Source organism: Ferranicluibacter rubi (assembly GCF_011603255.1).
GTDB classification, from domain to species: domain Bacteria; phylum Pseudomonadota; class Alphaproteobacteria; order Rhizobiales; family Rhizobiaceae; genus Ferranicluibacter; species Ferranicluibacter rubi.
On sequence record NZ_JAANCM010000003.1, the window covers coordinates 1 to 115,343 of the forward strand.

Annotated in this window: 91 protein-coding genes (1 of these 91 running past the window's edge); 43 read left to right on the top strand and 48 right to left on the bottom strand. The window is 63.1% G+C overall.

What is annotated here, in order from left to right; translation table 11 throughout:
• Positions 1–87 precede the first annotated feature (87 nt).
• Positions 88–1,245, top strand: coding sequence for a GGDEF domain-containing protein (locus G8E10_RS06700; RefSeq protein WP_165910688.1), 1,158 nt, complete (start codon positions 88–90; stop codon positions 1,243–1,245).
• Between the two features lie 9 nt (positions 1,246–1,254).
• On the opposite strand, the gene G8E10_RS06705 is transcribed toward G8E10_RS06700, so the two are convergent.
• Complete coding sequence (locus G8E10_RS06705) at positions 1,255–1,809, bottom strand: 3'-5' exonuclease (protein ID WP_110801265.1); 555 nt, start codon at positions 1,807–1,809, stop codon at positions 1,255–1,257.
• Between the two features lie 233 nt (positions 1,810–2,042).
• Here G8E10_RS06705 and G8E10_RS06710 point away from each other — a divergent pair, with 233 nt between their 5' ends.
• From G8E10_RS06710 to G8E10_RS06730, 5 genes are all read left to right on the top strand, one after another.
• Positions 2,043–2,870 (top strand): phosphogluconate dehydrogenase C-terminal domain-containing protein, encoded by an 828-nt coding sequence (locus tag G8E10_RS06710; RefSeq protein WP_110801264.1) that lies wholly within the window; start codon positions 2,043–2,045, stop codon positions 2,868–2,870.
• Positions 2,871–2,972: 102 nt separating this feature from the next.
• Positions 2,973–3,914 carry a D-ribose ABC transporter substrate-binding protein gene (locus G8E10_RS06715; protein ID WP_110801263.1) on the top strand — a complete coding sequence of 314 codons (942 nt, stop codon included), beginning with the start codon at positions 2,973–2,975 and terminating at the stop codon, positions 3,912–3,914.
• Between the two features lie 71 nt (positions 3,915–3,985).
• Complete coding sequence (locus G8E10_RS06720) at positions 3,986–4,636, top strand: DUF2291 family protein (protein ID WP_110801262.1); 651 nt, start codon at positions 3,986–3,988, stop codon at positions 4,634–4,636.
• A gap of 2 nt (positions 4,637–4,638) precedes the next feature.
• A complete protein-coding gene (locus G8E10_RS06725; protein WP_425530827.1) occupies positions 4,639–6,189 on the top strand; it encodes a sugar ABC transporter ATP-binding protein in 1,551 nt (516 codons plus the stop codon).
• Positions 6,186–7,250 (top strand): ABC transporter permease, encoded by a 1,065-nt coding sequence (locus tag G8E10_RS06730; RefSeq protein WP_110801260.1) that lies wholly within the window; start codon positions 6,186–6,188, stop codon positions 7,248–7,250. Before G8E10_RS06725 ends, G8E10_RS06730 begins: the two co-directional genes overlap by 4 nt.
• Here G8E10_RS06730 and G8E10_RS06735 read toward each other — a convergent pair.
• On the bottom strand, positions 7,247–8,146 hold the full coding sequence (locus G8E10_RS06735) for a DMT family transporter (RefSeq protein ID WP_110801259.1): 900 nt from the start codon (positions 8,144–8,146) through the stop codon (positions 7,247–7,249). The genes G8E10_RS06730 and G8E10_RS06735 overlap by 4 nt on opposite strands.
• A gap of 248 nt (positions 8,147–8,394) precedes the next feature.
• Between G8E10_RS06735 and G8E10_RS06740 the strand changes: the two genes are divergently transcribed.
• Together G8E10_RS06740 and speB are read left to right on the top strand one after the other, a co-directional pair.
• Complete coding sequence (locus G8E10_RS06740; RefSeq protein ID WP_110801258.1) at positions 8,395–10,917, top strand: methyl-accepting chemotaxis protein; 2,523 nt, start codon at positions 8,395–8,397, stop codon at positions 10,915–10,917.
• An 88-nt stretch (positions 10,918–11,005) separates the two neighbouring features.
• On the top strand, positions 11,006–12,055 hold the full coding sequence (gene speB, locus G8E10_RS06745) for an agmatinase (protein ID WP_167128109.1): 1,050 nt from the start codon (positions 11,006–11,008) through the stop codon (positions 12,053–12,055).
• 44 nt (positions 12,056–12,099) lie between these two features.
• Here the strand turns inward: speB and G8E10_RS06750 are convergent, their stop codons facing one another.
• The 7 genes from G8E10_RS06750 to G8E10_RS06780 form a co-directional block, all read right to left on the bottom strand.
• Positions 12,100–12,516 (bottom strand): DoxX family protein, encoded by a 417-nt coding sequence (locus G8E10_RS06750; protein WP_110801256.1) that lies wholly within the window; start codon positions 12,514–12,516, stop codon positions 12,100–12,102.
• Between the two features lie 168 nt (positions 12,517–12,684).
• Positions 12,685–14,007: an extracellular solute-binding protein gene (locus G8E10_RS06755; protein ID WP_422038540.1), complete on the bottom strand. Its 1,323-nt coding sequence runs from the start codon at positions 14,005–14,007 to the stop codon at positions 12,685–12,687.
• 67 nt (positions 14,008–14,074) lie between these two features.
• Positions 14,075–14,944 carry a carbohydrate ABC transporter permease gene (locus G8E10_RS06760; RefSeq protein ID WP_245420122.1) on the bottom strand — a complete coding sequence of 290 codons (870 nt, stop codon included), beginning with the start codon at positions 14,942–14,944 and terminating at the stop codon, positions 14,075–14,077.
• A gap of 5 nt (positions 14,945–14,949) precedes the next feature.
• Entirely contained in the window at positions 14,950–15,888 is a 939-nt protein-coding gene (locus tag G8E10_RS06765; RefSeq protein ID WP_110801255.1) for a carbohydrate ABC transporter permease, read from the bottom strand.
• Complete coding sequence (locus G8E10_RS06770; protein ID WP_110801254.1) at positions 15,881–16,984, bottom strand: ABC transporter ATP-binding protein; 1,104 nt, start codon at positions 16,982–16,984, stop codon at positions 15,881–15,883. Before G8E10_RS06770 ends, G8E10_RS06765 begins: the two co-directional genes overlap by 8 nt.
• 158 nt (positions 16,985–17,142) lie before the next feature.
• Positions 17,143–18,654, bottom strand: coding sequence for an arabinosylfuranosidase ArfA (arfA, locus tag G8E10_RS06775; RefSeq protein ID WP_110801253.1), 1,512 nt, complete (start codon positions 18,652–18,654; stop codon positions 17,143–17,145).
• Between the two features lie 114 nt (positions 18,655–18,768).
• Complete coding sequence (locus tag G8E10_RS06780; protein ID WP_110801466.1) at positions 18,769–19,698, bottom strand: ArsR/SmtB family transcription factor; 930 nt, start codon at positions 19,696–19,698, stop codon at positions 18,769–18,771.
• A gap of 204 nt (positions 19,699–19,902) precedes the next feature.
• On the opposite strand from G8E10_RS06780, the gene zwf reads away from it, so the two are divergent.
• Together zwf and G8E10_RS06790 are read left to right on the top strand one after the other, a co-directional pair.
• Entirely contained in the window at positions 19,903–21,420 is a 1,518-nt protein-coding gene (zwf, locus tag G8E10_RS06785) for a glucose-6-phosphate dehydrogenase (RefSeq protein WP_110801465.1), read from the top strand.
• 125 nt (positions 21,421–21,545) lie between these two features.
• Positions 21,546–22,424: a lytic transglycosylase domain-containing protein gene (locus G8E10_RS06790; RefSeq protein WP_110801464.1), complete on the top strand. Its 879-nt coding sequence runs from the start codon at positions 21,546–21,548 to the stop codon at positions 22,422–22,424.
• A 67-nt stretch (positions 22,425–22,491) separates the two neighbouring features.
• On the opposite strand, the gene kdgD (G8E10_RS06795) is transcribed toward G8E10_RS06790, so the two are convergent.
• Both kdgD (G8E10_RS06795) and G8E10_RS06800 read right to left on the bottom strand, forming a co-directional pair.
• The gene (gene kdgD, locus G8E10_RS06795; protein ID WP_132664989.1) at positions 22,492–23,424 is read right to left on the bottom strand and encodes a 5-dehydro-4-deoxyglucarate dehydratase; all 933 of its coding nucleotides are present in this window, start codon (positions 23,422–23,424) and stop codon (positions 22,492–22,494) included.
• A 79-nt stretch (positions 23,425–23,503) separates the two neighbouring features.
• On the bottom strand, positions 23,504–24,238 hold the full coding sequence (locus G8E10_RS06800) for a FadR/GntR family transcriptional regulator (protein ID WP_167128173.1): 735 nt from the start codon (positions 24,236–24,238) through the stop codon (positions 23,504–23,506).
• A gap of 250 nt (positions 24,239–24,488) precedes the next feature.
• On the opposite strand from G8E10_RS06800, the gene G8E10_RS06805 reads away from it, so the two are divergent.
• Positions 24,489–25,922, top strand: coding sequence for an aldehyde dehydrogenase family protein (locus tag G8E10_RS06805; RefSeq protein WP_110801250.1), 1,434 nt, complete (start codon positions 24,489–24,491; stop codon positions 25,920–25,922).
• A 71-nt stretch (positions 25,923–25,993) separates the two neighbouring features.
• The gene (locus G8E10_RS06810; protein ID WP_110801249.1) at positions 25,994–27,142 is read left to right on the top strand and encodes a mandelate racemase family protein; all 1,149 of its coding nucleotides are present in this window, start codon (positions 25,994–25,996) and stop codon (positions 27,140–27,142) included.
• A 3-nt stretch (positions 27,143–27,145) separates the two neighbouring features.
• On the opposite strand, the gene G8E10_RS06815 is transcribed toward G8E10_RS06810, so the two are convergent.
• The 8 genes from G8E10_RS06815 to G8E10_RS06850 form a co-directional block, all read right to left on the bottom strand.
• The gene (locus tag G8E10_RS06815; protein ID WP_110801248.1) at positions 27,146–28,213 is read right to left on the bottom strand and encodes a dienelactone hydrolase family protein; all 1,068 of its coding nucleotides are present in this window, start codon (positions 28,211–28,213) and stop codon (positions 27,146–27,148) included.
• Entirely contained in the window at positions 28,210–28,959 is a 750-nt protein-coding gene (locus G8E10_RS06820; protein WP_110801247.1) for a FadR/GntR family transcriptional regulator, read from the bottom strand. Before G8E10_RS06820 ends, G8E10_RS06815 begins: the two co-directional genes overlap by 4 nt.
• Positions 28,960–28,991: 32 nt before the next feature.
• Positions 28,992–29,750, bottom strand: coding sequence for an ABC transporter ATP-binding protein (locus G8E10_RS06825; protein WP_110801246.1), 759 nt, complete (start codon positions 29,748–29,750; stop codon positions 28,992–28,994).
• Positions 29,747–30,616, bottom strand: a complete 870-nt coding sequence (locus tag G8E10_RS06830; protein ID WP_245420110.1) for an ABC transporter ATP-binding protein — start codon at positions 30,614–30,616, stop codon at positions 29,747–29,749. Before G8E10_RS06830 ends, G8E10_RS06825 begins: the two co-directional genes overlap by 4 nt.
• Before the next feature lie 9 nt (positions 30,617–30,625).
• On the bottom strand, positions 30,626–31,498 hold the full coding sequence (locus tag G8E10_RS06835; protein ID WP_110801462.1) for an ABC transporter permease: 873 nt from the start codon (positions 31,496–31,498) through the stop codon (positions 30,626–30,628).
• 37 nt (positions 31,499–31,535) lie between these two features.
• Positions 31,536–32,552, bottom strand: a complete 1,017-nt coding sequence (locus tag G8E10_RS06840; RefSeq protein ID WP_110801245.1) for an ABC transporter permease — start codon at positions 32,550–32,552, stop codon at positions 31,536–31,538.
• A 70-nt stretch (positions 32,553–32,622) separates the two neighbouring features.
• Positions 32,623–34,227 (bottom strand): ABC transporter substrate-binding protein, encoded by a 1,605-nt coding sequence (locus G8E10_RS06845; protein ID WP_245420109.1) that lies wholly within the window; start codon positions 34,225–34,227, stop codon positions 32,623–32,625.
• A 261-nt stretch (positions 34,228–34,488) separates the two neighbouring features.
• Positions 34,489–41,514: a beta strand repeat-containing protein gene (locus G8E10_RS06850; RefSeq protein ID WP_110801243.1), complete on the bottom strand. Its 7,026-nt coding sequence runs from the start codon at positions 41,512–41,514 to the stop codon at positions 34,489–34,491.
• A 475-nt stretch (positions 41,515–41,989) separates the two neighbouring features.
• Between G8E10_RS06850 and G8E10_RS06855 the strand changes: the two genes are divergently transcribed.
• Positions 41,990–43,468 (top strand): MDR family MFS transporter, encoded by a 1,479-nt coding sequence (locus G8E10_RS06855; RefSeq protein ID WP_110802968.1) that lies wholly within the window; start codon positions 41,990–41,992, stop codon positions 43,466–43,468.
• An 18-nt stretch (positions 43,469–43,486) separates the two neighbouring features.
• Here the strand turns inward: G8E10_RS06855 and glf are convergent, their stop codons facing one another.
• From glf to G8E10_RS06870, 3 genes are all read right to left on the bottom strand, one after another.
• A complete protein-coding gene (gene glf, locus G8E10_RS06860) occupies positions 43,487–44,644 on the bottom strand; it encodes a UDP-galactopyranose mutase (protein ID WP_110802969.1) in 1,158 nt (385 codons plus the stop codon).
• Between the two features lie 97 nt (positions 44,645–44,741).
• Positions 44,742–45,998, bottom strand: coding sequence for a DUF6250 domain-containing protein (locus tag G8E10_RS06865; RefSeq protein WP_110802970.1), 1,257 nt, complete (start codon positions 45,996–45,998; stop codon positions 44,742–44,744).
• A gap of 104 nt (positions 45,999–46,102) precedes the next feature.
• Positions 46,103–48,145, bottom strand: coding sequence for an O-linked N-acetylglucosamine transferase, SPINDLY family protein (locus G8E10_RS06870; protein WP_110802976.1), 2,043 nt, complete (start codon positions 48,143–48,145; stop codon positions 46,103–46,105).
• A gap of 635 nt (positions 48,146–48,780) precedes the next feature.
• Here G8E10_RS06870 and G8E10_RS06875 point away from each other — a divergent pair.
• Entirely contained in the window at positions 48,781–55,140 is a 6,360-nt protein-coding gene (locus tag G8E10_RS06875) for a hypothetical protein (protein ID WP_167128112.1), read from the top strand.
• A 113-nt stretch (positions 55,141–55,253) separates the two neighbouring features.
• Here G8E10_RS06875 and G8E10_RS06880 read toward each other — a convergent pair whose 3' ends face one another.
• A complete protein-coding gene (locus tag G8E10_RS06880; RefSeq protein ID WP_167128115.1) occupies positions 55,254–56,312 on the bottom strand; it encodes an ABC transporter permease in 1,059 nt (352 codons plus the stop codon).
• Entirely contained in the window at positions 56,309–57,802 is a 1,494-nt protein-coding gene (locus G8E10_RS06885) for a sugar ABC transporter ATP-binding protein (RefSeq protein ID WP_132714829.1), read from the bottom strand. Before G8E10_RS06885 ends, G8E10_RS06880 begins: the two co-directional genes overlap by 4 nt.
• A 300-nt stretch (positions 57,803–58,102) precedes the next feature.
• On the opposite strand from G8E10_RS06885, the gene G8E10_RS06890 reads away from it, so the two are divergent.
• Complete coding sequence (locus tag G8E10_RS06890; RefSeq protein ID WP_110802533.1) at positions 58,103–59,149, top strand: substrate-binding domain-containing protein; 1,047 nt, start codon at positions 58,103–58,105, stop codon at positions 59,147–59,149.
• A 47-nt stretch (positions 59,150–59,196) separates the two neighbouring features.
• Positions 59,197–59,388 carry a hypothetical protein gene (locus G8E10_RS06895; protein ID WP_110802531.1) on the top strand — a complete coding sequence of 64 codons (192 nt, stop codon included), beginning with the start codon at positions 59,197–59,199 and terminating at the stop codon, positions 59,386–59,388.
• 49 nt (positions 59,389–59,437) lie between these two features.
• Here the strand turns inward: G8E10_RS06895 and G8E10_RS06900 are convergent, their stop codons facing one another.
• Positions 59,438–60,451: a zinc-binding alcohol dehydrogenase family protein gene (locus G8E10_RS06900; protein ID WP_110802529.1), complete on the bottom strand. Its 1,014-nt coding sequence runs from the start codon at positions 60,449–60,451 to the stop codon at positions 59,438–59,440.
• 121 nt (positions 60,452–60,572) lie between these two features.
• On the opposite strand from G8E10_RS06900, the gene G8E10_RS06905 reads away from it, so the two are divergent.
• The 9 genes from G8E10_RS06905 (at position 60,573) to G8E10_RS06945 (ending at position 70,404) form a co-directional block, all read left to right on the top strand.
• On the top strand, positions 60,573–60,968 hold the full coding sequence (locus tag G8E10_RS06905) for a winged helix-turn-helix transcriptional regulator (RefSeq protein WP_110802527.1): 396 nt from the start codon (positions 60,573–60,575) through the stop codon (positions 60,966–60,968).
• Between the two features lie 97 nt (positions 60,969–61,065).
• Complete coding sequence (locus G8E10_RS06910; protein ID WP_110802525.1) at positions 61,066–62,013, top strand: MYG1 family protein; 948 nt, start codon at positions 61,066–61,068, stop codon at positions 62,011–62,013.
• A 27-nt stretch (positions 62,014–62,040) separates the two neighbouring features.
• A complete protein-coding gene (gene greA / locus G8E10_RS06915) occupies positions 62,041–62,523 on the top strand; it encodes a transcription elongation factor GreA (RefSeq protein ID WP_110802523.1) in 483 nt (160 codons plus the stop codon).
• Positions 62,524–62,691: 168 nt separating this feature from the next.
• Positions 62,692–63,786 carry a LacI family DNA-binding transcriptional regulator gene (locus tag G8E10_RS06920; RefSeq protein WP_110802561.1) on the top strand — a complete coding sequence of 365 codons (1,095 nt, stop codon included), beginning with the start codon at positions 62,692–62,694 and terminating at the stop codon, positions 63,784–63,786.
• A gap of 138 nt (positions 63,787–63,924) precedes the next feature.
• Positions 63,925–65,193, top strand: coding sequence for an ABC transporter substrate-binding protein (locus G8E10_RS06925; RefSeq protein WP_110802521.1), 1,269 nt, complete (start codon positions 63,925–63,927; stop codon positions 65,191–65,193).
• A gap of 121 nt (positions 65,194–65,314) precedes the next feature.
• Complete coding sequence (locus tag G8E10_RS06930; protein WP_110802520.1) at positions 65,315–66,226, top strand: carbohydrate ABC transporter permease; 912 nt, start codon at positions 65,315–65,317, stop codon at positions 66,224–66,226.
• Entirely contained in the window at positions 66,223–67,056 is an 834-nt protein-coding gene (locus tag G8E10_RS06935) for a carbohydrate ABC transporter permease (RefSeq protein ID WP_110802518.1), read from the top strand. Before G8E10_RS06930 ends, G8E10_RS06935 begins: the two co-directional genes overlap by 4 nt.
• A 10-nt stretch (positions 67,057–67,066) precedes the next feature.
• Positions 67,067–69,313, top strand: a complete 2,247-nt coding sequence (locus tag G8E10_RS06940) for a glycoside hydrolase family 2 protein (RefSeq protein ID WP_110802559.1) — start codon at positions 67,067–67,069, stop codon at positions 69,311–69,313.
• 8 nt (positions 69,314–69,321) lie between these two features.
• A complete protein-coding gene (locus G8E10_RS06945) occupies positions 69,322–70,404 on the top strand; it encodes an ABC transporter ATP-binding protein (RefSeq protein WP_110802517.1) in 1,083 nt (360 codons plus the stop codon).
• A gap of 196 nt (positions 70,405–70,600) precedes the next feature.
• Here G8E10_RS06945 and melA (G8E10_RS06950) read toward each other — a convergent pair whose 3' ends face one another.
• From melA (G8E10_RS06950) to melA (G8E10_RS06975), 6 genes are all read right to left on the bottom strand, one after another.
• Positions 70,601–71,971 carry an alpha-glucosidase/alpha-galactosidase gene (gene melA / locus G8E10_RS06950; protein ID WP_110802515.1) on the bottom strand — a complete coding sequence of 457 codons (1,371 nt, stop codon included), beginning with the start codon at positions 71,969–71,971 and terminating at the stop codon, positions 70,601–70,603.
• Positions 71,972–71,987: 16 nt separating this feature from the next.
• Entirely contained in the window at positions 71,988–73,658 is a 1,671-nt protein-coding gene (locus tag G8E10_RS06955; RefSeq protein ID WP_110802513.1) for an ABC transporter ATP-binding protein, read from the bottom strand.
• A gap of 13 nt (positions 73,659–73,671) precedes the next feature.
• On the bottom strand, positions 73,672–74,829 hold the full coding sequence (locus G8E10_RS06960; protein WP_110802511.1) for an ABC transporter permease: 1,158 nt from the start codon (positions 74,827–74,829) through the stop codon (positions 73,672–73,674).
• On the bottom strand, positions 74,826–75,839 hold the full coding sequence (locus G8E10_RS06965) for an ABC transporter permease (protein ID WP_132714785.1): 1,014 nt from the start codon (positions 75,837–75,839) through the stop codon (positions 74,826–74,828). Before G8E10_RS06965 ends, G8E10_RS06960 begins: the two co-directional genes overlap by 4 nt.
• Before the next feature lie 139 nt (positions 75,840–75,978).
• A complete protein-coding gene (locus G8E10_RS06970; RefSeq protein WP_132664978.1) occupies positions 75,979–78,066 on the bottom strand; it encodes an ABC transporter substrate-binding protein in 2,088 nt (695 codons plus the stop codon).
• A 115-nt stretch (positions 78,067–78,181) separates the two neighbouring features.
• The gene (gene melA / locus G8E10_RS06975; protein WP_110802508.1) at positions 78,182–79,648 is read right to left on the bottom strand and encodes an alpha-glucosidase/alpha-galactosidase; all 1,467 of its coding nucleotides are present in this window, start codon (positions 79,646–79,648) and stop codon (positions 78,182–78,184) included.
• A gap of 188 nt (positions 79,649–79,836) precedes the next feature.
• On the opposite strand from melA (G8E10_RS06975), the gene G8E10_RS06980 reads away from it, so the two are divergent.
• Positions 79,837–80,751, top strand: coding sequence for an AraC family transcriptional regulator (locus G8E10_RS06980; protein ID WP_110802506.1), 915 nt, complete (start codon positions 79,837–79,839; stop codon positions 80,749–80,751).
• A 202-nt stretch (positions 80,752–80,953) separates the two neighbouring features.
• Positions 80,954–81,097, top strand: a complete 144-nt coding sequence (locus G8E10_RS06985) for a DUF1127 domain-containing protein (RefSeq protein WP_082475727.1) — start codon at positions 80,954–80,956, stop codon at positions 81,095–81,097.
• Between the two features lie 120 nt (positions 81,098–81,217).
• On the opposite strand, the gene G8E10_RS06990 is transcribed toward G8E10_RS06985, so the two are convergent.
• Positions 81,218–82,072 carry a LysR substrate-binding domain-containing protein gene (locus tag G8E10_RS06990; protein ID WP_110802504.1) on the bottom strand — a complete coding sequence of 285 codons (855 nt, stop codon included), beginning with the start codon at positions 82,070–82,072 and terminating at the stop codon, positions 81,218–81,220.
• A 114-nt stretch (positions 82,073–82,186) separates the two neighbouring features.
• Between G8E10_RS06990 and G8E10_RS06995 the strand changes: the two genes are divergently transcribed.
• Together G8E10_RS06995 and G8E10_RS07000 are read left to right on the top strand one after the other, a co-directional pair.
• Positions 82,187–83,182 (top strand): bile acid:sodium symporter family protein, encoded by a 996-nt coding sequence (locus G8E10_RS06995; RefSeq protein ID WP_110802502.1) that lies wholly within the window; start codon positions 82,187–82,189, stop codon positions 83,180–83,182.
• A gap of 152 nt (positions 83,183–83,334) precedes the next feature.
• Positions 83,335–85,338, top strand: coding sequence for a methyl-accepting chemotaxis protein (locus G8E10_RS07000; protein WP_110802500.1), 2,004 nt, complete (start codon positions 83,335–83,337; stop codon positions 85,336–85,338).
• 61 nt (positions 85,339–85,399) lie between these two features.
• On the opposite strand, the gene G8E10_RS07005 is transcribed toward G8E10_RS07000, so the two are convergent.
• The 4 genes from G8E10_RS07005 to G8E10_RS07020 all read right to left on the bottom strand — a co-directional run bounded on the left by G8E10_RS07005 (position 85,400) and on the right by G8E10_RS07020 (position 90,949).
• Complete coding sequence (locus tag G8E10_RS07005; protein ID WP_110802498.1) at positions 85,400–86,785, bottom strand: FAD-containing oxidoreductase; 1,386 nt, start codon at positions 86,783–86,785, stop codon at positions 85,400–85,402.
• On the bottom strand, positions 86,782–87,270 hold the full coding sequence (locus tag G8E10_RS07010; protein WP_110802496.1) for a DUF4126 family protein: 489 nt from the start codon (positions 87,268–87,270) through the stop codon (positions 86,782–86,784). Before G8E10_RS07010 ends, G8E10_RS07005 begins: the two co-directional genes overlap by 4 nt.
• A 382-nt stretch (positions 87,271–87,652) precedes the next feature.
• Positions 87,653–88,705 (bottom strand): DNA polymerase IV, encoded by a 1,053-nt coding sequence (gene dinB / locus G8E10_RS07015; protein WP_245420196.1) that lies wholly within the window; start codon positions 88,703–88,705, stop codon positions 87,653–87,655.
• Positions 88,706–88,870: 165 nt separating this feature from the next.
• Positions 88,871–90,949 (bottom strand): ATP-dependent helicase, encoded by a 2,079-nt coding sequence (locus G8E10_RS07020; RefSeq protein WP_110802494.1) that lies wholly within the window; start codon positions 90,947–90,949, stop codon positions 88,871–88,873.
• A 293-nt stretch (positions 90,950–91,242) separates the two neighbouring features.
• Here G8E10_RS07020 and G8E10_RS07025 point away from each other — a divergent pair, with 293 nt between their 5' ends.
• The 8 genes from G8E10_RS07025 to G8E10_RS07060 all read left to right on the top strand — a co-directional run bounded on the left by G8E10_RS07025 (position 91,243) and on the right by G8E10_RS07060 (position 98,746).
• Entirely contained in the window at positions 91,243–91,698 is a 456-nt protein-coding gene (locus G8E10_RS07025; RefSeq protein ID WP_110728900.1) for an RbsD/FucU family protein, read from the top strand.
• 344 nt (positions 91,699–92,042) lie between these two features.
• Entirely contained in the window at positions 92,043–92,717 is a 675-nt protein-coding gene (locus G8E10_RS07030) for a FadR/GntR family transcriptional regulator (RefSeq protein ID WP_110802492.1), read from the top strand.
• Positions 92,714–93,895: a PLP-dependent transferase gene (locus G8E10_RS07035; RefSeq protein WP_110802484.1), complete on the top strand. Its 1,182-nt coding sequence runs from the start codon at positions 92,714–92,716 to the stop codon at positions 93,893–93,895. Before G8E10_RS07030 ends, G8E10_RS07035 begins: the two co-directional genes overlap by 4 nt.
• Before the next feature lie 34 nt (positions 93,896–93,929).
• Positions 93,930–95,189 carry an ABC transporter substrate-binding protein gene (locus tag G8E10_RS07040; protein ID WP_110802481.1) on the top strand — a complete coding sequence of 420 codons (1,260 nt, stop codon included), beginning with the start codon at positions 93,930–93,932 and terminating at the stop codon, positions 95,187–95,189.
• Positions 95,190–95,378: 189 nt separating this feature from the next.
• A complete protein-coding gene (locus G8E10_RS07045; RefSeq protein ID WP_110728904.1) occupies positions 95,379–96,311 on the top strand; it encodes a carbohydrate ABC transporter permease in 933 nt (310 codons plus the stop codon).
• A 2-nt stretch (positions 96,312–96,313) separates the two neighbouring features.
• Positions 96,314–97,138, top strand: coding sequence for a carbohydrate ABC transporter permease (locus G8E10_RS07050; RefSeq protein WP_110802479.1), 825 nt, complete (start codon positions 96,314–96,316; stop codon positions 97,136–97,138).
• A 3-nt stretch (positions 97,139–97,141) separates the two neighbouring features.
• Positions 97,142–98,257: an ABC transporter ATP-binding protein gene (locus G8E10_RS07055; protein WP_110802477.1), complete on the top strand. Its 1,116-nt coding sequence runs from the start codon at positions 97,142–97,144 to the stop codon at positions 98,255–98,257.
• Positions 98,258–98,365: 108 nt separating this feature from the next.
• The gene (locus tag G8E10_RS07060; RefSeq protein WP_110802475.1) at positions 98,366–98,746 is read left to right on the top strand and encodes a PRC-barrel domain-containing protein; all 381 of its coding nucleotides are present in this window, start codon (positions 98,366–98,368) and stop codon (positions 98,744–98,746) included.
• A gap of 143 nt (positions 98,747–98,889) precedes the next feature.
• Here the strand turns inward: G8E10_RS07060 and G8E10_RS25855 are convergent, their stop codons facing one another.
• Positions 98,890–99,294, bottom strand: coding sequence for a PadR family transcriptional regulator (locus tag G8E10_RS25855; RefSeq protein WP_207901548.1), 405 nt, complete (start codon positions 99,292–99,294; stop codon positions 98,890–98,892).
• Positions 99,291–99,467 carry a hypothetical protein gene (locus G8E10_RS25860; RefSeq protein ID WP_207901549.1) on the bottom strand — a complete coding sequence of 59 codons (177 nt, stop codon included), beginning with the start codon at positions 99,465–99,467 and terminating at the stop codon, positions 99,291–99,293. The genes G8E10_RS25855 and G8E10_RS25860 overlap by 4 nt, the downstream gene beginning before the upstream one ends.
• 228 nt (positions 99,468–99,695) lie before the next feature.
• On the opposite strand from G8E10_RS25860, the gene G8E10_RS07070 reads away from it, so the two are divergent.
• On the top strand, positions 99,696–100,463 hold the full coding sequence (locus tag G8E10_RS07070) for a siderophore-interacting protein (protein ID WP_110807738.1): 768 nt from the start codon (positions 99,696–99,698) through the stop codon (positions 100,461–100,463).
• A gap of 76 nt (positions 100,464–100,539) precedes the next feature.
• Here G8E10_RS07070 and G8E10_RS07075 read toward each other — a convergent pair whose 3' ends face one another.
• On the bottom strand, positions 100,540–100,707 hold the full coding sequence (locus G8E10_RS07075) for a Thivi_2564 family membrane protein (protein WP_092936807.1): 168 nt from the start codon (positions 100,705–100,707) through the stop codon (positions 100,540–100,542).
• Between the two features lie 139 nt (positions 100,708–100,846).
• Positions 100,847–101,053 carry a hypothetical protein gene (locus G8E10_RS07080; RefSeq protein WP_110802470.1) on the bottom strand — a complete coding sequence of 69 codons (207 nt, stop codon included), beginning with the start codon at positions 101,051–101,053 and terminating at the stop codon, positions 100,847–100,849.
• A 94-nt stretch (positions 101,054–101,147) separates the two neighbouring features.
• On the opposite strand from G8E10_RS07080, the gene G8E10_RS07085 reads away from it, so the two are divergent.
• Positions 101,148–102,119, top strand: a complete 972-nt coding sequence (locus tag G8E10_RS07085; RefSeq protein ID WP_110802468.1) for a 3'-5' exonuclease — start codon at positions 101,148–101,150, stop codon at positions 102,117–102,119.
• A 402-nt stretch (positions 102,120–102,521) separates the two neighbouring features.
• Here G8E10_RS07085 and G8E10_RS07090 read toward each other — a convergent pair whose 3' ends face one another.
• From G8E10_RS07090 to G8E10_RS07120, 7 genes are all read right to left on the bottom strand, one after another.
• Positions 102,522–103,802 (bottom strand): TRAP transporter large permease, encoded by a 1,281-nt coding sequence (locus G8E10_RS07090; protein WP_110802466.1) that lies wholly within the window; start codon positions 103,800–103,802, stop codon positions 102,522–102,524.
• Positions 103,802–104,323, bottom strand: a complete 522-nt coding sequence (locus G8E10_RS07095; protein ID WP_110734815.1) for a TRAP transporter small permease — start codon at positions 104,321–104,323, stop codon at positions 103,802–103,804. The genes G8E10_RS07090 and G8E10_RS07095 overlap by 1 nt, the downstream gene beginning before the upstream one ends.
• An 86-nt stretch (positions 104,324–104,409) precedes the next feature.
• Entirely contained in the window at positions 104,410–105,384 is a 975-nt protein-coding gene (locus G8E10_RS07100) for a TRAP transporter substrate-binding protein (protein WP_110802464.1), read from the bottom strand.
• A gap of 50 nt (positions 105,385–105,434) precedes the next feature.
• Positions 105,435–106,322 carry an amidohydrolase family protein gene (locus tag G8E10_RS07105; RefSeq protein ID WP_132664983.1) on the bottom strand — a complete coding sequence of 296 codons (888 nt, stop codon included), beginning with the start codon at positions 106,320–106,322 and terminating at the stop codon, positions 105,435–105,437.
• A complete protein-coding gene (locus G8E10_RS07110) occupies positions 106,322–107,470 on the bottom strand; it encodes a mandelate racemase/muconate lactonizing enzyme family protein (RefSeq protein ID WP_110802460.1) in 1,149 nt (382 codons plus the stop codon). Before G8E10_RS07110 ends, G8E10_RS07105 begins: the two co-directional genes overlap by 1 nt.
• Before the next feature lies 1 nt (position 107,471).
• Complete coding sequence (gene kdgD, locus G8E10_RS07115; RefSeq protein WP_110802458.1) at positions 107,472–108,377, bottom strand: 5-dehydro-4-deoxyglucarate dehydratase; 906 nt, start codon at positions 108,375–108,377, stop codon at positions 107,472–107,474.
• A gap of 70 nt (positions 108,378–108,447) precedes the next feature.
• Entirely contained in the window at positions 108,448–109,182 is a 735-nt protein-coding gene (locus G8E10_RS07120; RefSeq protein WP_110802456.1) for a FadR/GntR family transcriptional regulator, read from the bottom strand.
• A gap of 124 nt (positions 109,183–109,306) precedes the next feature.
• On the opposite strand from G8E10_RS07120, the gene G8E10_RS07125 reads away from it, so the two are divergent.
• The 4 genes from G8E10_RS07125 (at position 109,307) to G8E10_RS07140 (ending at position 115,049) form a co-directional block, all read left to right on the top strand.
• Positions 109,307–110,104 (top strand): NAD-dependent epimerase/dehydratase family protein, encoded by a 798-nt coding sequence (locus G8E10_RS07125; RefSeq protein WP_110802454.1) that lies wholly within the window; start codon positions 109,307–109,309, stop codon positions 110,102–110,104.
• A 36-nt stretch (positions 110,105–110,140) separates the two neighbouring features.
• Complete coding sequence (locus G8E10_RS07130) at positions 110,141–110,857, top strand: hypothetical protein (RefSeq protein ID WP_110807735.1); 717 nt, start codon at positions 110,141–110,143, stop codon at positions 110,855–110,857.
• Positions 110,858–111,016: 159 nt separating this feature from the next.
• Positions 111,017–112,552 carry an FAD-dependent oxidoreductase gene (locus G8E10_RS07135; RefSeq protein ID WP_167128118.1) on the top strand — a complete coding sequence of 512 codons (1,536 nt, stop codon included), beginning with the start codon at positions 111,017–111,019 and terminating at the stop codon, positions 112,550–112,552.
• Positions 112,553–112,736: 184 nt separating this feature from the next.
• The gene (locus G8E10_RS07140; RefSeq protein WP_165910790.1) at positions 112,737–115,049 is read left to right on the top strand and encodes a PAS domain-containing protein; all 2,313 of its coding nucleotides are present in this window, start codon (positions 112,737–112,739) and stop codon (positions 115,047–115,049) included.
• 222 nt (positions 115,050–115,271) lie between these two features.
• On the opposite strand, the gene G8E10_RS07145 is transcribed toward G8E10_RS07140, so the two are convergent.
• Positions 115,272–115,343: the 3' portion of a response regulator gene (locus tag G8E10_RS07145; protein WP_110802446.1), read on the bottom strand. 408 nt of this gene lie beyond the right edge of the window; the window shows 72 of its 480 coding nt (coding positions 409–480); the start codon falls outside the window, past its right edge; it ends in the stop codon at positions 115,272–115,274.

The window sequence follows — 115,343 nt, forward strand, 5'->3', positions numbered from 1 at the left end:
GTGGGTGGGTGCCCTGCCGCGAGGCGAGCGGGTCACGCGGCGTGCAAGGCAATCCGGCGCCTGAGAAGCATCAGCAACGGGGCTGGCATGGATCATTTTGCATTTCTTCTGCCGGTCATTCTGTGCGCGTTTGGACTGACGTTCCTGTTCGTCGGGCGCCACGAGCCCCGCTCCGCGCCCTGGTGGGGCGTCGGCTACCTCTCTGCCGCTCTCGGCTTCATCATGCCGATCCTGCCGGAGACCATTCCCGGCCTGTTTCGCTCCGTGGTGGCGGATACGCTGTTCCTGCTGGCGCTGAGCTTCTACGGGCAGGGCCTTCTAGCCCAGTTCCGCCGGCACTTGCCTGTCTGGCCAAGGGCCTTGCTCGTCGTTACCGGCATGCTCGCTTCCGTCGTGTCGACATTCATCCTTGAAAACCCGACGCTGGCGCTGGCGGCCAACGATCTCGTGACCTCGCTTTGTTTCGTCGTGCCTGCCTTTGCCGTCATGCGGCATGCGCGGGGTGCGGCGGAGCGTCTGCTGGTCGCCATCGTCTTTCTGCTCGTCGCGGATTCGCTCGTCCGCAACATCGTGATGACCGTGCTCAACCGCAATCCGAGCGACTTCGAGACCTTCCTGCTGTCGCCCTATGCATTCCTGATGCAGACGACGAGCACCGTGATCGGGATTTTGCTGGCGCTTGCGGCGCTCGGCTGCGTGACGCTGGAGGTCATCGATCGCTACAAGGACGTGGCCGAGCGCGATCCGCTGACGGGGCTCCTCAACCGCCGCGGCTTCGACAGGCTGTCCGGCCAGAAGACGATCGCGGGCGCCGTGATCGTCTGCGACATCGACCACTTCAAGCGGGTCAACGACCGGTACGGTCATGCCGCCGGCGATGCGGTCATCGCCGAGCTTGCGCGCATTCTCGCTCTGGAGCAGGCGCAAGGTGCCGTGCTCGCCCGGTTCGGTGGCGAGGAATTCGTGCTCTTCCTGCCCGGCATCGCACTCCATACCGCTCTTCCGGTGGCCCATGCGATGCATGCGCGGATCGGATCGGCCGACTGGTCGCGGATTGGCGTCGGCGCCGTGACCGCAAGCTTCGGCGTTGCGGCGTCGCGCGGCGGTGATCTCGGCATCTATGACGTCATGGCCCGTGCGGATCGCGCGCTTTATGCCGCAAAGACGGCCGGCAGAAATCGCGTCTTTACCGAGGGCGAAAGGCCGGCTGAGCTACGCGCGGCGGCGGCACGTGCGGTCGCCTGATCACGATGCCTAGCCTGAAGCGTTCCCGCGCTCGCTAACGGCCTCTGCGGCCGCCTTCCGGATGGCAAGCCATCGCGTGTGCTCCAGCGTCGCATCCGCCAGCGCCCTGTGCGCGGGTTGGGTCGGCTCGGTGCTCTCGATCATGCCCTTCACGAAATCGGCGATCTCGCGGCGGGTGAACGTGCCATCCATGATCTCCCTCGCATGCTCTAGAAAGACATCGTCGGATTTTCCGAGCCTCAGCGCATGGCGCGGCAGGCCCCCTGCGCGCAGCAGCACGCTCAGCCATTTCCCATCCCAGGAAGGGGCGCTGGCGTAGAGTGCATGCCCCTCCAGCGTTTCCAGCATATCGCGCGCGACGTCCGCGACAGGCGTGCCCTCCAGGTGGAGACGACGGCGGGAGAGGCCGTGAATGCGCTCGGCCTTCATCGACCAGTCCGTCCAATCGGGCGTCGGGCGGATCAGGTGAGCGCGCGACGTTCCGTCCTCGAAGACCCAGGCAACCTCGACCGGATAGCTCTTCTTGCCGAGGGAGGACGCTTCGAAATCGAGAAACACAAGCATGGCATTCGTCCAGAATGATGTGCGGCACGAAACGCGAGACGCTGATCACCGCAACATCCGGTCTCTTCAAGGCATCTGCCGGCCTGTTACGATCTAGCCGGATCGGACCGCCTGCGTAAAGGACAAGGGAATGCACATTCCGTCGAACACCGTTCTTCGACATCATGTGAAATGATCATTGACTCATTATACCAGTTTCCTTTAGATGGTCTGATAAAACGGGATCAAGACACATGACATCGATCGCACTTTTCGGCGCTGGCGGAAAAATGGGCACGCGGCTCGCGCGCAACCTCATCGGCTCGCGCTTCGACATTCGCCCTGTGGAGGTCAGCGACGCCGGACGCGCGCGGCTGCTGGCAGATCTCGGCCTGACCTGTTTGCCCGTGGAGGAGGCGCTCGACGGCGCCGAAGTCGTGGTTCTCGCCGTGCCGGATACGGCCATCGGCAAGGTCGCCTCCGGTATCATCGATAAGCTCGCGCCGGGCACCATGGTCGTCGTGCTCGATGCCGCGGCACCCTTTGCGGGCCATCTGCCGGAGCGCGCCGACATCACCTATTTCGTGACCCATCCCTGCCACCCCCCGATCTTCAACGACGAGACCGAGATGGCCGCGAAGAAGGACCATTTCGGCGGCATCGCCGCCAAGCAGCACATCGTCTCGGCGCTGATGCAGGGGCCGGAAGAGCATTATGCGCTGGGCGAAGAGGTGGCGAAGACCATCTGGGCGCCGGTGATGCGCTCGCACCGCGTGACGGTCGAGCAGATGGCGATCCTTGAGCCCGGCCTGTCGGAAACGGTCTGCGCCTCGCTGCTCGTCGTTATGAGCCAGGCGCTGGACGAATGCGTGAAGCGCGGCGTGCCGGAACAGGCGGCGCGCGACTTCCTGCTCGGCCACATGAACGTGCTGGGCGCCGTCATCTTCAAGGAAGTCGACGGCGTGTTCTCGGATGCCTGCAACAAGGCGATCGAGTTCGGCATTCCCGCGCTGATGCGCGACGACTGGAAGAATGTCTTTGAACCGCAGGAAATCGCCGAGAGCATTCGCCGGATCACCTGATCACGAGATCACGACGGTTCTGCTTCAAGGCGGGCCCGTCCGACGAGGAACACGGACCCGCAGGGAGGCGGGTTTGTTGAACACACACCTGGGAGGAACTATATGAAACTCGCACGCAGACTGACCCTTGCCGCCTTTGCCGGCGTTCTCGCCCTCGGCACGGCCATGCCGTCCTACGCGGCCGATCTCATCGCGATCATCACGCCGAGCCATGACAATCCGTTCTTCAAGGCGGAAGCTGTCGGGGCGGAAGCCAAGGCCAAGGAACTCGGCTACGAAACGCTGGTTCTCGTGCACGACGACGACGCCAACAAGCAGTCGCAGCTGATCGACACGGCCATCGGCCGCGGCGCCAAGGCCATCATTCTCGACAATGCCGGTTCGGAAGCCTCGATCGCCGCCGTGCAGAAAGCGAAGGACGCTAAGATCCCGTCCTTCCTGATCGACCGCGAAATCAACGCGACGGGCGTCGCCGTCTCCCAGATCGTCTCCAACAACTACCAGGGTGCCCAGCTCGGCGCCGAAGAGTTCGTCAAGCTGATGGGCGAGAAGGGCAATTATGTCGAGCTGCTCGGTCGCGAGGCCGACCTGAACGCCGGCATCCGCTCCAAGGGCTACCACGATATCATCGACGAATATCCCGACCTGAAGATGGTGGCACAGCAGTCGGCGAACTGGAGCCAGACGGAAGGCTACTCCAAGATGGAGACCATCCTGCAGGCCAATCCGGACATCAAGGGCGTGATCGCCGGCAACGACACGATGGCGATGGGAGCGATCGCAGCGCTTCAGGCTGCCGGCCGCAAGGACGTTATCGTCGTCGGCTTCGACGGCTCCAACGATGTCCGCGACAGCATCAAGGCGGGCGGTATCAAGGCGACCGTGATGCAGCCGGCCTATGCGCAGGCCCAGATGGCCGTCGAGCAGGCGGACGCCTACATCAAGACAGGCAAGGCGCCGGCGGAAGAAAAGCAGCTGATGGACTGCGTGCTGATCAACGCCGACAATGCCGACAAGCTCGAGACCTTCGCGCTTAAGGATTGATCGCACTCTCCTGAGGCGGGCGGCTCGTTCACACGCGCCGCCCGCGCCTTTTCCCATCCGGAGTTGACGGAATGCCGCGTTTCACCGCCGCTGCCGCGCTTTGCCTCGCCTCGGCCACGCTTATGGTCCTGGCCGGCTGCAAGATCATCAAGACGCCGACGGCCGAAGAAGCCGCGGAGGCCGCAAGCGACGGCTTCAACCCCGAACGGCAGGCGACCGAGCTCTGGACGCCGAAGGTGGTGCCCTATCTCACCTCGAAAGCCGGCCCCTATGCCGAGGTCGCCGCGCTGATCGCGTCCGATCCCGATGCGGCGGCTGCCAAATACGGCCACAAGGAAAAGGAGGGCAACGCTCCCTGGACCTATGCTGCCAATATTTCGGGCACCGTGATCAAGGCCGAGACCACGTCGCGCGCCGGCTATCTCGACACGGATATAGACGGCGACGGCAAGGCTGATGTGCGGGTCCAGATCGGGCCGGTCATCAAGGGCACCGCGATCCGTGACAGCCTCGATTTCGTCAGCTTCAATCAGTTCAAAAACCAGATCCAGTGGGCCGAATTCGGCAAGGCCTTCAACGCTGACCTGAATTCTCAGGTATTGCAGGCTCTGCCGCGCGAGGGGCTGGAGGGGAAGACGATCGAGGCTGTCGGCGCCTATCCGCTGCCTGCGAAGGGGCAGCTGCCCTTGTTGACTCCCGTCAATGTGGCAATCGGCGGCTGATCATGGCAGACGAAGACGACATCATCCTTCAGCTCGAGGACGTAACGAAGGTCTATTCCGGCATCGTTGCGGTCAGAAATGCCAACCTGTCGCTGCGCCGCGGTGCGGTGAACGTGCTCGTCGGCGAGAACGGTGCGGGAAAATCGACGTTGATGCGGATGATCGCCGGCGTCGAGCGTCCGTCCCTCGGGCGTATTCTCCTCGACGGCAAGCCGGTCGAGTTCCACTCGCCGGCCGACGCCCAGAAACACGGCATCGGCATGGTGTTTCAGGAACTCAATCTCTTCGGAAACCTGTCCGTCGCCGAGAACATCTTCGCCACCCGCGAAATCCTCCGCGGTTTCACCGGCATCGATCACAAGGCGCACGTCGAGAAGGCCAACATCTTCCTCGACCGGCTGGATGCGGGCATCAATGCCGAGACGATGGTGGAGGACCTGCCGATCGGCCAGCAGCAGCTGGTCGAGATCGCCAAGGCGCTTTCGCTCGACACGCGTATTCTCATCCTCGACGAACCGACCTCGGCCCTGTCGGCCGCCGAAGTCGACATTCTGTTCAAGGTGATCGCCGAACTGAAAGCGCAGGGCGTGGCCATCGTCTATATCTCGCACCGGCTGGAAGAGCTGATGCGCATCGGCGACCACATCACCGTGCTGCGGGACGGGCAGATTACCGGCCAGGCGCTGGTCAAGGACATCGACACCCGCTGGATCGTCCGCTCGATGATCGGCTCGGATGCCAAGGATTTTGCAAAGTCCGTCGATCACAAACTGGGTCGCGAAGCGTTTCGTGCCGAGGATATCTCGCTCGCGCGGCGAACCGGAGGCCTTGCGGTCGATCATCTCTCCATTTCGGTGCGGGCCGGCGAGGTGCTCGGCATCTATGGCCTGATGGGCGCTGGGCGCAGTGAATTCTTCGAATGCGTCATGGGGCAGCACCCTCACGCGACCGGCCGCATCTTCATTGATGGCGAGGAGATCGTCGCGCGCGACACCCCGACGCGCATCAAGCGCGGGCTGGCGTTGATCCCGGAGGACCGGCAGCGCGAAGGCTTGGTGCAGGTGCTGTCGATCGCCGCGAACCTGACGCTGGCCAGCCTCGACCGGTTCGTGCGCTTCAAGTTCCACATCGCCGGCGAGCGCGAGCGCTCCGCCGTTGCCACGGCCATCAAGGATCTCGCCATCAAGGCGCCGAACCCGGATTTCGATGTGACGTCCATGTCGGGCGGCAACCAGCAGAAGGTGGTGATCGGCAAGGCGCTGATGACAAAACCGAAGGTTCTGCTGATGGACGAGCCGAGCCGCGGCATCGACGTCGGCGCGAAGGCCGACGTCTTCCGCACCATGCGCCGGCTGGCGGGGGAGGGGCTCGCCATCCTGTTCTCCACCTCCGATCTCGAAGAGGTGATGGCGCTGTCCGACCGGATCGCCGTGATGAGCAATGGCCGCATCACCACCATTCTCGACCGGGCGGAGGCGAGCGAGGAAGCGATCGTGCGGGCGGCATCGATCGGGCACAAATCGACACAGACCAGCGGGGATATCGCGCCATGACGACGGCCACCACGACCACATCGGCAGCCGCGACGGACGGCGGATCGCTTCTGCTGACGCTGATGAAGCTGCGGACGTTCATCGCACTTTTCGCCGTCATCGCCTTCTTCTCGGCCTTCGCGCCGAACTTCCTCTCGACGGCCAACATCATCCTGATGTCGAAGCATGTGGCGCTGAACGCGTTTCTCGCCATGGGCATGACCTTCGTCATCATCACCGGCGGCATCGACCTGTCGGTCGGCTCCATCGTCGGGCTCTGCGGCATGGTGGCCGGCGGGCTGATCCTCAACGGCATCGATCTGCAGATCGGCTACACGATCTATTTCAACATCGTCGAGGTCTGCCTGATCACGCTCGCTGTCGGCATCCTGATCGGCGCGGTCAACGGATTGCTGATCACCCGGCTGAACGTCGCGCCCTTCATCGCCACGCTCGGCACGCTCTATGTCGCCCGCGGCCTCGCGCTGCTGTCGTCGGACGGGCAGACCTTCCCGAATCTCGTCGGCAAGCCGGAACTGGCCACCACGGGCTTCGGCTTCCTGGGCTCGGGCCGTATCATCGGCCTGCCGGTGTCGATCTGGATCCTGATCGTCGTTGCGCTCGCCGCTGCATATTTCGCGCGGAACGTACCGCTCGGCCGCCAGATCTTCGCCGTCGGCGGCAACGAGCGGGCGGCGCGCATGTCGGGCATCCGGGTCAACCGGGTAAAGATGTTCGTTTATATGTTCTCCGGCTTCTGCGCCGCCATCGTCGGCATCGTCATCTCCTCCGAACTCATGGCCGCGCATCCGGCCACCGGCAACTCGTTCGAACTGAACGCCATCGCGGCAGCGGTTCTCGGCGGCACCTCCATGTCCGGCGGGCGGGGCACGATCGGGGGTACCATCATCGGCGCCTTCGTCATCGGCATCCTGTCGGACGGGCTCGTGATGATGGGCGTCTCCTCCTTCTGGCAGATGGTCATCAAGGGCATCGTCATCATCGTCGCCGTGGTGGTCGACCAGGCCCAGCGCCGTCTGCAGCAGCAGGTCGCGCTGATGCAGCTGGCCAAGAAGGGTTAGGCCGGCGAGCCTTTGCGGCGGGGGCCTTGTCCCCGTCGCTCCCAGAAGACGAGCACGATGCTGGACGCAACGATCAGCAGGGCGCCGATGAAGACGTTCACGGCCGGCACCTCTGTCCAGATCAGGTATCCGTAGAGGAAAGCCCACATCAGGCCGGTATATTCGATCGGTGCGATGGCCGAGGCCGGGGCGTAGCGGAAGCCGTCATAGAGCAGGTATTGCCCGATCGTGGAGATGAGGCCGAGCGCCAGCAGCAAGCCCCAGCCCGTCGCATCCGGCGTGGTCCAGACCCAGGGCAGCGACAGGGCGCAGGCAAGGCCGAAGAGGAGGCTCGTCGCATACATCTGCGTCAGCGTGGATTCGCTGCGGCTCACGAGGCGCACGAGAATGGTGCTCCAGGCCCAGCAGAAACCCGCAACGACGCACATGGCCGCCGGCAGCAGGTTCGGCGAGTGGGTGGGGTTTGCGGCCACGACCACGCCGATGAAACCACCGATACAGGCGATCCAGCGTCCTATGCCGATCGTTTCCTTCAATATCAGGATCGACAGGAACATGACCATGATCGGCGCCGAGAAATAGAGCGTCGTTAGTTCCGCAAGGCCCAGCGTGCGGGCCGCATTGTAGAACAGCAGCCAGGCGACCAGCATCAGCGCGGCGCGCAGCACCAGCGTCTTCCGGTAGGGGCTCTGCCAGGCAGAAGGGTGCTTGCGAACGCGGACGAGCACGCCGGTGATGGCGACGATCACGAGGCTGCGGAAGAACAGGATCTGCGGCACCGCGTAATCCGTCACCAGCCATTTGACGATCGCATCCTGCAGGGCAAAGCAGGCATAGCCCGCCGAAGCCAGCGCGATACCCGTCAGCGGGCCCTTGTCCTTGATCTCCAAAACCATGTGGCCCTCCAGCCGCGCACCCCCAGCTCGAACCACGAACGAGGACACGCCATCGACAGCGCCGCAATGGCAGGAACCGGCCTGCGCCGCAATGTCAAATTCTCTCGCACCGGACGGAGCAGTTGCCGATGCCGGGGTCATAAGGACTGTAAGTATTTTATTCTATTTTAATCCGCATTTGACAGAATGCCGCACGCGCTGTGCCGGATCACTCCGGTGCGACCTTAAGCGGGCGGGGGAGCCTTTTCATGATCGATCGTTTGATGTCTCGGATACGGATCCAGACCAAGGTGCTGGTTCTCGTCACGCCGTTCGTGCTCAGCATCACGGCCGTCGGCATCACCGGTCTCTACACATCCGGCCTGCTTCAGGGCCGCATGGAAATCTCCAACAGCGTTCTCCAGTCGCTGAGCGGCTTCAAGGAGGTCTTCTCCGCCATGTCGCGCTTCCTGATGCAGCCGTCGACCGAGACGCATGATGCCGCGCGCAGGGAACTGAGCGACGAGATTGCCAACCTGAAGACGATGGCCGATGGCCTGCGTGCGGAGACGGATGTCACAAGCCTGGACGAGGCACTGGCCCAATCCGCCAGCATCGCTGCGAACATCGAGACGCTCTGGGCGCTGCAGACCGACCGCGAGCGGATCGCCACCGCGGTCGGCGCGAGCACCGAGGAGCTTCTCGCCGTGCAGGCCGCAGCGGGAAAACAGGCCTTCGTCCTCCTCGCCTCTGCCAAGACTCTCGAGAAATCCGCAAAATCCGACCTGAAGACGGCGCTGCAAGTCGGTGCGCTCGGTACCGTCGCGCAGACGCTCGCATCACAGGCGACCGCAGCGGCAAGCGATGCGGACCGGATCAAGGCAATCAAAACGGGCCTGCCTGCCGTGTCCACCGCGCTCGACGCGACGATCAAGGCACTCGGCAAGGTCTCTCTTCCTGCCGTCGATGCGCTGAAGCCTCAGATGGCGGCCGTTAGCGATGCTGCTGTCAAGGCCGGCACCGACCCGTTCGCCGCCGGCAATCTCGTCACCCTACTCGCTTCGCTCGACCGCGCAGCGGCGGCGATCAAGACCGCGTCCGACGACGCCCTGCGCAATGCCGTATCCGCGCTCGCCGCCGCCGAAGGCGAAATCGCCAAGGCCGATCGCGTCGGCAACAAGCTGCGCGCCATCGTCGGCAATGCCAACCAGATCCGCGTCGTCTTCGCCGAACTCGCGGCCGTTCCAGATGAGGGCGGCGTGAAGACGGTGCAGCAGGCGCTGTATGCCTATGGCAAGGAGATGGAGGGCCTCGCGACCGCCGTTCCCGGCGATACGGTTCTGGCCGCGCTGCCGGCAAAGGCAAAGCCGGCGATGGCGTCCCTGGAGGCGAACGCCCTTGCGCTCGTCGCCTTGTCAGAGAAACAGCGTTCGGAGTTCGACGCCGCGGCGGCCCAGATCGACGGGACGTGGACGCTGCTGACGGAATTCGCGGAAAGCCAGAAGCAGAGTGCGGGTACGGAGCGCGAGCAGGCCAACACCATTTCGCTCGGCGCGACGCTCGCCGGCATCCTCATTGCCCTTCTCGCCGGAACCGCGCTTGTCATGACGCTAAAGGGCCCGATCGGGCAGATCACCGCCGCCATGCGTCGCCTTGCCGACGGTGCGCTGGATACGTCGATCACCGGCGAAAACCGTTCCGACGAAATCGGCGACATGGCGCGCGCGCTTTCCGTCTTCAAAGGCAATGCTCTCACCAAGGTCTCGATGGAAGAGCAGGCGGAGGCGACCCGCCGCGAGACGGAGACCCAGCGACTGCGCAACGATGCGGACCGCCAGGAGGCAGCACAGCAGGTTCAGTTCGCCGTGGACACCCTGGCGCAGGGTCTGTCGCGCCTCGCACGGGGTGACATGAGCTTCACTATCGAAACGCCCTTTGCCGCGCATCTCGATCGTCTGCGCAGCGACTTCAACGCCTCGGTCGGTGGCCTGCGCGAGACGCTTTCGGAAATCCGCAATATCTCCAGCGCCATCCACCATAACGGCCAGCAGATGGCCGATGCCGTTGGCGACCTTGCCAAGCGGACGGAACAGCAGGCGGCAGCGCTTGAGGAAACCTCGGCTGCGGTTGACGAAGTTTCCTCCACGGTGCGCACGGCGGCCGGTCGCGCCAACGACGTGCAGGGCATCGTCCAGCGCGCCAAGCGCAATGCCGACAATTCCTCCGGCATCGTACAGAACGCAATCTCGGCCATGCTGCGGATTCGCGAGGCCTCCGACAAGATCGGGCAGATCGTCGGCGCCATCGACGCGATCGCCTTCCAGACCAACCTTCTTGCGCTCAACGCCGGCGTCGAAGCGGCCCGTGCGGGCGAGGCCGGGAAGGGCTTTGCGGTCGTGGCGCAGGAGGTGCGCGACCTCGCGCAGCGTTCGGCGCAGGCGGCCAAGGAGATCGGCGGCCTGATCGCAAAATCGTCGGCGGAGGTTGCAACGGGTTCGCAATATGTCGAGCAGACCGGCAGTGCCCTGATGGAGATCGCACACCAGATCGTGGATATCGCTGGCCATGTCGATCATCTCGCAATCTCCAGCCGCGACCAGTCGACCTCGCTCGAATCCGTCAACGGTTCCGTCAACCAGATCGACCACATGACCCAGCAGAACGCCGCGATGGTGGAAGAGACCAATGCCGCGACCCTGCAGCTTGCCGAGGATATCGACATGCTCGCAGGCCTCGTCGGCCGCTTCCGCCTGCTGGAGGAGGACGATGTTCGGCACGCGCGGGCTGCCTGATCGGTGCTTTAGGCACGCTCTTGCCGATTTCGGTTGAATTGCGGGGAGACCGCGATAGCGTCAGGCTCTGATATCACGGGAGCATCCGATGACGTTGACCGACCAGAGACTGCTGGAACTACGGGAAAAATATGCGAGTGGGCACGGGGGCGAGATCAGCGATCCCGGCTTTCGCCGCGTGGCTGCGCATATCTTCTCCGAGAGGGGCACGCGGGCTGCACCCTATTCCGGCATACCAACGCTCCTGTCCGCGCCCCTGGTCGAACTGAGCGATAGCGAAGCGTTCGACGCGCTGCAGGTCGCGCTGCTCGGAATTCCCATGGATCTTGGCGTGACGAACCGCACCGGATCCCGTTTCGGCCCGCGGGCGCTGCGGACGATCGAGCGGATCGGGCCCTACAACCATGTGCTGGAGGTCGCGCCGGTGCACGAGTTGCGCGTGGCGGATATCGGCGACGTTCCCTTTCGCAGCCGGTATCGGCTGGAGATGAGCCACGAGGACATCGAGCAGCATGTGGACAGGATCGTCGCAAAGGGCATCCTGCCGCTGTCGGTCGGCGGCGACCATTCCGTGACGCATCCCATCCTGCGCTCGGTCGGGCAGGAGCGGCCTGTCGGCATGATCCATATCGATGCGCATTGCGACACGGGCGGCGCGTATGATCTCACCAAGTTCCACCATGGCGGCCCGTTCCGCAACGCGGTTCTCGATGGCGCTCTCGATCCGACACGGGTGATCCAGATCGGCATTCGCGGCTCGTCCGAATATCTCTGGGAGTTCTCCTACGATGCCGGAATGACGGTCATCCACGCAGAAGAGGTGACCGGAATGGGCATTCCGGCGATCATCGAGAAGGCGCGCACGATCGTCGGAGACGGGCCGACCTACCTTTCCTTCGACATCGACAGTCTCGATCCGGCCTTTGCGCCCGGCACGGGAACGCCGGAGATCGGCGGTCTGACCACGCGCGAGGCGCTGGAACTGCTCCGCGGGCTGAAGGGTCTCAATTTCGTCGGTGGAGACGTCGTCGAGGTCGCACCGCAATATGACAGCACGACCAACACCGCCCAGGCCGGCGCCCAGATGCTGTTCGAGATCCTGAGCCTGCTCGCCTTCAGCCCGTCGCTGAAGGCGTGATCCGGATCCGCTTCTCGGTTGTCAGCAGCTTGGGCCCGCCGCGTCTATCGTCTGCGAAGCGGCCAGCGCAGGATGCCAGTGGCGTAGAGCGGCAGCGAGACGAGCACCGGCTGAAGCGCCAGACGCGGGACGTGATAGAGCCAGGGCAGAACGCCCGCATCGATCGCCGTCAGGCCGTCGATGGCATGTTTGATGTTGGCGGGGTAGACGCAGACCGCATATAGCGCGAGGCCCAGCGCCGCTGGCCGCTCGACGGCGCGGAACCAGAGACCGATCGCGCCCAGAAGCTCGCAAACCCCCGTCAGCGCGATGACCGTTGTCGGATAGGGCACCCAACCGGGTGTGATCGTCAGAAAAGGCGATGGCCAGGCGAGATGCAGGATGCCGGCGGCCGCGTAGAACAGAGAGAGCCCGATGCGCAGGCCGGTATGCCGTTCGTCGCTGCGCGTTGCTTCAAACATGGTGTGTTCATCGTCCAGTGGATGTCTGCAGCTTTATGCCCGTTTTTTAGAGTACGTAACACCGCGATACGAACGACCCGCCGCTTCAGGGAAAACGGCGGGCCTTGACCTCGAAGGCAGGGAGTAGCGCCCCGAGGTCGAGGGAGATGAGCCGAGATTCAGCCGGCTCTACAGGTTGGCCAGAAGATCGTTGATACGGTTCTCCATGTCGGACAGCGCGGCATCGACCTCTTTCTGGCCGGTCATCGCGGCGTTCATTTCCTGACCGATGATGTCCTGGATCGCGAACTGGCGCTGGACGGTCGACGGCAGGGCCGTGCCGAGCGTGGCAATCGGCGCCACGGTGTCGCGGTACGGCAGGGCCTTGAACGCCGGCGTTTCGAACACGGCCTTCACGGACGGCAGGTGGCCGGTGCGCGACCATTCGAAGTCGTTGTCCTTGAAGAACTTGAGGAACTTGCCGACGGCCGCCGTTTCTTCGGCTGAGCGGTCCTTCTGCGAAATACCCCAGGCGTGGCCGTCGGCGTATTGGCTTTTCTTGCCCGGAAACAGCTGCGGATAGGGATAGACGGCATAGCCGCCTCTGTTCAGCGCGGTCCCCGGCGTTTTCGAGGAGGCGTTGTAGTCGCCGATGACCCAGGTGCCGTTGAGGTGCACGCCACCTTCGCCAGCGAGGAAGGCGTTGATGCTGGCGGCGTAGTCCATGTCCTTCGTGGTGTCGCCCTGGTCGAAGATCGCCTTGTACATCTCCAAGACTTTTTTGGCCTCCGGCGTGTTCAGCTTGACCTTCAGCGGATCGGCGAAGAAGTCGGAATCCTGCTGGAACAGGTAGGTATAGAAATTGCGGGTGTAGAGCGCCGTCTCGTTGGCGAGGTTCTGGACGAAGTAGGGCTTGCCGGTTTTCTCGCGGAACTGCTTGGCCTGTGCCAGAAGTTCGTCGACGCTGGTCGGCAGCTTCGGCGTGCCATCGGCATTCACGAGGTCCGCCTGCTTAAACAGGTCCATGTTGATGTGGTAGAGCATCGTCCAGTTATCGATCGGCAGGCCGTAGATCTTGCCGTCCTTGGTCACGCCGTTGCGGGCCGCATCGGTAAAGTCGTCCGGCTTCACGCCGACGGAGGCGAGAACCTCGTCGAGCGGCATCAGCAGGCCCTTGGATTGGTAGTCCGATAGGGCCGAGTGGTGAATCGAGACGATGTCGGGCGGATCGCCGGCCGCAAACTGGGCGGTCAGCTGGTCGTAGCCCGGCCACTCCACCGTCGTCACCGAGATATGGATATCGGGATTGTCGGCGTTGAACTTGTTGATCATCGAGGTGATGATCCCGCACTCGCCGACAGCCTTGGCCACATCGGTATTGCTGCCAAAATCCGCGTCGCAGGCGCCGAAAAAGCGCTGCAGGCTGAGTTCAGTGGCCGCGAACGACGGCGTCGCCGCCATCACGGCAAGGGCCGAAGCCGCCGCCAGAATAGACGTCCTCCATACATGCATCATGCGTGTCTCCTCCATGTCATGATTGCGTTTCACCGGCCTTGTCTGCGCAGGCCGGGCAGTCTTCTCACCGCACGGCAGCGCCGGATACGGCGGTAACGATGTATTTCTGGAAAAACAGATACAGGATCAGGATCGGCGCGCTGGCAAAGACCGCCTGCGACATGAGGAAGCCGAGCCCCTCGGACTGTGCGAAGTTCGTCTGCGTCGATGCGATACCGACGGTCAGCGTGTACATTTCTTTCTTCGTGCCGGAGATCAGCGGCCAGAAGTAGTCGTTCCAGACGCTGAGGAAGGTGAAGATGCCGAGCGTCGCCTGCGCCGGCACCGTCAGCGGCAGAAGCACCTTCCAGAAGATCTTGAAGCGGCTCGCATTGTCGAGCAGCGCCGCCTCGTCCAGCTCCTTGGGAATGGCGCGAAAATACTGCGTCATCAGGAACACGCCGAACGGTGCCGAAAGCCAGGGCAGGATCAGACCCGGATAGGTGTTGTGCAGCTTCAACCAGGAAAAGAGCTGGTGGCGGGCGATCAGCACGGCCTGCTCGGGAATGGCAAGGCCGATGAGCACGATCACAAAGAGGACGTTGCGGAAGGGGAAATTGAGACGGGCAAAGCCGTAGCCGGCGAGCGAGCAGAGCACCAGCGTGCCGAGGGTCACGCCGCCGGACACGATGAGGCTGTTGAGAATCCACCGGAAGACCGACGAGGTCGTGAGGATGTTGAGATAGTTCTGGAGCGTGTAGGGCGCATGGAACACGGCGTTCATGCTCGCCATCAGCTCCTTGTTGTCCTTCAGCGACAGAGCGACGACCCAGACCAGCGGCGCCATCATGACGACGGCCATCGCGATCGTGAGGGCCAGAATGACGCGGTCGCCCGTGCTGCGTCCGACCATGCCCGAGGGGCCCGCGCCCGTCTGTGCGGATGGTGATGTCATCGTGCTCATGCGTCCTCTCCCTTCCGGCGGGAAACGAGATACTGGATCATCGCGGCAACAAGAATCAGCGCGAACAGGACTTCGGAAGCCGCAGCGCCGAGGCCGAGATCCCACCGCTTGAAGGCGGCGTCGTAGATGTAGAGGACGAGCGGGGTGGACACGTTGTTGGGCCCGCCATTCGTCATCAGTCGCGCCTGTCCGAAAAGCTGGAACTGCAGCACGATCTGGATGACGACCACCAGCACGAAGGTGCGCTTGATGGACGGGAAGGTGATGGACCGGAACGTGCGCCAACGCCCCGCATTGTCGAGCGCGGCTGCCTCGTAGATATCGCCGGGTATCTGTTGGAGCGCGGAGAGAAACAGCATCATCGGAAGGCCGACGCACCACCAGATCGTCGCGATGGCGATGGCGATCATGACCAGCTTCGGGTCGGACAGGAAGGCCGGGGCCGTGGCGCCGAACCAGCCGTAGACGGTGGACAGGAGGCCGAAGCCGGGCACGAAGACGATGCGCCAGATCAGCGTGACGATGGTGACGGACAGAACGGACGAGGCAAAGAAGACGGTGCGTAGCACCGCTGCCGTGCGCGTCTGCCGGTTGAGCGCCAGCGCGAGGAGGAGACCGATTAGCGCCAGGGCGGGAACGGTGAGCAGCACGAAGTAGAACGTGTTGCCAATGGCCTGCAGGAAGATCCGGTCGTTGAAAAGCCTGGTGTAATTGGCAAGCCCGACGAAGCGGCCGGTGGAAAACGCATCCGCCTTGTGCAGGCTCATCCACATGCCCCAGAACAGAGGCACGATGAGCAGCAGAACGAAGAAAACGAGGTAGGGCGCGACGAAGATCGCATTGCGCCAGAGCGGCGCATTGACGTTCTGGACCCGTCGCCGGGACGGTGCGGGCCGTTCCGCCGGGGATGTGCTGCCGAGCGTCAGGTCAGCCATGGCCGATCTCCTCCGCATGGCGGGCCCGGCCCTCGGCATCGAACAAATGCGTCCGCGTGCCGTCGAGGACAAGTGCGATCTCATCGCCGATGGCGACGCGGCTCATGCCGATATCCTCGGCGACGATCATGCCGCCGTCCTTCAGCCGGACATAAAGCAGCGTGCGGTCGCCGAGCCTTTCCAGCACCTCGACCCGGCCGGGCATCGTGTTGACGGCGCCAGCATCCGCGCGACGAACGGCCTCGGCGCGGATGCCGAGCGTCTGTTCGCCCGCCGTTACGCCATCGGCCCGAATGGTGGTGGTCAGCTGCGCGCCGTTCGGCAGTGTCGCGACGAGGAAGCTGCCGCTTTCCGACAGGGTGACCGGCAGGAAGTTCATGGTGGGTGACCCGACGAAGGTCGCGACGAACCGGCTGACCGGCCGCAGATAGATGTCCATCGGCGTGCCGATCTGCTCGATCTGCCGGTTGTTCATGACGACGACACGGTCGGCCAGCGTCATCGCCTCGATCTGGTCATGCGTGACGAAAATCATGGTGGACTTCACGCGGTTGCGCAGCTGCGCGAGTTCCACGCGGGTTCGAACCCGAAGAGCTGCATCGAGGTTGGAAAGCGGCTCGTCGAACAGGAAGGCTTTGGGTTCCTTGACGATGGCGCGACCGATTGCGACGCGCTGGCGCTGCCCGCCGGAGAGCTGGCCAGGCTTGCGCTCCATGAGATGCCCGATCTCCAGCATCCGGGCGGCCTCCGCCAGACGCGCATCGATCACGCCCTTGGGCACGTCGATATTCTTTAGGCCGAAGGCCATATTGTCGGCGACCGTCATATGCGGATAGAGCGCGTAGGACTGGAACACCATGGCGATGCCGCGCTGGCCGGGCGGCAGGGTGTCGATCCGTTCGCCATTGATGGAGATCGTGCCCTCGTCCACGCTTTCGAGCCCGGCGATCATGCGCAGCAGCGTCGATTTTCCGCAGCCGGAGGGGCCGAGGAACACCATGAACTCATTGGCTTTGACGGATAGCGAGAGGTTTTCAAGCACCGTCATCGCGCCATAGCGCTTCGTTACGCTGTCGATCTCGATCTGCGCGGTCATGCAAGCCTCCTGCCGGTGTCGTTCAAAACACAGGTCTGCATCATATCCTCCCGGCGGTGGCGCGGGCTCCCGCCCGTCCATCCGCCATCCTTGCCGCCATTCCGTGTCACCGAACCGGGTATCCTCCTCCGGTTCGCAATGCCGCTTTTTGACCCGTGTCAGGCCTTGAGGCGGATCATCCGATAGCTCAGCGGCGCGATGGGCGCTGTGAGACGACCATCCGCAAACAGAGCGCCTTCGCCCTTCACCGGCACGACGTTGTCGGGCGTCTCCGCGGTGTTGGTGATGCCGAGGTCGGAATGAGCGATGACCTGATCCTCGACGATCGACAGCGCGCCGAATTCGAGCAGGCCGACATCAAGATCGAGCGCTTCGCTCAGATGCCGGTTGACGAGGAAGAAGGTGACATGGCCCGATGTCGCGTCGTGCACGGCGGAGACATCGAGATAGGGGACCGTCCCGATATCCTCGACCGTGTAGCTGGGGCTGTCCACCATCAGCTTCAGTGCCGTGCCGCGACCGTAGACCGATGCGTAATAGTAGGGATAGAAAATCGTCTGGCGCCAGGCAGGGCCGCCGGGCACGGTCATGATCGGCGCGATGACGTTGACCAGCTGCGCAAGGCAGGCGATCTTCACCACGTCGGCCCGGTTGATGAACGTATTGAGAATGCAGCCGACCTGCAGCACATCCTCGAAATTGTAGTCGTCCTCCAGCAACGGCGGCGCTTCCGGCCAGCCATTGTGCCCTTCGAGGATCGCCTTATCCCGCTCCTTGGAGTGGTACCAGACGTTCCACTCGTCGAAGGAGATATAGACGTCCTTCTTGGAGCGCTTCTTCGACTTCACATAGGCGATGACGCCAGCGACCGTGCCGATATAGGTGTCGAGTTCCAGGCTGCGGGCGAGATAGCTCGCCGTGTCCTTGGCCCGGTTCTCGAAGTACATATGCAGCGAGATATGGTCGACTTCGTTGTAGGTATGCTCCAGCACCGTCGCCTCCCATTGCGGGTAGGTCGGCATGTGCGCGTTGGAGGAGCCGCAGACGACGAGTTCGAGCCGGCTGTCGAAGGCGCGCATGGCCTTTGCCGTCTCATGAGCCAGCCGCCCATATTCGTCGGCCGTCTTGTGGCCGATCTGCCAGGGGCCATCCATCTCGTTGCCGAGGCACCAGAGGCGCACGTCGAACGGCGCTTCGCGGCCGTTGGCACGGCGCTTGTCGCTCCAGGTGCTGCCGCCTTCGTGATTGACGTATTCGAGGAAGTTGCGGGCCTCGTCGAGCCCGCGTGAGCCGAGGTTGACCGCGAGCATCATCTCCGTGCCCACCGTCTCGCACCAGTCGGCGAACTCGTGGATGCCGACCTGATTGCTCTCCGAGGTGTGCCAGGCGAGATCGAGGCGAACGGGGCGCTCTTCGCGCGGGCCAATGCCGTCTTCCCAATTGTAGGCGGACACGAAATTGCCGCCGGGATAGCGGACGATCGGGACCTGCAGCTCCTTCACGAGGTCGATAACATCCTGGCGCATGCCATCGCAATCGGCCGTCGGGTGGTCCGGCTCGTAGATCCCGGTGTAGACGGCGCGGCCCAGATGCTCGATGAACGAGCCGTAGAGCCGCGGGTCGATCTCCGAGATCGTGAATTTGCTGTGGGCGATAACTGTCGCCTTCATGCCGTCCTCCCAAATAAATCATATTTCATGATTTGTATCATGATTTAAGATTAATAGAGCGGAGGCGGCGGGAAGCGTCAAGCGGAAAATGTTGTGCAGTGCGAAAGCGAGGTCTTACTTGCGGGTGCGCAGCCGCAGCAGGATATCCTGATCGTAGTTGCCGAAACCGCGCCCGAAAATGTTGATGCCGCCCGGGTGCTTAGCATCGTCGCGCACACCGATCCGCAGGCGGATGGAATGGTGGACGTCCAGTTTCAGGTCGTCGAGACGAATGTCGGACATCCGCAGGCCATCGACATAGGAGCCCTCGTCATTCACCCGAAAGCTCTTCAGTTTCCCATATTGCGAGCCCTTCAGTTTCCACCAGTCCGGCGTGTAAACCCCTCTTTTATCACCGAAATCCCCAGGAGAGGTCCATGTTCCCACCTCCACGCCGTTGACGCCAAGCGTGATGTCGGAAGGCCAGTCGGCACTGGTGCCGGGAACTTCGGAGGAGAGCTCCAGCACGAATTCCAGCTCGCGGATCTGCGCATTGGCAAGGCGGGCATTGTTGGGAAACTGGTACTCGACATGACCGCGGGTGAACCATATCAGCCCGGTCTTCATGCGGTCGGGATCGAGAAACGTGCTGGGTACGTCCAGCAGCCCAATGATGCCATCGACCGAACAGAGCCCGCAGGGTGCCGACACCTCGAAACTCGTGTAAAGGCCGAGAGGCATGGACACGTCGATGGCATCCGGTTCCGTTTCCTTGATATCGTTCTTCAAAACGATCAGGATTTCATCGTAAAGTGCGTGACAAACCTTCTGGTTTCCCTTCCGCGCCTTGATGGTTTCTGTGCGGATCAGCCCGGCTTCCTGCAGCATCTGGACGTTGATCGACACGCTGGATTGCGGTGATCGCAGGACGTCAGCGATGTCATTGACATTCATCGGCCCCTTGCTTTGCAGCAGCTTCAGGATTGAAATGCGGGCTGGCGACGCCAGTCCCTTCAAAACGGCCTGGTTTTCTTCAGGATCGACGACGAGAAAATTTCGGCTCACGATCTGGCACTCCAAGCTAAGCCTTCGAGGTTTTCATTCATATCGATAAAACTGATCCAGTCAACAGCCGCATTTGCGTGCGTTCGACATGTGAACCCGGTTCCACCCGCCCTATCTCTTGGGGCGACCGCGCGTGCCGCCGAGAGGATGCCGGTGCGATTGTTATCAGTGAAGGAGACCCGTGTGACGACACCGACAGCCCGCGTGCAGCAGACCGCTGACGCCACTTCAGGCGCAGCCCTCGGCAATCTCGATCCCGCGCCGCCCGCCACGCTGGTGATTTTCGGCGCGACCGGGGATCTCACCCGCCGCCTACTCGTTCCCGCGCTCATCAACATGGAGCGGGAAGGGCTGATCAACCCGTCCTCGACCGTGCTCGGCATCGGCAAGGACGCGGGCGATGACGAGATGCTCAGGACGAGCCTCGAGACCTTCGGTGCCGGGCATTTCGGTGAGGGCGACGCGCAGCGTATCGAGGCCTGGAAGAGCCTGCGTCCAAAACTGCGCTACCGCGCCGGAGACTTCACGGCAGATCAGATCTACACCGAGATCGCCGCCGAACTTACCGGCAACGCGGTCTTCTACCTCGCCGTACCGCCGCGCTTCTTCGGCGATATCGTGGAGAAGCTCGCCGATCATGGGCTGACGACGGAAGCCGACGGCGCGTTTCGCCGTATCGCGATCGAAAAGCCGTTCGGGCATGATGCGGCGTCGGCAAAGGCGCTGAACGCACGTATTCTGGCCCGCGTGGCGGAAACGCAGGTCTACCGGATCGACCATTTCCTCGGCAAGGAAACGGTCCAGAACATCATGACACTGCGGTTCGCCAATATGATGATCGAGAAGCTGTGGAACAGCGACAGCATCGACCATATCCAGATCACGGCGGCGGAAACCGTGGATGTCGGTACGCGCGGCAGTTTCTACGACGGCACCGGGGCGCTTCGCGACATGGTGCCCAACCACCTGTTCCAGCTTTTGTCCATGGTGGCTATGGAGCCGCCGATCAGCTTCGACGCGGAAGCCGTGCGGGACGAGAAGGCCAAGGTCCTGCGCGCTATCCGGATCTACGAGCCCGAGGAGGCGGCCGAAAACAGCGTGCGCGGCGCCTACACCGCCGGGACCATCGGCGACCGGACCATTCCGGCCTATACCGAAACATCTGACGTCAAACCCGACAGCACGACGGAGACCTATGTCGCGCTGAAGCTGATGATCGACACTTGGCGCTGGGCCGGCGTGCCGTTCTACCTGCGCACCGGCAAGGCGCTCACCGTGCGGGATACGGAGGTCATCGTCACGTTCAAGCCCGTGCCGTTCGCGCAATTCCCGCGCCTCAAGAACGCGCACCTGCCGCCGAACCGCATCGTCATCCAGATCCAGCCGGACGAGGGAATCAGCCTTGATATGCTCATCAAGCGGCCCGGCATCGGCGTGGCGGTGGAGCCGGCGGTGATGGATTTCCGCTATGCCGGCCTGTTCGATATCGGCCGGCTGAACGGCTACGAGACCCTGATTTACGATATCCTGACCGGCGACCAGACCCTGTTCCAGCGGGCGGATGCGGTGGAAGCAGGCTGGCGGGCCGTGCAACCGTTTCTTGACCGCTGGGCCGAAGGCGGCGCACCTGAACCCTACGCTCCCGGCTCGCTCGGGCCGGACATGGCAGCGGATCTCCTCGCCCGCGATGGTCTCGCCTGGCACGATCTCGTCACCCGTTGACGCGCGGGATGGAACTGCGAGCGCAGGCTGCTTTCTGCCGGGACGAGGAAGGAACGTCCCGGCTGCGCGGCCGCACCGTCTTTCCCGCCCTTCGTGTTGCGTTCTTCGGCGTATGTCTCTTACCCATGCAGGCATTGGAGGCAGTTGCCCAGACCAAGGAAGAGCGGGACGCCGGCTGTCTGTACGAGGGCGGTGCGGCATCACCCGCGCTCTGTATCCGCAAAGAGAGTTTCACCGGCGATCTTTGCCGGGCGATCGAGCACTTCGCAAAACGGTCGGATCTGCCGCCCGACTATTTCGCACGATTGCTCTGGCGCGAAAGCCTGTTCCGGCCGGAGGCCGTCAGCCCCAAGGGGGCAGAAGGCATAGCGCAGTTCATGCCGGGCACGGCGCGCGCGAGAGGCCTTGGCAACACCTTCGACGTCATCCAGTCGCTCGATGCCGCCTCGGCTTACTTGCAGGAGCTTCGCACGCGGTTCAGCAATCTCGGCCTTGCCGCCGCGGCCTATAACGCCGGGGAGGGTGGGCTTTCGCGGTTTCTCTCGACGGGGAGGCTGCCGCTGGAAACGCAGGATTACGTCTTCGCCATCACCGGACATCCCGCCGAGACCTGGAAAACCAGCCCGCCCGAAAGTGCCGCCCCGGTGCTCGATCCGGCAAAGCCGTTTCTCGATGCCTGCATCGCGCTTGCGACCAGTCGCATTATCCGTGATCCCGTCCTCGCCGGCTCGGCCGACTGGGCGCCTTGGGGCGTGCAGCTTGCCGGGCACTACAATCCTGCCACCGCAATGAAGCTCTTCACATTGGCCGTCGCTCGGTTACCCGCGCCTTATAATGCCGAGCGCGCGCTTCTGATCCGCCAGCGCGGCGGCAATTTCGGCTACCGGCCGCGCTACGCCGCGCGCATCGGGCGCGAGAACCGGCAGGAGGCGGACGCCCTTTGCGCCATCGTGCGGAAAACCGGCGGCGCCTGCATCGTCTTTCGCAACAGGCCCCGTCGGTGACCCTTCATCTGCGTCAAAGAAAAAAGGCCCGACAATGCCGGGCCTTCAGGAGTGCATATTCTGGCCTCTATTCGGCGGCCTGCGATACCGGTGTCATGTTGCGATAGGGCTCGCAGAGCGCTTCCATCATCCGCACCTCTTCCGCCGTCAGGTCGGTTAGCGGCGCGCGGACCGGACCCGCGTCGAAGCCCATCAGCCGCACGCCGGCCTTGATGGCGGAGACCGCATACCCCTTCTGGCGATTGCGGATATCCATGAACGGGTAGAAGAAGTCGATCAAGATGCGGTTGGTGGTCGCGGTGTCGCCGGCGCGAAGCGCCGTATAGAACTGATGGGCCAGCGCCGGCACGAAGTTGAAGACGGCCGAGGAATAGGTCGTCACGCCGGCGCCGAGATAGGCATCGGCAAAGAGTTCCGCCGTCGGCATGCCGCCGAGATAGGTGAGGCGGTCGCCCATCGTCGCCGTAATGCGGCGCACCAGCGCGATGTCGCCGGAGCCGTCCTTGAAGCCGACGAGGTTGGGGCAGGCGTCGCAAAGGCGCGACAGCGTGTCCGCTGTCAGGATCGAATTATCACGGTTATAGACCATAACCCCGATCGAGACCGACTGGCAGACGGTCTTGATATGCTGGTAGAGGCCTTCCTGGCTCGCATCCATCAGGTAGTGCGGCAAGAGCAGGATGCCGTCGGCACCGGCCTTTTCCGCGGATCTCGCGATGGAGACCGCGATGCGCGTGCCGTAGCCGCAGCCCGCAACGATCGGCGTGGCTCCGGCCGAAGCCTTGGCCGCCGCGACGATCTCGGGGATTTCCGCAGGCTCCAGCGAGAAGAACTCCCCCGTTCCGCCGGCGGCAAACAGAACCGTCGCATCGAAACCGGCCAGCCAGCCGACATGCGCCTCATAGGCCTTGCGATTGAACAGCCCGTCGGCGCCAAAGGGCGTGACAGGGAAGGACAGGAGGCCGGCGCCGAGCGCGTGCTTCAGTTCGATGGGATCCATGGACAAGGGGATGTTCTCCAGACGTTGCATTCCGGAGGATGATAGCTAGAGATATTATCTCTGTCAATAGTTGTATGATCTATGCCGTCGTATTGCTGCGCGTGCTGCGCATCAGAGCCCGGTAACGCTGCTGACTGCCCTTCAGATGGTTGCGCATCGCATCCCGCGCAGCCGTCTCGTCTCGGTCGGCGATCGCGCGGGCGATGGTCTCGTGTTCCTGCTGGATTTGCGAGAGGTAGTCGGCGGGCGTGGCCTCCGGCCTGTCGTTACCCAGAAGAGAGCGCGGTATCATCTGCTCGCCGATCGCCTGCAGCAGTTCCCGGAAGCGGGGATTGTTGGTGCTGTCGGCAATGGCGAGGTGGAAGGCGCGGTCGCTCTCCACCGTGGCGGTGCCCGATGCGATCTGGTTGTTCATCACGTGCAGCGCCTCGAAAACAAGCTCCTGCTGTGCGGGGGAACAGCGCCCGGCAGCAAGGCCCGCGGCCTCGATTTCGATTGCAGCGCGAACCTCCAGCATCTCGATGATGGACGAGACGCGGTTGGGATCGACGCTCTGCAGGCCGCCTTGCGGCTTGGGTTGCGTGGCCAGAACGAACACGCCGACGCCATGCCGCACCTCCACCAGTCCGTCGGCCCGCAGGGACGCGATGGCCTCGCGGATAACGGTCCGGCTGACCTGGTGCTCTTCGGTCAACCCGCTCTCGCTTGCCAGTTTGTCGCCCGGCTTCAGTGTGCCGTCCGCAATGGCGGCACGCAGCCTGTGGCTGACGGTGGCCACAAGGTTTCGTCCTTTGCGCGCCGGCGTACCCTGCATGTCGTGGTCCGATCTCTTCACGTATCCCCGCTCTGCGAACGCTTTGTTTCGTCTGCTTTTATCGCAAAGATAGACCATGTGACGCATATGCGGGAAGAAATTAATTGACGTGGAAGTGAAGTCTTATAGGATGACATACGTCAGTTATATGATAACAAGTGCTCCTGCTGGAGGCGGGCGCCTGGGCTCGAGGCGATCGATGGCCGGCGGAAATGCGCCTGACCCGGGCGGATGTGTGGAGGAGACGAATATGACCATTTACCAGAACCTCATTGCCGGCGAGTGGGTCGGTGCGCAGGCCTCACCAAACCTGAGCCCGTCGGATACCAACGACGTCGTCGGTCTCTACGCCCAGGCGAGTGCCGACGATGCGCGGGACGCCATCGCTGCGGCCAAGGCTGCGTTTCCGGCATGGTCGCGTTCCGGCATTCTGGAGCGCCACGCCATCCTGCGAAAGGCGTCCGACGAAATTCTCGCGCGCAAGGAAGTACTCGGCGCGCTTCTGGCGCGTGAGGAGGGCAAGGTGCTTCCCGAGGCGATTGGCGAGGTGACGCGTGCCGCACAGATCTTCGATTTCTTCGCAGGCGAAGCGCTGCGGCTGGCAGGCGAGACCCTGCCATCGGCCCGGCCGGGGATCGGCGTCGAGGTGACACGGGAGCCGCTTGGCGTCGTCGGGATCATCACGCCCTGGAATTTTCCGATCGCCATTCCCGCGTGGAAGATCGCGCCGGCGCTTTGCTATGGCAATACGGTCGTCTTCAAGCCGGCGGACCTCGTGCCCGGCTGTGCCTGGGCGATCGTGGATATTCTTCACCGCGCCGGTCTTCCCAAGGGTGTGCTGAACCTCGTCATGGGGCGCGGCTCCGTCGTTGGGCAGGCGCTGCTCGACAGCCCGGATCTTGGCGGTCTCACCTTCACGGGCTCGACCGGCACCGGCAAGCGGGTCGCTCTCGCCTCGATCGAGCATAACCACAAGTTCCAGCTGGAAATGGGTGGCAAGAACCCGATGGTGGTTCTCGACGATGCCGACCTTCCGGTCGCGGTCGAGGCGGCTGCCAATTCCGGCTTCTTCTCTACCGGCCAGCGCTGCACCGCATCCTCAAGGCTGATCGTCACCGAAGGCATCCACGACCGCTTCGTTGTGGCGCTGACCGAACGGCTGAAAACGCTGACGGTGGACAATGCGATGAAGCCCGGCACGCATATCGGCCCTGTGGTCGATGAGCGGCAGCTGCGCCAAGACACCGACTATATCGATATCGGCAAGGCCGAAGGGGCAAAGCTGGCATTCGGCGGCGAGGTGCTGACGCGCGAGACGCCCGGCTTCTACCTGCAGCCGACGCTTTTCACCGAGGCGACCAACCAGATGCGCATCTCGCGCGAGGAGATTTTTGGGCCTGTGGTCAGCGTCATCCGGGCTCGGGATTATGAAGAGGCACTCTCCATCTCCAACGACACGCCGTTCGGGCTGTCAGCCGGCATCGCCACCACCAGCCTGAAGCACGCGACACACTTCAAGCGCAATGCGGAGGCCGGCATGGTCATGGTCAACCTGCCCACGGCCGGCGTTGATTTCCATGTGCCGTTCGGCGGCCGCAAGGCCTCGTCGTTCGGCCCGCGTGAGCAGGGCCGCTATGCCGCCGAGTTCTTCACCGTGGTGAAGACCGCCTACACGCTGGCGTGAGGCTTCGGCCCCTCTCTTTTTCGCAATGACCGGCAGCGGCGTTCGCCGCGCCCATCCCAGGAGGAATTTCCGTGAAAATCGTCGACGTCCACGTGCGTGTCTTTGCCCACACCACCTATCGCCATCAGGACACGGCCGGCCATGCCCATCCGGGGCCGGCGCACAAGGTGAACCTCGCGCTCCTGACCATTGTCGATGACGAGGGCGGAGAAGGCTATTGTTTCGCGGCGCCCGAAGTCGTGCGGCCGCATGTCATCGAAAAGTTCGTGAAGAAGGTGCTGATCGGCGCCGATCCCTTCGCGCGAGAGCGGCTCTGGCAGGAACTGGCCCACTGGCAGCGCGGCAGCGCGGCGCAGCTGACCGACAGGACGCTGGCGATCATCGATTGCGCGCTGTGGGATCTCGCCGGGCGCAAGCTGAACATGCCGGTGCACAAGCTGATCGGCACCTACCGCGAGAAGATGCTCGCCTATGGCTCGATCATGTGCGGCGACGAGCTGGAGAACGGTCTGGCGACCCCGGAGGATTACGGCCGGTTTGCCGAAAAGCTCGTCGCGCGCGGCTACAAGGGTATCAAGCTGCACACCTGGATGCCGCCGGTATCCTGGGCGCCGGATGTCGGCATGGACCTCAAGGCGTGCGCGGCGGTGCGCGAAGCCGTCGGTCCGGATATCCACCTGATGATCGACGCCTTCCACTGGTATACCCGGACGGACGCGCTGAAGCTCGGCCGCGGGCTTGAGGCACTCGGTTTCGACTGGATCGAGGAGCCGATGGACGAGCAGAGCTCGATGTCCTACGCGTGGCTGTCCGAAAACCTCGATATCCCCGTTCTCGGGCCCGAAAGCGCCGGCGGCAAGCACTTCAGCCGTGCGGAATGGATTGCGACGAAGGCCTGCGACATCCTACGCACGGGCGTTCACGATGTCGGCGGTATCAGCCCGGCCATGAAGTGCATGCATCTAGCCGAATCCTTCGGCATGAACTGCGAGATCCACGGAAATGGCGCGCCGAACCTGATCATCGCCGCCTGCTCGAAGAACGCCAACTGGTACGAGCGCGGACTGCTGCACCCCTTCCTCGAATATGACGATGGCTTCGAATATCTGAACGGCCTGGTCGATCCGATGGACGCGGATGGCTACGTTCACATCTCCGACAAGCCCGGGCTCGGCGAAGACATCAACTTCGACTTCATCGACGCCAATCTCGTCGCCTGAGGTTCAGAGGACGCGGTCGAGCCAGTCGATCGCGTCGTCCTGCTGCTGCACCGCAAAGACATGTCCGCCCGGCACCATCCGCGTGTGGAGCGCGTTCGGTGCATCCGTGGTATCCCAGATCATGCGCATCTGGCGAAAGGCGTCCGTAGCGATGGCTTCCGGGAAATGCCGGTCGTCGCGGCCGCTGAAGAAGAGGGCGGGCTTGGGCGCGGCAAGCGCCGCGAGATGGGGATAATCGATCCGGCCGGCGATGCCGGGATGCAGCATGTAGAAGGCGGACTGGCCGCGCAGCTGGTTGCTGCCGGACTGCATCAGCCCCGACAGGGTGCCCATCCACCCGCCGGACACGCAGGCCTTCGCATCCGGCGAAAGGGCCGCCACCTGCCAGGCCCGCGCGCCGCCCATCGAAAAGCCGAAGCTTGCCAAGCGCTCCGGGTCGACCCCGTCGAGCTGTTTCAGGAAAGCCAGCGCTTCCAGATCTTCTTGCAGCACCACGCCCGCGAGCGACTGGCCGAACTGCAGGAGGTTCGCCGCCAGCGCCTGCTGGCCCTCGTATCCCGTTCCCGAGCGCCCGCCCCATCCCAGCGTATCGACGCAGAGAACGCTGTATCCGCGTCGGGCCAGAACATTGCCGACGTGCTGGCCGCCGTAGAGACGGGTGGCCCATTCGTTCGACTGCGCCGCCGTTTCAAGCGGCTCGTCAGGCCGCCGGATCAGCTTCTGCCGGCCGATGGAAAAGAAGGAGCCGTGATCGTGGAAGAGCAGGATGCCGGGCGTCGGATGCTTGGTGGAAGGGCGGAGCAGATAGGCGTCGGCTGTCTCTCCATTCGAGAAGCCAAGCTGCAGGTGTTGGCCGAAAGACCCATCATCCTCCCATTCGGCAAGGGGTGTCGCTGAGGGCGTAGCGATCGTCCCGATCCCGATCCCGATCCCGAGCGCGTTGCGCACCGCAGCAAGCGTCGTTCTCTGCCATGTCGCGACATCGGACACGGCCGGGTCGAAGTTCCAGGCGAAGGCTTTCTTATCCCGCAGGCGCTTGGCGAGATCCGACATGTTTTCGCCGTCGATCATCCGCCGCGGCGCATGCGTTCGATCATCCGGTCGCGGCTGACCGTCAGATGCTGTCGCATCGCCAGCCGGGCGCCGTCGATGTTGCGCTCGGCGATGGCGGCAAGGACCAGACGGTGCTCGGCGTTGACCCGCGCAAGATTCGCCTGAAACACCGCGTCTTCCACGTCCTTGGTCTGCAGCCGCATGCGCGGCATCAGCGTTTCGCCCAGATAGTTGAAGATGCCGAAGAAATGTTCGTTCTGGCTGGCCTTGGCCACCGCACAGTGAAACTCGAAATCCGTCTGGCTGTCGCGGACGACGTCCCGGATGGCGTCGTCCATCGCGTCGCAGACGGCGGCCATGGCATCAAGATCGACTTGCGTACGACGCTCGGCCGCCAGAGCCGCAGCTTCGGACTCGATGCCGATGCGCAGTTCGAGGCCTTTCAACTGGTTCTCCACCATGGTCAGCCTTTCCGGGGCAAGCCGGAAGGGTGGAATACCCGCATCATCACGGACGAAAGCGCCGACCCCATGCTGGATCGAGACGAGGCCGCTCGCGCGCAGATTGGCGATCGCCTCGCGTACGACCGTGCGGCTGACGCCAAGCTCGTCGATCAGCACTTTCTCCGTCGGCAATTGCGAGCCGCGGGAATATTCGCCCTGCCGGATGCGGTCCGCAAGCGTGCGGATGACCTGCGAACTCAGGGTCTCGCGTCTCCGGCCGCCTGCGGGAACTGGGGCGGGGTTGTCGGCATCTATCGTCATGGCGTAGAGCCCCTCCAGCGGGCGGTGGACCGTTAAACGGCTTGGTCGTAGGCAAGGCTCGCTTCGATCAGCTCCCGGGCATAGGGGTCGTTGGCCTTGCCGGTGGAGAGAACCGAGCGATCCATGATCTCCACCACGCGCCCATGTTGCATCACTGCCAGTCGTTCGCACATATGGTCGATCACCGCCAGATCGTGGCTGACAAAGAGATAGGTGAGGTTGCGCCGGACCCGCAGATCCGCCAGCAGGTTCAGAACCTCGGCCTGCACGGAGACGTCGAGCGCGGAGGTTGGCTCGTCAAGCAGAAGGATGCGCGGCTCCAGGATCAGCGCGCGAGCAATCGCCACGCGCTGGCGCTGTCCGCCGGAAAGCTCGTGCGGATAGCGGGCGAGGAAAGCGGGGTCGAGCCCGACATCGGTCAGTGCCCGCTCCATCCGCTCCAGCTGCCGGTCCATGCGGTGGATGCGCAGGGGCTCCTGTAGGGCGGTGCGGATCGACTGGCGCGGGTGGAGGGAACCGTAGGGGTCCTGGAACACCATCTGCACCATGCGGCAGTAATCGGCGAAGGGCATGTCATTGATCGATTTGCCCTCCATCTCGATGGCGCCGTCCCAGAGCGTGAGCAGACGGGCGATGCAGCGCAGGATGGTCGATTTGCCGGAGCCGGATTCGCCGACGAGCCCGAAGGATTCGCCCGGCTTGACGGAGAACGTGACGTCCCCGAGGATCCGTCGCTTGGCGGCGCCGGAGCCGAGGTCGATCGAGACATTGCGAACATCGATGGCGTTCATGGCTGGGCCTCCAATGTGCTGCGCATTGCCGGCTCGCGGTTGAGCACCGGCAGCGGGCGACGGCTTCCGCCGATATGCGGCTGCGCGGCAAGAAGGCCGCGGGTGTAGGGGTGAACGCAGTTCTGCATGTCGCGCGCGGCGCGCTCCTCCACCACTTCGCCGTGGCGCATGACGAGCACCCGGTCGCAGAAATTGCGCACGAGGTTGAGGTCATGGCTGATCATGATGAGGCCGATGCCCTTGTTGGTCACCAGTTCGTTGAGGATGTTGAGCACCTGCATGCGCACCGTCACATCAAGCGCCGAGGTCGGCTCGTCGGCGATGATGATCTGCGGCTCGGGGATCAGCATCATGGCGATCATGATGCGCTGGCCCATGCCGCCGGAGACCTCATGGGGATAAAGTCCGTAGACCCGCTCGGGATCTCGGATCTTCACCGCCTCGAGCATGGCGAGCGTCTTGTCGCGCGCTACTTGGGCAGAGGCCTTGTTATGGACGCGATAGGCCTCGGCGATCTGGTCGCCGACGCGGTGCACCGGGTTCAGCGAAAACTTCGGGTCCTGCAGGATCATCGAGATCCGCCGGCCCCGGATCGAGAGCATCTGGCGCTCGCTTGCGGCCAGAAGATCGGTGCCCTCGAAATCCATCCGGTCTGCTTCGATCCGCGCGGTTGGCAGCAGCTTGAGGAGCGCGCGGCCGATGGTCGATTTGCCCGAACCGGACTCGCCGACGATGCCGAGCCGCTCGCGGCCGAGGTCGAACGACACGCCCTTGACGACGGGCGTGAAGGCTTTGCCGTTGCGGTAGCTGACGCGCAGGCCTTCGACGCGGAGAAGAGGCGTGGGGTTGTCCATCTGCGTTTCCATCATCGCCTCCTAGTGGCCCTGTTTCGGATCGAGCGCATCGCGCAGGCCATCGCCGAGCAGGTTGAAGGCGAGGCTGACCAGAAGGATGGCGCCGCCGGGGAAGGCGACCAGCCACCAGTTGTCGAGCATGTAGCGCCGCCCGGTGGCGATCATCGCGCCCCATTCCGGCAGCGGCGGCTGCGCGCCGAGGCCGAGAAAGCCGAGGCCTGCCGCCGTCAGGATCACCGTTGCCATGCTGAGCGTGACGCGGACGAGCACGGAGGGCAGGCACATGGGCATGATCGACTTGATGATGATGCGCAGCTTGGAGGCGCCCTGCATGCGGGACGCGGAGATGTAGTCGGCATTGCGAAAGGTCAGCGTTTCCGCGCGCGCCAGCCGCGCGATCGGCGGCCAGGCGGTGAGGCCGATGGCGATGATCGCGTTTTCTAGGCTGGCGCCCAGCGCCGCCACGAAGGCAAGCGACAGGATGAGGCTCGGGAAGGACAGGAAGATATCGGTGATGCGCATCATGACCGTATCGTACCAGCCACCGAAATAGCCGGCGGTCGTGCCGACCAGAAGCCCGAGCGGGCCGACGATGACGGAGACGATGGTGATGATCGTCAGGCTGATGCGCGAGCCGTGAATGATGCGGCTGAGCACGTCGCGGCCCAGCTCGTCCGTGCCGAACAGATGGGTGGCGGACGGCGGCTGCAGGGCTTTGGCGAGGTTGATCATGTTCGGCTCATAGGGCGCGATCCAGGGTGCCACGAGCGCCGTGACGAGGAGGATCGCGATGACCACGAGGCCGAAGCCGGAGGAGGGATTGGCGAGCAGGTCCTTGAGAACACGGAGCAGGCGGCTCCAGGCCGTATAGGTCTTCTCACTGGAAGCGGTCATGGCTGCGGTCCCGATGTCGATGGTTTTCGTCGTCATGTCAGCGCGTCCTCGGGTCGAAGATCTTGTAGAGCGCATCGGACAGGAGATTGAGCCCGATGAAGATGACGCCCACGAGCAGGACGCAGGTCATCACCGCGTTCATGTCGCCGACCAGCATGTTGTTGGTGATGTACTGGCCAAAGCCCGGCCATGAGAACACGGTCTCGATCAGCACGGCGCCTTCGAGCAGGCTGCCATAGGCGAGCGCGACGATGGTGACGAGCTGGACACGGATATTGGCGAAGGCATGGTGCCAGATCGTCCGGCTTTTCGAGAGACCCTTCACGCGGGCGGTGGTCACATATTCCTGGTTCAGCTGGTCCAGCATGAAACTGCGGGTCATGCGGGTGATGTAGGCCATCGAGGAATAGCCGAGAATGCTTGCCGGCAGCAGCAGGTGGTTGACCGCGTCCCAGAAGACTTCCCAGTCGCCGGCCAGCATCGAGTCGATCAGCAGGAAGCCGGTCGTCTCCGGCACGAGGCCAATATAGTAATCCGACACGCGGCCGCCGCCGCCGACAAGATCAAGCGCCGCGTAGAAGACGATGAGGCCGATCATGCCGGTCCAGAAGATCGGCATGGAATGGCCAATGAGCGTCAAAAACCGGATGACGTGATCAACGGGCTTGTTGCGGCGCACGGCCGCGAGAATGCCCAAGGGAATGCCGAGGCCCGCTCCGACGATGATGGCGAAGGTCGCAAGCTCGATCGTTGCCGGCATCACGTGCAGAATATCGTTGATGACGGGCTGTCCGGTGCGGATCGAGACGCCGAAATCGCCGTGCAGCAGGTCGCTCACATATTTGAAGAACTGCTGGTAGAGCGGCAGGTTGGCCCCGATCCGCTCGGCGACCATCTCGTAGGTCGCCCGGTCGGCCTCTTCCCCCACGATCGCGCGCACGGGATCGACCGGCATCAGGCGGCCGATGCAGAAGGTGAGGATCAGAAGGCCGATGAGGGTGACCAGAATGGTCCCTGCCTGCCTGCCGAAAGCAGAAAAGCGCGCATTGTTCATGACGGCGTCCTTGAAATGCGAAGAGGTCGAGGGGCGGCAGCCGGCGTGCGGGCACGCCGGCCAAAGCGCGCTAGCGCTCTTTCGTCACCGTGCGCAGCCGCGTGGACCAAGACGGATTGAGCGCCAGTCCCTTGATGTCGGCGCGATAGCCGACACTGTCGACCACTTCGGCGAAGGGCTGGATGGCCGGGAGGACATCGGCATAATAGGTCTGGATCGCTTCGTAATCCTTGACCTGCTTCGCCTTGTCCGTCTCCACGAGCGCCGCATCGACCATGCTGTTGATCTTTTCGTCGTAGAAGGCCGTGCGCCAGCCCTGGAAGTTGGTCAGCTTAGCTTCGTCGGCATTGTCGGGATTGTAGACGATGGCGCGCAGGTTGCTGTCCGGGTGCGGCAACTGCCCGCCGCCGCCGCGGCCGACGAGGAGTTCATACTTCCGTTCGCGCATCGCGCCATAGATCTGGTCGCCGCTGCCGGTGATGATCTCGGCCTTGATGCCGCCCTGCGCCAGCGTCGCCTGGATGGCGGTCGCCGCATTCATGAAGGGCGCATCGGAGATCGCGCGGAGCGTCGTCGAAAAGCCGTCGGGGTAGCCTGCTTCCGCCAGCAGCGCCTTCGCCTTCTCCACGTCCAGTTTGTAGCCCGCATTCGGCAGGGCGCCGAAAAGGCCGGTCTGGATCGGCCGATCCCGCAAGCGTCCGAAATAGGGCAGGACGGTGTCGTTCAGGCCCTGATAGTCGATCAGGTAGCGGAGCGCCTCGCGCACCTTCGGCTTCTGGAACTTCTCGTCCTTCATGGAGACGGCGAGGTAGTAGAACCCGCTGCCGCCATTGGTCTGCACCTCGACCTTGTCGCTCTTCTCCAGCGCCTTCAGGTCGGCGGCCGACATCGAATAGGCGATGTCGATATCGCCCTTTTCGAGCATCAGCCGCTGGCTCTGGGATTCCGCCAGATGCCGCATCATGATGCGCTTCATGCCGGGCGCCTCACCCCAGTAGCTCTCGTTGCGGTCGAGAATGACCCGCTCGTTGGAGCGCCACTGACCGAGCGTGTAGGGGCCGGATCCTGCGGAATTGTTGGTGAGCCAGGCAGAGCCGAGATCGCCGGCCTTATCGTGTTCCATCACGACCTTACTGTCGAGCACCGAGCCGGGGCCGACGATGCCGAGCGTCTGGACGATGATCTCCGGATCGACCTTTTTCGGCAGGGTGATGACGACCGTCGTCTCGTCGGGGGCGGTGAAGCTCTGTTCGGCATTGGCGGCGGTGAAGCCGTGCGTCTTGAGGAAGGAGGCCTGCGCGAGGTTCAGCGTCAGGAGACGCTTCAGTGACCAGACGACATCGGCCGACGTCACGGGGTTGCCGGAGGCGAAGGTCGCGCCGGACCTCAGCTTGAAGGTGATTGCCGTATTGTCGGGGCTGACGCTCCAGCTCTCGGCGAGCTGCGGATTGACCTGCGCGCGGTTGACAGCGTCGAGCCCAACAAGGTTATCATATATGTTGGCAAGAACTTGTACCGTCTCTTTGCCGGTGATGGCGGCGGGATCCAGCGTCAGGATATTGCTCATGGAAAAGCCGACAACCAGCATATTCGGCGGCGTTTCAGCCCATGCCGGACTGGTCAGCAAGGTGGAACCAACCAAAATCGTCGACAGTGCTTTGATCATGCGATGCATCATTTCCTCCACACGCTGCTCCCCAGCAGCATTCCGTTCCTCAACTCCGAGACAAGAGATATGATGTCTTACCTTGGCTGTCAATCGGATTTGGATGGATGGGTAAGAGGGCTGCGCCCACGGGAGGTCAGACGCGGCCAAAGGCAGCGATGATTGCTTGATGGGTCGGCATAGGATTCGGCAGTCCGACCCGTCTTGAACGAGCGGTTGGATGGTATCGGTACAGGAGCGCGGCTTTCAGACGGCGCTCCTGTCCGCCTGCTACACGCTCAGCATCGACATGATCAGCGAGGCACTGCTCTCGCTCGGCTGTTCGGATGTGGCGGACGACGCGCTTTGCGCGCTGGAGGTCTCCGAAGCCGAGGCGGCACGGGCACTGGAGGTGCTCGGGGTCGTCTGGGCGTTGATCGCCACGTCCGTCAGAGCCTGCAGCTGCGCGGAGGTCATGCCGTTGATCTGGGCGGGTGTGAAGGCTTCCGCCTGTGCAACGGTGAGGCCGGAAATGGCGCGCGTGCTCAAACCGGAGATCGCGCCGGTGCCGAGCGCGATGATATGTTCCGGCGTCAGCCGAACCAGATCGTCCGAGCCGAGGGCCGCCGCCTGCATGAGGCCGAAAGCGCCGACCTGCGATGTCGTGAGCATTTCGATCTGCGCCGGGGTCAGGGCGCTCACCTGGCTGTAGCCGAGGGCGGCGACCTGGCCCGTCGTCAAAGCCGCGATACTGGTCGATGTCAGGCCGGAAACGATGGTCGTGCTCAATCCCTTGATGGCGCCCAGCGAAATCGCGGCGATATCCTGCGTGGAGAAGGTCGCGAGGTGCGTCGTGGTCAGGCCGGCGAGACCGCTCTGGCTGAGGGCGGTGATCTGGCTGGTCGTGAGCGTATCCATCTGCTCGGCACTCAGCGCGCCAAGCTGCCCGCTCGTCAGCCCGGAAACGGTGCCCGTGCCGAGGCCTGCGATTTCGGTGAGAGACAGCGCGGCGATGAACGCGGTCGGGAGACCCTTTACGGCTGTCGAGCCGAGGGCGCCGATCTTGGCGGGCTTCAGCGTTGCGAGGCTGTCCGTCGTCAGGCCCGAAATGGCCTCCGAACTCAGAGCCGCGATCTGACCGGTCGACAGGACCTGCATCTGTGCAGCGCTGAGCGCTGCCGCCTGACCGCTGCTGATGCCGGCAATGCCCTTGATGCTCAAGGCGGCAAGCTGGCTATCCGAAAGACCGGCGATGCCGCTCGTTTTCAGGGCGCCGATCTGGCTGGAGGTCAGCGCGCCGACCTGTGCAAGGCTCAGGGCTTCGATCTGGCTGGAGGTGAGGGCGGCGATCTGCGTCGAGGCGAGCCCCGAAATGCCGCCCGGGCTCAGGGCCGCGATCTGCTGCTGCGTCAATGAGGAGAGCATGGCCGACGAGAGACCGGCGATGGCGGTCGAGCTGATGGCGGCGATCTCGTTTGTGGTGAAGCGGTCGATATCATCCGCGCCAAGGGCCGCCAGCTGGCGGGAATCGAGCACCGCGATCTGCGACGCCGTCAGCGCTTCGGCCTGATCGACGCTGAGAGTTGCGATCTGTGCCGTGCCGAGGCCTGCGACTGCGGATGTGCCGAGTGCGGCGATCTGGTTCATGGACAGCGATGCGATCGCCGTCGTGGAGAGGCCGGGAATGGCGAGAGAGCTGATCGCCGCAAGCTGCGCCGTCCCCAGGTTGTCCAAGGCGTCGGTACTGAGCAGGGCCAGCTGTTGCGACGAAAGCGTTCCCATCTGAACGCTCGTCAGGGCCTTGACCTGATCGATCGTGAGGATGGAGATCGCGGCCGTGGAGAGACCGGCAATCCCGCTCGTTCCCAACGCACCGATCTGGGCGGGAGACAAGAGGGTGATATCCTCGGTTCCCAGAACTGACGCCTGCCGTGAGGAGAGCGCACCAAGCTGCGCGGTCGTCAGCACTTCGATCTGGTTGCTGTTCAGCGCGGCGATCTGGTCGGTGCTGAGCCCCGCCACGCCGGAGGCGCTGAGAGCTGCGACCTGTTCTGCAGACAGCGATGCGATCGCCGTCGTTGACAGGCCGGGGATCGCCGCAGAGCCGAAGGCGGCGATATCCGCCGTCGAGAAGCCGTCGAGATCCTCATTGGCCAGCGCTGCGACCTGGGCGGAGCTGAGGGCTGCGACCTGCGTCGGCGTGAAGGCGGCCGTCTGGTCCGAGGTCAGGGCGGCGATCTGCGTGGCTGTGAAGCCCGCGACGCCGTCGGCGCTCAGAGCGGCCATCTGGCGGAGCGACAGTGCTGCGACGGCTGCTGTCCCGAGTGCGGCGACCTGCTTGGAGGTGAGTGCTGCGACCTGCGCGGTCGTCAGACCATCGACCTGGTCGCTCGAAAGGGCTGCGACCTGCGTGCTGCTCAGGCCGGCAATGCTGCCTGTGCTGAGCGCAGCGACGCCCTCGGCCGAAAGCGTTGCGATCGTCGCCGTGGACAGGCCTGCGATGGCCGAGGCGGAAATGGCAGCGATATCGGTGAGGCTGAAGCGGGCAAGCGCGCCGGTGCCGAGCGCTGCCAGCTGCCGCGAGCCAAGGGCTGCGATCTGGACGCCGTTGAGAGCTTCCGCCTGATCGGCACTCAGTGCGCCGATCTGCTGGGTGGTCAGGCCGGCAACGCCTGCGGCGCTCAGCGCGGCGATCTGCGTCGCCGTCATCGCGGCGACGTCGCTGGCGGCGAGAACGGCCACCTGCCGTGAACTCAGGGCAGCGATCTGGGTGGTGCCGAGAGCCTGCACCTGCGTGCTGCTCAGATGCGCGATCAACGAGGTGCTGAGCCCGCTGATGCCGCTGGCGCTGATGGCGGCAATCTGATCGTTCGTCAGGGCCGTGACCGCCTCGGAGGTCAGCCCGGCCATCGCGTCGGACGACAGGGCGCTGATGTTCTTGGGCAGAATGGCCTGGATGTCGGTGGAGGTCAGCACGGCCGTCTGCCGGGAGGTGAGGGCGCCCAGCTGAGCACGGGTCAGCGCTGCGATCTGGTCTGCGCTGAGGGCGTCGATCTGGCGGGAGCCGAGGGCTGCGACGGCCGCAGTGCTCAATGCTGCAATTTTGCTTGGATCGAGCGACGCGATGGTGGCGGAGGAGAGACCGACGATGGCAACCGCATCGATTGCGGCGATCTCGCGTGTCGTGAAGGTGGCGATGGCGTTGGAGGACAGGGCGGACAGCTGGGACGAGCTGAGGGCTGCGATCTGGACGCCGGTCAGGGCTTCCACCTGCCCTGTCTGCAGCGCTGCCAGCTGGCGCGTGGTCAAGCCGTGCACGCTGGATGCGCTAAGAGCGGCTATCTGGCTCGTGGAGAGCGTGGCGATCGTGGCGGTGGTGAGGCCGGCAATCGCAGCGGATGTAATGGCCGCGATATCCCTCGTCGAGAAGGTGGCCATGTCGTCCGACTGGAGCCCCGACATCTGACCCGACGTCAGGTTCCCCACCTGGGCGCTGGTCAGCGCTTCCGCCTGGTCCGTCGTCAACACGGCGATGTGCTGCGAGGTGAAGCCGGAAATCGCCGCGCTCGAAAGCGCTGCGATCTGCGCCGTCGAGAGCACGGCGACATTGGAAGTTGCGAGGGCACCGATCTGGGCCGAGCTCAAGGCTGCGACCTGCCGGGTGGAGAGGTTGACGATCTGGTCTGCGCCAAGCGCCGTGATCTGGGCGGTCGAGAGACCACTGACCGCGCTGCTGCTCAGCGACCCGATGCGCTGCGAGGAGAACGCAACGATATCCGCGGTGCTAAACCCGGCCATCTGCTGCGACGTCATCCCGCCCAGTTGCGCGGAGGTCAGCGCCGCCAGTTGCAAATCGCTGAGGGCTGCGATCTGGTCGGTCCCGAGCGCGCCGATCGCAAGCGGTGTCATGGCAGCCACTTGCTCGGTGGAGAAGACCGAAATGTTCTCGGCGAGAGCGGCCATCTGCGCCGAGGTCAGCTGTTTGACCTGCGAAGCGGAAAGGGCGGCGAGTTGCCCGGTGGAGAAAGCCGACGCCTGCAGGGTCGAGAGACCGGCGAGCGCAGCCGTCCCCAGCGCTGCGACCTGCGCGGTGGAAAGGGCCGCGACGAGATCCGTGCCGATGCCCGAGAGTGCCTGACTGCCGAGTGCGGCGATGTTTGCCCTCGGGAAGGCGGCGATATCCGCGACGTCGAGTGCGGCCATCTGCGTGACGCTCAGGGCCTTGACCTGCGCGACCGAAAGGGACGCGATCTGGCTTGCGGCCATCGCCGAGATCTGCGTGGTCGTCAGCCGCGCGATCGCAGCCGTGCTCAGGGCACCGATCTTGTCCGCGGTCAGACTTTCCATCACATCGCTACTGAGGCCGGTTATGGCTGTGGTGCTGATGGCAGCGAACTCCTCCTTGGAGAAGGTCGCGATATCATCGGCGCCGAGCGCGGCGAGCTGTGCTGCGGTCAGCACGCGAATCTGGACCGAAGACAGCGCCTCGGCCTGCGCCGTCCCGAGGGCCTCGATCTGCGCCGTCGTCAGGTTTGCGATGGCCGATGTTCCCAAGGCTGCGATCTTGGCGGTCCCAAGCGTCGCCACGACATCGGCGCTGAGGCCGGGCAGGGCGCGGCTGTTGATCGCGGCGACATTGGATACGGAAAATGCTGCGAGATCGCTCGCGTTGAGCACGGTGAAATGCTGCGCGGTCAGCCGTGCGACCTGGGTGGTGCTGAGAGACGCAAGATGGGCCGTGCTGAGGGCAGCCATTTGCGCCGTCGAGAGCACCGCCACCGAAGTCGCGCTCAGAGCAGCCACTTGTGCCGTCGAGAGTGACCCGATTTGATCGGTCGACAGTGCCGCAATCTGCGTTGTCCGCAAAGCTGCGACCTGCGCGGTCGTCAGGGCGGCCAGCTGGCTTCCTGAAAGAGCTGCAATGTTGAGGCCCGGCACCGCCGCCGTGGTCATCGCCGCGATATCGTCCGTGGAGAGGGTGGCGATAGCCTCGTCGCTCAAGCCGGAGATTTGCACGGAGGTCAGGGCGGCCATCTGCGTTGGCGACAGGACTTCGATCTGCGCCGTGCCCATCGCGGCCAGCTGTCCCTTCGTCAGCCCGGCAACCTGTGTTGTCGTCAAGGCGGCAATCTGCGCTGTCGACAGTGTTGCGGCCACGTCCGTCGTCAGTCCGGACAGGGCCAATTTGGAGATTGCCCCGATATTGTCGGTCGATAGAGAGGCGAGATCATCCGCACCGAGGGCAGAAAGCTGAGAAGCGCTCAGGGCCTTGATCTGATCGGAAGACAGCGCGGCAACCTGGCCCGTCTGCAGGGCCGCGATCTGGGCCAACGTCAGGCTGACGATGGCGCTCGTGCTCAGAGCCGCGATCTTGTCGCTCGACAGCGCGGCGAGAGTGTCCGTCTGCAAGCCTGAGATCGCCCTGTTGGTGATGGCGGTCATGTCCTCGCTGGAGAAGGTACCGATAGCCGCTGTATCGAGCGCGGCAAGCTGCGTCGCGGAGAGGGCTCGGATCTGTCCGGGTAACAGGGCCTCGACCTGCAGACTGCTCATGGCCGATAGCTGTAGGGTCGTCAGAGCGCCCGTCTGGCTGGAGGTGAACGCCGCGATCTGGCCTGTGGACAGATGACCGATGCCGTCGGTGCCCAGGCCCTTGATGGCGATCGTCGAAATGGCCGCTATGGCCGTAGACGAGAAGGAGGCCAGTGCGCTTTGCCCGAGGGCTGCAACCTGCGTCGAGTTCAGTGCCCGAACTTGCTGGGAGGTCAGCGCTCCCGTCTGTTCTGCGCTCAAGGTGCTGATTTGCAGCGTGCTGAGGCCTGCAATCGTCTGCGTTCCGAGCTTCGCGATCTGCGCCGTGGAGAGCGCCTCAAACTGCTCGGAGCCCCAACCGCTGATCTGCAATGCACTGAGAGCGGCGATCTGCGACGGGAGCAGGGCCGGGAGGTGCGCGGTCGTCAAGGCGTTGACCTGGGTGCTCGTCAGCGCGGCGACGGTGGCGGTGCTGAGCGCAGCGAGCTGTGCGTTTGAAAGTGCTGCAACGACGTCGGTCTTCAGACCTCGCACGGCCTGGCCGCTGATGGCGGCGATATCGGTGGGGGAGAAATTGGCGATATCGTCAGCATCGAGGGCGGCCAGCTGGGTCGAGCTGAAGGCTTTGACCTGCACGGGTGTAAGGGCTTCCAGCTGCGCGCCGTTCAGCGCCTCGATCTGTCGGCTGCTCAGACTGGCGATGACGCTGGTCGCGAGCGCCGCAACGTGACCGGCCGTCAGCCCGGGGATGGCGTCCGGCTGAATTCCGGAAAATGTCTGCCCCGTAACGGCCGACATCGCAGACGTCGACAATGCGGCGATCTGGCTGGACGACAGGGCGGAGACCTGCGTAGAGGTGAGGCTCTTTACCTGCGTGAAGGACAAACCGCCGATCTGGTCCGAGGTCAGGGCGGCCATCTGGTCCGTCGTCAAGGCTGCGACGGATCTCGGTGCCAGCGCTGCGATCTGAACGCTGTTGAAGGCCGCCAGCTGCCCTGTGCTCAACGTAGAAATCTGCGATGCGCCCAGAGCGGCGATCTGCGCAGGCGAGAGCGCGGAAAGCTTGTCGTTCGACAGGCCGGCAATACGCAAACCGGCGATCGACCGGATGGAGATCGCCGCGACGTCTTCGATGGAAAGAACGTCGACATCTTCCGTCTCGAGCGCCGCAAGCTGGAGCGAGCTGAGGGCGGAAACCTGTGACGAGGTGAACGATTCGACCTGATCCTTGCTCAGGGCGACGACCTGGTCGCTCGACAGGTTCGAGACGGCGCCGGTGTTCAGCGCTGAAATCTGGTCGTTCGTCAGCGAAGACAGCACCTCTGTCCGAAGCCCGCGAATGGCAGTGCCCGCGATCGCGTTCATGTCCTCCGTCGAAAAGGTCGCGAGGTCTTCCGCGCTCAGGGCGGCAATCTGGGCGCTGGTCAGCCCTCTGATCTGGGCCGGCGTCAGGGCTTCCGCCTGATCGGCCGTCAATGCACCGATCTGCGTCGTCGTCATTCCGCCGACCTGCGACGAGGACAGCGCCTCGATGCCGGTCTTGTGCAGGGCGCTGAGCTGATCGAGTGTCAGACCGACAATGGCCGCGCGGGAGATGGCGCTGAGCTGGTCGGTGCTGAGAATCTCCACGTCCTCGACGTCGAGGGCAGCGATCTGGGAGGAGGAGAGGGCCTTGATCTGCAGCGTGGAGAGGGAGCTGACATCTTCGGTCGTCCAGGCCGCAACGGCGGGTGTGGACAGGGACCGGATTTGCGTGACGCTCAGGCCGGAAGCAATTGTCGTCATGCTATCAATCCCCACACTTAACCGGCCCACTCGCGACGGGCGCCGAGCCCTGCCAACGGACAAAGCTCTCCCTCCGAACGAGCATGGGCGAACACCCCATCGATACGGCTGGTTACCGTCTTGAGTATTGCCTCTGGCTTGCATGAGCCTGAAGCGAGCAACGTGAAAGGATTGCATGCGCCTCGATATTCGCGGCGTGGTCGCGCGAAATCGACATGTCGGTAGCCGCGGAGATGGTGCCTTTCGCCATCCCGTCCGCCGCTGGCATGTTTCAGAGTAGGGAATGTAAGTTTTGCAAACTATCGGGCTTGACCGATAAGATCGACGGGTCCAGTTCAGGGAAGCGAGATCCGATCTCGACCGACGCAGAGTCGGCGCCTGCAAAGGTGCGCTGGCGCATGCCGTCGTCTACTGACGGCCGTCCGACCGCCGATGTCCCTCCCTCTCCGCCGGCAAGGCGCTCCGGAACCGATTCATGACGGAAAAACGTGTTCACCGCGGCCTCGTCGTTGCCGCGATCATGGCAAGCATGGCGATGATCGCGATCGAGGCAACCATCGTCTCGACCGCCATGCCGCAAATCGCGGCACAACTGGGCCAGCTCAACCTCTACAGCTGGGTGTTCTCCGCCTTCCTGCTGACGCAGACGGCGACGACCGTCGTGTTCGGCAAGCTTTCGGATATCTACGGTCGCAAGCCGATCGTACTCTTCGGCATCGCCGTCTTTCTCGCATCCTCGCTGCTTGCGGGCTTTGCCTGGTCCATGCCGTCGATGATCGCTTTCCGCCTGCTGCAGGGCGTTGGCGCCGGTGCGATCCAGCCGGTCGCGATGACGATCATCGGGGACCTGTTTCCCGGACGCGAACGCGGCAAGGTGCAGGGCTATCTCGCGAGTGTCTGGGCACTGTCCGCCGTCGTCGGGCCGCTGCTCGGCAGCTTCATCATTCACAGCCTGCCATGGGCCTGGGTCTTCTGGATCAACATTCCCGTCGGCATCCTCGCGGCCTTCGGCTTCATCCGCTTTCTGCACGAGGAGAAGCGGACGCGCACCGCGTCGATCGACATTCTCGGCGCAGCGCTCTTCGCCGTTTCCATCTCTGCGCTCATGGTGGCGCTGACCGAGGTGGAGGCTGCGACGCCGGTCTACACGATCGTGGCCGTGCTGGTCTTCGTCGTCAGTCTCGGTCTGTTCCTCTGGCAGGAGCGTCGTGCAGAAGCACCGATGGTCGCGCCCGATCTCTGGCTGCGCCGGCCGATCGCGGCATCGAACATCGCCATCTTCTTTGCCAGCATGGCCATCATGGGGCTGACGACGTTTCTGCCGATGTATGTGCAGACGGTGCTCGACCGTTCGCCTCTGGTGGCCGGCTTCGCGCTGACCATGCTGCTCCTCGGCTGGCCGGCCGGCGCCACGTTCGCCTCACGCATGTTCCCGCGTTTCGGGCTGCGACCGATCATGCTCGTCGCAAGCCTCCTCATCCCCATCGGGGCCTTCCTGCTCGTGCTGCTGACGCCGGAAAGCTCGCCGGCCCAGGCCGGCGCGGGGTCGCTGATCATGGGGGTTGGCATGGGCCTGCTGAACATCTGCGCGCTGGTCATCACCCAGGAGAGCGTCGGCTGGTCGCAGCGCGGCAGCGCCACGGCGTCGAACGTGTTCTCCCGCAACCTCGGCAGCACGCTGGGTGCATCCATTCTGGGTGCGGTGCTCAGCTACGGCCTTGCGCATGCCGGCGGCATCGGCGCGATTTCCCCCGAACAGCTGCGCGGACTGCTCGACGGGACAGGTGCAGCGGCGATCGATGCAGTTCCCGTCCGCATGGCTCTGCAGGCGGCGCTCCACGTCACCTTCCTGGTGATGTTCGTCATGACGGTCCTCATCGTCCCCGTCTGCCTCTGGGTGCCGAAGCGTCTCGATCAGGACCAGCCTGCGGAAGCGGTCGAAGCCAAGGCCTGACGAGGCTCGTCAGAACGCTCAGAGCGGCGAATGCAGAAAGGCCGGAACGGGAGCGTTGTCAGCTGTTTTCTTCCTGTAAAGTGCCGCCGTATCCAGCGCCTCGCGGATGGTCACGTCCATATCGAGATAGCGGTAGGTGCCGAGACGACCGACGAAGGTGACGGAGGTTTCCGCCTCCGCCCGCTCGACGTAAGACGCCAGAAGCTGCTTTTCCTCGACCAGCCGGATGGGATAGAACGGCACGTCGTCTTCACCGCAGAGGCGGGAGAATTCGCGATAGCAGACCGATCCGGCAACGCTTTCCCATGGCGAGAAGTGCTTGTGCTCGGTGATGCGGGTATAGGGAACATCCGGATCGCCGTAGTTCATCACCGCGCAGCCCTGATAGTCTCCCTCGTAGGTGAAGCGCTCGAAATCGAGCGTGCGATATCCCAGCCGGCCGAATTCATAGTTGAAGTAGCCATCGAGCGGGCCGGAATAGAAGACGTGATCATAGGCATCGTTCTGCGACTTGTCGAAGCGCGTACCGAGGTGGACCGTGATGCCGGGATGATCGAGAATGCCCGCCACCATGTCCGTGTAGCCATTCTCGGGCATGCCCTGGAAACGGTGGAAGAAGTAGTTGTCGTCGTAGTTGAAGCGCACCGGCAGGCGCTTGAGGATGGACGCCGGCAGCTGCGTCGGCGAGCAGCCCCACTGCTTTTCGGTGTAGCCCTTGAAGAACGCCTCGTAGAGTTCGCGGCCGACGAAACGCAGTGCCTGCTCCTCGAACGTCTGCGGATCTGCGATGGTCTTGTCGGCCTTCTCCTCGATGAAGGCCCGGGCCTCGTCGGGCCGGAAGGTCTTGCCGAAGAACTGATTGATCGTGTGCAGGTTCACCGGCAGCGAGAAGACCTGCTCGTCCACCGTCGTCTTCACGCGGTTCTTATAGGGCATGAAGGTCTGGAAGCGGTTGACGTAGTTCCAGACCTCTTCGTCATCCGTATGGAAGATGTGCGGTCCGTAGATGTGGACCATCACGCCGGTATCGGCATCCCGCTCGCTGTAGCAATTGCCGGCGATGTGGTCGCGGACGTCGAAGATTTCGACGCTATAGCCTGCAAGCGCTAGTTCACGCCCGATGACGGCACCCGAAAGGCCGGCGCCGACCACCGCAATTTTCCCGTTCCCGCCCATGTCGCTTCCTCGTCTTTTATCGTACTTGACCCATGCCGGTCCGACACGGATATGTCGTTACGTCAGGGCATTTGAACCCCTGTCCAACGGAATTGCTCTAGGCCGCCGCAAGGTTGGTGCGCATCAGCGCGTCGTAGCCGTCGATCAGTCGCTCGAGCGCCAGGCCGTTTTCCTGCGGCCCGAAGCTCAAGTGGCTCACCGTGAAGTCGGAATAGATGGCCGTCGGGCGGTTCAGGTAGTTGGGCAGATCGACCGTCAGCGCATATTCGTCGTCGCACTTCGGCAGAGCCATATGGACGAGGTCCTTGCCGAGCCAGGCGATGAAATTGATCGACTGGCGCTCGTGCCAGTCGATGACGGGGCTCGGCAGGGGTAGCGACTTCTCGGTCTTGCCGAGGAAGTAGTCGTGCAGCCGCGTGGCGCGTTCTGCGCTCTGCCACAGGCTGCCGCCGAAGCCGCCAGGCGGGCGCTCGAACTGGCCGAGCGTGGCAGGCAGGGAGCCCGCTTCCTGCTGCCAGTAGGCGCAGACGCCATTGTTGACCACATTCGCCGACACGATGAAGTAATGCGGATTGTCGCGACGAAACGCGATGAACTTACTGAGATTATCGAGATCGAGATAGACGACGTCGTCGTCGCACTTCAGGAAGACGGCGTCCGTGAACGCGCTGAGGCGCTTGGTGTAATAGCTGTAGGCCTGCCAGTAGGGCGTGCTCTCGTTCTCGTTGCCGACATAGCGGCGAACCGGGCTCTGGACGTCGCAGAGCTCGAGGTCGGAGCCCCAGCCGCCGCGAACCATGATCGACGCCCCACCCGGCAGCTGAATGTCGGGCCAGGTGCCGACCATCACGCCGTTGACGTGGAGGGTCGGAACGCCTGTTTCATCCAGGTTCAGAACGACGTGATTGGCCAGACCCGGCGACAGAACGCCGGGTGTCGAGCGGGTCCAGATCAGCGGATGCGTGTCGCGCGAGAAGCTGGTGAGATCGGCCTCGGTGATGCGGCGAAGGGCGGAGTGGGTGTTGTTCCAGCCGCCGATGACGAGTTCGTAGGCATCGCTCGTCTTGTCGTTCGGAACGATCGCGATGTGCAGGTCGCTCTGGATCTTTGCCGTAGTGCGGAACGACGAGAGACGGCTGACCGAGCCCTTATGCTGGTAGGAGGCGTTCGGGCCCATGAAGCGTACCGGACCGAATTCCTTCGTGACCCAGGCGCGATCCTCGGCCGAACGGGTGAAATCCCAGATATGCCATTCGTCGATGATCCCGGCTTCCAGCGCTTTCCTTATATACTGGGTCAGGATCTCCATCCGCTGCTGGCGGCCGGCAAAAGTGACCAAAATCACGGGGTTCATGTCGTCCTGCCCTCTCGTCGATGTCGTCGTTCGTCTGGTTGCGGCGAAGTGCCGGAAGGTCTCGCTTACCGTCGCCTGCGTCTGCCCCCCGGCAGCACGCTGGATCAGTCGGTATCGGTCCAGAAGCGGGTGTCCCGGGCGATCGGCGCATAAGCGTGCCGCTGCGCGAGTTCCTGGCGGTAACGCTCCCGGTAGCTCGCGTCAGTCTCGAATTCGACCGGGTCGGACAGGAAATCGACGCCGACCTCGTAGTAGATGTCGAGATTGTCGAGGCGCGGCACGGGGATCTCGCCGCGCTCGCCTTCGCCCTGCATCTGCCAGTACAGTTCCTCGAGACGGCGCACCAGCGCCGGGATGTCGCGCAGCGCGCAGGTCTCCCGCTGCGCCTGCAGCGAACGGCGCACGGCCAGCAGGCTCTCCGGGTCGCGGGCATAGGCAATCGCCTTGGCGACATAGGCATCCGGCGTTTCGCAGATCATTTCGGGAATGCCGGCTGCGGACAGGATGCTGCTGCAGAAGCGGGACGCGAAGCCCTTGCCGCGAAGCGTCAGGACCGGCAGGCCCATGGTCACGGCGTCGGCCGCCGTGGAATGCGCACCGTAGGGGAACGTGTCGAGGAAGAGATCGGCTACGCCGATGCGGGCGAGGTGGAAGGCGTTGGGAGCCTTGGGCGCGAAGATGAGGCGATCCGGCTCGACGCCATGGTCGATCGCCAGCTGCCGAAGCCGCTGGTTGACGGGCTCCGAGGCACCGAGCAGCCAGAGCACGCTGCCGGGAACGGCGGCAAGGATGGCCATCCAGCGCGTGAAGCAGGCAGCGGTCGTCTTCTGCGAGCCATTGAAACAGGCAAACACGAAGGCATCTTCCGGCAGGCCGGCCTCTTCGCGTGTCGGCTTGGCCGCAATCTTGCGCTTCCGGTCGACCGGCTGGTTGCAGGGAATGCGCAGGACCTTTTCGGTGTAGTAAAGTTCGTTTTCCGGCGGGATGATCTGTTCGTCGGCGATGATATATTGATGAACCGGGCTCGCCATCGTTCCGGGATAGCCACAGAAGTTCACGATCACAGGCGCCGGGCGATAGGCGAAGATCTTGGTGCGCGCGTGTTTGGTGTAGCCGTTGACGTCCACGAGGATGTCGATCTCGTCGGCGAGAATCTGCTTGGCGGCATCGAGATCGCTGAGCGCGGCGATGTCATGCCAGTGATCGACGGCCGTCTGAATACGGGTCTGGGTGGCGTCGTTGGTACGCGGCTCGCCGCAATAGTAGGCGAAGACCTCGACGCGCGTCTTGTCGTGCAGCTCCAGCACTTCGCTGAGCGCGAAGCCGACGGCATGGTCGCGGAGGTCCGAGGAGACGTAGCCGATCCGCAGGCGTTCCGTCGTGCCGGCCTTTTTGGCAGGCGCCGGGCGCAGCATGTCGCGGGCATTGATACGGCCGACGAGATGCTTGTTGTAGCGATAGGCCTTTGCCATCTGGAAGATGGGGTCGTCTGTGTAGCAGGCGAGGGGCAGCGGCGAAAAGGCTTCAAGCAGCTGCCGGTTCGTCACATATTCCGACGTGGTGACGATCGGCCACTTGCACTGGTGCTGGCGCGTCGACAGCCAATGCTGCGCCGCCTCGGTGCGGTCCGGACGAAGCTCGATCGCCTGCCACAGGATGGCTTCGGCATCCTCAAGCAGGCCAACACCTTCCATGACGCGGCCGATATGCTGGAGCGCCATCAGGCGATAGCCGATCTTTTCCGGCGTGATATCCTGCGTCGCGGCGACATATTGCTGCCACTGCTGCACGGCCTGGGCGTTCAGACCGCTGTCCTCGAAGGTGCGGCCGAGATTGATGCGCGCCTGGCCCATCAGCGGCGAAATCTTGAGGCTGGCCTGGAGCGCGTTGATGGCGCCGGGCATATCGTCCAGACCCCGCAACGTGACCGAGTAGTTGAAGTAGGCGAGATGCAGGACCGGGCTGTTGTCGTTGAATGCGATCCAGGTACTGTAGAGCTTTGCGGCCGCGGCCTTCTGGTTGCTCGCGTTCAGCTCCTCGGCGATCTGGAAGAGCTCCAGAAGGGAGAGTTGCTGTTGGCGTGCACGTTCCAGGGCGGCGGCAAGCATCGATTGGTGTGCTGAGGCAAAGGTATTATGAATAACCATGGACATCACATTGATCGTGGGCCTGACGGCCGCATTGCGGAGACGGTACTGCCTCGACCCTTAGCGGCGTTGCCTTGCCTTGAGCTTGCGGCCGCAGCGCACAACGACGCGGAAGCAGCTTAACCGGCCGAATGTTCTTGCTTGTCGGGCACGTGTCGGAAGACGTACCTGTATCGGCTTGAAAGGCGCCACCTCCGCGCAAGTTACCCGATGTAACGAGGGAACGGACGTTTAAACTATTTCTTTAGGTTGCGTTTTAACCGAAAATTAGAAGGTGACGCGATACAAATTGGGACGTGGACAGATCGGTATCCCCTTTCGTGGGATACGGGGGCGTCCGCAGGGGAATTCACAGACTTCGAATTTATTGATACTTCCAGGTGTGGGAAGCAGAGTCTCTAACTCTGCATGCATGATGCCGCCCCCACGTCAGGCTCTTATGAGCCATGTTCCAGATATTCTTTCCGCTCGAATGAGCGCCACCCTGTGCCTTGCCCGATGGAGCAGGCAGCAGCCATGGCGATCGTTTGAAGATGCCCGGCGCATCATAGGCTCTGTGACGCGAGGCTACGCCTTCCGCCGCAGGCATCGGAGAGGAAAGAATATTAATCCTTGAACGATGAAGGCGCGCACCCATGACCTCGATTGTATCTTCTCTCAGCGTTAAACAGATTCAGTCTCTCAATACCTCCACGATCGCGTCGTTCACGACCAGCGATGTCGGTGCTCTGACTTCGCTGCAGATTGCTGCATTTTCCTCTAATCAGATTGCGGCTTTCGCTACGGAAGACCTGGCAGCGTTCAACTCGACACAGCTTCGCGCGGTTTCCGCTGCAGCTGTAACGGGTCTGACGGCCGGGCAGCTCGCCGTTCTCGACAGCAGCAAGCTTGCAACGCTGGTGTCCAGCCAGGTCGCGGCATTGTCATCCGCTCAGGTTGCCTCTCTTTCCTCCGGCCAGCTCGACGGTCTGACGACGGCTCAGCTCGGCGCACTGAGCGCCGGCGCACTTGCCGGCTTTGCAACCGAGGACATGGCGACCATCTCGTCGACGGAAATCTCGGCCCTCAGCGCACGGTCGATTGCAACGCTCTCCACCTCGAACTTCGCGGCTCTGACCTCCACGCAGCTGAGCGGCCTGACGACGGCACAGGCCGGCGCACTCGGCACAGCCCAGATCAAGGTGCTCTCGACGGCCCAGATCGACGGTCTCACGACAGCACAGGTCAAGGTTCTGACGGCGACCCAGGTCGGCGCTCTCTCCACGGACGGTCTGGCTTCGCTCTCGACCGATCAGGTCGCAGCCCTGAGCACGATCGTGATCGCCTCCCTGTCCTCCACGCAGATCGGCGCTCTGAGCAGCGTGCAGCTCGGTGCCTTCGACACCAAGCAGCTGGCTGCCCTGCAGCCTGCAGCCGCTGCCGGCCTTGAAACGGCCGACATGGCGGCGATCTCGTCGACGGCAATCTCCGCCCTCAGCGGCAGGGTTCTTTCGAACCTCTCGACGGCGAACATCGCGGCCCTGACCTCCACGCAGCTCGGGGGTCTGACGACCGCACAGGCCGGCGCTCTCGGCACGGCCCAGATCAAGGTGCTTTCGACGGCCCAGATCGACGGCTTGACGACGGCGCAGGTCAAGGTCCTGACAGCGGTACAGGTCGGCGCTCTCTCGACCGATGGCCTGGCCTCGCTCTCGACCGATCAGGTCGCGGTGCTGAGCACGGCGGCGGTCGCCGCACTGTCCTCCACGCAGCTCGGTGCTCTGAGCAGCGTGCAGCTCGGTGCTTTCGATACCAAGCAGCTTGCGGCCCTGTCGGCTGCAGCCGTGGCCGGCCTCGAAACAGCCGACATGGCAACGATCTCGTCGACGGAAATCTCGGCTCTCAGCGCCAATGTTTTGTCGAAGCTCTCGACGGACAACATCGCAGCCCTAACGTCCACGCAGCTCGGCGGTCTCACGACCGCACAGGCCGGTGCGCTCAGCACGGCGCAGATCAAGGTGCTCTCGACGGCCCAGATCGACGGTCTGACGACGGCGCAGGTCAAGGTTCTGACGGCGGCCCAGGTCGGCGCGCTCACCACGGATGGTGTCGCCTCGCTCTCGACCGATCAGGTCGCAGCGCTGGACGTCAAGACGATCGCTGCTCTTTCGACCGCCCAGCTGAGCGCCATGAGCTCCGCCCAGATCGGCGCGCTCAATGCTGCACAGATCGCGGAACTCGGTTCGGAAGATCTGGCGGTCCTCGCATCCGAAGATCTCGCGGCCTTCTCGACCAGCGAGATCGCCGTGCTCAGCGCAAAGGCCATCACCGGCCTGTCGTCGAGCGTGATTGCAACGCTTGCCACCGACAAGGTCGCAGCACTCAGCTCGGCCGCCGTTGGCGCGCTGAACTCCACCCAGATCGCTGCGCTGACGACGGCCCAGATCGGTGCCCTTGATACCAAGCAGCTGGCAGCCCTGACGTCCACGGCCGTTGCCGGCCTGGAAACCGCCGACATCGCGGCTATCTCCTCGACCGAGATTTCCGCCCTCAACACCAAGACGCTCGCCAGCCTTTCCACGGCGAACTTCGCTGCCCTGGCATCCACCCAGCTGGCCGGCCTGACGACGGCACAGGCCGGCGCCTTGACCGCTGCCCAGATGCGCACCCTGAGCACCGCCCAGATCGACGGCCTGACAACGGCGCAGGTCAAGGTCCTGACGGTGGCCCAGGTTGGCGCTCTGACAACGGACGGCCTGGCTTCGCTCTCGACCGATCAGGTCGCAGTGCTGAGCACGGCCGTGGTCGCCGCGCTGTCCTCGACACAGATCGGCGCTCTGACCAGCGTGCAGATCGGTGCCTTCGATACCAAGCAGCTTGCAGCCCTATCGGCTACAGCCGTCGCCGGCCTCGAAACGGCCGACATGGCAACGATCTCGTCAACGGAAATCTCGGCTCTCAGCGCCAATGTGTTGTCGAAGCTCTCGACGGACAACATCGCGGCCCTGACGTCCACGCAGCTCGGTGGTCTGACGACCGCACAGGCCGGCGCTCTCGGTACGGCCCAGATCAAGGTGCTCTCGACGGCACAGATCGACGGCCTCACGACGGCACAGGTCAAGGTCCTGACGGCGGTACAGGTGGGTGCTTTCTCCACGGATGGTCTGGCCTCTCTCTCGACCGATCAGGTCGCAGTGCTGAGCACCGCGGCAATCGCCTCCCTGTCCTCCACGCAGATCGGTGCACTGAGCAGCGTGCAGCTCGATGCCTTCGACACCAAGCAGCTGGCGGCCCTGTCGGCCGCAGCCGTCGCCGGCCTTGAAACCGCCGACATGGCAACGATCTCTTCGACGGAAATCTCGGCCCTCAGCGCCAAGGTTCTGTCGAGCCTCTCCACGACCACCTTCGCGGCTCTGACCTCCACACAGCTCGGCGGTCTGACGACGGCACAGGCCGGTGCGCTCGGCACGGCTCAGATCAAGGTGCTTTCGACGGCCCAGATCGACGGCCTGACGACGGCGCAGGTCAAGGTTTTGACGGCGGTACAGGTCGGTGCTCTGACGACCGATGGCTTGGCCTCGCTCTCGACCGATCAGGTCGCAGCCCTGAACACGGCGGCCATTGCCTCCCTGACCTCGACGCAGATCGGCGCTCTGAGCAGCGTGCAGATCGGTGCTTTCGATACCAAGCAGCTTGCGGCCCTGTCGCCTGCGGCCATCGCCGGCCTCGAAACGGCCGACATGGCGACGATCTCGTCGACGGAAATTTCGGCTCTCAACGCCAGAGTTCTGTCGAACCTCTCGACGGCGAACATCGCAGCCCTGACCTCCACCCAGCTCGGCGGTCTGACGACGGCACAGGCTGGTGCGCTCGGCACAGCCCAGATCAAGGTGCTTTCGACGGCACAGATCGACGGCCTCACGACGGCGCAGGTCAAGGTTCTGACGGCAGCACAGGTCGGCGCTCTCTCCACGGACGGTCTGGCTTCGCTCTCGACCGATCAGGTCGCAGCCCTGAGCACGACCGCGATCGCCGCCCTGTCCTCGACCCAGATCGGCGCTCTGAGCAGCGTGCAGCTCGATGCCTTCGACACCAAGCAGCTGGCTGCCCTGCAGCCCGCAGCCGTCGCCGGCCTTGAAACGGCCGACATGGCGGCGATCTCGTCGACGGAAATCTCGGCTCTCAACGTCAGGGTTCTGTCGAACCTCTCGACGGCAAACATCGCGGCCCTGACCTCCACGCAGCTCGGCGGTCTGACGACGGTTCAGGCCGGCGCTCTCGGCACAGCCCAGATCAAGGTGCTCTCGACGGCTCAGATCGACGGTCTGACGACGGCGCAGGTCAAGGTTCTTACAGCGGCTCAGGTCGGTGCTCTCACCACGGACGGTCTGGCCTCGCTCTCGACCGATCAGGTCGCAGCCCTGAACACGGCCGTAATCGCCTCGCTGACTTCGACGCAGCTCGGTGCTCTGAGCAGCGTGCAGCTCGGTGCTTTCGATACCAAGCAGCTTGCGGCCCTGTCGGCTGCAGCCGTGGCCGGCCTCGAAACAGCCGACATGGCAACGATCTCGTCGACGGAAATCTCGGCTCTCAGCGCCAATGTTTTGTCGAAGCTCTCGACGGACAACATCGCAGCCCTGACGTCCACGCAGCTCGGCGGTCTCACGACCGCACAGGCCGGTGCGCTCAGCACGGCGCAGATCAAGGTGCTCTCGACGGCCCAGATCGACGGTCTGACGACGGCGCAGGTCAAGGTTCTGACGGCGGCCCAGGTCGGCGCGCTCACCACGGATGGTGTCGCCTCGCTCTCGACCGATCAGGTCGCAGCGCTGGACGTCAAGACGATCGCTGCTCTTTCGACCGCCCAGCTGAGCGCCATGAGCTCCGCCCAGATCGGCGCGCTCAATGCTGCACAGATCGCGGAACTCGGTTCGGAAGATCTGGCGGTCCTCGCATCCGAAGATCTCGCGGCCTTCTCGACCAGCGAGATCGCCGTGCTCAGCGCAAAGGCCATCACCGGCCTGTCGTCGAGCGTGATTGCAACGCTTGCCACCGACAAGGTCGCAGCACTCAGCTCGGCCGCCGTGGGCGCGCTGAACTCCACCCAGATCGCTGCACTGACGACGGCCCAGATCGGTGCCCTCGATACCAAGCAGCTGGCAGCCCTGACGTCCACGGCCGTTGCCGGCCTGGAAACCGCTGACATCGCGGCCATCTCCTCGACCGAGATCTCCGCCCTCAACACCAAGACGCTCGCCAGCCTGTCCACGGCGAACTTCGCTGCCCTGGCGTCCACCCAGCTGGCCGGCCTGACGACGGCACAGGCCGGCGCCTTGACCGCTGCCCAGATGCGCACCCTGAGCACCGCCCAGATCGACGGCCTGACAACGGCACAGGTCAAGGTCCTGACGGTGGCACAGGTTGGCGCTCTGACAACGGATGGTCTTGCTTCGCTCTCGACCGATCAGGTCGCAGTGCTGAGCACGGCCGTGGTCGCCGCGCTGTCCTCGACACAGATCGGCGCTCTGACCAGCGTGCAGATCGGTGCCTTCGACACCAAGCAGCTGGCGGCGCTTTCGCCGGCAGCCGTCGCCGGCCTTGAAACGGCCGACATGGCAACGATCTCGTCGACGGAAATCTCGGCCCTCAACGCTAATGTGTTGTCGAAGCTCTCGACGGACAACATCGCGGCCCTGACGTCCACGCAGCTCGGTGGTCTGACGACCGCACAGGCTGGCGCTCTCGGTACGGCCCAGATCAAGGTGCTCTCGACGGCCCAGATCGACGGCTTGACGACGGCGCAGGTCAAGGTCCTGACGGCGGTACAGGTCGGTGCCCTGACAACGGATGGTCTGGCTTCGCTCTCGACCGATCAGGTCGCAGTGTTGAGCACGGCCGTGGTCGCCGCGCTGTCCTCCACGCAGATCGGCGCTCTGACCAGCGTGCAGCTCGATGCCTTCGATACCAAGCAGCTGGCGGCCCTGTCGCCGGCAGCCGCAGCCGGCCTCGAAACGGCAGACATGGCAACGATCTCGTCGACGGAAATCTCGGCTCTCAACGCGAAGGTGTTGTCGAACCTCTCGACGGCGAACATCGCGGCCCTGACCTCCACCCAGCTCGGCGGTCTGACGACGGCACAGGCCGGTGCCCTCGGTACGGCCCAGATCAAGGTGCTTTCGACGGCCCAGATCGACGGCCTGACGACGGCGGCGGTCAAGGTCCTGACGGCGGCTCAGGTCGGCGCCCTGACAACGGATGGTCTGGCTTCACTCTCCACCGATCAGGTCGCAGCCCTGAACACGGCGGCGATCGCCTCCCTCTCCTCCACGCAGATCGGCGCTCTGAGCAGCGTGCAGCTCGATGCCTTCGATACCAAGCAGCTGGCGGCGCTTTCGTCGGCAGCGGCTGCAGGCCTTGAAACCGTCGACATGGCAACGATCTCATCGACGGAAATCTCGGCTCTCAGCGCCAGGGTGTTGTCGAGCCTCTCGACGGCGAACATCGCGGCCCTGACGTCTACCCAGTTGAGCGGTCTGACGACGGCACAGGCCAGCGCTCTCGGCACGGCTCAGATCAAGGTGCTTTCGACGGCCCAGATCGACGGCCTCACGACGGCGCAGGTCAAGGTTCTGACGGCGGCACAGGTCGGCGCTCTGACGACCGACGGTCTGGCCTCGCTCTCGACCGATCAGGTCGCAGCCCTGGGTACCGGCGCTGTTGCCGCGCTCTCGACCGCGCAGCTGGATGCCATGTCGTCCGACCAGATCGGTGCGCTGACAGCTACCCAGGTGTCTGTGCTTGGCTCGGCAGCGATCGCTGCTCTGTCCTCGCAGGACCTCCTGGCCTTCTCGACGAGCGATATCGCTGCCATCAACCTCCGGGCACTGGCAGGGCTCTCGACGGCGGATATCGGCAACCTGTCGACCACGCAGGTACGGGCCTTCACGACGACCCAGGTCGCCGCGTTCGACACGGAGCAGATGAACGCTATCGTCATCGCCTACCAGCAGATCTAAAACACATACCGCCATTCGGGCTTGTCCCGGATGGCGGTGATCCTTCCAATATCAAGATCCCGCCGGCTGATGCACATGCGTCAGCCGGCGAACGTCGTCTGAAAAACGGTGGCCTACAGCCGGTTCCGCGCAACCCCGTAGGTCAGCGCCAGCGCTCCCACGAGGACGGCACCTTTGATGAAGTCCTGCGTGTAGTAGGGGGCATTCAGCATGGTCAGCCCATTCAGAAGCACGCCGACGAAAACTGCGCCGATGATGGTGCCAAAGACATTGGGACGCCGCAGGCCGAGCACCGCAAAGCCGATCAGCGCGGCGGCGACCGAATCCATGAGGAGGGACGCGCCGGAGGAGACATCGCCGCGACCGACGCGTGCCGCGACGATGATGCCACCGACAGAGGCCAAGGCACCCGAAAGCACATAGGCGATGGTCTTGATACGCGCGGTGTTCGCGCCTGCGAGCCGCGCAGCGATCTCGTTGCCGCCGGTGGCGAAGAGGACGCGGCCGAAGCGGGTCTTTTCGGTGAGGACGAAGAGGACAACGGCGAGCGCCGCCATGATGACGACCGGAATGGGGACGGTTCCCCAAAGACTGGATCGGCCGATCGGGAGGAAAGAAGGATCGACCCGCCCGGTGGCCGTCGTGCCGTCCGGCAGGATGAGGCCGGCCGAAATCGAGCGGCCTGCGGTCGGGATCAGTTGCAAGCCGGTGAGAAGGAACATCGTCGATAGCGTTGCCAGGAGATCGGGCACCCCGAGGCGGACGATGAGCAACGCGTTGAACAGGCCGACGAGAGCCCCGAAAGCGATCACGAGGACCACCGTTTCCGTCGCGTTCAAGCCGAGCACGATCATCGCGTAGCTTGCGGCCATGACGCTGGAAGCGGCGACCGCGCCGACGGACAGGTCGAACTCGCCGATGGCCAGCGTCACGGTGACGCCGGCGCCGATAATGGCGACGACGGAGACGCCCTGCAAAATGCTCATCAGATTGCCGACCGTGAGGAAGGCAGGCTGCGCGACCGCGAAGACTATCAGGAGAACGGCCAACAGCAGGAATACGGCACTGCTACGAACCGCTTCGCGGATCGCGTCCAGACCGGGTAGACGCAATGAGGTGGTGCTGTTCGGGTCAAGGGGAGAGGCGGCGTGTGCCGGGTCCTGCGGGATCATGCGTCTTCCTTTTGTTCGCGAAGTGCCTGCGGCTCGGTGATCTCACCGTGCGCAGCGGTCTCGATCGTGTGGCGGGAGAGGGTGAGGACGCGGTCGGCGACGGCGTGCGCTTCGTCCGGATCCGATGTGGCTATCAGGGTGGCCCGCCCGCGCTGGCTGCGCAGCGCGTCGATGATATCCTGGCGTGCGCCGATATCGACGCCCTGGAAGGGTTCGTCCAGAAGCAGGATGCGGCTGACGGCAGCATCCCAACGGGCGAGAACCACCTTCTGCTGGTTGCCGCCGGACAGCGACCAGACCGAGGCATCGGGACTGCGCGCCTTGATCCCCAGCCGTTCGATGGCCCTCGCGGCCTCGCGGTTTTCCCGTCGTGTGTCGATCAGGCCGGAGGGATACCAGCGGGCCAGATGCGGGAGGCTGATCGTTTCGGCGATGCTCTCGCCCGGCCAGCCAGCCGGCATCAGAGACGAGCGATGGCGATCCTCGGCGGCCATCACGACGCCGGCGGCGATGGCCTCGGCCGGTCCTTTCGGACGGTAGGGCATGCCGGCAAGCGTCATGTTACCGGACGCCAGGGGATAAACGCCGAACAGGGTCGAAAGAAGCCGGCTCTTGCCCGCCCCAAGGACGCCTGTGATGGCGACGATCTCGCCCTCGTGAACCGTCAGGTCGAACGGTAGGCTGTCGGGCAGGAGGGCGGCGCCGTGAAGGTGGAGGAGAGGTTTACCGGGCGCTGCAGCCCCTCGTGTTTCGGCCGCGGGTAGTGGTCGCCCGATCATCGCCTCGATGGCGGCGTCGAAATCGATCGGCCGCGCGAAGCGCCCGACATCGCGTCCGTTACGAAGGACGACGACGCGATCGGCCAGCGCCTGAAGATCGGCCGTGCGGTGGGAGATGTAGAGAATGGCTAGGCCTTGGGCCTTCAATGCCCGCAAGAGCGCGTAAAGCCTCTGGCTTTCCAGCGACGAGAGGCTTGCGGTGGGTTCGTCGAGGATCAGCAGTTCGGCTTTGTTGGAGAGCGCGCGGGCAATGGCTACCATCTGCCGATCTGCTGTGCCGAGATCGCCGAAACGACGGTCGAGAGGTAGGTCGATGCCCGTTCCCTTCAGAAGACGGGCGGCCGATCTGCGGACCGAGGCCGTGGAGAGAAAGAAGGGTTGGCGGCCGTCGATGAAGCAGTCGAGCATCAGCGCGTCGGCAACGGTGAGATCGGGAATGCCAACGACATCCGTCGATTGGTGCACGGTGACCACCCCGGCGCGACCGGCCGCCGCAGGGCTTGCCGGAGCAAAGGGCAGGCCCTTCCAGAGAACGGCGCCGCTATCGGCTCTCTGGACGCCGGAGAGGATCTTGACGAGCGTCGATTTGCCCGCGCCGTTCGCGCCCATCAAAGCAACGATTTCGCCGGCTTCGATGCTGAGCGAGGCAGCGTCCAGGGCGCGTGTGGAGCCGAAAGAGAGGGAAAGCGAACGGATATCGAGAAGCGGCATGACGAGGGTCTCCGGATGTTCGGCAAGGCGTGCCGCACCCATGGACCTCCGACAAGGCGTGCCCCTGTTATAGTCGAGTGAGTTTGTAGAATATTATTGCGTTGGAGCCGGTGTGGCCGCTTTTCGTGCACATTCACGGGGGAGAGCGTCGGTGTTCCGCGTTCTACGTCGGGCACAGCATTTGCAAAATGCATCCGCAAACGCGGAGAATGACGCTATTTATTATCTACCATTATACTAGACTAAATGGCCTGATAGGACAACGCTCGATCCGGCGTCGTTCAACGGGAACCCACGACCATGAAGCCCTTCCTCCGTCTCGCCCTTACAACCGCCACGCTCCCTCTTTTTCTCGTGTTGCCTGCGCAGGCAGCAGGACTTCCCGGCGCGCCCGCACCGTTCGACAAGGGAGGCGCAAAGATCGCCCTGATCAGCTACATCTCCGCCGGAGACTTCTTCCAGGCCTATCAGGCGGGAGCGGAAGCGCAGGCCAAGGCGCTCGGCGTCGATCTCAGGGTGTTCCCCGGCCGCCAGAACGCGAGCGAACAGCGCGAACAGATTCTTCAGGCGATCAACCTCGGTGTCGATGGCATCGTGATCGATCACGGCCTGCCGGAATCGCTGGGCGATGTGGTCGAGCAGGCCTTGAGCAAGAATATCAAGGTGGTCGCTTTCGACGTCAATCTGAACAATCCGAAGATCCCGCAGGTGGAGCAATCCGACCACCGCCTCGCCGAACTCGCTCTCGACAAGGCCATCAAGGACAATGGGACGGCCTTCAAGGCGGGCTACGTTTATGTCGCAGGCTTCGCGCCGCTCGACCGCCGCAACGAGGTCTGGGAAAAGGTGAAGGCGGCAAATCCCGGTATCGAACAGAAGGCGCATTTCGGCAGTGTCAGCGATACCACGGCCGCGACAACCGCAGACCAGGCCAAGGCCGCGCTGCAGGCAAACCCCGATATTACCGTCGTCTTTGCGCCCTATGACGAGTTCGCGCGCGGGGTAAAGCTGGCGCTTGCCGATCTCGGGCGGTCCGACGCGGTGAAGATCTACTCGGCGGATGTCTCCACCGCCGATATCCAGGAGATCACCGAGGCCGGTAGCCCCTGGGTCGCGACGGCTGCGACCAATCCGGCCGTCGTCGGCGCGGTTTCGATCCGCGCGGTGGCGCTGCAGATCGCCGGACAGCCCGTACCGCCCCGGATCGTCGTGGAGCCCTTGCTGATCACGCAGGACGAGCTTCGGGCAGCCGGTGTCCAGACGGTCGAGGACCTCGCCCGGAAGATCCCCGCCTTCTCGACCAGTGCAGCCGTGACGGCCGACTGGATCCCCGCCGCGGCATTCTGAGCCGCCGTCGGAGACTCCTAAAAAGCAACCTCGCAGGAGGAAACGATATGGCAGGAGTAGGACATGTCCTGCGGCTGGAAAGCCTGCGCGATGATCTGGAGACCCGCCTGTTTCTCCACGAGGAGCGGCGTTGCTTCGGCGATGACGACGTGGATGACGGTACGTGGCAGGACTTGAAGGTCCGGATCCGCGATCTCTCGCGGGAGATCAGCGCCTTGCGCCATTGCGCGAGCTGCTAAATCCCCGTGCGAGCTTCAGCCCCTGCCGGAGGTCGGCAGGGGCTTGAGGTCAGAAGCCTTCGAGCACGATCTTGCCGCGCGCCTTGCCGCTTTCGATCACGGCATGCGCTTGTTTCAGGTTCTTGGCATTGATCGGTCGCAGCACCTCCGTCACCGTCGTGCGGATCTTGCCGGCGTCGATCAGGGCAGCGACCTCGGTAAGCAGCTTGCCCTGCTCGTCCATGTCGGGCGTTTCGAAGATCGAGCGGGTGAACATCAGCTCCCAGTGAATGGACACGGCCTTGCGCTTGAAGCCGGTGACATCGAGGCTTTCCGGATCATCGATCAGGCCGAAGCGGCCCTGCGGGGCGATGAGGCTGATGATCTCGGCGAGATGACGGTGCGTTTCCGTGGTGGAGAACACGAAGGCCGGGGCGCCGATGCCGAGCGCGGTTATCTGGTCTGCGAGCGGTTTGCTGTGATCTATGACGTGATGCGCGCCGAGCTCGCGGACCCAATCCCGCGTCTCCGGCCGTGACGCCGTCGCAATGACGGTCAGGCCTGTGAGGGCACGCACGAGCTGGATGGCGATCGATCCGACACCGCCGGCGCCGCCGATGATGAGAATGGCGTCTGCCGCGCCCGCGACCGGCTTGCGCACGTCGAGACGATCGAACAGCATTTCCCACGCCGTGATGGCCGTAAGCGGCAAAGCGGCGGCTTCGGCATTCGATAGAGAGGACGGCTTCCTGCCCACAAGCCGCTCATCGACCAGATGGAATTCGCTGTTTGCGCCCGGCCGCAGCAGGGAGCCGGCATAGTAGACGGCATCGCCAGGCTTGAACCCTGCGACGGCGGCGCCCACCTCCACGACTCGACCGACAGCATCCCAGCCGAGCACTTTATGCGCGCCGGCTTCGGGCGAGACGTTTTTCCGGATCTTCGTATCCACCGGGTTCACCGAGATCGCATCCACGGCGACCAGAAGATCGCGGGGCCCGGGCGTCGGCTTGGAGATTTCGACATCGATGAGCGCGTCGTCGCGCTCGATGGTGCCGGCCTTGGTGTAGGCGACTGCTTTCATGATCAGGTTCCTCGTCTTCTTGCTGCCGGCCCATCCGGTTGCTTCCTGCTTGATATGCGCATACGCTCGACAGAATGGAATACGCACAAAGAGAGTACATAGTGTCGAAAAGGATACCGTCATGGCGAAGGTCCGGCATTCCCGGTTCGACTGCAGCCCCGGCTGCTCGGTGGAAGCAGCGATCGGGTTGATCGACGGCAAGTGGAAATCCGTCATTCTGTTCCATCTCCTGTCGGGCACGCTCCGGTTCAACGAGATCCGCAAGATCATCCCCAACATGACGCAGCGCATGCTGACCAACCAGCTGCGCGAGATGGAGGATGACGGCCTGATCTCGCGCAAGGTCTATGCGCAGGTTCCGCCGAAGGTCGAATACAGCCTGTCGCCGCTCGGCCGGTCGATGGAGCCGGTGCTGCTGGCGCTGAAGCAGTGGGGAGACGCCAATCTCGGCCTCTACGGCAAGCCGAAGATCGCCAACCCCGATGAGGCGGCATCCGCCGACAGCGTTGGGGCCTGAAGAAGGCGCTTTCGAAACCGGTTGAGATCAGGGGACGGAGCGTCTATCTGATGGGCACGCGCAGGCGCGAACGTCCCGACAGAACAAGGCATCCGGCATGACCCTTACCTATCTCGTCACCCATTCCGGTGGCTTCCATGCCGATGAGCTTCTCTCGAGCGTCATCCTGACACGGCTTTATCCCGAGGCGCGGATCGTTCGCAGCCGGGCGCCGGAATGGATCACGGCCGGCGCGGACAGGATCGTCTACGATGTCGGCGGCGCCTATGACGCGGAGACACGCATCTTCGACCATCACCAGCGCGGCGCACCGGTGCGGGACGATGGTCAGCCCTACAGCTCCTTCGGCCTGATCTGGCGGCATTTCGGACAGGACTACCTCCGTGCGTCCAGTGTTCCCGAGGCGCATGTCGCGACGATCCATGCCGCCTTCGACGGCAGCTTCGTCCTGCCGGTCGATCTGGTCGATAACGGCGCGCTCAGCCCCTCGACGGCAGGCCTTCTCGCCGGCCTGACGCTTCCGGCCCTGCTCGAAACGCTGAAGCCTGTCTTCGACGAAGCCGACCCGGACGCGGAAAACCGAAGCTTTCATGCCGCGCTCGCCATTGCGCGCAGCTTCGTAGAGGCCAGCATCGGCAAGTCTGCGGCCAAGCTGCGCGCGGAGGCGCTGGTCATGAGCGCGATCGAGGCGGCAGGGCAGGGGAACATTCTGGAGCTTCCGCTCGGCATGCCCTTCCGTTCGGCGGTGGTGAAGGCCGGCGCCGATCAGCTGCTCTTCGTTGTGCACCCGCGTGACAAGGACTGGTGCGTCACGGGTATTCGCCGCGCGGACGAGGGCTTCGAGCTTCGCGCAGACCTGCCTGCCGCCTGGGCCGGGCTGACGAATGCCGACCTCGAGGCAGCCAGCGGCGTGGCCGGCGCGAGCTTCTGCCACAAGGGCCGCTTCATCGCAGCCGCCCGCACGCGCGAGGCAGCTATGGCTCTGGCGGAGATCGCCGTCGCCGAAGCGCTGGCCGAGAAAGCAAGCGTCGCCGCCGTCGCCTGATCGCGGCGCGATGCAGGGAGGTCCGGAATGAGCGTCGCCTTTACCAAGGAAGAAAGCTTCGAGACGGCATCGGAAACGCTCGTTCCCGACCGTCCGATCTCGGCGCATCCGAACCTCGTGACGCAGGAGGGTTTTGCGGCGCTGGAGGCGCAGTTGGAGCAGGCACGGACCGCCTATACAGCGGCGAACCTGATCGAAGACGTCAACGAGAAGCGCCGGCAGACGGCAACGCCACTGCGGGACCTGCGCTATCTCTCGGCCCGCATCCGCTCCGCGCAGGTCATGCCGGAACCGACGTCCTCGGCCAGCGTCGCCTTTGGCAGCACCGTAACGTTTTCCCGCGATGACGGCCGCGTTCAGACCTACCGGATCGTCGGCGAGGACGAGGCGGATCCGAAGGGCGGGACGATCTCGCATGTCTCGCCGGTGGCGGCCCTTTTGATCGGCAAGGCCGTGGGCGATGTCGTCAGCGTCAATGGTCAGGAGCTGGAGATCGTCGCCATTGCGTGATGTGGCGCGATAATCCTCTTCAAGGATGAGCAGCGTGGCGCAGTGGACCTACGGTAAAAATCTCCGACCCTGGCTCGAAAGCCGGTAAATATTTACTGACAGCGAGTGGACAATGGGGCAAGTTGCTTCGTCCCGTCACCGGCTTTCAGCATCGAGCTTCAGCATCTCATGGTCACCATCAAGGAAATCGCGAAAGCTGTCGGCGTGTCCTCCGCGACGGTGTCCCGCGTCCTGAACTACGATCCCGCTCTTTCGATTTCCGCCGCCAAGCGGCAGGCGATCATCGAGACGGCGGAGGCGCTGAATTACGCCACCCCCCGCAACCGCGCCCGCCAGAGCGAGGCTTTGCAGCAGGAGGCGGCGCAGAACGGAGCCGGTCACCACGGTGGCGCCGAGCCAAGCATCCTTCCTCGGCTCGCCATCGTCCATTTCCTGGAACCGTCCGACGAGGTGGCCGACCCCTATTATGTCGGCGTTCGCCTCGGCATCGAGAACCGGTGTCGCGAGTTGCGCACCGATATCGTCAAGGTCTTCCATTCCGATACCCTGCCGGACGCAGCGCTTCTGGCGGACGTCGCCGGTGTCATCGTCATCGGCAAGCACTCGGACAATGAGATCGCCTGGCTCGACGAGCATTGTCGCCATGTCGTCTTCGCCGATTTCGTGCCATCGTCCGACCGCTTCGACTGTGTGCATAGCGATCTCGTTGCCGCGACACACAAGGTATTGGATACGCTTCATCATCTCGACTATGAGCGGATCGCCTTCATCGGCAGCTACGAGCATCTGAACGGGGAAACCCAGCATTTTGGCGAGCGGCGCTGCAAGGCCTATATCGATTGGCAGACGGCGCGCGGCACCTTCGACACAGAACTTCTGGTGCTCGGCGAGAGTTGCGATTCCGGGCAGAACCTGCGGCTCGAAACCGGCTACGAACTCGCGCGCCAACTCCTGTCCCGGCGCCCGCTACCCGATATCATCCTGACCGCGAACGACAATATGGCGATCGGCACCTACCGCGCCGCGCGCGAGGCTGGCCTGTCGATCCCCGACGACGTGGCGATCGTTTCCTTCAACGATATCCCCGTGGCACAATTCCTGACGCCACCGCTGTCGACCGTGAAGATCCACGGGGAGCATATCGGCGAGACCGCGGTCAACCTGCTGCTCGAGCGGCTAGGCGGTCGCAGCTATGCCAAGATGGTGACGATCCCGACCGAGACGATCTGGCGCGGCAGCTGCCGGGCTCCCGGGGCCCTGTGACCGCAGTCGCAGCAGACCTCTTTTGCAGCGCGATAAATATTTACTAAATTTCTGTTGCCCTTGCGCAAAGTTTAGGAAATACTCTCTCCCAAGACAGGTGGAGCTGTCTCAGCCATCGGGACTTCAGGGAGGAAGACCATGCATTTTCAGCGTATTTCCAAGACCTTCGCAGCCGTTGCTCTGGCGGGCACGAGCTTCTTCGCCACCACCGCGGCCTTTGCCGGCGAGATCACCGTGTGGTGCTGGGACCCCAATTTCAACGTCGCGATCATGAAGGAAGCGGGTGAGCTCTATACCGCGAAACACCCGGAAACCACCTTCAACATCGTCGACTTCGCCAAGGCCGATGTCGAGCAGAAGCTGCAGACGGCGCTGACATCCGGCACCACGGATGCGCTTCCCGATATCGTCCTGATCGAGGACTACGGCGCGCAGAAATACCTACAGTCCTTCCCCGGTGCTTTCGCGCCCATGTCCGATACGGTCGATTATTCCGGCTTCGCGCCCTACAAGGTCAAGCTGATGACGGTGGACGACAAGGTCTACGGTATGCCGTTCGACAGCGGCGTGACGGGCCTCTACTACCGCAAGGATTATCTGGAACAGGCCGGCTTCAAGCCCGCCGACATGCAGGACATCACCTGGGATCGCTTCATCGAGATCGGCAAGGTCGTCGAGGAGAAGACCGGCAAGAAGATGCTTGGTCTCGATATCACCGATGCCGGCTTCACCCGCATCCTCATGCAGTCGGCGGGCCAGTGGTATTTCGATGCCGAAGGCAATCTGAGTATCGAGAACAACACGGCGCTGAAGGCGGCGCTGGAAACGCAGCAGAAGATCCTCAAGGCCAACATCCACAAGCCGGCCGCTGGCTGGACGGACTGGGTCGGCACCTTCACGTCCGGCGATGTCGCAACGGTCACGACCGGCGTCTGGATTACCGGAACGATCAAAGCCCAGGCCGACCAGTCCGGCAAGTGGGGCGTCGCGCCTCTGCCGAGCCTCGGTATCGAGGGGGCGACGCATGCTTCCAACCTCGGCGGCTCCAGCTGGTACGTGGTCGAAAGCTCGTCCGAGAAGAAGGAAGCCATCGACTTCCTCAACGAGGTCTATGCCAAGGATATCTCGTTCTATCAGGACATCCTGACGACGCGTGGCGCCGTGGGCTCGCTGACAGCCGCCCGCACAGGCGATGCCTACATGCTGGCCGATCCGTTCTTCGGCGGCGAAAAGGTGTGGCAAAATTTCGCCGACTGGCTCTCCAAGGTGCCGCCGGTCAATTACGGCATCTTCACCAACGAGGTCGACACCGCCGTGACGGCGCATCTGCCGTCGCTGGCCCAAGGCGCCGACATTCCCACGGTGCTGAAGGAAATTCAGTCGCAGGCCGAAGGCCAGATTCAGTAAGCGGTTCCTCCCAGCCGCGCTGCGGTGTCGCGCCTCCCTCCGGGCGCGGCACCGGCTTATCCCCAGGCCCAGTAGGCCGGGGCTGAAGCGCATTCTTCATCCAACAGGTCCCGGCGGAAACATGGCTCACGCGAAAACAGGTGGCGCCCGAACAAGCGGGCTGAAGCGATATTACGACGTCAACGGCTGGCTGTTCATCGCGCCCGCCATCGGCCTGATCGGCCTGTTCCTCATCTACCCCATCTTCCGCTCGCTCTACCTCTCGTTCTTCTCGGGCAGGGGCATGATGATGAAATTCGCGGGCTTCGGGAACATCACGCGGCTGAGCGGCGATCCGGTGTTTCTAAAGGCGCTGACCAACACGACGATCTTCTTCGTCGTGCAGGTGCCGATCATGATCGTGCTCGCGCTGATGCTCGCCTCGCTGCTGAACACGGACCGCCTGAAGTTCGCCGGCGTCTTCCGCACCGCCATCTTCCTGCCCTGCGTCGCCTCGCTGGTCGCCTATTCCATCCTGTTCAAGAGCATGTTCTCGATCGACGGCGTCATCAATCAGGCGCTTCTTGCGGTCGGCATCATCGGCTCGCCGATCGGCTGGCTGACCGAGCCCTTCTGGGCGAAAGTCCTCGTCATCCTCGCCATCACCTGGCGGTGGACCGGCTACAACATGATCTTCTACCTCGCCGCCCTGCAGAACATCGACCGCTCGATCTACGAGGCCGCCCGCATCGACGGTGTGCCGGCCTGGGCGCGCTTCGTTCACCTCACCATCCCCATGCTGAAGCCGGTGATCCTGTTCACCACCATCATTTCCACCATCGGCACGATCCAGCTGTTCGATGAGGTCTATAATCTGACCGAGGGCAAGGGCGGGCCGGCGGATGCGACGATCACGCTGTCGCTCTACATCTACAATCTCACCTTCCGCTACATGCCGAGCTTCGGCTACGCCGCCACGATCTCCTACGTGATCGTCGTCATGGTAGCGGTGCTGTCCTTCCTGCAATTCTACGCCGCTAGGGAGCGTTCATGACCGCCGTCTCCGCTTCCCGGGCAAGCCGTGCCCTGCCGCGCGCCGCCACGTATGTCGCCCTCTCGGTCGCCGCCTTCGTTTCGGTCTTTCCCTTCATCTGGATGATGATCTCCTCGACCAACACGTCGATCGACATCATCAAGGGCAAGGCGACGTTCGGTAGCGCCTTTTCCACCAATGTCGCGAATTTCTTCGCGCAGGTCGATGTGCCCCTGGTGTTCTGGAACTCGGCCAAGGTGGCGATCCTCGCGACGCTGTTGACCATCGCCGTGTCGTCGCTTGCCGGCTACGGCTTCGAGATGTTCCGCTCCAAGATGCGCGATCGCATCTATTCGCTGGTGCTGCTGACGCTGATGGTGCCGTTTGCAGCGCTCATGATCCCCCTGTTCATGATGATGGGCAAGGCGGGGCTCATCAACACGCACATCGCCATCCTGCTCCCGACAGTCGCTTCCGCCTTCATCATCTTCTACTTCCGCCAGGCAACGAAGGCCTTTCCGACGGAACTTCGGGACGCTGCCAAGGTGGACGGGCTGAAGGAGTGGCATATCTTTCTCTACATCTACGTTCCCGTGATGCGCTCCACCTATGCCGCCGCCTTCGTCATCGTCTTCATGATGAACTGGAACAACTATCTCTGGCCGCTGATCGTTCTCCAGTCGAACGACACGAAGACGATCACCCTCGTCGTCTCGTCGCTGGCCTCCGCCTATTACCCCGACTTCGGCGTGGTCATGATCGGCACGATCCTCGCCACACTTCCAACCCTTCTCGTCTTCTTCGTCATGCAGCGCCAGTTCGTGGCCGGCATGCTCGGTTCTGTGAAATAGGATGTCGACAATGCGTAAGTATGAAAGCTTCAACGGCAACTGGACCTTCAGCGAAGGCTTCGACGCTGCGAAAGCCGGACAGCCGCTGAATGGGGAAACCGTGCGCCTGCCGCACACCGCCGTGGAGCTGCCCTACAACTACTTCGACGAAACCAGCTATCAGAAGGCCTTCACCTACCAGAAGGTGATCGCCTGGGAGGCCGGCTTCGAAGGCCGTGAGGTTTCGCTCGTTTTCGACGGTGCCATGGCCGACAGCGAGGTCTATCTGAACGGCGAGAAAATCGCCTTCCACCGCGACGGTTACACACCCTTCGAAGCGCGGCTGACCGCCGGGCTGAAGCCGGGCGACAACATCGTCACCGTCAAGATCGACGGGTCCGAGAACCCCGAGATCCCGCCCTTCGGCGGCATGATCGACTATCTCTGCTATGCCGGCATCTATCGCGATGTCTGGCTGAAGGTCGCAAGCCCGGTCTCGATCCGCAACATGAAAATCGAAACGCCCGAGGCGTTGTCGGCGAGCACGGTCACGGTTCGCGTCGACCTCGCCAACCCGCAGACCCTGCCGACGACGGGCACGCTCCGCGTCTCGATCGCCGACAAGGCGGGCACTGTGGTCGGCACGGTCACGGCGGATGTCGCAGGCGACAGCACGACGCTCACGATCGACGGCCTCACCGGTCTCGCCCTCTGGGATATCGACAATCCCGTGCTCTACACGCTGACGGCGGAGCTGGAGACCGCATCCGGCACGGATGCCCTGTCGAGCAGATTCGGCTTCCGGACCGCCGAATTCACGGCGGACGGCTTCCTGCTCAACGGCAAGCCGCTCAAGCTGCGCGGGCTCAACCGGCACCAGGCCTGGCCTTATTCCGGCTATGCGATGGGACGGCGGGCGCAGGAGAAGGATGCGGATATCCTGAAATTCGACCTGCGCTGCAACATCGTGCGCACCTCGCATTATCCGCAGGCGAAGAGCTTCATCGAGCGCTGCGACGATATCGGCCTTCTCGTGTTCGAGGAGATCCCAGGCTGGCAGCATATCGGCGACGAGGCCTGGAAGACGGAATCGATCGAGAACGTCCGCCGCATGATCGAGCGCGACTGGAACCACCCCTCCATCATCATCTGGGGCGTGCGCATCAACGAGAGCCAGGACGACCACGACTTCTACGCCGAGACGAACCGTCTGGCGCGTGAACTCGACACCACCCGCCAGACCGGCGGCGTGCGCTTCATCACCAATTCCGAGCTGCTCGAAGACGTTTACACCATGAACGACTTCATCTTGGGCCTGGAGGAGACGCCCGGCAACAATCGCGGTCGCGTGGTGCTGCGCGACCGGGTGGAGACGACGGGGATCACAAAGCCGATCCCCTACATGATCACCGAATATAACGGCCACATGTACCCGACCAAACGCTTCGATCAGGAGCAGCGGCAGGCCGAGCATGTGACGCGGCATCTGTTGATCCTCGACGCGGTCGCCGGTCGCGACGATATCTCCGGCTCCACCGGCTGGTGCATGTTCGACTACAACACGCACAAGGATTTCGGCTCGGGCGACCGCGTCTGCTATCACGGCGTGCTCGACACGTTCCGCGAGCCGAAACTCGCGGCCTATGCCTATTCGTCTCAGGGCGATCCGGAAGGCGGCGTCGTGCTGCAGCCGGTGACATACTGGGCGCGCGGCGAGCGTAACATCGGCGGCGTCCTGCCGCTGATCATCCTGACGAACTGCGACTACCTGGAGATCAAATTCGGCGACTTCGAACCGAAGCGCATCGAGCCGGACCGGGAAACTTATCCGCACCTCGCGCATCCGCCCGTCATTCTCGACATGCGCAATGTCACGCCTTCGGAGTTCGGCACCTGGGGCCGGATCTGGCGTGACGGCGTGATCACCGGTTATGTGGGTGGCAAGGCGGTGAAGACCGTGGTTCTGCCGGCCGATCCGCTGCCGACGACGCTGCAGATCGCGCCGGATGACACGCAACTGCGGGCCGGCGAGAAGGACGCCGTCCGCGTCATCGTCCGCGTGCTCGATCAGGGCGGCAATATCCTGCCCTATTATGAAGAGCCAGTCCGCTTCGCCGTGGACGGTCCCGGCCGCATCATCGGCCCGTCGCTGCAGAGCTTCAAGGGCGGGGTGACCGGCTTCTGGCTGGAGGCTGGCGACACCGCCGGAACGATCACGCTATCGGCGGAGTGCGGCCTGTTCGCAGCCCAGACCGTCACCTTCACCGTCAGCGCATAGGAGCCGGAATGGCCGACGTCACCCTCAAGGACATCCGCAAGACGTTCGGCGTGCTCGACGTCATCAAGGGTGTCGATCTCGACATCAAATCGGGCGAGTTCGTCGTCTTCGTCGGCCCGTCCGGCTGCGGCAAGTCCACGCTGCTACGCATGATCGCCGGGCTGGAGGATATCACCTCCGGCACGCTGGAAATCGGCGGGCAGGTGATGAACGACGTCGATCCCTCCAAGCGTGGGATCGCCATGGTCTTCCAGTCTTACGCACTTTATCCGCATATGACCGTGCGTGAGAACATGGGCTTTGCACTGCGCTTTGCCGGGCAGGACAAGGCGGAGATCGCGCGCCGGGTCGATGCGGCCGCAAAGATCCTCGAGCTCGGGCCGCTGATGGACCGCAAGCCGAAGGCGTTGTCCGGCGGGCAGCGGCAACGCGTCGCCATTGGCCGTGCCATCGTGCGCGAGCCGGACGTGTTCCTCTTCGACGAGCCGTTGTCGAACCTCGATGCGGAGCTTCGTGTCCACATGCGCGTCGAGATCGCCCGGCTGCACAAGGAACTGAACGCCACCATCGTCTACGTCACGCACGATCAGGTGGAGGCGATGACGCTCGCCGACAAGATCGTGGTCTTGCGCGCTGGCATCGTGGAGCAGGTCGGCGCGCCGCTCGATCTCTATGACGATCCCGCAAACCTCTTCGTCGCCGGCTTCATCGGCTCACCGCGCATGAACGTCTTTGCCGGGCGGGTGATCGGCGCCAGCGGCACCACCGCCCTCGTCACGCTCGACGGCTTCGCCGATAAGGAGATTGCAGTGCCCCTGCAGGGTCCGGTGCCCTCGGCCGGCACGCCGATCCGCCTCGGCATTCGCCCGGAGCATTTCACCGATGCGGGCGAAGATAGCCTGTCGATCACCATCGACATGTTCGAGCATCTGGGCGGCGAGACCTTCGCCTATGGCCGCTCGACCTCCGGCGAAACCATCGTCGTCACCACCCGCAACGGCCGCAGCCTGTCGGCCGGCCATGTGCTGAAGGCGGGCTTCGACCCGACGCGAGCCTTGCTGTTTGCGGAAGATGGGAAGCGTATCCGCTAGCGATCACGGACGTCGAATGTTGAAGCGCCGGACCTCTCGCGGGGTTCCAGCGCTTTTCTTTGGGCACGAGGCGGTTTTCAGCGACCTCTCTATGATTCAACGGACCGGATGGCCAGGGGTGCCATCCGGTCCGTCAGCGCGGCGGGGACGGTGTCGTCTCGACCCGGGAGGGAGGTCGCGCGCTATCTCTGTCCGGTCAGGCGGCGCGAACCTTCTTTTCGATGCGCGCCCATTGCGGGATCCACTCGTCATGCGCGATCAGCAGATCGTCCACGAGAGACCAGATCTGGTCGAGATCGAGCTCGGCCGCCGTGTGAGGGTCCATCATTGCGGCATGGTAGAGGTGTTCGCGGTTCTCCGTCATCAGGGCCTGAACCGTGAGTTCCTGCACGTTGATGTTGGTGCGCATCAGGGCGGTCAGCTGCGGCGGCAGGGCGCCGACGAAGGTCGGCTGGATGCCGTTTTCATCAACCAGGCACGGCACTTCGGCGGCGCAATTGTCGGGCAGCGAGGTGATGCAGCCATTGTTGCGCTGGTTGCCGTAGATGACCGAGGGCTCGCCGGTCCAGACCGAATTGACGATCGAGGACGCGTATTCCTTGGATTGCTTCACTTCGATCTTGTCGGCGGAGATGTAGGCTGCGGCCTGACCCTTCCAGCGTTCGATCTGCTCGACGCAGCGCTTGGGATATTCGTCGAGCGGAATGCCGAACTTTTCGATCAGGTCCTCGCGGCCTTCCTTGATGAAGTAGGGCGTGTATTCGGCAAAGTGCTCCGAGCTTTCGGTGACGAAGTAGCCGAGACGCGTCAGCATTTCGTAGCGCACCTTGTTCGGGCAGCGCGGGTTCCAGGTCGCCTTCGGCGCACGGCCTTCGCGATAGCCGCGCAGGAGATCCGGGTAGAGATCCTTATAGGAACCGTCGGGCTGGCGGTGCTCGAACTTCAGGTAGAAGGCCATGTGGTTGATGCCGGCCGACTTGTAGCGGATTTCCTCGTAGGGGATATCCAGATCCTCGGCGAGTTCCATCGCGGTGCCCTGCACGGAGTGGCAGAGACCGACCTGCTTGATCTTCGGATACTTCTCCGCGATCGCCCAGGTGTTGATGGCCATCGGGTTGACATATTGCAGCAGGATCGCCTCTGGGCAGACCTGCATCATATCCTCGCAGATCGACCAGAGATGCGGCACGGTGCGTAAGCCCCGCATGATGCCACCGACGCCGAGCGTATCGGCAATCGTCTGGCGCAGGCCGTATTTCTTCGGCACTTCGAAGTCGGTGACCGTGCAGGGCTCGAAGCCGCCAATCTGAAAGGCGACGACGACGAAGTTGGCACCATCGAGTGCGCGCTTCTGGCTGGAATGCATCTCGATGGTGGCTTTCGCGCCAAGGGACGAGATCAGCTTGCGGACGATGACTTCGCTTTCCGCCAAGCGTTCGGCATTGATGTCCATCAGTGCGATCTTGGCACCGGAGAGAGCCGGGCGCTGGAGGATGTCGCCGATGATGTTCTTCATGAACGTCGTCGATCCCGCTCCGATGAAGGTGATTTTGGGTTGTCTGGTCATGGGGGCCTCTTTCTGCTCAGGCTGCAACGTTGAAGGCGGCTCGGACGAGCCGTTCGGTGTATTCGGTCTTGGGGTTGGACAGGACCTCGGCGACGGGGCCTTCCTCGACGATCTTTCCTCGCTGCATCACCGCGACCCGGTGGCAGAGCGCGCGCACCACCTTCAGATCGTGGGAGATGAAGAGGTAGGAGAGGCCCCGCTCTTCCTGCAGCTTGCGCAGCAGGTCGATGATCTGGGCCTGGACCGAAAGATCGAGCGCCGAGGTCGGCTCGTCGAGAAGAATGAATTCCGGCTCGAGAGCGATGGCACGGGCAATCGCGATGCGCTGGCGCTGGCCGCCGGAGAACTCGTGCGGAAACCGCCCGAGGATGTTGCCCGGCATACCGGCGCTGGCAAGCGCGTCGTAGATCCGTCCCAGCCGCTCGTCGCGCGTCGCGCCGAGCTTGTTGACGATCAGGCCCTCCTCGATGATCTGGCCGACCGACATGCGCGGGTTGAGCGAGGAGAACGGGTCTTGGAAGACGATCTGCATGCGGGCGCGCAGCGGGCGCATCTCGGTCCGGCCGTAGGACTGGATCGCCTCGCCGTCGAACGTGATCTCGCCGCTGCCGGGGTTCAGCAGCCGGATGAGCGCCTGCCCGAAGGTCGTCTTGCCGGAGCCGCTTTCGCCGACGATGCCCAGAGTCTCGCCGCGCCTCAGCGTGAGGCTCAAATCGTTGACGGCGAGAAGCTCGCTGAAGACCGGTTTGAAGAAACCGCCCGATTTCAGCGTGAAGGCAACGCGAACATTGCGGCCTTCGAGGATCACGGGCGCCTTTTCGGAGATAGGCTTCACCGTGCCGCGCGGCTCGGACGCGAGGAGCTTTGCGGTATAAGGATGGCGCGGATTGGCAAACAGCGCCTCGGTGGTGTTGTGCTCGCGCACCTGGCCGGTGCTCATGACATAGACGTAGTCCGAGAACTGCCGCACGACGGTGAGGTCGTGGGTGATCAGGATCACGGCCATATTCATTTCTCGCTGCAGGGAGCGGATGAGATTGAGGATCTGCGCCTGCACCGTCACGTCGAGCGCCGTCGTCGGCTCGTCGGCGATTAGCACGTCCGGCTTGTTGGAAAGGGCCATGGCAATCATGACGCGCTGGCGCTGGCCGCCTGAAAGCTGGTGCGGATACTGGTTGAGCCGCGCCTCCGGCTCGGGGATCTGGACGTGGCGCAGGAGGTCGAGCGCTTCCGCCATGGCCGCCTTCCGGCTCATGCGGCGGTGGACGAGGATGGCTTCGGCGATCTGCGCGCCGATCGTATAGACCGGATTGAGCGAACTCATCGGCTCCTGAAAGATCATGGAGATCCGGTCGCCGCGCAGCTTCCGCCGGCGGTTTTCCGAGAATTTCAGCACGTCCTCGCCCTTGTAGGCGATGGTGGAGCGGGGGCTTGTCACGGCGCGCTTTGAGAGCAGCCCCATGATGGTACGGGCGGTCACGGACTTGCCGGACCCGCTCTCCCCGACGATGGCGATCGTCTCGCCGCGGTAGAGCTGGAAGGACACGTCCTTCACGGCGCTGACCATGCCGTGCTCCACCTTGAAATCGACCGCAACGTTGCGGGCATCGATGATCGGCGCGTCCGTGTGCTGTGCAAGGTCGCAGCGCTCATCTGGGGCCGTGACGGAGATGTCTGATGTCGTCATGGTCTCGCTCCTCTCAATAGGGGTCGATGGCATCGCGCAAGCCATCGCCGAGTGCGTTGAACGCGAAGACGGTGATCAGCACGATGCCGACGGGCGACAGAATCCAGGGATAGGACCCGATGACGGAATAGGTCGAGGTGTCCTGCAGCATCAGCCCCCAGGAGATCAGCGGCGGCTTGACCGCGAAGCCGAGGAACCCGAGGAAGGATTCAAGGAGCACCACGCTCGGAATGGCCAGCGTCACCGCGACGATCACGTGGCTCATGACATTGGGGAAGATGTGCTGGAGGATGATGCGCCGGTCGCTGGCGCCGACCGCGATGGCGGCACGGACATAGTCGATCCGGGCGAGCGCCAGCGTCTTGCCGCGCACCTCCCGCGACATCTGCGCCCAGCCGAGCGCCGACATGACACCGACCACGAAGACGAGGAACACATGCGTAGGCGCCGTGACCGGGATCAGCGAGGTCAGTGCGAGGTAGAGCGGCAGCTGCGGAAAGGCGAGAACGAGCTCCACGAAACGCTGCATCCAGGCATCGAAGCGGCCGCCGAAATACCCCGAGACCATGCCGACCGTGGTGCCGACGACGGTAACGATGAACACCACGGTCAGGGCAATCGATAACGAGATCCGCGAGCCGTAGAGCATGCGGGAGAGGACATCCCGCCCGAACTTGTCGGTTCCGAGGAAATGGATCGGCGAACCGTCCTGCGTGCCGATCAGGTGGCGATCGAGCGGAATGAGGCCGAGCAGCCGATAGGGCGCGCCCTTGACGAAGAGCCCGATGATCTGCGGGTTGTCGTAATCCGGGCCGATGATCGGCTGGAACGTAACCGGATCGAGTTCGTCCGTTTCCCGCACCGGGTAAACCCGTGGAGGGAAGACGAAGTTGCCGTCCTTGTCGGTGAAGCTCGGCAGTTGCGGCGGCGAGAAGCCCACATTCGTCGCTTTGGGATCGACCGGCGACAGGAAATCCGCAAAAACAGCCGAGAAGAGAAGCAGGCAGACAAGGATCAGGCCGAGCATGCCGGTCCAGGATTTCCTCAGCCGCCGCCAGACGAGCGACATGTAGCTCTCGTTGCGGTGGCGCTCGCCCGTCTGGGGTGCGGCCTCGTGCTGCTCCGCCTCGGATGTCGCGATCGGCAGTGTGGCCTGGGTTTCGAAGCTCATGCGGTGGCCCCTCCCATCTGGCGGACGCGGGGGTCGAGGGCTGCGAGCAGCAGATCGGCGATGATGTTGCCGACGATGAGGGTGGCCGAGAGCACCAGCATGAAGGTGGCGGTGACATAGACATCGCCCACGGCCATGGAGCCGACGATGGCGGGGCCGACGGTCGGCAGGGCGAAGATGATGGCCGTCTCGATCTCACCGGTCAGCATGTAGGGGAGGACGACGCCTTGGTACATGACCAGCGGATGCAGCGCATTGGGCACCGCATGGCGCATGATGACCTTGCGCTCGGAGAGACCCTTGGCGCGGGCGGTTTCGACATATTGCGCGTTCAGCGTGTCGAGCAGATTGCCGCGCATGACCCGCATATTGTAGGCGAGGCCGCCGAAGGTGGCGATGGCGATGACCGGCCAGACGTGTTTCAGGAGGTCCACGAACTTGCCCCAGGACCAGGGGGCGCCGCCGTAGCGGGCCGACTGGAACGAGCCGATCTCGCTGACATTGAAGTGGAACACCATGATGTAGACGATAATCAGCGCCATCAGGAATCGCGGCACCGTCATGCCGAGGAACGAGATGCCCGAAAGCAGCGTATCCACCCAAGTATATTGTCGCGTGGCCGCGAGGATACCGAAGGTGATGCCGATGACGGAGGCAAGGATGTGGCAGACGAGTGCCAGCGCCAAGGTCCGGGGCAGGCGTTCGCCGACCACTTCCGAGACCGGCTTGTTGTAGAACAGGCTGTGGCCGAAATCGCCGCGCGTGACGATGCCCGTGATCCAGTTGACGTATTGGAGGGGCAGCGGCTTATCGAGGCCGTTTGCGATCTTGTAGGCCTGCGCTTGGGCGTCGGCTTCCTCGAAGGACGCGCCGCCCTGGTTGATCGCCTGCGAGCGGATATAATCGCTATAGTCGCCGGGTGGCGCCTGGATGATGGTGAAGGTGACGACGCTCAGGACAAAGAGCACCGGCAGCGCGGAGGCGATCCGCACAAGCAAAAACCTGAGCATGTCGTATCCTTTGGGGAACGGGCCGCCGGACGCGACGCTGCCATGCGCCCGTGCGGTCATTTTTCTCTGCCGCCGGAACGCCCGGCGGCGGTGATGTCAAAGGGCCGTGCTCCGATCAGTTGATCGGACCGGACCACGATCAGTTGATCGGGCCGGGATCTCCGGGCTTGCCGGGAAGCTGCTGCTTGAACAGTTCGTAATCGCCCTGCTTGTCGGCGCTGACGAAGACGCGTTCGCGCAGGATCGTATCTTCAGCCCAGTTGAACATGTAGATCGGTGCGCCCGGGGGAATGTTGGAGAAGCGCTTGTTGATGATAAGCGCCCCCGGATACTCCGTCAGGCCGACCGTATCGACGTTCTCGGTCGCGATCTTCTGATACTTCTTCATCAGGTCCTGCCGTTCGGCATTGTCATTGGACGCGATGAAGCTGTTGACGGCCGCGACCATTTCCTTTTCGAACGGCATCAGATCAACCGTTCCGTCCGGTCCGGCACGGTGATGCCAGCTGGTGCGCGGGCCGACCGGGGCCAGCTGCGGCGTGTTCTGGACCACGGAGGAGATCTCCGAGGTATGGCGCATCAGCGTCCAGTCGAACCGGCCGGCATCGCGCGCCGCATCGCGTTTGACGCCGTCGAGCGAGTTGAGCGTGACCTTGATGCCCAGCTGCTCCATCTGCCCGATTATGCCTTCAGCCAGATTGCGATCCGTACCGTAGTCGGAGGTCGAGAGAAGCACGATCTGCACGTCATCACCGCCCGCGGTGCCCGCGGGGAAGTTGACGAAGCCGTTGCCTTCCGTGTCCTTCAGACCGATTTTCTCCAGGAGCGCCTTGGCGCCCTCCAGATCGAAGGGATAGTAGACGGTCGACTGTCGGTCGTAGAAGCTGGTGCCGGACGAGATGCCGCCGGGATAAATCGAGGTGAATGGCCCCTTCACGAGGCTGTCGCCGATCTTCTTGCGATCGACCGCCATGGTGATCGCCTTGCGGAAATCGGGATTGCGGTTGAGCTCGCGCACGGCCTTGGTCCGCTCGTCCGGGTCGCCCCAGCCATTGGCCGAGAAGTTCATGTGCAGGTTATAGCCGATAAGGCGCGCGCCGAAGGCGAGACGGGCAGGGGCACTTTCCTGTGCCGCACGCTTCAGGCTCTCGACAAAATTTTCCGGCTGCTCGAGGTTCGAGAAATCGCCGGAGCCGGCAATCGCCTGCACGTCGCGGTCGGCCCAAGTCGAGAGCTTGTAATGCAGCTCGTTGACGTAAGGCAGCTGGTGGCCGGCTTCGTCAACCTTCCAGTAATAGGGATTGCGACGCAGCACGATCATGTCGTCCGGCCTGTAGGAGACGGGGACCCAGGCACCCATGACCGGGATGTTCATGTACTGGGCGGGGAAGCCGTTCTTGTACTGGTCGTAGGTGAAGTCCTTGTTGTACTTCGGATGCTTGGTTTTCAGGATATGCGCCGGGCCCGGGCAGAAGGTGCCATAGGCCATGGCGAAAAGGTGCTGGCGAGGGAAGGCTTCCTTGAAGGTCCACTCGACCGTGTAGGCATCGATGGCTTTCAGTGTCGTGCCTTCGCCGAACGTCTCAGGCGAAGCGCCGTTGAGCGGCGTTACATTGGGATCGACCACATTGTCGTTCCAGTAGAACATGACGTCGTCGGAGGTGAACTCGACGCCGTCGGACCATTTCGCGCCTTCGACGAGATGCATGGTCAGCTTGTGGCCGTCCTGCGACCACTCCCAGCTTCGCGCGAGGTTCGGCAGCGGCTCGACGTCGGTCGCTTCGACCTGAAACAGCGGTGCGGTGCGCGTCAGGCACTCCGACATGGCGATGTCGATGCCGCCCCAGCCCTGTGTCTGGCCCGCCGAATAGTTCCAGCCTTCCGGCCGTCCGCCGATGACATGGCGCAGGGTATCGCCATAGACGCCGATGCCGTCCGGCATATTGCCGGTCTTGTAGACCAGCGGCTCCTTCGGCAGGCGCTGTTCGACCGGCGGAAGCTTGCCGGTCGCGACGAACTTTTCCGTCACCCAGTCCGGCTCGCTGTATTTCGGCAGCGCCTTGAACTCGAGAATCGAGTCGCGCGGCACATAGGTGATCTTGCCTTGCCCCGGAAAGGGCGGCGCTTCCGGCGCGACGGTCGGCTCGGAGGCCGAGGCGGTCATTGCGAAGGCGGATACGCCGAGCATCAGCGCGGCGACGGCCCTCAAATGGCGGTTCGATGTCATGGTCCTGTCTCTCCCTCAATCTCTGCCGGTCCGGTTTCCCCGGCTGCGGCACTCCTCCGGAACAAGCCGGTCCGCCTCTCCTCCAGAAGCGGGCCGTCTCATGGTCAAGCCGTTGTTAGCTCGCAGCCCGCAGTTCGGCCTTCTCGGCCCTCAACTCCTCGATGGAGCGGACTTCGCGGCGGGCGACGCCCTTCCAGTCGCGGGTCTTCACCGTAGCATGCTTCAGGCGTTCGCGGGCTTCCGGAACGGCGTGCGCATATTGCGGCAGCCATTCGGCCTGGGCGACGACCATCTCGTCCACCATCTGCCAGACCTCGTCCGGCGTGCAGATCGCGCCGACCAGCGGGTCGTGCAGCACGGCAAGCTTCAGGAGATCGATATCGCCGGATATGGCGGCATGGACGGACATGCGCTGCACGTTGATCGAGGCTATGCAGGTTGCCGCGCAGGCTTCCGGCAGCGTGATGCCGGCGACCATGTTGATGCCGAAGCGATCGACGAAGCCGGGCGACTCGATGATGGCATCGGCCGGAAGATTGGTGATGACGCCATTGTTCTTGACGTTGAAGTGCCCACGATAGACACGGCCCGTTTCCAGCGCCTCAAGAATATGGCTGGCATGTTCGTTGGAACGCTTGGCCGGATCGAGCGGCTTGCCGGCGCTTTCCAGAAACTGCGGAAATTCGGTTTCGAACCAGTTGCGCGTTTCCGTGGAGTAGCGCAGATAGCCGCCGGTCTCGCCGTGGATCCAGTCGGACATGTCGATCCAGCGGGTGATTTCCTCCGGCCGCTTGCGATACCATGGCAGGTACTCGGACAGATGACCGTTGCTCTCTGTGGAGTAGACGCCGAAGCGCTTGAGGACGTCGATGCGCAGCTTTTCCTGCTGCGAGAACACGGGATGCGCTTCGAAGGCGGCGACCAGCTCGTCCTTGCCGATCTTGCGGCCCTTCAGGCGAATATCCGTGAACCAGGTCTGGTGGTTGATGCCCGAGCAGATGAAGTCAAGTTCGCCGTCCTCGGCACCGAGGATTTCGGCGATCTGCTCGCCGCCATGCTGGACGCCGTGGCAGAGGCCGATCGTGTCCACCTTGCCGTATTCGATCGCAGCCCAGGTGTTCATGGCCATGGGGTTGGCATAGTTCAGGAACTTCGCGCCGGGTTCGGCAAGCTCGCGGATGTCCTTGCAGAAGTCGAGAATGACGGGAATGTTGCGCTGGCCGTAGAGAATGCCGCCGGCGCAGATCGTGTCGCCGACGCACTGATCGACGCCGTATTTCAGGGGAATGCGGATATCGTCCGCATAAGCGCCGAGACCGCCGACGCGGACGCAGCTGATCACATAGCGCGCACCTTCGATGGCCTTTCGGCGATCCGTCGTTGCTGTCACCTTGGTTGGCAGGCGGTTGGCTTCGACGATGCGGTCGAGGATCGTCTTGATCATCGAGAGGTTCTGCTCGCTGATGTCGGTCAGTGCGACCTCGATCTCGGCGAATTCCGGTACGGACAGGATGTCCGTGAAAAGCTTCTTTGTGAAGCCGACGCTGCCTGCGCCGATGATGGCGATCTTGAAGCTGCTCATGGCGGTCTCTATCCTCCGAATGGGTCTTGTCGTTCAGCCGGGTAAAATCGCGCGGTGCAGGCCAGGCGTGAAGCCATTCAGGCTTCCCGTTCGGCTGTCATTTGGCGCTCTGTACTCTCCCGGTATTGCTCCCTTGGGCGGCATTATGCGTATAATATCGAAGCGTGATAGAGAGGGATTGTGCTTTCATGGGTAATTCTATGCTGCAAAGATTGATGGCCAGCGGGCCTTGCATGAGGACCGTTTCCCTGCCACGCGGTCGGCATCGGCTGCACACCATGCCGACGAGCACCGGTTACGAGATCCGCGAAAAACCCAACTACGACTGGGACGGGCGCAAGCGCGGACAGACGCCGTTCACGGTTTTGCAACACACGATCTCCGGCGCCGGCAACCTGCGTTATGACGGGCGCGCCTACCGCGTGATACCCGGCGAAACCCTGCTGGTCACCGTGCCGGACAATCATCGCTATTGGCTGGAACCCGGCGGGCGGTGGGAGTTCTTCTGGATTTCCATGAATGGCGAGGAGGCGATGCGCCTGCACCAGGCCATTCTCTCCGCCAACGGACCTATCCTGTTGCTCCAGCCGGAAACGATCGAGCACCTTGCCGATTGCAGCTACCGGCTGATCCATGACGGCGGGGAAATGCCAGGACGGGCCTCGGCCATCGCCTATGAGGCGGCGATGGCGCTTTACGACGATGTCTTCGGGGCGCATCCGGTGTTCGGGCAGGAATATCGCACGATGCAGCATGTCCTGAACCATATCGCCGACAATCTGGAGAAGCCGCTGCCGGTGGAGGAGCTCGCGCGCGTATCCGGGCTCAGCCGCGCGCATTTCTCCCGCGTCTTCAGCGCCACAGAGGGCATGCCGCCGGCAGAATTCGTGATGCGCAAGCGGCTGCAACGCGCTGCCAAGCTGTTGACGCAAGCTGCCAACCTTTCGGTCAAAGAGATCTCGCTGATGTCGGGCTTCGAGGAGCCCAATTACTTCGCCAAGGTCTTCCGCCGGCATTTCGGTGCAAGCCCGACGGAATTTCGCACGACAGGCATGTATGCAAGCGTTGTCGAGCCGCGGGGCGTGTCGGAGGAGGGCGCCTGACCCATCAGGGCGAACGCCGAGATCATATAAGTCTTACAGATTTCCTAACCTCTGCAAATCCGAGGCATGCGGCTCTTGCATACGTCACCTGAGGCTTTCGCGCTGGTCGATGTTGCGGTGCACGCGTATAAAGGTCTCAACACAGCGAAAGAGACGAAACAAGGGTTTCGCCAACGCTGGAGACCTTGGAAAGGGGATCATCATGAACGTAGCACGCTCCTTCAATAACTGGCGCAAGTATCGTCAGACGGTGACCGAACTCGGCCGCATGTCGACGCGCGAACTCAACGACCTCGGCATCTCCCGCTCCGAGATCACCAGCGTCGCCCGCGCTGCCATCCGCTAAGTCCGGGACTGGGGTTTCCGCTTAAGTGGAAGCTGCACGGATCATCTTGCTTCACGCCCGCGATTGCCGCGGGCGTTTTGCGTTTTGGGCATCGTCAGGGGTCAAAAATGAATTCTGGCCTTACGCATGGTGTGGCGCGATCTGCGCAACGATGAGGTTCGACAATGCATCGACCAGCGCTGCGTCGGCGCCACGTCTCTGCACCAACACGAATTCCACATCCGCAAGCGGCGGAAGACGATCTGCCGAGACCTCGCGCAGGCCGCTTGGCGCCATGCTGCGGGGCTGGACCAGAAACCCCATGCCCGCCCGCGCTGCGGCCGTCAGCCCGCTCAGACTGCCGCAGGTGCAGACGATCCGCCAAGGCATGCGTGCCGCGTCAAGCGCCTCCTGCGCGATGCGCCGCGTGATCGAGGGTGGGGGGAAGGCGATGAGCGGCAAGGCGTTTCCGCGGGACAGCAGGAGATCAGGGTCCTGTGCAAGCCAGACGAGCGGCTCGCGATAGAGTAGCCGCCCATGCGTTTCGCCGATGTGACGCTTGGCGAGCACCAGATCGAGATCGCCGGCATCCTGCATCTGATTGAGCACGGCACTGAGGGCAACTGTCATTTCGAGATCCACCAGCGGATAGAGGCGGATGAAGTCCGCAAGGATCGCCGTCAGGCGGCTGGCCACGACATCCTCCGAAACGCCGAGCCGCAACCGCCCGCGCAACCGGTTCTCACCAAAGAGCGCCGCGACCTTGCCATTCAGATCGAGCATGCCGCGGGCGTGGCCGAGAAGCGCTTCTCCCTCCGCCGTCAGCCGCACCTGGTGCGTATCGCGGAACACCAGTTGTCGCCCAAGCGCTTTTTCCAGTCTCTGGATATGCTGTGTGACCGTAGACTGACCGATGCCGAGACGCAGAGCCGTCTCCGTGAAGCTCCCGGTTTGCTCAAGCATGACGAAGCTGGCGAGATGGGTGAGGTTGAGCACGGTTATCGGACTTTATAATGACTGTTAGTGTTTGCATCTTGAAACATGATAAGCGATGACGCGACGCAACTTCAAGGCAAGACCTGTCCCCAGAGCCATCAAGGGATCACCACCATGCGCCGCTACCTGCCCGATACCTTCACCGTCCTCCTCGTCTGCACCGTCATTCTTGCGTCGCTCCTGCCGATCCATGGCCGATATGCTGACGTGTTCGATATCGCGACGGACATTGCGATCGGGCTCCTGTTCTTCCTCCATGGCGCGCGCCTGTCGCGCGATACCGTGGTGGCGGGCGCGCTGCACTGGCGGCTGCACCTGACGATCCTTCTGACGACGTTCTGCATATTCCCGCTTCTGGGCCTTGCCATCGGCCTCATCCCCACGTCGGTTCTCGCCGCCCCGCTCTATACCGGCATTCTCTTCCTCTGCGTCCTGCCCTCGACGGTCCAGTCCTCGATCGCATTCACTTCGATGGCCGGCGGCAATGTGCCCGCAGCCATCGTCGCGGCCTCCGGCTCCAATATCTTCGGCATGTTCCTGACGCCGCTGCTGACGGGCCTCGTCCTGTCCACCACGGGCGGCGGCGGGTTTTCCTGGGAGGCGCTGCAGAGCATTCTTCTGCAGCTGATGCTGCCCTTCGTCGTCGGGCAGATCCTGCAGCCCTGGATCGGCAACTGGATCCGCTCGCGCAAGAAACTCCTGATGCCCGTCGATCGCGGCTCCATCCTGATGGTCGTCTACCTCGCGTTCTCCGAGGCTGTCATGGAAGGGCTGTGGCACACGTTCTCGCTCGGCGATATCGCCGCCGTCATTCTCGTTGATATGGCGCTCCTGGCCACTGTCCTCTGCATCACCATGTTCGGCAGCCGCCTTCTCGGCTTCTCAAAGGAAGACGAGATCACCATCACCTTCTGTGGATCGAAGAAGTCGCTGGCCAGCGGCGTGCCCATGGCCAATGCCATCTTCGGCAACGCTTCTTCCTCCGTCGGTGCCATCGTGCTGCCGCTGATGCTGTTCCATCAGATCCAGCTCATGGCTTGCGCCGTGATCGCCCAGAAATATGCAGCGCGACTGAAGGACAAGGCGGAGGTAAAGCCGCTCGCCGCCTGAAGTGGTTTTGAGGAGGCTATCTGTAAGCGGGTATGCACGATGAGGCGAAGAAACTGTTCGCATGTGCGAATGCTGGTGCGCACGTAAACCATCGTTTAAAATTCACGCCGTATGGTGCCGTCATTCGTTGTTCGTATGGCTTGAGGCATTTTGTGAAACACATTCCGATCATTGGCAAATTTTTGAGCCTGATGGGCGTCTTCGCGCTCTTCTCCCTGGGGGTTGCGTTCTACTCGGGCGATCGGATCATGAGAACCGATGACGCCTATTCCGCGCTGCTGGCCCAACAGTCGAAGGCCGCCACGGAACTCGCTCTTGCCAACCAGGCATTCCAGACCGCACGGGCTGCGGCCGGCACGCTGATGATCGTCACCACCGAGGCGGCGAAGGCAGCGGCAACGGCCGAGCTTCAGGCTGCCAAAACGCAGTTCGGCACAGAAATGGACGCGGCACTGGCTGCAACGCCCGAGAACGCACGAATCTCCGAACTGAAGACCAAAGGCCTGTCCATCCTCAATGAGGCCTGCGGCAATGCCTTTACGCGCGCGGCGGGTGCACGGGGCTCGCAGGATCGCCTGAGCGCGCAGGGCGCCTTCCTGCGGGAATGCGAGACGCAGTTCGCCCCCATGAGCCAAGCCATGGCGGAGGAAACCAACGAGCTCCTCGTCATTGCCAATACGGAGAGCGACGTGCTGACGACCGGATCGATCCACACCTACTGGGTGACGATCGCCTTGGTTGTCGTGGGAACGCTGACCGTCATCCTCGCGGCATTCTTCGCTATCCGGGCCTGGCTTGTGCAGCCAATCGATGCGCTGGGTAGCGTCATGCAGCGGCTGGCAACAGGCGACCTCGACGCCGATGTCATCGGAACCGATCGCCGCGACGAAGTGGGCGGCATGGCGCGCGCCGTGGAAGTGTTCAAGGAAAACGGCTTGAAGGCGCGTGCGCTGGAAACGGAAGCCGTGCAGCAGCGATCGCTGAGCGAAGGCGAGCGGCGGCGCCAGGTCGAACTGGAGCGGGAGCGTGCCGAAGCCATGGCGCAGGCAACCAGCGGGCTCGCCAAGGGTCTGACGCATCTTGCTTCCGGCGATCTCAGTTTCCAGCTCACCGAGCGCTTCGCCGACGACTTCGAGACGTTGCGTACGGACTTCAACCGGGCCGTCGAGCAGCTTCGCGACACGCTGAGCGCGGTTGCGGACGCCACCGGCTCGATCGACAGCGGTTCGCGTGAGATCAGTCAGAGCGCCGACGACCTGTCGCGCCGGACCGAACAGCAGGCAGCCTCGCTCGAGGAAACCGCAGCGGCTCTCGATGAAATCACCGCCAACGTCGCCAACTCCTCCAAGCGCGCGGACGAAGCCCGGACGATTGCCGTGCAGGCCAACGACAGCGCTCGCCAGTCCGGCGCCGTGGTCACCAGCGCGGTCGATGCGATGAGCAAGATCGAACAGTCTTCCAACCAGATTTCCTCGATCATCGGCGTCATCGACGAAATCGCCTTCCAGACGAACCTGCTGGCCCTGAACGCCGGTGTGGAAGCCGCCCGTGCCGGGGAAGCCGGCAAGGGCTTCGCGGTGGTCGCGCAGGAAGTGCGTGAACTCGCCCAACGCTCGGCCAAAGCTGCCAAGGAAATCAAGGACCTGATCCGCAATTCTTCAGGCGAAGTGCAAAGCGGCGTCCAGCTGGTCAGCCAGACAGGCGAAGCGTTGAAGACGATCGAGACCTACATCGTCACGATCAACCAGCACATGGATGCGATCGCGACCTCATCGCGCGAACAGTCGGTCGGCCTCGCCGAGGTCAACACGGCCGTCAACCAGATGGATCAGGTGACGCAGCAGAACGCGGCGATGGTGGAAGAGGCCAATGCGGCCGGTGCCACGCTCGCCACCGAAGCTGCACGGCTGAAGGATCTGGTCGCGCGCTTCCAGTTCGGCGGCGCATCGGCATCCTATGCGTCGGCAGCGCCGTCGCAGCCGGCACCCCGCGTCAAGACACCGAGCCGGCCCGCGCTCGCGACAGCCACACGCGCCGTTCCCGTCGCGTCTCCGGCCCGCAAGATGGCGAACACGCTCGCACGTGCGTTCTCCGGCGGTTCCGCCAGTGCCGCACCGGCCGCAGCCGCGGCACAGGACAATTGGGAAGAGTTCTGATTAACGCGGCTATCCTGCCCCGTCATGAAGAGAGGCCCTCGGCGAAACCGGGGGCCTTTTTCTATGGGGAGGCATCCACCGGCTTCATGCCGAGAACGAGGGTCGGCCAGAATTCCGATATGGTGGGATGGATCGGTACGGCCCAGCGCAGGTCGTCGTAGTGTGCGCCGACATTCATCATGTCGAGTACGCCATGAATGGCCTCGTCGCCACCCGTGCCGAGAATGGCAGCGCCCAGGATCTCGCGCGTGTCCGCATCGGCGATGATCTTCATCAGCCCTTGCGTCTCCCCTTTCTCGACGGCCCGTCCGACGCGCGCCATCGGCAGACGTCCGACGAGGATCCGCCTGCCGGAGGCGCTGGCCTCCCGTTCGCTCATTCCGACACGGCCGAGTGGCGGGTCGATGTAAAGCGCATAGCCTGGCAGGCGGTCGGAAACCTTGCGGGTCTCGCCATCCAGCAGGTTCGCCGCGATGATTTCAAAATCATTGTACGCCGTATGGGTGAAGGCGCCGCGGCCGTTGCAGTCGCCCATTGCCCAGATGCCGGGCGCGCTGGTGGCGAGCGCGTCATCGACGATGATGTAGCCGCGTTCATCCAGAGCAACACCGGCGGCGTCGAGCCCGAGATCATCCGTGTTGGGTTTACGCCCCGTGGCGAGCAAGATGTCGGAGCCGCGAATGTCTGGCTCGCCCTTCGTGCAGTTCACACCAACGATGACGTCTTCGCCGTCGCGGGAAAAGCGGATGCACTCTGCTGCGGTTCGAACCGCGATGCCTTCGCCCTCCAGCACCGCTTGGATCGCGTCCGATATTTCCTCGTCTTCTCGCGCGACGAGTCGAGGCCCTTTTTCGACAATGGTCACCTCGGCTCCAAAGCGATGGTACATCTGGGCGAATTCCAGACCGATATAGCTGCCACCGACGATAATGAGGTGTTTCGGCACACGCTCTAGCATGACGATGTCGCTGTTGGTCATAAAGGGAACGTCATGGATTCCGGGGAAATCCGGGATGGCGGCCCGGCCGCCGACATTGATGAAGATCTGCGGCGCGAACAGGCGCTCGTCGCCGACACGTACCGTCGTGCGATCCTCGAACCGCGCATGGCCGCGGATCAGGGTGCAGTTTTCAAGCCCCTCCAGCCATCGCTCGTTGCTCATGCGGCTGTCGAGCGTGATCTTGTGCGACCGGCGGAATACGGAGGGCATGTCGATCGTCACGTCTCCGCCGATGACGACGCCAAAATCCGCGGCGCGCCGGGCGATATGGGCGGCGTGAGCACTGGCGACGAGCGCCTTGGTCGGCTTGCACCCGGTGTTGACGCAGGTTCCGCCGACATGCTTGCGCTCGATGATGGCGACGGAGCGCCCGGCGGCGGACAGGCGAGCGGCGAGCGACGGGCCGGCCTGTCCGGCACCGATGATGATCGCGTCGAACGTTCTCATGCAGGGATCGGCATGGACGCCGAGACGGGCAGGGCGCTCATGATGAGAAACGCTCCGATGATGGCGATAGCGTCCTCGACAAAGGCTGCCGGCCGATCGCGGCCGAAACTTGCTGCGAGGCGGGCCCGCAGAGCGGCTCCACCGAGGGTGCCGGCGATGGCGCCGAGGAGACCGGCAACGAGGCAGATCAACCAGCCGCCGGAGGGCGTTCCGATGATCGCACCGCAGAGCGCGCCGACCACGACGCGGGTGGCGAACTGTACCGGCACCTTGCGGCTTGGCGTTGTCGGCAACTGGTCGGTGACGTATTCGCCGATTGCCAGGACGGTGAGGAGTCCGGCCGCCCAGATCGAGCTCATGAAGGATGCCCAGGAGCCGGAGAGATCGATCCATCCGAGCGTAGCGGCCCAGGCAATGGCTGCCGGCGCGGTCATGGCGCGCAGGCCGGCGATGACGCCGATCAGGAATGCAAGAAACAAGAGCATGAAACCTCCAAGGCCGGATCGGCATTCGCAATGCAATCACAGACTGACATTGTGGACAAGGGCCATGCGTAGCTGCGCTGTTCTACTGATGAAGCGCCACACGGTCGTGCCCTTCGATTTCTGCATAGCTGCACTGCAACATTGCCTCTCGTAAGGGCAGGCGTCTCGGCGTAAATATTATCTCAACGAAGCGATGCACCTCCTCCCGCGTCCCTTCGTAGTTCGAACGCTCCCCTCCTCCTCCCAGGATCGTTCGAAGGAATGGCGACATCCTCCTCCCAGTCGCTGTTCGGTTCTTATCGAAAAGCCTGCCGCACCTCCTCCCGCGGCAGGCTTTTTCGTTTTGAGCCTATTGCTTGCTGCTCCCCAAGTGCCGAGAGACCTACAGACCGAGATCGAGCTGCGGTTCCTCGCTCGTGTCGGGACTCGCGCCGTTCGTCGTCAGCGATGACAGCGTTACGCCGAGAAGCCGCACAGGCCGGCGAAAGGGATGGACCGTCGCCAGCAACTGGTCGGCGACCTCAAGAACATCATCGATACGAGCAAAGTTCGCCGCCAGCGTTCGCGCGCGCGTCGCCTGCGTGAAATCCGCGTATTTGATCTTCACCGTCACCGTTTTGCCGGTGATGTCATGCGCCTCGCAGTACCGCCAGACCTTCTCCGCCAGCGGGCGCAGTTCGGCCTCGGCGAGGACGAGGTCGGATATGTCCTCGCTAAAGGTGTCCTCGGCGCCGACCGACTTGCGAATACGGTCCGGCCGCACGCGCCGCTCGTCGATGCCGCGCGCGATCCCGTGGAAATACGCGCCGGATTTGCCGAAATGCTGCTGGAGATAGGCGAGCGGCTTCGTTTTGAGATCAAGGCCCGTCTCGATGCCGTGCTTCTTCATCCGCTCGGCCGTGGCCGGGCCCACGCCGTGGAATTTCTTGACCGGCAGGGCCTCCACGAAGGCCGGGCCGTTCTTCGGCGTGATGACGAATTGACCATTGGGCTTGCGCTGGTCCGACGCCATCTTGGCGAGGAACTTGTTATAGCTGATGCCCGCCGAGGCCGTGAGACCGGTGGCGGCGAAGATCCGGGCGCGGATCTCGGCGGCGATCTCGGTTGCGATCTCCATGCCTTTCAGGTTTTCCGTTACATCGAGATAGGCCTCGTCCAGCGATAGAGGCTCGATCAGAGGCGTGTATTCCGCAAAGATCTCCCGGATCTGCTGCGACACGGCGCGGTAGACCTCGAAACGCGGTTTGACGAAGATCAAGTCCGGGCATTTGCGCTTGGCGGTGACGGACGCCATGGCGGAATGCACGCCGAACACTCGGGCTTCGTAGCTCGCTGCCGCCACCACGCCCCGTGCAGCCGATCCGCCGACGGCAAGGGGCTTGCCGCGAAGCTCCGGGTTGTCCCGCTGCTCGACCGAGGCATAGAAGGCGTCCATATCGACATGGATGATTTTGCGCACCGGGGCATCCCGTGGCTCCACGCTTTCCCCCGGTACAGCATCGGGAACGGGTGCGGCCAGCGCTTCTGCCAGATCCTGAGCCTCGCGGGCCGCCGCTCTTGCTGCCGTTTCCGGCCTATCGGAAGCGCCCGTCTGCACGGCCTAGCTCCACATGCCGCGCATGCGGGCGGCGACGTCGATGCGGATTTCCCGCGCGCTGCGTTCCGAGGCGGAGGCTGATACCAGCGGCCAGGTCGCGCTCTCGAAGAACTGGAGCAGCGTCGCTGGAATGAAGCGGGTTCGCGCGGCATAGACATGCCGATCGCCCTGCGGGTTCTGCCCGTGGGTGAAAAAGCGCTGCGGCGTGATCAGCGCCAGACTGTCTTTCGCGCGCGTCATGCCGACATAGAGAAGGCGGCGCTCCTCCTCGATTTCCTGCGTCGTCCCGGTTCCCAAATCGGACGGGATGCAGCCATCGACCACGTTCAGCATGAAGACGGACCGCCATTCCTGCCCCTTGGCGGAGTGGATGGTCGAGAGGATGAGATAATCCTCGTCCAACAGCGGCACGCCGGCCTGGTCGCTTGTGGCATCCGGAGGATCGAGCGTCAGTTCGGTCAGGAAGCGCTCACGCGAGGCATAGCCGGTGGCGATCTGCTCCAGTTGCAGGAGGTCCGCCTTGCGCGTTTCGGCGTCCTCGTGGATGCGGTCGAGATGCGGCTCGTACCACATCCGTGCGAGACCGATCTCCGCCGGCCAGCCCGGGCCGGACTTTCGCAGGCTTTCTAGCATGGTGACGAAGCGGCTCCAGTCGTCACCGGCACGGGGCGGAGCGGGGATTTCGGCCAGGGCTGCGAGCGGCTCGGGATCGGCCGCGATCGCATCGAGGATCTTGCCCGCCGTCTGCGGGCCGACGCCCGGCAGCATCTGCAGCAGCCGGAAGCCCGCCACCCGGTCGCGCGGGTTCTGCGCGAACCGCAGCACGGCCAGCATGTCCTTCACATGCGCGCTATCGAGAAATTTCAAACCGCCGAACTTCACGAAGGGAATATTGCGCCGCGTCAGTTCGACTTCAAGCGGCCCGCTGTGGTTCGACGAGCGGAACAGCACGGCCTGCTGCTTCAGCGTCATGCCGGTTTCGCGGTTCGCCAAAACCTGTTCGACGATGAAGGCGGCCTGATCCGTCTCATCTTTCACCGTCACCAGCTTCGGCCGCTCGGCCGACTGGCGCTCCGTCCAGAGATTCTTGGTGAACCGTTCCCGCGCGAGATCGATGACGCCATTGGCGGCGGCGAGAATGGTCTGGGTCGAACGATAATTGCGGTCGAGCGTGATCACATCCGCCGCCGGGCTGAAGGAGGCGGGGAAATCGAGGATGTTGCGAACGGTGGCGGCGCGAAAGGCGTAGATGGATTGTGCGTCGTCGCCGACCACGGTCAGGCCGCGACCGCCGGGCTTCAGCGCCATCAGCACCGAGGCCTGCAGCCGGTTCGTATCCTGATACTCGTCCACCATCACATGGTCGAAACGATCCCCGATATCCTGCGCAAGGCCGGGATCGGACACCATCTGCGCCCAGTAGAGCAGGAGATCGTCGTAATCGAGCACGTTCTGGGCCTGCTTGGCGGCGACATAGGCAGCAAACAGTGTCTTCAGCTGCGCTTCCCACCCGGCGACCCAGGAAAAATGCAGGCGCAGCACGTCGGTCAGCGGTGTCTGCGAATTCACCACCCGGGAATAGATGGACAGGCAGGTGCCCTTGGTGGGAAACCGGCTTTCCATCTTGGAGAAGCCGAGTTCGTGACGCACGAGGTTCATCAGGTCGGCACTATCTTCACGGTCGTGGATGGTGAAATCGATATCGAGGCCGATCTGCTCGGCGTACATCCGCAGCAGGCGCGCGCCGATGCCATGAAACGTGCCGGACCAGGAAAGGGCGTCGGTCAGAACGCCCGCGTTAGCGCCGAGCACCTTCCGGCAGATCCGCTCGACCCGCCGCGCCATCTCGGACGCGGCGCGGCGCGAAAAGGTCAGCAGAAGGATACGCCGGGGATCGGCACCGTGAACGATGAGATGGGCGACGCGGTGCGCGAGCGTATTGGTCTTGCCCGATCCGGCGCCCGCGATGATCAGCAGCGGACCTGCGACCGTGTCGGATGTTGTCCCGTTGGAGACGATGCCGTGCTCGACGGCTTGGCGCTGCCGCTCGTTCAACGTCTCCAGATAGGCTACTGCCGCCATGCCGTCTTCCCCGTCCTGCCTGCATGTTCCGGAACAAGACGCAGAATCGTCGCGCCGAGGACTTGGGAACAAATAACGAACATATCAGCCAGGGAAAAGCTTGAACAGGGCTGTCGCGAGCCAAACGGGATCGCAGCGCGTTAACGGGTGGTCGATGACCGCTATCATGCCTTTGGTGCTGGCCGGAATCTTCCTGGAGCGTTACATCGTCAAAGGCCTCACGGCGGGAGCCGTGACGTGGGCATTCAGAGATCGCGGCGGGAGCCGCGACGAAGACGTAATGGGAGGTTTTCTTGCTGAAGAATATTCATCCGGCGCTCGGCGCCGACGTGCTGCATGCACTCCGCTCCATGGGGCATGGCGATACGCTCGTCATATCGGACACCAATTTTCCGACCGATAGCGTCGGGCGACAGACGGTCATCGGGCGGCCGCTGACGATGGCCAATCTGAGCGCACCCCAGGCGATCGCCGCGATCCTCTCGGTGCTGCCGCTGGATACGCCGCTGCAGAATTCGGCGGGCCGCATGGAAGTGATGGGCGCACCGGACGAGGTGCCGGATGTGCAGCGCGAGGTTCAGGCGGAGATCGACCGTGCCGAGGGCAAGCCTTGCCCCATGTACGGGATCGAGCGCTTCGCCTTCTACGATCTGGCGAAGAAGGCCTATTGCGTCATCTCGACGGGGGAAACGCGGTTCTACGGCTGCTTCCTGTTCACCAAGGGCGTCATTCCCCCGGCCGGCGCGTAAATCCCTCTCCTTTCTGATCGCGATGACGCCAGCAGGCAGGCAACAGCATGGCCGCCCGGGTATTGCCGAGCCCGTCCTCGGCAATACCCGGAAGCTCGACGCGATTGCGGCGGCGGCTATCGGTGGGCCTCGCTGATGGGTTACACAACAGTCAGCCTACGGCGGGCATCCATGGGGCATGAGATGTCCATGAGCAAAAAAGCATAAAGCTTCCGACTGCAGCGTCTTGACAAACCATCACAGCCATCCTCAATTGGCAGGATGTCAGACCAATTCTCTTTAAACGAGTCCTTGTCGTGAGTGCGTCGCCCCGTGCACCGACGCGCATCGAGCCGTTGCCGCCGATGAACCGGGCGCAGCAAGTCGAGACGGCGCTGGCGCAGTATGTGGAGCATGCCGGCCTCAAGGCTGGGGACAGATTGCCGGCCGAGCGCGAATTGATGCTGGCGCTCAGCGTCGGCCGATCGACCATCCGTGAGGCGATCGGCAAGTTTCAGGCTCTGGGAGTGGTCGAAAGCCGCAAGGGTAGCGGCAATTACCTGCTGAAGCCGATTTCCGCCGGCACGGTCCATATGCCGCTCTCGTTCGAATCCGTCGGCCTTCGCGACGCCCTGTTGATGACGCTCGAGGTTCGCCGCGGTATCGAGGTCGAGGCCTCCATGGCCGCCGCCCGCCGCCGGACGGAAACGGACCTCAAGACCATCGAAGCCCGCCTCGATGAAATGGAGACCGTGCATCTTGCCGAGGGCACATCAGGCAAGGCCGATCTCGCGTTCCACCTCTCGATCTACGACGCCACCCACAACCCGCTGTTTCGGCAACTGCTGGAGCAGATGCGTGGCGGTTTCGAGCGCTTCTGGTCGAAGCCCTTCGATCGGCCGGATTTTGCGGCGCGCTCCTTTCCCTTCCACCGGACGCTCTTCGATGCGATCGCCGCAGGCAACGCTGAAGCTGCGCGAACGGAAACGCTGAAGATCCTCGCCATCGTCGAGGAAGATATCAAGGACATGTCGAAATGACCCCAGGCCACGATCTCTTCGATCCCGCCTCGCTGATCGTCGCCCATGACGAGACCCATGCCTTCGAGGCCGTCGTGCCGCCGATCGTGCAGACCTCGCTCTTCACCTTTTCGAGCTATGACGAGATGGTCGCGACCTATCGCGGCGAACGCAACCGGCCGGTCTATACGCGCGGCCTGAACCCGACCGTCCGTCTGTTCGAGGAAATGCTGGCAAAGCTCGAAGGCGCGGAGGATGCGCTCGCCTTTGCGAGCGGCATGGCGGCGATTTCCTCGACGGTCCTGTCCTTTGTCGAGCCCGGCGATCGGATCGTCGCTGTCCGCCATCTCTATCCCGACGCTTTTCGTCTGTTCGGCACCTTCTTCAAGCGCATGAACATCGCGGTCACCTATGTCGACGGTCGCGACGAGGCGGCGGTCGAAGCGGCCATGCCGGGCGCCAAGCTCTTCTACATGGAAAGCCCGACGAGCTGGGTGATGGAGGCGCATGATGTCGGCGCGCTCGGCGCCATCGCGCGCCGTCACGGCGCGATTTCGGTCATCGACAATTCCTGGGCAAGCCCGATCTTCCAGCAGCCATTGTCGCTCGGCTGCGATCTCGTGCTGCATTCCGCCTCCAAATATCTTGGCGGCCATAGCGATGTCGTCGCCGGCGTCGTGGCTGGCCCGAAGGCGCTGATCGACCGCATCCGGGGCGAGGCCTATCCCTATCTCGGCGGCAAGCTCTCGCCGTTCGACGCCTGGCTCATTGTGCGGGGCCTGCGCACCCTGCCGATCCGCATGAAGCAGCATCAGGCGTCCGCGCTGGAGATCGCGACGCGTCTTCAGGCGATGGATGTGGTGGAGACCGTGTGCCATCCAGGGCTTGCCAACCGCCTGCCGCCAGGGCTGAACGGCACGTCCGGCCTCTTCTCTTTCATCTTCCGCGAGGGTGTCGATGTCAGGGCCTTTGCCGATCGGCTTCGGCTCTTCAAGCTCGGCGTATCCTGGGGCGGGCATGAAAGCCTGATCGTTCCCGGCGAGGTCGTTCTGGAGCAGAAGGCGCAGCCGAACTCCGCACACACCTTCGGCATCAGCGCTCGCTCCGTCCGCCTGCACGTGGGGCTGGAGGGAACCGAAGCGCTCTGGGCCGATCTGGAGCCCGCCATCCACGCCGCGACATCCGCCGCCGCGTCCTAAAACTGACATTCAAATCAAAAAAAGGGAGAACAGCATGAAACGTCTGATCGCAGCCACACTCTTCACCGCCCTGATGGCTGGAACGGCTTTTGCCGATACCACCCTGAAGCTCGTCGAAGTCATCACCAGCCCGGAGCGTACCGAGACGCTGAAAAGCATCGTCTCCAAATTCGAAAGCGCCAATCCGGGCACGAAGGTCGAGATCGTTTCTCTGCCCTGGAGCGATGCCTTCCAGAAGTTCGCGACCATGGTCTCGGCCGGCGATGTGCCGGACGTCATCGAAATGCCGGACACCTGGCTCTCGCTCTACGCCAATAACGGCATGCTGGAGAGCCTGGAGCCCTATCTGAAAGAGTGGGAATACACCAAGGACCTCAGCGCCCGCACGCTGGAGCTCGGCCGCGACGTCAAGGACACGGCCTATATGCTGCCCTACGGTTTCTATCTCCGGGCGATGTTCTACAACAAGAAGCTGCTCGAACAGGCCGGCGTCACCGAACCGCCGAAGACGCTGGAAGCGTTCGCCGAGGCCTCCAAGAAGGTTTCCGCCATCCCCGGCAAGTATGGCTACTGCCTGCGCGGCGGCCCGGGAGGTTTGAATGGCTGGGTCATGTTCGGCGCCAGCATGGCCGGGTCCAACAGCTTCTTCAACGAAGACGGCACCTCGACCTTCGACAGCCCCGGTTGGATCAAGGGCCTGACCTATGTGGTCGATCTCTACAAGAATGGCTATGCTCCGAAGGACAGCGTCAACTGGGGCTTCAACGAGATCGTCGCCGGCTTCTACTCCGGCACCTGCGCCTTCCTCGATCAGGACCCGGACGCCCTGATCGCGATTGCGCAGCGTATGAAGGCCGAGGACTTCGGCGTCATGACCATGCCGAAGGGCCCGGACGGCAAGACCTTCCCGACCATCGGCTTTGCCGGCTGGTCGATGATGGCCTCGTCTGCCAACAAGGATCTCTCCTGGAAGCTCATCTCCACGCTCGAAGGGCCGGAAGGCAATATCGAGTGGAACAAGAAGACCGGCGCCCTGCCGGCTCTGACGACCGCCGAGAAGGACCCGTTCTATCAGAGCGAACAGTTCAAGGGCTGGTTTGCGGAGCTTGCCGACACGAACGCCGTGCCGACGACCATGCCGACCTATCTTGAGGAATTCGCTTTCTTCAAGGACTCGCTGGTCATCAAGACCTCGCAGGAAGCGCTGCTCGGCGACATCACGCCGGAAGAGCTTGGCAAGCAGTGGGCGGACTACATGACGAAGGCGCAGAAGAAGTTCCTCGCGTCGAAATAATCCCTCGTCGAGAGCCCGGCGCGCGGTCCTTCCGCTGCGCGCCGGGCTTCGCCTTCACGCTACAGTCTTTCAGGCTCAATCTGAGCCAGCCAGACTCTCGCTTTTATTGTTTTCGTTTGTCTTTTCAGGATAACCGGCTTCCACTTATCCCTGACAAACATGAGCGCCGGACCTTCAGGTGACGACTCCATGACCCTTTCCACGACCGGCAGCCGCCCGCGCCCGCGCAAGCCTTTCGCACGCCGGCTTGCCGATGCCGCCGAGCCATGGCTCTACACGGCACCCGTGCTCGTGCTTATCATCGCCGTCATGCTGGTGCCGCTTATACTCGGCCTGTCCTACGCGTTCCGCGATATCCAGCTGCTCAATCCGTTCTCCGGGGGATTCGTCGGGCTCGATCATTTTCGCGAGCTTTCGCAGGATACGGCCTTCTATCGCGCACTGCGCAATACGCTCTGGTGGACCGGAGCCTCCGTCTTTCTCCAGTTCTTCTTTGGCCTCATTCTGGCGCTTCTCCTCGACAAGCCGTTTGCCGGACGCGGCCTCGCACAGGCGCTGGTCTTTCTGCCCTGGGCCGTGCCCACTTTCCTTGCTGGGCTCAACTGGGCGTGGATGTTCAATCCGGTCATCGGCCCGCTGCCGCACTGGATGGTCTCGCTCGGCATCATGTCGGCGCCGAACAACATCCTTGCCGATCCGCATCTCGCCATGTGGGGGCCGATCATTGCCAATGTCTGGTGGGGCATTCCGTTCTTCGCGATCACCTTGCTCGCCGCCCTTCAAGCCATCCCGCGCGATCTCTATGAAGCCGCCGCGATCGACGGCGCCAATCCGTTGCAGCGCTTCACCTCGATCACGCTGCCCTTCCTCGCGCCGACCATCGCCATCACGGTCCTCCTGCGCACGGTCTGGATCGCCAACTTCGCCGATCTCATCATCGTCATGACCAATGGCGGCCCGGCCGACCGCACCCAGATCGTCGCGAGCTACATCTTCACGCAGGCGTTCAAGCGGCTCGATTTCGGCTATGCCTCGGCCATCGCGCTTGTCCTCCTCGTCCTGCTTCTCGCCTACTCCATGGTGATCGTCGTCATTCGCCAGCGCCTGATCGAGAAGGATTGACCATGAGCATCCTCCTCACCATCGCGCATCGCCTGGCCATTCTCGCCTATGTCGTCTTCGCGCTGTTCCCGCTCTACTGGCTGCTCAAGGTCTCGGTGACGCCGAACGACCTGCTCTATAGCGAAGGCGTGCGCATGTGGCCGTCGCATGCGACGCTCGAGCATTACCGCTACGTCCTCGAAAACAGCGCTTTCCCGATCTTCTTCCGCAACAGCCTGATCGTCGCCGGTTCGACGGCGCTGGCCGTCACGCTGATCTCGTCGCTCTCGGGCTATGCGCTCTCCCGCTTCGTCTTCCGGGGCAAATATGCCGTCGTGGCGCTGATGCTGATTACACAGATGTTTCCGCTGGTCATGCTGGTCGCGCCGATCTTCAAGATGCTCTCGCCGCTTGGGCTTACCAACAGCCTCACGGGCCTCATCATCGTCTACACCGCCTTTAACGTGCCGTTTGCGACCTTCCTCATGCAATCCTTCTTCGATGGCATTCCGAGGGATCTGGAGGATGCGGCGATGATCGACGGGGCAAGCCGGTTCACCGCCTTCCGCCAGATCATCCTGCCGCTGACACTGCCCGGCATTGCCGCCACACTCGGCTTCGTCTTCACGGCCGCATGGAGCGAGCTGCTGTTCGCGCTCATGCTGATCTCGGGCAACGACAGCGCGACATTCCCGGTCGGGCTTCTCACCTTCGTGTCGAAATTCTCCGTCGATTTCGGGCAGATGATGGCCGCGGGCGTCATGGCGCTGGTGCCGGCCTGCCTCTTCTTCCTCCTGATCCAGCGGTATCTCGTGCAGGGCCTGACGGCCGGCGCGGTGAAAGGGTAATCCATGGCCTCTATCGAAATGCGCGATATCGTCAAGACCTATGGAGACCACCCGGTGCTCCACGGCGTCGATCTGTCGATACAGGATGGCGAGTTCATCGTTCTCGTCGGCCCTTCCGGCTGCGGCAAGTCCACTCTGCTGCGGATGATCGCGGGGCTGGAATCGATCTCGTCCGGAACGATGTCGATCGACGGGCGCGAGGTCAACGATCTCAAACCCAAGGACCGCGACATCGCCATGGTGTTTCAGTCCTATGCGCTCTATCCGCACATGACGGTCGCCGACAATATGAGCTACAGCCTGCGCCTGCGCCGCACGCCGAAGGAGAAGATCGCCGCCGCCGTTGCCGCCGCGTCGGCCAAGCTCGGCCTCGATCCCTTCCTCGGCCGGCGCCCCAAGGCCCTCTCCGGTGGACAGCGGCAGCGCGTCGCCATGGGCCGCGCCATCGTCCGCCAGCCGAAGGCCTTCCTGTTCGACGAGCCGCTCTCCAATCTCGATGCACGCCTGCGCGAGCAGATGCGGGCCGAGATCAAGCGCATGCACGCCGAATTCGGCGCGACCTCCGTCTACGTTACCCACGACCAGATCGAGGCAATGACGCTCGCATCGCGCATCGTCGCGATGAATGCCGGTTCGGTGCAGCAGATCGGGGCGCCGCTCGAGCTCTACGACCGGCCTGCCAATCTCTTCGTCGCCGGCTTCATCGGCTCGCCGGGCATGAACATGCTGGAAGGCACGATGATTTCCGACAACGGGACGAGCCTTGTACAGCTCACCAACGGAACGACGATCTTGCTGGGGCAGGCGGTGGATCTGGCCGAGGGAACATCCGTCACGCTCGGCATCCGTCCCGAGCATGTCGCCATTCGTCCAGTGACCGGTGGCGTTGCGGCGTCCGTCGAACTGATCGAGCCGACCGGGCTCGGTATCATTCTGCACCTTACGGTGCATGGGCTGCCGTTCAAAATCTTCACCAGCGACCGGGCGCTTCTGGCACCGGGCACCGACCTGACGGTCGGCTTTCCCGCGGAGCGCTTGCATCTGTTCGGCCCGGATGGTCAGCGGATTGCGCTCGGCACGCTGGAAGGCAGCGGGGTCTCGTCGCTGACAGCGTCGTGATCGTCGAGCGACATCTTTAGGGGAACCTATCGAGTGGTTTGCGCCTTCTCCGGGCTGCAGGCTGCGCCGATCGTGGTCTGCGTCATCATCCTATAAGACGGAGTCACCATGACAAAGCGCAATACCCGCATCGCAACCATGACCCTTGTTCTTCTCGCTGGCGCTGGAGCGTCCTTCGCGCAGGCCCCGGCCACGGCATTGGTCGACGTGTCGGGAAAGACGATGGTTCCGGGCTTCAACGTTACGGCAGACGATCTGGAAAGCATGAACGTCTACAATGCGGCCGGCCAGAAGATTGGCGAGATCGAGGACGTCGTGGGCAGCGACAAGATGACCCCGACCGGCGTGGCCATCGATTTCGAACGCAGCGCCAATCTTGGCCGCGAGCATCGTGTGGTCGCGCTCGACAAGGTCAAGCAGAATGGTCTGCGTCTGGTCGTCGATATCGATTCCGCCGCTGCGGCACAGCTGCCAGTATACAACGATTGATCCGAACGAACGCCGGCGACCGTCGGCTTGCGCTTTGGAGATCGGAAACCGGCCCCTTCTCAGGGCCGGTTTTGCTTTGAGCAGGGCTCGACATCGTCGTGCACTCCCTATCGTCCAAGGCGCCGCACGTAACACGATGTCTTTCAGCTACGCTCGATGGCTTTCGCGGCCGCATCGAGCGCCGAGGCGATCGCCTCGATGGTCTCGGCATCGACCGTTTCCTGCTTCAGTCGGAGGCGCAGCGCGAATTTGACATTCTCCATGGCGCGCAGAACAGGCGGTGGAATGTGTCCACGGGCCGAGGGCGAGAGCCGGGCGAGCAGAATATCCGCCATCTCACGGTTTTCCATCAGGAACGTCTGTCCTTCCGCAGTGATGCGATAGAGCTTCCGGCCTTTTTCTTCCGGCTCGATCACCGCATAGCCCATGTCGTCGAGCCAGGCGAGGGTGGGGTAAGCGACGCCCGGGCTGGGGACGTAGTTGCCGCCCGACCTCTCCTCGACGGCCTTGATCAGCTCGTAGCCATGGCTCGGACGGTCCGCGATCATTGCAAGAAGAAGCAGGCGAAATTCACCGTAGTCAAACAGGCGATGCCGCCCGCCGCGCCGCTCTCCCTCATGTCCACCATGCCGGCCGTGCCGTTCGCCGTGGTCACCATGCTCCCCGCGGGGTCCGCCACGGTGTCCATGGCCGTGTCGCTCGTGCTTTCCGTGATGGGCATGCTTTCCCTCATGGGAATGCTCGGCGGGAGATTCGGCTGCGGGGTCGCGAATTTCCGTCCGAGGCTCCGGGGAAAGTATGCCGGCTGTTTCAGGTGAGGATGTCTGTTGATTATTTGTCATATCGTGGATATATCACGATATATCGGAATGTCAAACAGGTGCCCAACGGGTGGGTGCTCCGACAGACCGAACCCTCGTCTCCGTGTCTTCTGAAAGGACGCCCGACCATGACATATTCAACGGTCACATCTGCCGAGCCGCCGCCGCACATCGAGCGCGTCCGCCACGTGCTCACCCGCCGAAAGCTCACGGTTTCCGCCATCGAATACGTGACGCCCGCCATGTTGCGGATCACCCTTGGTGGTGAAGACCTTGCCGGCTTCACGAGCCTGTCTCCCGACGACCATGTGAAGATCCTGCTGCCATCGACCGCCGGCGAGGAGGAGCGTCGCGACTACACGCCGCGTCATTATGATGCCGAAACCGGCAGCCTCGTCATCGACTTCGCTGTCCATGACGCAGGCCCGGCAACGCAGTGGGCTGTGAACGCGAAGATCGGTGACGAACTGCAGATTGGCGGCCCCCGCGGTTCGGCCGTTGTCTCTCCGGAGGTGAAGCGGTGGTTGCTTATCGGCGACGAGACGGCCCTGCCGGCGATCGGCCGCCGGATCGAGGAAGCTGGGTCTGAGCATGTCATGACGAGTCTCGTGGCGGTTGCCGGTCCTGAGGAAAGGCAGCTGTTCGAAACGAAAGCATCGCTGAATGCGCTCTGGGCCTATCGCTCCCTGGCGTCGGCGAACGACGCAACTCCACTTCTCGACCTTCTGAAGACCGTCACGATCGAACCGGGAACCTTCGTCTGGATCGCGGCGGAAGCCTCCGTCACCCGCGCCCTGCGCGCCGAGGTCGAACGGCGCGGCCTGCCGCAGGGCTGGCTGAAAGCGGCCGGCTACTGGGTCATGGGGAAGGCGGATGCCCATGAGAAGTTCGAATAAAAAAGCTTGAGTAACATAAATGAAAACAGGCCCGACGGAAGGCCGGACCTGTTTAGTCTCATCGATCACACGTCGCCTAGAAAACGGCGAGATACTTCAGCAGCGAGATAATGCCGATGATGATAACGATGATCTGGACGATCTGCTTCGCACGGCCATCGATCGGCAGACGTGCGACAAGATAGAGAACCAGAACAACGACGAGAAACGTGATCAGGATGCTGATCAGTGCAGAACTTCCCATAACCCCAACTCCTTACATTCAAGGCCTCCGGAAATGCCTCCAGGACGCTAGAAAGTGAGATATGGCGGTTCCCTGTGAAGGGAAGGGCGTATCCGTCTGAAATTGATGGAAACTTGACGATGGCCATCGACAGGCTTGCTCAGTCGCCGATCAGCCCGTCGAAGACTTCGAGCATCGCCTCGGAAATCGCAGTGCCCAGCGCTGCGGCGGTGGCGGCCAGAGCATCGTCGTTCATGTCGCGCGCGGCGATCGCGAAGGCGGCGCCCTCGCTGGTGACGATCTCCTGTGCGCGCTGGATCGCCCAGAGCGCAAAGTCGCTGCGGCTGCCGATTTCAGTGGTTTCCACGGGCTTGCTCCTGACGTTGACCTGTCATCGGGTTATACTGATCTGAGCGAGTCCCGATAGACTCAAAGGACGAGACGGGCATAAGAGGCGGCCAATGGCAGTGCAGTTCGATATGTTTGCGCATGAGGCGCGCGAGATGGCACGACCGGCGACACGACGCGCGCGGCCGGCGCTATTGCCGTCCGGCCCGGCAGCGGAAGCGAGCCTTGTCGAGCAATTGACCCGTACCGGACGCTACCGAATCCTGCGCAAGCTGGAGCCACGCGCGGTCACCACGAAGCCGCGGCCGGGCTTCCCGCTGCGCGGCGTCATTCTGGATACGGAAACGACCGGCCTTGATCATCGCCGCAACGAGATCATCGAGATCGGCGCCATTGCGTTCACGTATAATGCGAGCGGCGACATCGGGGACATCACCGGCGTCTTCGGTGGCTTGCGGCAGCCTCTGGCGCCTATTCCCTTGGAGATTACGCGTCTGACGGGGATCACGGACGAGATGGTCGAGGGGCAGCAGATCGACGTGGCGGCTCTGGAAGCCATGATGGCGCCCGCCGACCTTATCATCGCCCATAACGCAGCCTTCGACCGGCCTTTCTGCGAGACCTTCCACCCTGTTTTTGAACGCAAGGCATGGGCCTGCTCGAATGCGGAGATCGACTGGTCGGCACGCGGCTATGAGGGCACCAAGCTCGGTTATCTCATCGGTCAGGCCGGGTTCTTTCATGAGGGGCACCGGGCGGTGGACGATTGCTTCGCGCTTCTCGAAGTGCTGAACCGTGCAGTCGATGGCGTTCCCACGGCCTTTGCCGAACTGCATGAGGCAAGCCAGGCCAGCCGCGTGCGCATCTATGCCGAGCACAGCCCTTTCGATATGAAGGACCACCTGAAGGCACGGGGCTATCGCTGGGCGGACGGCAGTGACGGTCGACCGAAATCCTGGTGGATCGAGATCGCCGAGGAGGCCGTGGACGAGGAACTGCGGTTCCTGCGCAGCGAGATCTACCGCTATCCCGAAGCCGATCCGCCCATGCGGCGGCTGACGGCCTTCGACCGTTTTCGCACCTGATCTTGAGGATCCTCTTTGCGAGTCCTGCTTCTACCGCATGGCTGCACTGCAAAGACGTCTCTGGGAGATGTCGCCAAAATCCGTATACTCAGATCCGACGAAGCGATGCACCTCCTCCCGCAAAGCTTCGTTCCGCAGACGCTCCACTCCTCCTCCCAGGGACGTCTGTTCGAACATCGGCACTCCTCCTCCCAGCCCATGTTCGGTTTTTTCGGAAAGCCTGCCGCACCTCCTCCCGCGGCAGGCTTTTCCGTTTCTGGAGGTTTTCGCCTTTGTTGCTTGAGTATGGTCGTTTCGGTCACCGGTTCTGGCGTCCATCACCTTTCCGCGCGTTCGGCGCATGCGAAAATGCCCTGCATCGCGAAATGCAGGGCGCGGGAATAGGTGGCGATACGTGCGCCCCTATCGGAACACAGCCGGGAGCCAGAGGGAGAGCGCGGGAATGTAAGTGACAAGCAACAACACCGCGATGCTTGCACCGAAGAATGGCCAGATCGTCTTCATGGCCTCCCGGATGGAAATGCCGCCCACCGCGCAACCGACGAAGAGGACCGTGCCCACCGGCGGCGTGTTCAGCCCGATGCCGGCATTGAGGATCATCACCACGCCGAAATGGACGGGATCGACGCCGAATGCCTTGACGACGGGCAGGAGAACCGGTGTCGCGATGATCACCATCGGCGCCATGTCCATGAAGGTACCGAGCAGCAGCAGGATGATGTTGATGACCAGGAGAACGATAATCGGATTGTCGGAGATGGCGCTGATCGCCGCGATCATCAGGGTCTGGACCTGCAGGAAGGCCATCAGCCAGCCGAACGCGGCCGCCGTGCCGATGACGAGCAGCACCATGGATGTGGTGCGGGCCGCCCCGAGCACCGCCTCGACGAAACCGGACCAGTCGAGTTCGCGATAGACGAGGGTGGCGACGAGGAAGGCATAGAGCACGGCGATGCAGGAGCTTTCCGTAGCCGTGAAGATACCCGAGCGCACGCCGCCGAAGATGATGCCGATCAGGAGCAGGCCGGGGAACGACGCCAGCAGGTAATAGCCGACCTTTGCGAAACCGGGGAAGGGTTCCGCGGGGTAGCCGCGCCTGCGGGCGACGATATAGGCCGTGATCATCAGGGCGCCGGCCAGCATGAAGCCGGGAACGATGCCGGCTGTGAAGAGATCGGCGACCGAGACGTTGCCGCCCGCAGCGATCGAATAGAGGATCATGTTGTGCGATGGCGGGATCAGCAGCGCGATGATCGCGGCATTGACCGTGACGTTGACCGCATAGCCGCGATCATAGCCGCGTGCCGCCATCTGCGGGATCATCAGTCCGCCGACGGCGGAGGCATCGGCAACGGCCGAGCCGGAAATGCCGCCGAAGAGGGTCGAGGCTACGATGTTGACCTGTCCGAGCCCGCCTTTGAGGTGACCGACGAGGCCCGCGGCAAAGCGGATCAGACGCGTAGCAATGCCGCCGCGCACCATGAGGTCTCCCGCGAAAATGAAGAACGGGATCGCCATCATGGCAAAGACGTTCATGCCGGAATTCATCTGCTGGAACACGACGATCGGCGGCAGGCCCATATAGAGCACGGTGGCGACCGACGCGATGCCGAGGCAGAAGGCGATGGGCATGCCGATGAACATCAGCGTGGTGAACGTGCCGAAAAGGATGGTGTAAGCCATTACGCAATCTCCGTCAGCACGACGACGTCGGTGACTTCCTGGCCGAGGGACACATCGACGAAGCGTTCTGCTGCAAACAGCGAGATCAGCACGCCACCGACGATCATGGGAATGAAATCCACCCCGCCCGGCCATCCGAGAACCGGAATGCGGGCGCTCCACGTGCCGGCAGCCAAGAGGACCGCATAATAGGCCATGGCGATGCCGAAGAGGGTGATGAGGCCAAGGCTGATCTGGTCCATCAGCTTCTGGACGGCGGGCGAGACCATGTGGTGCACCAGATCGAGGCCGAGATGCACGCTCTCGCGAACGCCGACGGCGGCGCCCAAAAGAATGAACCAGGACATGAGATGCAGCGATAGCGGCTCCGACCAGCTGGGCGTGTCGTTCAGCACATAGCGGCCGAACACCTGCCAGCCGATGATCAGCGTCATCGCGACGATCCCAAGGCCGGCGAGGTAGAGCGCCGTCCGGTTGAGCGCGGCCAGAATCGGCCGCACAGACGACATGAAATGCCGCATTGCAGAGTCCTCCCAAAGAGCCGGTGGAATGCCCGCGCCGGCATATGCAAAAACAGGCCCCATCACGGGGCCTGTCGACGCTGATATTATTGAACGGCCTGGACGCGCTCGAGCAGGTCCTTCATGGCGGGATCGGTGACGAAGCGGTCGTAGACGGGCTTCATCGCGTCGGCGAAGGGCTTCTTGTCGACCTTGATGACGTTGTTGCCGGCCGCGCGAACCTTTTCCTCGGAGGCCTTTTCGCGCGCCGTCCACAGCTCCCGCATCTTGCCAACCGAATCCTTGGCGGCCTGGCGCAGCAGAGTCTGGTCTTCGGGCGTCAGTTTGTCCCAGGAGATCTTGGAAATGACGAGGATCTCAGGGTTCAGGGAATGTTCGGTCAGCGTGTAGTTCTTCGCGACCTCGAAGTGGCGGGCGGACTCGTAGGAAGGCCAGTTGTTCTCGGCACCATCCACGACGCCGGTCTCCAACGACGAGTAGACCTCGCCCATCGGCATGGGCGTCGGGTTGGCGCCGAAGGCCTGCATCATGGCGATCCAGAGGTCGGACTGCTGGACGCGGATCTTCATACCCTTGAGATCGTCCAGCTTCTCGATCGGCTTTTTGGTGGTGTAGAAGGACCGGGCGCCGCTGTCGTAGAAGGCAAGACCGACGAGGCCATGCGGCTCGAATGCCTTCAGCACCTCATCGCCGATCGGTCCATCCACCGTATGGTGCATATGATCGGTGGAGCGGAACAGGAAAGGCAGTCCGAGAACCGTGGTTTCCGGCACGAGATTATTGAACGGCGCAGCGTTGACGCGGTTCATGTCGATGACGCCGAAGCGCGTCTGCTCGATCGTGTCCTTCTCGTTGCCGAGAACGGCATTGTTGGACACGTCGATCTTGATCCGGCCGTTCGACCGTTCCGAGAGCAACTGCCCCATATATTTGACCGCCTCGACGGTCGGATAGCCATCGGGATGGATGTCCGCGGAACGCAGGGTGATCTCCTGCGCCTGTGCGGTCGATGCGGCGAGGGCGATGCCCAGCGCCATGATCAGTTTGCCTGCGATGTTCATGTGTTTCCTCCACCGTTTCAAAAAATCCGGCTCTCCTCTGCCGGACCGCGTCAAATTCTCTTTTCGACCGCCTGCCATGCGGGAAGGCCGAACAGTTCTACCGGATTATCGACCAGCGCCTGACGAATGGCCGCTTCGTCGCCGATCCAGCCGAGAACCGTATCGGCCAGAGCGATGTCGTCGGGATAGGCGTCCTGCGTCTTCGCCAGATTGTGCGGCCAGTTGCTGCCCCAGACGATGCGCTCCGGCGCATGCACTGCCAGAACCCGCGAGAAGGCTGCGACATCGGGATAGTCAGGTCCGCCGGAACGGGAGGACTCGTAGACGCCGGCGAATTTGAACCAGCACCGACCGCCATCCATCAGCCCTCGCAGCGCCGTGATCTCGGCGCCATCCGGTGCGGCGCCTGCAAAGAACTTGCCGTGATGATCGAACACCCAGCGCGATTTCAGCGCCTTCAGCCGATCGACATGGTCGAGAATTCGGTTGCCGTCGAACTGGACGGCGACCATCCAGCCACGGCTTGCAGCCTTGGCATCGACCGCTTCCAGAGCATCGAGGCCGACGGCACCGCCCGGGAGATCCATGATGCGCACACCGACGACGCCGGCGGCCGAGAGACGATCGAGTTCGCCTTCGCTCGTCTCGGCATCGATGACGGCAACGCCGCGGGCGACGTCGCCCATCTCCGTCAGGCAGGCGATGAGGTTGCCGTTGTCGCGCTGATGGGCATTGCCCTGTGTGATCATGACACGGTCGATACCGAGCCATTTCATGAAGGCGCGGTATTGATCGGCGTCGGGCAGGCTGCCCGCCGGAAGGTCAGGACCGCCCGGCTGCGCCGGATATCCCGGCAGATACATATGCATTTGCGAATCGACGGAGCCTGCGGGGAAGGCGATCCTCGGTGCTGGTCCGGAAAGAGGTCTGACGAGCATTAGATGTCCTTTCCTGCGTCGGGCATGCGGTATTCGGCCAGCGCATCGCGATCGATCTCGATGCCGAGACCGGGGCCATTCGGGATCGTGACGACACCATCGACATGGTCGATCGGCGTCTTCACCACCGCCTGCCGGAACGGGTTTTCCGTGCGGTCGAATTCGAGGATTGGCTCCACCGGATTGACGCGCATCGGGCTCGGCACCATCGCTGCCATGAACTGGAGGGCGGCGGCGATATGCACTGCCGTTCCCCAGACATGCGGCACGACGCGCACGCCGTGAAGGGCTGCAAAATCCGTGATCCGTCGCGCCTCCGTGAAACCACCGGTGCCCGCAAGATCGGGCTGGAGGATATCGACGGCGCGGGTCTCGATGGGTTCGCGCATTCCCCAGCGGCTGTGCCACGTCTCGCCGCCTGCAACCGGGATCGGCTGGCGATCGCGAACCTCACGATAGGCGGCAAGCTGCTCGGGCACGACAGGTTCCTCGAACCAGTCGATATCGAGTTCGGCCGCGGCGTTGCCGAAGCGGATGGCGTCCAGTGCATCGTAGCCATGATTGGCATCGACCATGATGCGGAATTCCGGGCCGACGGCATCGCGCACAGCCCGCACGATCGCAAGGTCCTCGGCAACGCCGAAGCCGATCTTGATCTTGCTCGCGTGAAAACCTTCGCGCTGATAGCGGGTAATGTCGGCGACATTGTCATCCAGCCGATTGACGCCGTCCCGCTTAAAACTGCCGGTGGCATAGGCCTTGACGCTCTCGCGGAAGCGGCCGCCGAGGAGGGTCGAGACGGGCACACCGAAATGCTTGCCCTTGATGTCCCAGAGCGCAATGTCGATGCCGGACAGCGCCGTGATGGCAAGGCCGCGCTGGCCCTGGTCGCGCAGAGCATTGTAGAGCACGGCCCAGATCTTTTCGGTTTCCAGCGGGTCGGCGCCGATCAGCCACTGGGTATAGGCCTTGACCACGGCGGCATTCGGCCGGGCAGGGCCGAGGCATTCGCCCCAGCCGACGAGACCGTTGTCGCAGACCACCTCGACCAGGATATGCGCCCGCCGGTCGAACCGCATGGACGCACTCTCGAACGGCGTCGGCAGCCGGTATTCCAGCAGATGGGTGTGGACCGCCGCGATCTTCATCTCAACGCCTCCAGGGGTCGATCAGCTTGTCGAGGATGCCTTCTTCCTCTGGCGTCAGGTCGGAAAGCGGCGGCCTAACCGGGCCGGCATCGAAACCTTGCAGCCGCACGCCAGCCTTGACGGCAGCAACGGCATAGCCCTTGCGGCGGCTGCGAAGTGCCATGAAGGGATAGAAGAAATCCTTCAGGATCGTCTCGCAACGCGCACGGTCGCCGCCGCGCAGGGCGTCGTAGAATTCGACCGCGAGCTTCGGCACGAAGTTGAAGACGGCCGAGGAATAAGTGGTGAAGCCCGCTGCCAGATAGGCTTCCGCGAACAATTCCGCCGTCGGCATGCCGCCGAGATAGGTCAGCCGGTCGCCCATGGTGGCGGAGATCTGGCGGATGAGGCCGATATCGCCGGTGCCATCCTTGAAACCGATGAGGTTGGGGCAGGCGTCGCAGAGCTTCTGCAGCGTATCGACCTGTATGACCGAATTGTCGCGGTTGTAGACCATGACGCCGACGCCGACCGACTGGCAGACGCGCCGGACATGCTCGAAGATGCCGTCCTGCGGCGCATCGATCAGGTAGTGGGGCAAAAGCAGGATGCCATCGGCGCCTGCCTTCTCCGCGCTGCGGGCGATTTCGATCGCGATCTCCGTGCCATAGCCGCAGCCGGACACGATGGCGGTCTTGCCGGCCGCTTCCTTTGCGGCGCGGATGATGTCGGGAATTTCACGCGGGGCAAGCGAGAAGAATTCGCCCGTGCCGCCGGCCGCAAACAGAACGGGCGCCGGGAAACCGGCCAGCCATTCGACATGCCGGCGATAGCTCTCGGCCTGGAAAATTCCGTTTCCATCAAAATGGGTCACGGGAAATGACAACAGGCCAGCGCCAAGCACGACCTTTACGTCTTGCGGGTTCATCGGGATGTCCTCTTTGCCTCCTCCGGCATCCCGAGATCTACAAGTTCGTCAGACGGGTGTCAATAACCTGTCATACAGCTTTTCTGTTCTCGCGCAGGAGCGAACGATAGCGCGTCTGGCTGCCGCGCAGGTGGCGGCGCATGGCCTCGCGCGCGCCGTCGTCGTCGCCGTTGGAGATGGCGAACACGATGGCGCGATGCTCCTCGTCGATCAGCTTGAGATAGGCCGTCTGGTCGGTCTCCTCGTCACCGGTGCGCAAGGCCGCCCGCGGGATGACGTTGGAGCCAATCATCGAGAGGAAATCGCGAAAACGCGGATTGTTCGTGGCCTCTGCAATGGCGAGATGGAGCGCAAAATCTGCTTCTGAACTTGAGGTGCCCGCTTCGAGGCAGGCGCGAACGGCATAGTGCCGCTCCAGAATCACTTCCTCCTGCAGCGGAGAGCGCCGAAGGGCTGCCAGACCTGCGGATTCGACCTCGACGGCCGTCCGCAGCTCCAGAACCTCGATCATGGAGGAGACGCGCGCCGGGTCGATCGTCTGCAGAGAAAGGGCAGCCGGCACCAAGAGCTGCGGCGGCTCCAGAACGAAGACGCCGGCGCCCTGGCGCGTATCGACCAGCCGGTCGGCGCGCAGGCTGGCGATCGCCTCGCGCACCACTGTACGGCTGACGCCATGCGATTTGCCCAGTTGCGCCTCACTCGGAAGCTTGGTGCCGGGCGGAAAGCGACCGTCCACGATTGCGGTGCGCAGGCTTTCTCCGAGCCTTGCCGTCAGGGTGCCTCCCGTGGCGCGGGCCTTGTTCATTCTTCGCGTCTCCGACTGATATTCGATGCAGTATACGTGCATCCGCTGCCACTGATATAGCCGATCTGTTGACGCGATTCCAGCAGCCTGTATGATAAGTTCGATAACACAGGAGGAATGACCGTTGAAACGAATGCTGGTAACCGGCGCTGCGGGCGGGCTGGGCCGCGCGATGCGCGAGCGACTAGGCAAGATGGCCGACATCGTCAGACTGTCCGATATCGCTGACCTTGGAGACGCCGCGCCGAACGAAGAGCTGATGCCGTGCGACCTGGGCGATGCCGACGCGGTGATGGCGCTGGTCGAAGGGTGCGATGGCATTCTGCACCTTGGCGGCATCTCGGTCGAGGACACGTTCTCGAAAATTCTCAACGCCAACATCGCCGGCCTCTACAACCTATACGAGGCGGCACAGGCACACGGCCAGCCACGCATTCTCTTTGCAAGCTCCAATCATACGATCGGCTTCTACCGCCAGGATGAGCATATCGACACGACATCGCCGATGCGTCCTGATGGTCTTTATGGCGTCTCAAAATGCTTCGGCGAGGCGCTGGCGCGGATGTACTACGAGAAATTCGGGCAGGAGACGGCACTGGTCCGCATCGGCAGCTGCTTCGAAAAGCCGCGGAACCACCGCATGCTCGCAACCTGGATGTCGTTCGACGATTTCGAAGCGCTGATCGGGCGGGTCTTTCACGCGCCCTTGCTCGGCTGCCCGATCATCTGGGGCGTCTCGGATAATGACTGCTCGTGGTGGGACAACAGCGCGGCCGCCTATCTCGGATGGCGCCCGAAAGATAATGCGGAGATATTCCGGGCCGAACTCGACGCCGCCATACCCACGCCGCCGAAAGACGATCCTGCTTCGCTTTACCAGGGCGGGCCTTTCGTGGCAGAGCCGATCCACAGGGACCGATAGGTCGGTCGGACGCGGGCAAGCGAGAGGGAGATGAGCATGAATTTGGCGGATATCCTGGCAGAGGCCATTCGAAACGGCGGAAGCGTTGACATCGACGCCGTGCCGCAACCGGATCTGGCTGAGGCCTATGCGATCCAGTCGGCGATACTTGGTCGGCTGAGCATCGACCCCAAGGGGTACAAGCTTTCCCTGCGAAGCGACGGTGTGCTGAGCGCGCCGTTGCTATCCGTAACCGAGGCGGCAAGCTTTCCGTATCAGCCCGGGCTGAAGCTGGAGGTCGAAATCGCGCTCGTTCTCGGTCGAGATCTTCCGGTCCGCGCCGAGCCCTACGCCCGGCAGGAGATCCGGGACACCATCGCTGCCGTCCATATCGGAATCGAGTTGGTTCGCAGTCGCTATGCCGGCGGCCCTCAGGGGCGCACGGCACTTCTGGTTGCAGACCTCATGAGCAATGCAGGCTATCGTCTCGGGCCTGCGCTCGACGCCGATGTCCTTGATGAAGGCCGGGCGGACGACCTTCGCATCATCGCAGGCGACCAACCTCTCTTCGACGCCCCGGGCGCGCACCCGGACAGCGATCCCCTGGCAGCGCTCGTCGCCTATGCCAACGAGGCCGGGCGCGCCACCAGGACATTGCGGCAGGGCATGGTCGTCACCACGGGCTCCCTTTGCGGAGGCCTTACCCTTCCATCACCGGCGACCGTTTCCATCTCGCTCGGGCGGACAACGTGGCGCATGGATATCGTCGAATAGGTCTTCCGGAATCTGACGAATCCGACGTCAACGCACTCTTCCAGCAGTTGTTTTTTCTGCAAGTATTCGATACCCCTTCCATAAGTCGAGGGTTGTTGAGATATGATGTATATTGTTTTGCAGATAAAGCGCGCCTGTTTCGTTCTGGGGCTTCTTCTGATGTTCGGAAGCGCTCAGGCTGCGGCCGCTGGTTGCCAGCGCGCCGATGTCGTCGTTTACGGGGGAACACCGGGGGGCATCACCGCGGCGATACAGGCCGCGCGCCTGAAGAAATCTGTCATTCTGCTCGAGCCGACGGCCCATATCGGCGGCTTGATGTCCAATGGCCTGACCAAGACCGACGCGTCGCCGCGCAAGAACGTCTATGGCGGCATTACCGCCGAGTTTCTGGCCAAAGCGAAGGCCTATTATGGTACGCCGGACCCGATCCGTATCTATTTCGAGTCAAAATGGGCGGAATCCACGTTTAATGACATGCTCGCCACGGCGAAGGTCAATGTCGAGTTCGGCCAACGGATTCTGAAGGTCACGAAGGTCAAAGCGGCTCTCACCGAGATTGCGATGGTGTCGGGCAACGCCTATTGCGCGACGGTGTTCATCGACGCCAGCTACGAAGGCGACCTGATGTTCAAGGCCGCAGTCGATACGGTGATCGGGCGTGAAAGTCGCAAAAAATATGGTGAGACGGCTGCAGGCGTGCAGAAGCTTGCACGTCCGCTGGTTGCCAACAAGCAGATCCTCGTCGACCCCTACGTCATCCCCGGCAACTCTCAGAGTGGACTTCTGCCCGGTGTCATCGGCGTTGGGCAAAAGCCGCTCGGCTCGGCTGACACTAGCATGATGGCGTTCAATTATCGTCTTTGCGTCACCGACACCGCCGACAATCGCATCCCGTTCTCCAAGCCTGACGGCTACGATCCGGTCCAGTATGAAACGACAGCGCGTTTTTTCGCCGCCATGCAAAAGGCCGGGTTGGGTATCGACGAGGCTTACTTCGTTGGTCGAACTCTGACAGTTCGCAACAAGCTGGATGTCAACTCGTTGCGCTATTTCTCCACCAATGTCTGGCATATCGGTTACGACTACACGGTGGGGACGGAGGCCGTGCGCGAGCAAATCCGCGCCAAGGTTCGCAACCATATCGCAGGGTTGATGTGGTTCGGCCAAACAGATCCTCGCGTCCCGGAAAGTGTCAGACAGTACATGACGAAGTTTGGGTACTGCGCCGACGAGTTTACCGATAATGGCGGTTTGCCTTACCAGATGTACGTTCGGCAGGCGCGACGTCTGATCGGACAATTCGTTCTGACACAAAAGGAACTCGTCAAGAAGACGAAGTATAAGGACACGATCGGTCTCGGCTTCTATCCGATGGATGAGCATGGTATGATCCGCACCGTGCTGAACGATTACGTTGCGGATGAATCGCGCGAAAGCATCGGCGTCGGCCCCTACGAAATCCCGTATCGCGCCATGCTGCCGAAGGCCGCGCAGGTGACGAACCTCATCGTCCCCGTCGCCATTTCCTCGAGCCATGCCGCCTTCACCTCCGTACGCGTGGAACCGACATTCATGGTGCTGGGACAGGCGGCCGGAGCTGCGGCGGCGTTGGCGCCGTCGGGCAATGTGAACAAGGTCAATGTCAACGATCTGCGCAAGAAGTTGTCGGCTGCCGGGCAGATCCTGAAGTTCTGATCGTCTCACGCAGAAACCGGCTCCGTGCGCGGAGCCGGTTTATCGGCGGTCAAACCAAGCTGCGGAGGCCCCCATGTGTGCCGCGCTGGGCACACAGGCTGATTTTCTGACCGCATTTCTGCCATCGACACGGCAGCGAGCTTGTTTCCGTCAGAGCCTGCTTGAAATACCGGCGTTCGGTCGTATGTCTGAGCCGAACATCGCAGCCACCGGATTGTCCCTTTGGCGCGGGTCCGGGAAGATTGGCCGTATCAAGGTCGACAAGGTCACGATGAACGCCGAAGAACTTGCCGCCCAGCGCATCGCCGCGATTCGTCGCAGTGGTCTTCTCGACAAGGCCGGAAACGAACAGTTCGGGCACCTGACGGAGCATGTCCGCGCGGCCCTCGATGTCCCCGTGGCGATCATCTCCATCGTAGATGAGAACCGGCAGGTTTTTGCCGGTCATTGCGGCCTGCCGGAACCATGGGCCGCACGCGGCGAAACCCCCATCACCCATTCGTTCTGCCAGCATGTCGTGGCCACGGACGACGTCCTCACGATCGAGGACGCCCGCCTGCACGACTTGGTACGCGACAACATGGCCATCGACGATATAGGCGTCGTTGCCTATCTCGGCGTGCCCATTCGCCTGCCGGACGGGCAACTCATCGGTGCGCTCGCCGCCATTGATACGAAGCCTCGAATTTGGATAGCGCGCGACCGGCTTACGTTGGAAACGCTCGCGAAGGTCGTCGAGAAGCAGATCGAGGTCGGTGTCTCCGAACTCATGTATCGTTCGCTCTTCCATGACATGCAGGAAGGTTACTATGTTGCGAGCGCTGTGCGTGATGCGACAGGTGACATCGTCGATATCCGCTTCGAGGATATCAATCCGGCTTTCCAGCGTTTGACGGGCATGAAACCCGACACGGTGGTGGGCGCCACCTTGTCGCAGATCGCGCCTGGCGTGCTCGGTGACATGATGCCTGCTTACCGGTCGGTCTTCGATCTCGGCGAGCCGATCGTGCATCTGAACCAGGCAAATGAAATCGGCGGAAAGTGGTTCGAGAACCGCATTCGCCGGATCGGGGCGGATCGCATCGCGTCCGTCTTCTCCGACGTGACGGCGCGCAAGCTGGCGGAGGAGCGCCTGCAGAAGAGCGAGGCGCACTGGCGTGGCTTGTTCGAGCAACTCGAGGAGGGTTTCATCCTCGGAGAGCTCATCCGCGATGCGGACGGTCAGGTGATCGACTGGCGCTACATCGAGGTCAACCGGGCTTGGGGAGAGCTGGTCGGCATTGCCCCTTCCTCCGCCGTCGGGCGAACGGTTCACGAGGTTTTCGGTGGCAGCGAAGACGCGTGGATCCCCGCATTTGCGGCTGTCGTCAGCTCCAACGAACCGCTCGTCTTCGTGCGGGAGGTCGGGACGACAGGCCGCTGGTACGAAGGCCATGCCCAGCCGCTCGACGCGGAGCGTTTCGTCGTTCTGTTCGTGGAGGTCACCGCGCGCCTGAAGCTGGAAGCGGAACTGCGCGACCAGCAGCGGCAACTCTCGACCATCATCGACACCATGCCGGTCGGCGTGCTTCTTGCGGAAGCGCCGACGGGTCGGATCATCCTCCAGAACGAGCGATCGCAGCAGTTGCTGGGCCGTGACGCGACGGCCGCACAGTCGGTGGATGAATATGATATCTTCGTCGCGACCCATCACGATGGCTCGCCGTTCGATCCGCATCATTATCCTTTGGCCCGCATCATGGCCCGCGAATGCGACAGCGCAACGGTCGAGGTGCTCTATCACCGGCCGGACGGCAGCAAGACCTGGATCTCGATCGTAGGCGAGGCCATCAAGGACCTTTCCGGAGATCTCTCGGGCGCGGTCGTCGCGGTCACCGACATCTCCGACCGCAAGATGGTCGAGGCGGAAAAGGAACTCATCAACCGGGAAATAGCGCACCGGCTGAAGAATATGCTGGCGATGGTCCAGGCCATCGCCACCCAGACGCTGCGTCCGGTAACCGAGCAGGCCCATGTGCGCACTTTCGAGAAGAGGCTCCATGCGCTCAGCCGGGCCCACGACGTCCTGCTGCACGACAATCACGATTCCGCACCGATCCAGGCGATCATGGCAACGACGCTCGAGAGTCTGGCACCTGCGGATCGCGTCGATCTGCGCGGCCCCCGGACGATCGTCGGCCCGAAGGGCGCCCTGTCGCTTGCCTTGTTGCTGCACGAGCTTGGCACCAACGCGGTGAAGTACGGCGCCCTGTCGAACGAGCATGGTCGCGTTGCGATCGACTGGTTCATCGAGGGGAAGGGCGTGGAGCGTGCGCTGCACATGACGTGGCAGGAGACCAATGGTCCGATCGTTACGCCGCCGGAGCGCAAGGGTTTCGGCACGAAGCTGCTGCGCATGGGTCTGGCCGGCGCAGGCGGCGTCGATGTCGATTACGCGCCAACCGGTCTCGTTGTGAAGATGGTGGCTTTGCTGACACAGCTTCAGCAGACGGAGTGAGGCACCGCACCTGCTGCGGCGGTCCATGTCGCGGGAAAAAACGCTAACGGCGGAGATCGGGAGCGGTCAGCTGGTTGCAGCTACATATTATGAATGCGCTCAGGCATGTTGCTGATTTGAACGTCTGCGATCGCGTCCGCTACGCTATTACAAAATCGCTGAAGATTCACTTGGAATACAGGTCAACAACGTCGCCTCGACCCACCAAGCCCGACCCATCACCTATCGATCCATCTGCGACCGCACCGACCAGATTTCGCGAACCGCGGGCGCAGCCACGAAGCTGGAGGGCTG

Excerpts from the sequence above, each read along its gene's own strand:
- G8E10_RS06905 (WP_110802527.1), top strand. The coding sequence starts at position 60,573 with ATGGCGAAGGTCCGGCATTCCCGGTTCGACTGCAGCCCCGGCTGCTCG.
- G8E10_RS06740 (WP_110801258.1), top strand. The coding sequence starts at position 8,395 with ATGATCGATCGTTTGATGTCTCGGATACGGATCCAGACCAAGGTGCTG.
- G8E10_RS06985 (WP_082475727.1), top strand. The coding sequence starts at position 80,954 with ATGAACGTAGCACGCTCCTTCAATAACTGGCGCAAGTATCGTCAGACG.
- G8E10_RS06965 (WP_132714785.1), bottom strand. The coding sequence starts at position 75,839 with ATGCTCAGGTTTTTGCTTGTGCGGATCGCCTCCGCGCTGCCGGTGCTC.
- G8E10_RS07045 (WP_110728904.1), top strand. The coding sequence starts at position 95,379 with ATGACCCTTTCCACGACCGGCAGCCGCCCGCGCCCGCGCAAGCCTTTC.
- G8E10_RS07040 (WP_110802481.1), top strand. The coding sequence starts at position 93,930 with ATGAAACGTCTGATCGCAGCCACACTCTTCACCGCCCTGATGGCTGGA.
- G8E10_RS06960 (WP_110802511.1), bottom strand. The coding sequence starts at position 74,829 with ATGAGCTTCGAAACCCAGGCCACACTGCCGATCGCGACATCCGAGGCG.
- G8E10_RS06955 (WP_110802513.1), bottom strand. The coding sequence starts at position 73,658 with ATGACGACATCAGACATCTCCGTCACGGCCCCAGATGAGCGCTGCGAC.
- G8E10_RS06890 (WP_110802533.1), top strand. The coding sequence starts at position 58,103 with ATGAAGCCCTTCCTCCGTCTCGCCCTTACAACCGCCACGCTCCCTCTT.
- G8E10_RS07090 (WP_110802466.1), bottom strand. The coding sequence starts at position 103,802 with ATGGCTTACACCATCCTTTTCGGCACGTTCACCACGCTGATGTTCATC.
- G8E10_RS07030 (WP_110802492.1), top strand. The coding sequence starts at position 92,043 with ATGAACCGGGCGCAGCAAGTCGAGACGGCGCTGGCGCAGTATGTGGAG.
- kdgD (WP_132664989.1), bottom strand. The coding sequence starts at position 23,424 with ATGGATCCCATCGAACTGAAGCACGCGCTCGGCGCCGGCCTCCTGTCC.
- G8E10_RS07135 (WP_167128118.1), top strand. The coding sequence starts at position 111,017 with ATGTTCGGAAGCGCTCAGGCTGCGGCCGCTGGTTGCCAGCGCGCCGAT.
- G8E10_RS06715 (WP_110801263.1), top strand. The coding sequence starts at position 2,973 with ATGAAACTCGCACGCAGACTGACCCTTGCCGCCTTTGCCGGCGTTCTC.
- G8E10_RS06805 (WP_110801250.1), top strand. The coding sequence starts at position 24,489 with ATGACCATTTACCAGAACCTCATTGCCGGCGAGTGGGTCGGTGCGCAG.
- G8E10_RS07075 (WP_092936807.1), bottom strand. The coding sequence starts at position 100,707 with ATGGGAAGTTCTGCACTGATCAGCATCCTGATCACGTTTCTCGTCGTT.
- G8E10_RS07005 (WP_110802498.1), bottom strand. The coding sequence starts at position 86,785 with ATGAGAACGTTCGACGCGATCATCATCGGTGCCGGACAGGCCGGCCCG.
- G8E10_RS06895 (WP_110802531.1), top strand. The coding sequence starts at position 59,197 with ATGGCAGGAGTAGGACATGTCCTGCGGCTGGAAAGCCTGCGCGATGAT.
- G8E10_RS07060 (WP_110802475.1), top strand. The coding sequence starts at position 98,366 with ATGACAAAGCGCAATACCCGCATCGCAACCATGACCCTTGTTCTTCTC.
- speB (WP_167128109.1), top strand. The coding sequence starts at position 11,006 with ATGACGTTGACCGACCAGAGACTGCTGGAACTACGGGAAAAATATGCG.
- G8E10_RS06730 (WP_110801260.1), top strand. The coding sequence starts at position 6,186 with ATGACGACGGCCACCACGACCACATCGGCAGCCGCGACGGACGGCGGA.
- G8E10_RS06935 (WP_110802518.1), top strand. The coding sequence starts at position 66,223 with ATGACCGCCGTCTCCGCTTCCCGGGCAAGCCGTGCCCTGCCGCGCGCC.
- G8E10_RS06815 (WP_110801248.1), bottom strand. The coding sequence starts at position 28,213 with ATGATCGACGGCGAAAACATGTCGGATCTCGCCAAGCGCCTGCGGGAT.
- G8E10_RS06845 (WP_245420109.1), bottom strand. The coding sequence starts at position 34,227 with ATGCATCGCATGATCAAAGCACTGTCGACGATTTTGGTTGGTTCCACC.
- G8E10_RS07100 (WP_110802464.1), bottom strand. The coding sequence starts at position 105,384 with ATGAACATCGCAGGCAAACTGATCATGGCGCTGGGCATCGCCCTCGCC.
- glf (WP_110802969.1), bottom strand. The coding sequence starts at position 44,644 with ATGGGCGGGAACGGGAAAATTGCGGTGGTCGGCGCCGGCCTTTCGGGT.
- G8E10_RS07095 (WP_110734815.1), bottom strand. The coding sequence starts at position 104,323 with ATGCGGCATTTCATGTCGTCTGTGCGGCCGATTCTGGCCGCGCTCAAC.
- G8E10_RS06830 (WP_245420110.1), bottom strand. The coding sequence starts at position 30,616 with ATGGAAACGCAGATGGACAACCCCACGCCTCTTCTCCGCGTCGAAGGC.
- G8E10_RS06875 (WP_167128112.1), top strand. The coding sequence starts at position 48,781 with ATGACCTCGATTGTATCTTCTCTCAGCGTTAAACAGATTCAGTCTCTC.
- G8E10_RS06800 (WP_167128173.1), bottom strand. The coding sequence starts at position 24,238 with ATGCAGGGTACGCCGGCGCGCAAAGGACGAAACCTTGTGGCCACCGTC.
- G8E10_RS06840 (WP_110801245.1), bottom strand. The coding sequence starts at position 32,552 with ATGAACAATGCGCGCTTTTCTGCTTTCGGCAGGCAGGCAGGGACCATT.
- arfA (WP_110801253.1), bottom strand. The coding sequence starts at position 18,654 with ATGAAGGCGACAGTTATCGCCCACAGCAAATTCACGATCTCGGAGATC.
- G8E10_RS07055 (WP_110802477.1), top strand. The coding sequence starts at position 97,142 with ATGGCCTCTATCGAAATGCGCGATATCGTCAAGACCTATGGAGACCAC.
- G8E10_RS06880 (WP_167128115.1), bottom strand. The coding sequence starts at position 56,312 with ATGATCCCGCAGGACCCGGCACACGCCGCCTCTCCCCTTGACCCGAAC.
- G8E10_RS07130 (WP_110807735.1), top strand. The coding sequence starts at position 110,141 with ATGAATTTGGCGGATATCCTGGCAGAGGCCATTCGAAACGGCGGAAGC.
- G8E10_RS06865 (WP_110802970.1), bottom strand. The coding sequence starts at position 45,998 with ATGAACCCCGTGATTTTGGTCACTTTTGCCGGCCGCCAGCAGCGGATG.
- G8E10_RS07105 (WP_132664983.1), bottom strand. The coding sequence starts at position 106,322 with ATGCTCGTCAGACCTCTTTCCGGACCAGCACCGAGGATCGCCTTCCCC.
- G8E10_RS06705 (WP_110801265.1), bottom strand. The coding sequence starts at position 1,809 with ATGCTTGTGTTTCTCGATTTCGAAGCGTCCTCCCTCGGCAAGAAGAGC.
- G8E10_RS06910 (WP_110802525.1), top strand. The coding sequence starts at position 61,066 with ATGACCCTTACCTATCTCGTCACCCATTCCGGTGGCTTCCATGCCGAT.
- G8E10_RS25860 (WP_207901549.1), bottom strand. The coding sequence starts at position 99,467 with ATGCCCATCACGGAAAGCACGAGCGACACGGCCATGGACACCGTGGCG.
- G8E10_RS06755 (WP_422038540.1), bottom strand. The coding sequence starts at position 14,007 with ATGCATGTATGGAGGACGTCTATTCTGGCGGCGGCTTCGGCCCTTGCC.
- G8E10_RS06995 (WP_110802502.1), top strand. The coding sequence starts at position 82,187 with ATGCGCCGCTACCTGCCCGATACCTTCACCGTCCTCCTCGTCTGCACC.
- G8E10_RS07120 (WP_110802456.1), bottom strand. The coding sequence starts at position 109,182 with ATGAACAAGGCCCGCGCCACGGGAGGCACCCTGACGGCAAGGCTCGGA.
- G8E10_RS06855 (WP_110802968.1), top strand. The coding sequence starts at position 41,990 with ATGACGGAAAAACGTGTTCACCGCGGCCTCGTCGTTGCCGCGATCATG.
- G8E10_RS06710 (WP_110801264.1), top strand. The coding sequence starts at position 2,043 with ATGACATCGATCGCACTTTTCGGCGCTGGCGGAAAAATGGGCACGCGG.
- G8E10_RS07070 (WP_110807738.1), top strand. The coding sequence starts at position 99,696 with ATGACATATTCAACGGTCACATCTGCCGAGCCGCCGCCGCACATCGAG.
- G8E10_RS06930 (WP_110802520.1), top strand. The coding sequence starts at position 65,315 with ATGGCTCACGCGAAAACAGGTGGCGCCCGAACAAGCGGGCTGAAGCGA.
- greA (WP_110802523.1), top strand. The coding sequence starts at position 62,041 with ATGAGCGTCGCCTTTACCAAGGAAGAAAGCTTCGAGACGGCATCGGAA.
- G8E10_RS07035 (WP_110802484.1), top strand. The coding sequence starts at position 92,714 with ATGACCCCAGGCCACGATCTCTTCGATCCCGCCTCGCTGATCGTCGCC.
- G8E10_RS06850 (WP_110801243.1), bottom strand. The coding sequence starts at position 41,514 with ATGACGACAATTGCTTCCGGCCTGAGCGTCACGCAAATCCGGTCCCTG.
- G8E10_RS07140 (WP_165910790.1), top strand. The coding sequence starts at position 112,737 with ATGTCTGAGCCGAACATCGCAGCCACCGGATTGTCCCTTTGGCGCGGG.
- G8E10_RS06920 (WP_110802561.1), top strand. The coding sequence starts at position 62,692 with ATGGTCACCATCAAGGAAATCGCGAAAGCTGTCGGCGTGTCCTCCGCG.
- G8E10_RS06980 (WP_110802506.1), top strand. The coding sequence starts at position 79,837 with ATGGGTAATTCTATGCTGCAAAGATTGATGGCCAGCGGGCCTTGCATG.
- G8E10_RS07020 (WP_110802494.1), bottom strand. The coding sequence starts at position 90,949 with ATGGCGGCAGTAGCCTATCTGGAGACGTTGAACGAGCGGCAGCGCCAA.
- G8E10_RS06900 (WP_110802529.1), bottom strand. The coding sequence starts at position 60,451 with ATGAAAGCAGTCGCCTACACCAAGGCCGGCACCATCGAGCGCGACGAC.
- G8E10_RS25855 (WP_207901548.1), bottom strand. The coding sequence starts at position 99,294 with ATGATCGCGGACCGTCCGAGCCATGGCTACGAGCTGATCAAGGCCGTC.
- G8E10_RS06765 (WP_110801255.1), bottom strand. The coding sequence starts at position 15,888 with ATGGCTGACCTGACGCTCGGCAGCACATCCCCGGCGGAACGGCCCGCA.
- G8E10_RS07010 (WP_110802496.1), bottom strand. The coding sequence starts at position 87,270 with ATGCTCTTGTTTCTTGCATTCCTGATCGGCGTCATCGCCGGCCTGCGC.
- G8E10_RS06885 (WP_132714829.1), bottom strand. The coding sequence starts at position 57,802 with ATGCCGCTTCTCGATATCCGTTCGCTTTCCCTCTCTTTCGGCTCCACA.
- melA (WP_110802508.1), bottom strand. The coding sequence starts at position 79,648 with ATGAGCAGCTTCAAGATCGCCATCATCGGCGCAGGCAGCGTCGGCTTC.
- melA (WP_110802515.1), bottom strand. The coding sequence starts at position 71,971 with ATGACCAGACAACCCAAAATCACCTTCATCGGAGCGGGATCGACGACG.
- G8E10_RS06870 (WP_110802976.1), bottom strand. The coding sequence starts at position 48,145 with ATGGTTATTCATAATACCTTTGCCTCAGCACACCAATCGATGCTTGCC.
- G8E10_RS06770 (WP_110801254.1), bottom strand. The coding sequence starts at position 16,984 with ATGACCGCGCAGATCGAGATCGACAGCGTAACGAAGCGCTATGGCGCG.
- G8E10_RS06940 (WP_110802559.1), top strand. The coding sequence starts at position 67,067 with ATGCGTAAGTATGAAAGCTTCAACGGCAACTGGACCTTCAGCGAAGGC.
- G8E10_RS06720 (WP_110801262.1), top strand. The coding sequence starts at position 3,986 with ATGCCGCGTTTCACCGCCGCTGCCGCGCTTTGCCTCGCCTCGGCCACG.
- G8E10_RS06825 (WP_110801246.1), bottom strand. The coding sequence starts at position 29,750 with ATGAACGCCATCGATGTTCGCAATGTCTCGATCGACCTCGGCTCCGGC.
- G8E10_RS07085 (WP_110802468.1), top strand. The coding sequence starts at position 101,148 with ATGGCAGTGCAGTTCGATATGTTTGCGCATGAGGCGCGCGAGATGGCA.
- G8E10_RS06925 (WP_110802521.1), top strand. The coding sequence starts at position 63,925 with ATGCATTTTCAGCGTATTTCCAAGACCTTCGCAGCCGTTGCTCTGGCG.
- G8E10_RS06725 (WP_425530827.1), top strand. The coding sequence starts at position 4,639 with ATGGCAGACGAAGACGACATCATCCTTCAGCTCGAGGACGTAACGAAG.
- G8E10_RS06750 (WP_110801256.1), bottom strand. The coding sequence starts at position 12,516 with ATGTTTGAAGCAACGCGCAGCGACGAACGGCATACCGGCCTGCGCATC.
- dinB (WP_245420196.1), bottom strand. The coding sequence starts at position 88,705 with ATGGACGCCTTCTATGCCTCGGTCGAGCAGCGGGACAACCCGGAGCTT.
- G8E10_RS06735 (WP_110801259.1), bottom strand. The coding sequence starts at position 8,146 with ATGGTTTTGGAGATCAAGGACAAGGGCCCGCTGACGGGTATCGCGCTG.
- G8E10_RS06970 (WP_132664978.1), bottom strand. The coding sequence starts at position 78,066 with ATGACATCGAACCGCCATTTGAGGGCCGTCGCCGCGCTGATGCTCGGC.
- G8E10_RS06945 (WP_110802517.1), top strand. The coding sequence starts at position 69,322 with ATGGCCGACGTCACCCTCAAGGACATCCGCAAGACGTTCGGCGTGCTC.
- G8E10_RS06790 (WP_110801464.1), top strand. The coding sequence starts at position 21,546 with ATGCAGGCATTGGAGGCAGTTGCCCAGACCAAGGAAGAGCGGGACGCC.
- G8E10_RS06820 (WP_110801247.1), bottom strand. The coding sequence starts at position 28,959 with ATGACGATAGATGCCGACAACCCCGCCCCAGTTCCCGCAGGCGGCCGG.
- kdgD (WP_110802458.1), bottom strand. The coding sequence starts at position 108,377 with ATGAACCCGCAAGACGTAAAGGTCGTGCTTGGCGCTGGCCTGTTGTCA.
- G8E10_RS06700 (WP_165910688.1), top strand. The coding sequence starts at position 88 with ATGGATCATTTTGCATTTCTTCTGCCGGTCATTCTGTGCGCGTTTGGA.
- G8E10_RS07050 (WP_110802479.1), top strand. The coding sequence starts at position 96,314 with ATGAGCATCCTCCTCACCATCGCGCATCGCCTGGCCATTCTCGCCTAT.
- G8E10_RS06835 (WP_110801462.1), bottom strand. The coding sequence starts at position 31,498 with ATGACCGCTTCCAGTGAGAAGACCTATACGGCCTGGAGCCGCCTGCTC.
- G8E10_RS07110 (WP_110802460.1), bottom strand. The coding sequence starts at position 107,470 with ATGAAGATCGCGGCGGTCCACACCCATCTGCTGGAATACCGGCTGCCG.
- G8E10_RS06760 (WP_245420122.1), bottom strand. The coding sequence starts at position 14,944 with ATGACATCACCATCCGCACAGACGGGCGCGGGCCCCTCGGGCATGGTC.